This is a genomic window from Modestobacter sp. SYSU DS0657 (genome assembly GCF_054050925.1).
In genome coordinates, this window is record NZ_JBJHAG010000002.1 from 173015 (window position 1) to 275596 (window position 102582).

A 102582-nucleotide genomic window follows, 5' to 3' on the forward strand; every position below is an offset into this window, starting at 1 on the left:
GAGGCCCGGGTGCTGGTCACCGAGCGGATCCGGCCGATGAAGCTGAAGGGCGGCCAGGTCGTCGAGCAGATCGGCATCCCCTACCACTGGGGTGAGCAGGGTCTGTCCACCGGCGACTCCGGCAACGACCTGTTCGGCGTCGTGATGGACCCCAACGTGCACATCCAGGAGACGAAGGTCGGCACCTGCGACATCCAGCCCGGGCGGCGTCCGCGCGGCAAGGCGCTGGTGCAGTACGTGGAGGACTACCGGATCCGGGCGGGCGTGCAGTCGGGCCTGATCCCCAGCGGCGGCCGGGTACCGATCGAGGAGGGGACGAGCTGATGCGGCTCGACCCGATGGAGGAGGAGCGCTCGTGACCACCGTCAGCTCGGCGAGCCCGGCGCTCACCGGCAACGACCCGGCCAACCGGCTGTACGGTCCGCTGCCCGACGTGAGCGGGGAGGCAGGGTACGAGGACGACCACCCGGCGCGGGTGGGCTTCTTCACCGACACCTCGGTCTGCATCGGCTGCAAGGCCTGCGAGGTCGCCTGCAAGGAGTGGAACACGCTCCCGATGGACGACTCGCACGGCAACCGGGACGCGATGGGCCTGTCCGGGATGTCGTACGACAACACCGGCATGCTCGGGGCCAACTCCTGGCGGCACGTCGCCTTCGTCGAGCAGAGCCGGGCGGTCGACCTGCCGATGCCCACGATCGGGCTGCCGGGGGCGGAGGGCGCGGGCAAGCACGGCGAGAGCCAGGCCCCGGGTGACGCGCACGCCACGTCGCACGGTGGCAACGCCGACGGCGGGCTGACCGCGCAGTCCAGCGTGCTCAACGCCGAGGCGCTCAGCGAGTTCGACCCGCAGACCGGGCACTCGGCCGACCGGGAGATCCGCTGGCTGATGTCGTCGGACGTGTGCAAGCACTGCACGCACGCCGGCTGCCTGGACGTCTGCCCGACCGGGGCGCTGTTCCGCACCGAGTTCGGCACCGTCGTGGTGCAGGGCGACATCTGCAACGGCTGCGGCTACTGCGTGCCGGCCTGCCCCTACGGCGTGATCGACAAGCGCAAGGACGACGGCCGGGTCTTCAAGTGCACGATGTGCTACGACCGGCTCACCGACGGGCTGCAGCCGGCCTGCGCCACCGCGTGCCCGACCCAGTCGATCCAGTTCGGTGACCTCGACGAGCTCCAGGCCCGGGCCGACGCCCGGCTGGCCACGCTCAAGGAGCAGGGCGTGGAGACCGCCCGGCTCTACGGCCGCGACGAGAACGACGGCGTCGGTGGCGCGGGGGCGTTCTTCCTGCTGCTCGACGAGCCGGAGGTCTACGGGCTCCCGCCGGACCCGATCGTCACCACCCGCGACCTGCCGTCGATGTGGAAGCACGCCGTCGGCGGGGCGGCCATGGTGGTCGGGTTCGCGCTCACCGCCGTGCTCGGCTCGCGGAAGGGGCCGCGTCGATGACCGAGGGACTCGTGACGCCGGGTGCCGGCTGGCGGCGGGCCGACGGCCCGCCGGCGCAGGCGCGGGAGAAGAAGCGCCGCAAGGGCGGCCGGCGCGGCGGGAGCCGCGACGGCGACCCCACCGTCGACGAGGCCGAGTTCACCTCGTACTACGGCCGGCCGATCATCAAGCCGCCGGTGTGGAAGACCCCGGACGTGCCGCTCTACCTGTTCCTGGGCGGTGCCGCCGGTTCGTCCGCGGTGCTCGGGGCGATCGCCGACGCCAGCGGGCGCCCGACGCTGACCCGGGTCGCGCACTACACCGCCGGTGGTGGCGCGCTCGCCTCGGTGGGGTGGCTGATCCACGACCTGGGCCGGCCGGAGCGGTTCCTGCACATGCTGCGGGTGCTGAAGCCGACGTCGCCGCTCTCGGTGGGCTCGTACATCCTCGCGCCGTTCAGCGCGCTGACCGCGGCGACCGCGGGCCTGCAGCTGCTGGAGGCCTTCCCCGGCCTGCAGAAGTTCGGGCTGCGGCGGATCTCCCGCTGGTTCCCCGCCCTGGAGAAGCTGACCGGCGCGAGCTCCGCGGTCTTCGGCGGCCCGATGACCACCTACACGGCGGTGCTGCTGGCCAACACCGCGGTCCCGTCGTGGCACGCGCCGTACAAGGAGCTGCCGTTCGTCTTCGCCGGCTCGGGGATGGCCGCCGGTGGCGGCATCTGCATGGCGTTCACCCCGGTCGCCGAGGCGGGGCCGGCGCGGAAGATGGCGGTCGCCGGTGCGGCGGTCGAGCTGGCCGCGATGCACAAGGTCGAGCACGACCACGGCATCGTCGGCGAGCCGTACCAGGTGGGCTACGCCGGGAAGCTGATGAAGGCGGCGAAGGCCTGCACCGCCGGCGGCGCCGGCCTGACCGTGGTGGCCGGCCGCACCCGGGTGGGGGCGGCCGTGTCCGGTGCGCTGCTGGCCGCCGGCTCGCTGCTCACCCGGTTCGGCGTCTACGAGGCCGGCATGGCCAGCGCCAAGGACCCGAAGTACACCGTCGTCCCGCAGCGCGAGCGGATCGCGGCCCGCGAGGCCGGTCGAGGCGCCACGATCGACGGCACCGAGGGCAACGTCCGCCACACCGGTGAGGCCAGCACCATCACCCGCTGAGGACGCGGTCGACCTGAACTGCCCCGCACCGCCGCTGGTGGTGCGGGGCATTTCGCCGTCCCGGGGCCAGTCAGGCGACCAGGTCCTCGGCGGTGGGCGCCGGGCTGGCAGCCGGCGTTCGCGCCCGGGTGGCGGCCGGCGCGGGTGCCGGTGCCGACGGGTCCTCGACCGGCACGGTCCACTCGATCTCGTCGATCCGACGCAGCGTGCGGCCGATGAACGGCCCCACCAGACAGATCAAGCCGACCCAGACGATGAGCAACCAGACCCACCACGTCATCTCGCACCCCGTGCTCGTAGGAGCCGCAGCGTGGCGGACCGCAGTTGGTCGGGGCAACGGATCCGGCGCGGTGTCATCCCGACGGGTGAGGCTGCCCGGCGGGCGCGCTCATGGCGTGGCTGCTGCCGCCGGCCGGACGCCGCCCTATCCTCCGGGGGTGCACACCCAGATCAGCCGCCGGACCGTCCGGTGCGCTGCGCCCACTGCGTTCGCCGGTGCCGTGCCCGCGCGTCAGCCAGGCGCCCGATGAGCTGGGCGACCTGCCGGTGCGGCCATCCGAGGACGGCGCACCAGCACTACCGTCGGGGCACCGACTGCGCGTTGTGTGACTGCCCGCACTTCCGCCGTGCGCTGCCCTCGCCGTTCCGGCGGAGCTGATTCACGCTCGGTGGAGCAGTCCGGACGTGCGCCGTCCGGCCGACAGGTGTCGTACGCGTGAGGTCCCTGTGACGGACGGGTCCCGTGCGGCGATCGCCCTGGTCACCCACCCGACCGGGTGCCTACGGTTCGGGCGTCGATCGAGGGCGGGGTGAGCGCGTGTCGCGCAGATGGTCCAGGAGAGCGCGCCGGGTGTCGCTGTCGCGCCGCCGGTACTCCGGGGTGCTGCGCGCTCTGGTCGCCATGGGCGGTTGTGCCGTCCTGACCGGCGCGGCGCTGCACACGGCTCCCGGGACTGAGGCTTCCGCGGCTCGGCCCGAGGTGGTCGTGGACGCCGGCGCCGCCCCGGTCACCGGCGCCGCGCCGACCAGCGGGTCGGGGTGGGCGAGCGGGGGAGGAGCCGTGTCGGACGACGTCGAGGGGGTGCCCAACCGCCCTGGCCAGGTGCCCGCGCGGGGCACGTCCGTGCCGGTTCCCGTCCCCGCGGGCACCCCGACGCCCGCGGTGCCCATGCCGGACCCGCAGGCAGCTGCTCCCGCGCCCTCATCGGTGGCCGACGGTCCCGCCGTCGTGGCGCCCGCCCGGCCCGTCGCAGGTGGTACGACCACGACACGGCTGACCGCCGGCCGGGCCGCGGTGCAGGAGTTCGACACCGACGTGGCACTGGGCGCATGGCCGGGTGACGGTTCCGCGCCCTCCGCCTATCCGGGGATGCTCAGCTACCGGGACGGCAGCGAGGCCACCAACGGGGCCGGGGGGGCCGAGGGCGTCTATCACCCCTCGAAGGTGCTCAGCGTGCACGACGGCGTGCTCGACTGGTGGTGCCGGGATGCGAAGGCCGCGGCGGTCCTGCCGTTCGGCTACGAGGGCTTCACCCATGGCACCTACACCGTGCGGATGCGCACCGACGACTTCGCCGGCTACCACATCGCCTTCCTGCTGTGGCCGACCTCGGACCGGTGGAGCCACGAGCTCGACGGGCCGGAGGGGGAGACGTCCGACGCGCACCCCTACCCCGCGGTGCTGCAGGGAACCGACCCGGTCAGCTTCGCCCCGACGCAGCGGGTGGTCACGCCGGCCTCGTGGCACGACCCGGTCATGCACGACTACACCTGGCAGTGGGGTCCGGGCTTCGTCGCGTTCTACCAGGACGGCGTGCAGGTGACCCGGGTCACCACGAACGTGCCCGACGAGCCGATGCGACCGGTTCTGCAGGTCGAGTGGTCGAACTCCGGTGAACGCCCCGACCCAGCGGTCTCGGGGCACGTCTACGTCGACCGCATCTCCTACGACCCCAGGTGGACCATCCCGGTCGCGTGACCCGGGTGGCGGGCCCGGATGTCATCCGCACGGATGGCATCTGGCCACTCGAGGGCGGCGAAGACGGCGGTGCGGCTGCGGGGCGTGGTAGACGAGGAGTCGTGCACCCCACGAACTGCGCCTGCGCCGGCGGTCCGCTGAGCGCCGGACGCCTGCTGGGGGCGGCGGCGTGAGCGCTGTGGCCCCGCCGCCGGCGATCGAGCCCCGGACGGACGCCCCGGCGCCCCGGAGGCCGGCGCTCTCGCCAGTCGACCACTGGCTGTCCGTGGTGGCCGTCCTCACCTCATTGCTCGCGCTGGTCGCCATGGTCGGGCTATCGCAGGTGGGCGGGACGGCGTCCAGCGCCATCCGCGGGGTGTTGGTGCTGCTGTTCTGGATGACGGGGCCGGGCGGTGCGCTGCTGGCCCGCCTGCGGCTGACGCCCCTGACCAAGGTGGCGCTGACCCCACTGGTCGGGCTGGGGCTGCTGCTGGTCCTGGGCAGCGTCGGCACCTGGACCGGGGTCTGGGTGCCCAGCGCGGCCACGGCGGCCGTGGCGGTGCTGGTGCCGACCGTGGCCAGGGCTCAGCTGCGGGGCCTCGCGTTCCGGCTCCCCCGGTTCCCGAGGCCGCGGCGCAGCACCGTCGTCCTGGGCGTGCTGCTGCTCGCCTCGCTCGGTGCGTGGGTCGCCGCGCTACCGGCCGTCGACGACGCCGCCCCGTCGGTCTACGGGTTGATCGTCTCCGGTCCGGTCGCGCTGCCGCTGTCCGTCGCCGGTGTCACCCTCGTCCTGGTGGCCGGGATCCGGCTCCGTCGTCCCGGTGTCGTCGCCGCTGCGGGCGCCGGGTTCGTCGTGGTGCTGCGGGCCACCGCCTCGGTGGTCGGTGCGGTGCCCACGGAGGCCTGGACCTACAAGCACGTCGGAGTCGTCGTCGAGCTCCAGGAGCAGCACCACCTGCTGGCCGGCAACGACATCTACATGCACTGGCCGGCGATGTTCGCCGGTGCCGCCTGGTTCAGCGACGCCACCGGCGTCGCGCCGCTCGACCTGGCCCGCTGGATCACGCCGCTGGTCCACGTGCTGTTCGCCCTGCAGGTCGCGGCGCTGGCCCGCGTGCTGGGCGCTGACGTGCTGGGCACCGCCACGGCCGGGGCGCTCGCGGTGGTGCTCAACTGGGTGGGGCAGGACTACTTCGCCCCGCAGGCGATCGCCATCTGCCTGGCCGGTGGCTTCCTGCTCGCCCTGGTGCAGTCCCGGGGCAGCCGCACCCACGCCGTCCTGGCCGTGGCCCTGTTCGCGGTGATCGTCCCCACGCACCAGCTCACGCCGTTCTGGCTGCTCGGCGTCGCCGTGGTGCTGGCCGTGTTCCGCCGGGTCCCGTGGCTGCTCCCGGTCGTGCTGTTGCTGGTCCTGGTCGGCTACGTGCTGCCGCGCTACGACGTGGTGGCCTCCTACGGGTTGTTCACCGGGTTCGACCCGGTGGGCAACGCCGCCAGCAACGTGCCGGTGTCGGAGGGCGCCGGTCAGGCGGTCGGGAGCCTGTTCGCCCGCGGGGCGGCCGCGCTGACCTGGCTGTCCACCCTGCTGGTGCTGGCGGCGCGCCAGCACCGGATCGGCTGGCGGCGGCTGTTCCGGTCGGAGGGGGTGCTGGTGCCCGGGATCGTGGCGTTCGCCCCGTTCGCGATCCTCGGCGGCCAGAGCTACGGCGGTGAGGCCGTCCTGCGGGTGGTCCTCTACTCGACCATCGGCTGCGCGGTGGTGCTGGGGCCCGCGCTGGCCCGGCTCCTGGCCCGGCCGACGGGGCGCACCGGCAGCGCGGTCCCGGCGGCCGCGGGGGTGTGGGTGCTGGTCGTCGTGGCGCTGGCGTCCCAGACCACCTACGGAACGTGGTCGCTGAACCTGATCCGCCCGGCCGACGTGGCCGCCGCCCGATGGCTCGCCGAGGAGCACCCGGACGACCTGGTCATCCCCGTGCTGTGGAACTGGCCCGGGCGCATCGCCTTCGACTACCAGCGGTACTCGGGTGAGAACGCGACCACCGACGCGTCCCTCGACTCGTTGCTGCGGGTGCTGGCCACCGAGACCGGCCAGGACCCGGACGAGCCGACCCTGGACGCGCTGGCGCAGGTCGTGCGTGCCCGGCCGGCGAGTGGGGTCTGGCTCGTGACCACCGGGACCATGCGGACCTGGGACGAGTACTACCGCGAGTTCGTGCCCGGCTCCTACGCACAGCTGCTCGCCGACGTCGAGGACAGCCCGGACTGGGAGTTGGTGCGGACCGACGGCGACGTGCGGGTCTGGGCGTGGAGCGCCGGGACGGACTGACCGTCCCTCATGTCGGCACGTGCACGGTGACCCAGTCCACCTGCACGTGGCCGGCGGCGTCGGCCGGCGGCTCGCCGAACGCGGTCTCGGTCTGGAGTACCCAGTGCATTGGGGTGCGGGGACTGCTCGGTGAGGAGGCGACCTCTCGGCCGTCGAGGGAGAACGTGACGGCGTCGGCGGCCCACTCGATGGTCGCCACGTGCCAGTCGGCGAAGTCGGCCAGCCCCTCGGTCCTCAGGTCGAACACCCCCGGTGACCCGACCAGCAGGTTGGCCGCGTAGAACTCGCCGTCCAGCTCCCCTTCGGGGAAGTCGACCTCCCCCTCGGCCCAGACGTCGGAGTCGGGCCACAGCAGCCACGCGGTCTTGTACCCGGGCACGGGGTCGGCGCGGAACCGGACGCTGAACCGGCCGTGGACCAGTCCACCCCACCGTCCGCCGACCAGGGGTACCGGCGCGGCCACCAGCGGCACGCCGGCCTCGGTGCGCAGGTACATGTCCAACACGCCGTCGGCCACGGAGACGACCCGGCTGGTGGCGTACCAGCCGGTACCCGCGGTGTCGGCGAAGCCCTCGTACCCGGTCCACCGGTCACCGTAGGCGCGACCCGGGAAACCGCCCAGGGGGACGTCGGCGCCGAACTCCTCGGCGAAAACCAGCTGCCACCCCGGCAGGTCGCCGGGGCCCGGGGCGCCGGTCGGTACCGAAGCCACCGGGCCGGCGACCAGCAGGAGGGCGCTCAGGGCGGCCGCCGCGGCCCGCGGGCCGGCGCGGCCGGGCCGGGTGACCGGCTGCCGGCGCGGGCACTGCGTCGCCGCCGCGGGGGAGGTCATGGCCTGTTGTAGCCCGGCCCGGTGGCCGGCAGCGCGTCCGGGGCCGGACGATCACCCCATCGGACCACGCCCGGCCGGGTGCCGTGGTCGCGGGCTGGCGACGCCTCATGGGTCCCCTCGCCCGACCCCGTGCCCGCCTCGGGTCGGAGGCTCACTCCTCCCAGGTCACGCCGCTCCGGAGCACACGAGCGGGCACGCCCCCCACCATGGTCCCGGGCGGCACGTCGCTGGTGACGACCGCACCGGCCGCGACGATCGCGCCGCGTCCGATCGTCACGCCCTTGAGCACCATCGCGCGCATCCCGATCCACGCGTGGTCCTCGATGCGGATCGGGGCGGTCATCGGCTTGCCGTCGACCGCGTGGTCGTCGCTGTCGCGCAGCACGGCCCCTTCCGCCACGAGCACGCCGCGCCCGATGCTGATCGACTCGTAGCAGTTCACCCGGACGTCGTTGCTCATGCCGCTGCCGTCGCCCAGCTCGAGTCGGGCGCCCGGGTTCACCTCGACCCGCGTGCCCGAGCAGATGCCGAAGAAGCCGGGCACCTCGACATGCGCTCCGCGGTGGACCAGGAAGTGGCCCGGGAAGAGCCTGGCCCCGCTGTGCCACTGGTAGCCGAGGACCAGCCTGCCGCCCTCCTGGACCCGTACGGCGCCGGTCCGGGCGATGCGCACCCTGGTGCGGCGGAAGCACAGGACCCGGCCCCGGCTACGGAGCGCGATGCCTGGCTTGAGGCGCACCAAGTCACGCGGTGAGATCACCCCGTGACCGTAGGGGGCGTGACCGACCCCGTCCTTCGCACGGGCAGGCGCACACCTCGGATGGGTGACGGCAGCAGTTGCCGGTGACGACTCGGCGGTAGCGTGCGCCAGCCGGCTGCGGGATCGCCGTCTGCCCGGCCACGACGGGAGAGATGACGTGACGTCCCAGCACTCCGGCACCGCGCACGGCACCGGTCCGACGCCCCCCTGGGGTGCGACCTGGTGCCCCGAGCTGGAGCTGTCCGGCGATCCCGGACTCCGCTCGGTGATCCCGTTCGCGGGGCAGCCGCACGCCCGCGTGCTGGTACGCCTGCACGGTGACCCGGTGGGCTACCTGCCGATCCTCACCGGAGGGACGGAGCCGACGCCGGCCGACGTGGCCCGGCTGGCCGCCGAGCGGTTCCACGCCGAGGTGTCGGCGCACCTGGCCGCCGAGGGCACCGAGTGGTCCGGCGGCGGGGTGCCGGCGCCGCGGCCGGGGTGCCCGGCCCTCGCGGACGACGACACCCTCGTCTCGGTGGTCGTCTGCACCCGGGACCGCGGCAGCGTGCTGGGCGCCTGCCTGGAGCGGCTGCGGGCGCTCACCCACCCGCGGCTGGAGGTGGTGGTGGTCGACAACGCCCCCAGCGACGGCAGCACCCACGAGCTGGTGACCGCGCTGGCCGCCGAGGACCCCCGGTTCCGGTACGTCGTCGAGCCGCGCCCGGGGCTCTCCTGCGCGCGGAACAAGGGGCTGGCCGAGGCGCGCGGGGACGTCATCGCCTACACGGACGACGACGTCGCGGTCGACCCCGGCTGGGTGCAGGGGCTGCTGCGCGGGTTCGCGCGGGGTGCCGACGTCGGCTGCGTGACCGGCCTGGTCGCCACCGCCGGGATCGACACCCCCGAGGAGGCGTACTTCGACGCCCGCGCCGTCTCCTGGTCCTCCCGGCTGCGCCCCGAGCAGTTTGACCGGGCGGGCACCGGCCGGGACGGCGACGTGCTCTACCCCTATTCGGCCGGCGTGTTCGGCACCGGCGCGAGCCTCGCCTTCGACGCGGCCTTCCTCCGGGACCTCGGCGGGTTCGACGAGGCGCTGGGCGCCGGTTCCCCGACCAAGGGTGGGGAAGACCTCGACGCCTTCCTGCGGGTGCTGCGGGCCGGTCGGGTGATCGCCTATGAACCGTCCGCCGTCGTCTGGCACCACCACCGCGCCGACCCGGACGGACTGCGCCGGCAGGTGTTCGGCTACGGCACCGGGTTGGGCGCCTTCCTGACCAAGTGCCTGCTGCAGCCGGGTACGCGGGGGGAGCTGCTCCGCCGCATCCCGGTCGGGATCGCGCGGATGGGCGCGATCCGAGCGCAGACCGACGAGCGGTTGCCCGCGGGTGCCGCCGCCCCGGGGGGCGCCCTGCTCCGCGAGCTCGCCGGTCTGGTGGCCGGGCCGGTGCTGTACCTGCGCGCGCGGCGTGCCGTGGCGTCGGCTCAGCCGCGCCGGGCGCGCAGCCGGGCCAGCGCGTAGCTGCCGGCGGTCAGGGCCGTCCCCTCGACGATCGTCCAGGCGCGCGCCGCCCCCGAGGGGTCGCCGCGCAGCACGTCGGCGAGCCCGCGGAGCACGCCCCGGGGGAGGGTGCGGACCACGTAGCCGCGTTCGGACTGCAGCGCGGCGTCCTGCCCGGCGAGCCGGCTGACCACGGCCTTGGACCGGCCCTCGCCGCGGCACCGGCGGCGGAAGTAGGCGCGGGTCACCCGGTCCGGCGACACCTTGTGCCGGCACTCGGCGGACGGCGCCAGCACGACGCGGCTGCCGGGCTGCTCCCGGCGGGCGCGGATGGCGAACTCGGTCTCCTCGCAGCCGGCGGCGTCGGCACCCATCCGGCCCATGTCGGGGTCGAACCCGCCGGACCCGAAGGAGTCCCGGCGGAAGCTCATGTTCGCGCCGATCGGGTTGCGGATCTCCGCCGGGCCGGTCGGCAGCCCGGTGTAGCTGCAGCCGACGACCCAGAGGAACTCGTCGGGGAACCAGGACGGCCGTGGCGCCTGCCAGTCCGGCACCACGTGCCCGCCGACGCCGATCACCGCCGGGTCGCGGTAGGCGGCCAGCATCTCCTCGGCCCACGTGGGGGCGGCTACCGCGTCGTCGTCGAGGAAGGCCACCACGTCACCGGTGGCCGCGGCCGTGCCGGTGTTGCGTGCGCCGGACAGGCCCCGCGGACCGCTGCTCGGCAGCACCGTCACCGCCGGGAACTCCGCCCGGGCCCGGGCCAGCAGCAGGTCGTTGTGGTCGATGACCAGCAGCACCTGGTCCAGGGGCCGGGTCTGGGTGAGCAGGCTGGTGACCGCCTCGGCCAGGGCGGACCAGCGGTCCAGCGTGTAGGCGCAGACCACCCCGGTCACCGTGGGGGTCGCCGGCTCGGCGGCGGGGGTCGTGCGGGTGGGCTGCTGGTCGGTCACCGGTCTCCTCGCGGGACGGGGGAGGTCGCGGGCAGCCAGAGGCTAACCGTGCGCACCGTGGTCGGGGCTCTCCGCAACGGGTGAGCGGCGGGTCGGGGGTGGTGCGACGCGGTGGTCGCGCGCCCGGCGCCGGACGGCGAGGGCGGTGACGACGACGAGCGCAGCGGCGTAGGCCCCCCAGGGGATCCGCACGCCGGTGTCGGCCAGGGGCCACAGCAGCGGCACGCCGGGCCCGATGGCGACGTCGCGGGCCAGGTGCAGCAGCACGCCCAGGGCGAGGGCGAGCAGCGGCCGCCGCCACCGCCGGGACGCGGCGCCCAGGAGCGCCAGCGCGGCGACGGTGAGCAGCGCGTGCGTCACCGGCCGCCCTCCGGGGGTCGCCGTGGGCCCGCCGAAGAGGTACAGCGGGATGTGGTCCAGGTCGATGGCCACCGCACCGGCCAGCACCCACCCGGTCGGCACCCGGTCCGAGAGCCAGGGCGCCGCGGTGAGCACGAGCCACGCGGTGATCAGGTGCGCCGGCTCGTCGAGCAGGCCGATGACCGGGATCGGCCAGTCACGCCCGGCGGCGATCGCGTCGAGCGCCACCAGCGCGGACAGCGCGACGACCGGCCATGCCACCGGCAACGCCGACCGGCGGGGCTCGGCTCGGTGCCGGGCCCCGCCGGTCGCCGACATGCTGGTCAGGCGGAACGGGTGGCGGCGCCGTCGGCGGTGGCCACCGGCTCGGCCGTCACCGTGGCGGAGATGAGGGCCGTGTTGGGCGTGAAGGCCACGTTCGGCGTGCGCGCCAGGCTCGCCGGCGCGACCTCCTGACGCGGCTCGGGGACCGCGACGGCGCCCCCGGACACGGCCACCTCCGCGAGGTAGGCGGGTTCGGGCTTGCGGCCCTTGCCGTTGAACCGCTCGACGACCAGGGCGCGCAGCACGCGCAGACCGTCGCGCCAGGTGTTGAGGTTGCTCTGGCCGTGCAGCCGCTTGAACTCGTAGCTGGGCACCTCGACGATCCGCAGGCCGGCCTTGGCGACCCGGGTGTTGATCAGCGTCTCGATCTCGAAGCCGTCGCCCCACAGCTTCCCGGTGCGGCGGCGGTCGGAGTGGTCGAGCTCGAGCGCGGCGATGCAGCGGGACCAGAAGGCGTTGTAGCCGTAGCAGAGGTCGGTGTACCGGGTGCCGAACAGCGTGTTGGCGACCCGGTTGAGCCACCGGTTGCCCCAGGCACGCACCCGGGTGATGTCGGCGCTGCCGCCCCCGTTGGCGAACCGGGTGCCCTTGGCGAAGTCGGCGCCGCCGACCAGGGCGGCGACGAAGTCCTCGATCTCACGCGGGTCGGCCGAGCCGTCGGCGTCGAGCATGACGACGATGTCGCCGGTGACGGCCGCGAAACCACAGCTCATGGCGTTGCCCTTGCCGCGCCGGTTCTGCAGCACGATCTTCACGTCGTCGCGCAGGGACTGCGCCACCGCGACCGTGTCGTCCACGCTGTGGCCGTCGACGACGATCACCTCGTGTACGTCGGCGGGGAGCAGGCCGAACACGTGCGGGAGGTTCTTCGCCTCGTTGTAGGTGGGGATGACCACGCTCACCCGCGGCGGGGAGGTGGGCCCGACCGGAGTACGGGGGTGCAGGTCGATCACCGTGGGACGGCTCATGCCCGGGTCCTCTCGTAGGGGGCACGGGTCCGGTTTCGCCTCTGCTCTCCGCCGGGCTATGGCGACCACGTGTGCGCCCGGCGGGTCATCGCTCACCCGTTGTGCGTGGTAGTGCTGCGCGGCTCCGACCGGTTCCCGGGACGTCGTCGTCCTCGGCGGCCTGGCCGCGACCGGGGGACGGTGACTCTGCGTCGCCGCGGTGGTCAATTCCTATCGGGATCTCGTGGATCTTGTCCACCCTCGGTGCTCTCCTTCACCCCGCCGGGTGCTCATCGCTCACCGTGGGTCACCCGAGTGGTGGGTGTGTGGCCCGGCGGTGGCTCCCTCGCCGTCGCGGTCGCCCACCTGCCGGGTGACCGGCCGGACGTCCGCCGAGCGGGGAGCCGCCACCTGCCCCGGCCGGGTGACGGGCGCACGCCGGGAGCCGCACGTGGGGCGGTCGCCCTCTTAACCTGACCGGCGAGCGAACGGGCCGGCTCCTCCGGCTGGTCGAGGAGAGGTGGCATCCGGTGGTCGAGCCAGCTGGCGGTCCGGTCGAGACCGGACCGGGACGCGAGCGACCCCGCGCCGCGGACGGAGGTTCGCCGGAGGGGCAGACGTCGGTGCTGTTCGGCCGCGGGCTGCTCTACGTCGCCGTGTGGTCGCTCCAGCTGCTCAGCTCGCTGCTCGTCTCCCCGGTGCTGGCCCACCTGCTCCCCGCGGTCGAGTTCGGTCAGCTCGCCTCGGCCATCGCGCTGCACCAGGTGCTCGTCGTGCTGGCCGTGGTCGGGCTGGACCAGGCACTCGTGCTGCTCCGCGCAGAACTGGGCAGCGACCGGCCGGCTCGGGCGCTGATCGCCCTCGGCCTCGCGCTGGCCGTCACCCTCACCCTCGTCGCCGCGGCGACGGCGCCGCTGTGGAGTGCGCAGCTCGGCTTCACCGGGAACACCCGGATCCTGGTGGTGACGATCGCCTGGACGCCGCCCGCCGCCGCGCTCCAGCTCATCGGCGTCCTGCTGCTCGCGCAGGACCGGCTGCGGGCGTTCAGCGTGCTCAGCGTGCTCACCGGCGTCGGTGGCCAGGTGGTGGGGCTGGCCATCCTGCTCGGCTCCGGGTCCCGGCTCGCCGGCGTCTACGCCACGGGCAACCTGGTCACCCTGGTGCTCACCCTCGGCGTGGGGCTGGCGCTGGTACGGCCGCGGTGGGGCGGCGCGGCCGATCGGCCGCTGGCCAGGCGGGCACTCGCACTGGGCCTCCCGCTCATGGTCAGCGCCCTGGCCATCTACGTGCTCAACGCCGGCGACCGGCTGGTCATCCAGCGCATCCTCGGGCCGGCGGACACCGGCCGCTACCAGATCGCCTACACGATCGGGAACCTGGCGGTGATGCTCCTGTCGGTCACCAGCGGCGCCTGGGCGCCCCGCATCGCCGCGATCCGGGACGAACGGGCCCGGTGGGCGGTGATCGCGGCCGCGCGGGACGGGCTCATGCGGCTGATGGCACCGATCGTGCTGGGCATCACCCTGGCCTCCCCGCTGCTGCTGACGATCGTCGCGCCGCCGTCGTATGCACCGCAGGCCCTGCTCCCGGTGGTCTTCCTCGTGGCGGCCGCCGGCTTCCCGGTGCTGGCCGGCATGGCGACCGGGCGCGCGCTCATCACCCTGGGTCGCACCCGGGCGGTGGCGGTCGCGGCGATCGTGGCCGCGGTGGTCAACGTGGTGCTCAACCTCGTGCTGGTGCCCCACTGGGAGCTGGTGGGCGCGGCGGCGGCCACGGTCGCGGCGTTCGCCGTCCAGGCCGGGGTGCAGCGCGTGGCCCTCGCCGGGCGGGCGGAGCTGCCGCGGATGCGGGCCCTCGCCTGGCTGCCGGCCGCCCTGGCCACCGCGGTCGCCGTGGGCTCGATGGAGCTCCCGCAGACCCTGTCGTGGGACCTCGCCCGGGTGGCGGTCGGTGTCTGCTGCCTGCCCTGGCTGCTGTGGGAGCTGAACCGGCTGCGGCGTGCCGGGGCCGGGCCGGTGTCCGCGGGTGACCCCGTCGTCGGCGCCGAGGCCGGCTGAGGTCTCCGCGGACGCCGGCCCGACCCGGCCGGGGAGGTCAGCCGGCGCTGACGGACCGGCGCGGTCCGCGCGCACCGGCAGCGCTCCCGAGGGACCGTTCCAGCGCCTCGACGTAGCCGTCGAAGCCGAACCGCCGCTCGGCCTCGGCGCCGCACAGCGCACCGAGGCCCGGCTCTGCCGTGCGCCAGTGCACCAGACCCTCCAGCGCACCGGCGAGAGCGGCCGCGTCCCCGGCCGGCAGCAGGAAGCGGGCCAGCGGTCCGGTCAGGATCTCCCCGACCGCGCCCAGGTCCGAGGCGAGCACCGGCCGGTGGGTCATGAGGGCCTCGAGCGCCACCCGCCCGAAGGCCTCCTCCAGCAGCGTCGGGAAGACCACGACGTCCGCGGCGTGCAGCAGCGGGACGACGTCGCCCTGGTTGGGCAGCACGGTCACCGTGCCCGTGGCGACCGCGGCATCGAGCTGGGGGGCCCAGCGTTCCTCGCCGGGGGGGACGTCGCCGGCCAGGAGCAGGTGCGCCTCCCCGGCCCGCGGGGCCAGCTGCTCCCAGGCGTCCAGGGTGACGGTGAGCCCCTTGGCCTCCTCCAGCCGCCCGTAGTAGAGGACGGTGGGCACGTCGGGGAGCCCCAGCGCGTCCCGGGCGGCGCGCTGCTCGCCGGCCCCGCCAGGCGGATAGGTGTCGGCCGGCACGGCGTTGTGCACCACGTCGACCAGTTCCGGGCGCAGGCCGTTGGCCACCCAGCGACGGCGCATGAACTCCGAGACGGCGATGAACCGGGTGACCCCCCGGTGCAGGTACGGAAGCGCCCGGCCGTAGTTGGGCACGTGGTGCAGGTGGACGACCAGGGGCGTGCGGGACACCCGGGCCACGGTCTGTCCCCAGAAGATCTGCTCGGGCCGCTGCAGCCAGATGACGTCGGGGCGCAGCTCGCGCGACAGGCGGGCGGCCGGCAGGAAGCGGGGGATCGCCCTGGGCGCGCCGCGGAGGGAGGTGCCGAACGGGAACGGTCCGTGCAGCACGGCACCGGCGGCCTCGAACTCCGCACCCAGCTGCGGCCCGGCACCGCCGAGGAGCGGCGCACCGTGGAGCAGGTGCACCTCGTGCCCGCGGGCGAGCAGCGCCTTGGTGGCCTCGAGGGTGTTCACCTCCAGCCCACCGAGCCGCTCCAGGCTGAGCGCATGGGTCAAGATCCTCATCGACGGTCCTCCTGGGATCTCCGCGGGCTGGGCTCCCGGTGTCCGGCGTCCGATCATCCGCACCACGGCCGGTCCTGTCTGCGCCGGACACACCGAAAGGGTGAGAGCCGCTGCGCACCGCCTGGCCGGGGCACAGCCCGGCGGTACCTTCGCCCGGTGATCACCCAGCCCGGCACGACGTCGTCAGGTGCGGTCCGGGTCGTGCTCGTGGACGTCGGAGACCCGCTCCCCGTGCTCGACGCCCGGCGTCCCGATGGCAGCTCCTGGGCCGGGGTCTGGCTGGTCGTCCGGGTGGCGGGTGAGCCGGTCGCGGTCGTGGAACGGGCCTTCGACGAGCACGGCGTGTTGAGCGCCGCCGATGTGGAGCGGGCAGTCAGCACGGCAGTGCGCGACGCCCGGCCGCGCAGCATGCCGCCGCTCCCGGACGCCGCATTGCCCCCCGCCACCGTCGTGGTGGCCTCCGACCTCGCGCGCCCGGATCAGCTGCGCCGATGCCTGACCGCGCTGACCCGGCTGGACTACCCCGACTTCGAGGTGGTCGTCGTCGACAACCACCGGGGTGCCGAGCGCGACGGACTCCTCGACGAGGTCCTGGTCGGCCTGGACGGCGTGCGGGCGGTGCGGGAGGCGGTGCCCGGCACCTCCGCCGCGCGCAACGCCGGCGCACGGGCCGCGCGGGGTGAGGTCGTCGCCTTCACCGACGACGACGTGCGCGTCGACCCCGGCTGGCTGCGGGCGATCGGCACCCGCTTCACGCTGCGACCGGAGGAGGGGCTGGTCACCGGGCTGATCCTGCCGGCGGACCTGGAGACCGACGCCCAGCTGTGGTTCGAGCGCCACTACGGCGGTTTCGGCGGGCAGCGCGTCTTCGCGCCGATGAGCTACCGAGGCGCGGGGCGGCGCTGCTCGCCCGTGCGGCGGTCGCAGGTCGCCGCCGTCGACTGGACGGGAGCGGAGCAGCGCCGGTTCGCCGTCTACGGCGCCGGTGTCTGCGGCGCCGGCGCGAACATGGCCTTCCGCGCCTCGGTGCTGCGGGACATCGGCGGCTTCGACCCGTCCCTCGGACCGGGCACACCGGCCCGAGGGGGAGAGGACCTGGCCCTGTTCATCACGCACCTGTGGCGGGGCGGGGCCATCGGCTACGAACCGGCGGCGATGGTCTTCCACTCGCACCGGGCCGACTACGACGGCCTGCGTCGGCAGCTGTTCGACTACGGGCGCGGGTTCACCGCCCTGCTCACCGCCCTGCTGCTCGCCGACCCCTTGCACCTGGTCGGGATCGCCTCGCGTCTGCCGGCCTACGTCCGGCAGGCCCGGTCGGCCGGAGGCCACGGGGGGAGCGAGGCTGCGCCGGTCGAGCCCGCCGACCGGCTCGGGTCCCCGGTTCCCGGGGAGCTCGCCACCCTGGAGAGCCGCGGCGCCCTCCGGGGGCCGGCTGCCTACCTGCACAGCCGGGTGACCGAACGTCGTCGCCGGCGGCTGGCCACCCGCTCCTGAGCGGCTGACCGGGCCGCGCGTCACCCGGCCGGGTGGTCGGCGTCCTCGGGCGGGGGAACCCCCGTTGCTCCCCGTGTCCACCTGGCTGATGGTCCGGGACGGCGGGCTCAGCGGCCCACCGGATGACGGCCCACCACCCTCCGGGGGGTCAGGGCACTGGACGCGGGGAGGCAGAGGATGAGCGGGCAGGTGGTGGTCGAACCGGGGAGTGCTCGACGCGAACCGCGGGTGGCCTACTTCGTCTCCTCCTACCGGGAGGAGGCGCAGCTGCGCCGGCTGCTGCACACCCTGCGTGCCGCCCAGCCCGACGCGCCGCTGCTGGTCTTCCACAACGTGTTCGCCTCCGACATCGACCCGGCGGTCGTCGCCGAGGTCGGGGGGCACCTGTTCACCAGCACGGAGCCGATCGTCTGGGGCGACATGTCGCTGGACCGTGCCCGGTTGCAGGTGCTGCGGTGGGCCGCGGAGCACGTCGACTTCGATTGGCTCGTGCTGCTGTCGGAGCAGGACTACCCGATCGCGCCGCTGGACGCGCTGGGCCGGCGATTGGCCGGTAGTGGTGCCGACGTGGTGCTGGACGCCCAGCCGGTCGACGAGATCGCCGACCCGGGTCTGCGGCGCGAGTGCGACCTGCGGTACCGGTACCAGCGGGTCGCGCTGCCGGCTGTCCCCTTCGACGGCATGCTGCGCGGCTCGGCCCGTGACGCGCTGGCGCTCGCCCGGCGGGGCGCCTACCGGGCCCTGGAGCTGGCGCAGCGGCAGGCTCACGTCTACCAGTTCCCGCCCGGGATGGAGCTGCCCTCCAAGCTGGGGCTGCGCACCGGTGGCCCACGCGGCGTGCCGGAGGACTGGCGGCTGTGGTTCGGCTCGGCCTGGTACGCCATCTCCCACGGGGGCACGCAGCGGCTGCTGGAGCTGGTGGACGAACACCCGGAGGTGGTGCGCCACTTCGAGCGGACGGTGATCCCTTCGGAGGCGATGGTGCACTCGTTGCTCGCCAACGCCCCCGACGTCCGGGTCGAGCGTGACTCGCTGCACCACATCCGCTGGACCGACGACGGGTCCGGCCGCCCCGACGTCTTCACCGAGGCCGACCTGCCCGAGCTGCTGGCCTCGGGCCGGTTTTTCGCCCGCAAGTTCGACCTGGCGCAGGGAACGGTGCTCGACCAGCTCGATCGGCTCGTCCTGGGCACCCCGGCAGGCGTCCGCCCGACCGTGGCGGCCTGACGGTCTGCGCCGCTCGGGGCAGAGCCGCCGGCTCACCGTACGGGTGAAGCCTGTGGCCCGACCGTGGGAGGGGCGTGCCCGCGCTGTGTCGTCGCGCGCGGGATCCCGGCAGGATCCGGGAGTTGGCAGGCTCATACTGCCCGACGCCGGATCAGGCGCGAGCAGCGGACATGACGGAGAGTGACATGACGACGTCCTTCGGGCCCAGCACGGACCTGTCCGGGTCGGCCGTGGACCCCGTGGTCGTCACTCCCGGGCTGCCACCGCTGGAGGTGCCCGGTCCGCACGGGCGGGTGCTGGACCGGTTGCTGGAGGTGGCTGGGTTCCTGCCGGACCACGTGGCCCTGGACTCCGCCGACGGTCTGCTGACCTTCGCGCAACTGGAGCGGAGCGTCCGGTCGCTGGCCGGTGAGGTCGCCGCGCTCGGCGCCCCGGCCGGCCAGCCGGTCGGCATCTACGCGGAGCAGGGCACCCGGGCCACGGTGGCGCTGCTGGCCGTGATGGCCGCCGGGCACCCCGCCGTCTTCCTCGACGTGCTGCTCCCCGAGGCGCGGGTCGCGACCATCGCCGGCATCGCGGGCCTGACGGTGGTGCTCGCCGACGAGCCGCGGCTGGCCGCCGCGTCCCACCTGCCCGACATCAGGGTGGCCCGCGGGCTGACCCCCGAGCCGTCCGCCGAGGTGCCCGCGGTGCGGCCCGGCGCGTCGCCCGACGACCCGGCCACGCTGATCTTCACCTCGGGGACGACCGGCCTGCCGAAGGGTGTCGTGTACTCCCACCGCGCGGTGCTCAACGGCGCCGCCAACGGGCGGACGACCCTGCGGCTCACCCCAGCGGACCGGGTGGCCCTCGTGATGCCGGAGATCTTCGCGGCCGGCCAGATGCTCGTCTTCAGCGGCCTGCTCAACGGCGCCACCGTGTGCGTCCGCGACCCCCGGATCCACGGCCTGGCGGACTTCACCGACTGGATGCGGAGCGCCCGGATCAGCGTGGTGGTGTGCACCCCGTCGTTGCTGCGCGCGCTGGACACCGCCCTGCCCGACGGCGAGGTGCTCCCGGACCTGCGGCTGATCGGCACGTGCGGGGAGAAGGCCCACGGCCGGGACGTCGAGTCGTTCCGCGACCACCTGCGCCCGGACGCCTCCTACCTGAACTGGATGGGCACCTCGGAGACCGAGGCGATCTCCGCCTACGAGATCCGGATGGGGGATCCCGTGCCCGCCGGCATCATCCCGGCCGGGTGGGCGGTGCGTCACCGGCAGCTCGACGTGCTCGACGACGGGGGTGCCCCGGTCGCCCCGGGCGAGGTCGGGGTGCTGGCGGTGACCTCCGCGTACCTGACCTCTGGGTACTGGGGGGCGCCGGAGGTGACCGCGGCCAAGTACGCCCGACTGCCGGACGGCCGCACCCGCTACAGCACCGGCGACAAGGCCAGGGTCGACGAGCGGGGAGTGCTGCACGTGCTCGGCCGGGCAGACGACTCGGTGAAGATCCGTGGCTACCTGGTCGAGCCGGGTGAGGTGGAGGCGGCGCTGCTGGCGCTGCCGCAGGTCGAGGAGGCGGTGGTGCGGGCGGTGCCGGACGCCGCCGGCGTCGCGCGGCTGGTGGCGTGGGTGGTGCCGGGTGCGCAGGAGCGGACCGTGAGCCCGGCCGTGCTCCGCGCCGCGCTGGCCCGCTCGCTGCCGGACTGGATGGTGCCCCGGGACATCGTGCTGCTCGGCGTCCTGCCGCGCACCGAGCGGGGGAAGGTCGACCAGGCGGCGCTGCCGGGGGTGCCCGACCGGCCGGAGCCGGTGCCGCCGGCCACCGGCACCGAGCGCGCGCTCGAGCGGATCTGGGCGTCGGTGCTGCACCTGGAGCGGGTCGGCCGGGACGAGAGCTTCAGCGCGCTGGGCGGTGACTCGCTCGCGGTCGAGGAGATGCTCACCGAGGTGCAGCGCCGGCTCGGCGCGCGGCTGACCAGCGGCGACCTGACCGAGAACCCCAGCCTCGCGGAGCTGGCGACGCTGGTCGACGCCTCCTCCGGTGGGCGGGCCCCGCGGCGGGCGAGCGGCCTGGTGGTGCTGCGGGCGACGGGCACCCGGCCGCCGCTGTTCTGCCTGGCCGGCGCCGGTGGGCCGGCGGCCTCCTTCGAGCCCCTGGCCGCGGCGCTCGGCCCGGACCAGCCGGTCTACGGCCTGCAGGTGCACGGGCTGGAGAACCGGGGCATCCCGGACTGGACGGTCGGCCGGACGGCGCGCCGGTACGTGCGCCTGATCGAGCAGGTCGTGCCCGAGGGGCCGGTGCTGCTGGCCGGGCACTCGCTCGGCGGGCTGCTCGCGCTGGCCGTGGCGCAGCTGCTGCGGGCCCGCGGCCGGGAGGTGCTCGAGCTGTTCGTCCTCGACACCTACCTGCCCTCGTCGGCGCGCGGGGAGGGCGGGTCGCACCAGGTGGGCCCGTCGTTCGCGCCGCTGTCGGCCCGGGAGCTGTGGGCCACGCGGCTCCGGGTGCTGACCGCGGGCGTCGTGCGCCGCGCCCCGGAGCTGCAGCAGGAGGTGTTCCACCAGCACGGTGCGCGGATCGCCCGGTGGCACCGACCCAGCCCCTGGCCCGGCCGGGCGACGCTGGTCATGTCCACGGACAACGAGGACGACGTGAGCTGGTGGGAGCCGCTGCTGACGGGTGAGCGCGTGGTCGAGCGGGTGCGCGCCGACCACAACACGATGCTGCGCCGACCGTTCGTCGAGGCGCTGGCCGAGCTGGTCACCCGGGAGGTCGACGCCGTCCTGGCCCGCCGGCGGGCTCGCCTCGCGCACACAGCGTGAGATCCCGGGGGGCGCGCACGAACGGGTGCACGCGTCTGCGCGCCTGATCACCTGATCAGGTGGCGACCTCCCCGGGCACTCCCCTCGAACACTACCGTCAGTGACGGCCGACTGGCCATGGGGAGACAGAGGAGAACCTGTGAGCGTGTGGCCGAAGGCCGCTGAGGATCGGGCCGGGCGACCGGCCGTCCGCGGCACGGAGACCCTGGCGCGCTGGTCGGCCGGCGTGGGCGCGGCCACCGTCGTCGCACTGCTGGCGGCCCTCGGGCTGACCGCGCCGGCGGCCGCGGCCGCCGGGTGCAACGTCGGCATCGTGGCCCACCCCGACGACGACCTTTTCTTCCTGAACCCCGACGTGCTCGAGGACGTGCAGGCCGGCGACTGCGTGGCCACCGCGTACGTGACCTCCGGCGACGCGGGCCGGGGCGCCGACTACTCCCGATCGCGGGAGGACGGCGTACGCGCCGCCTACGCGACCATGGCCGGGGTCACGAACTCCTGGACGACCTCCACGGTGACCCTCGCCGGTCAGTCGGTGACCCGCACGGTGCTCGACGGGGCTCCGCAGGTGTCGCTGTACTTCCTGCGGCTGCCCGACGGGAACCTGGACGGCTCCGGGACGACCGCGTCGTCCTGGACCAGTCTGCAGCAGCTGTACGACGGCCGGATCGGCACGTTGCGGACCGTCGACAGTCCCCTCCAGAGCTACACCCGCGCCTCGCTGGTGCAGACGCTGGGCGCGCTGATGACCTCCCTGGGCACGACCTCGGTGCGCACCATGGACCACCTGGGCGACTACGGCGACGGCGACCACAGCGACCACCACACCGTCGCCCGGTTCACGGTCGAGGCCCGCGCCGCCGTCATCCCGGGTTCGTCCTTCACCGGGTACGCCGGCTATCCGGGTGCGAGCCTGCCGGCCAACGTCTCCGGCAGCGCGCTGGACGCGAAGACGGCTGCCTTCTGGGCGTACGCCCCCTTCGACGACGCGATGTGCCAGACCACCAGCGCCTGCGCCAGTCCGCGGCCCGAGAGCTCGTGGCTGGTGCGCCAGCACCTGGCCACCGAGCTGAACGGCGGCGCCGGCACCGGCACCAGCGGCAACATCGCCGGCAGCGCCCTCGTCTCCGCCTCCTCGCAGTCGGCCGCCGAGGGGGCGGTGGCGGCCAACGTCGTCGACGGTGTGATCGACGGTTTCCCCGGTGACGGAACCGCAGAGTGGTCCACACTGCGCGGCGGCGCCGGCAGCTGGGTGCAGCTGACCTGGCTGGAGCCGGTGCAGCTGGGCGCCGTGGTGCTGTACGACCGGCCCAACGCCAACGACCGGGTGACCGGGGGGACGCTGACCTTCTCCGATGGGAGCACGGTCGCGGTCCCCGCGTTGGACAACGCCGGGCTGCCGACCACGGTCACCTTCCCCGCGGTGGCCACGACCAGCGTCCGCCTGACCGTGACCAGCGTCAGCGGGACGACGGAGAACATCGGTCTCGCCGAGTTCGAGGCGTGGACCGCCGGTTCCACCCCCACCACCGGTACGCCGACCGACCCTGCTCCCGACCCGGCAGCGAACTCCGCCCGCGCGGCCACCGTCACCGCGTCGTCGGAGAACCCCGCCGACGGCCAGACCGCCCTGCGCGCGGTCGACGGCGTCGTCGACGGCTACCCCGGCAACTACACCGCCGAGTGGGCCACCCAGCAGGGCGGCGCCGGTAGCTGGCTGGAGCTCGCGTGGGAGGAGCCGGTGGACGTCGGGGAGGTCGTCCTGTACGACCGTCCGAACACCACCGACTGGATCACCGGCGGCACGCTCACGTTCTCCGACGGCTCGACCGTCGGCGTCCCCGCGCTGGACAACGGGGGCGCGGGGGTCACGGTGACCTTCCCGGCTCGGGCGACGACCAGCCTGCGGCTGACCATCACCGACGTCGGCCCCGACACCTGGAACGTCGGCCTCGCCGAGATCGAGACCCACCCCGGCGCCGGCACCGGATCCCCCACCGACCCGACCACGCCACCCACCCAGCCGGCCGACGTGTCGGGCGCCGCGACGGTCACCGCCTCGGCGGAGAACCCGGCCGACGGGCAGACCGCGGCGAAGGCGGTCGACGGTGTGGCTGACGGCTGGCCCGGCGACCACACCGCCGAGTGGGCGACCCCGGGTGGCGGCGTGGGCAGCTGGTTGCAGCTGACCTGGGCGAACGCGCAGACGCTGGACCACGTCGTGCTCCACGACCGGCCGAACACCAGCGACTGGATCACCGGCGGCACGCTGACCTTCTCCGACGGCTCGACCGTGGCCGTGCCGGAGCTCGACGACGAGGGCGGGGCGGTGACGGTGAGCTTCCCGGCCAGGTCGACGACCAGCTTGAGGCTGACGGTCACCGGCGTGGGTCCGGACACGAAGAACATCGGCCTGGCCGAGATCGAGGCGTGGACCGCAGCCGGGAACTCGACCACCCCGTCGACGCCGTCCACCCCGACGACGCCGGCCGTCGCGGCGAACGCGGCGGGCGCCGCCGCGGTCGGCGCCTCGTCGGAGAACCCGGGCGACGGGCAGACCGCGGCCAAGGCGGTCGACGGCGTCGTGGGTGGCTACCCGGGTGACCACACCGTCGAGTGGGCCACCGCGGGGGGCGGTGCCGGCAGCTGGCTGGAGCTCACCTGGGCCGAGCCGGTGACGCTGGACCGGGTGGTGCTCTTCGACCGGCCCAACGACTCGGACCGGGTGGTCAGTGGCACGCTGACCTTCGCCGACGGCTCCACGGTGCCGGTGGGCGAGCTGGACGACGCGGGCGCAGCGGAGGAGATCACCTTCTCCACCCGGTCGACGACGACCCTGCGGCTGACCATCACCGGGGTCAGCGCGGCGACCAAGAACGTCGGGCTGGCCGAGCTCCAGGCCTGGACGCCGGGCACCACCACGGCCACGGCTCCGACGACGAGCGCGCCGACGACGAGCACGGGGCCGACCACGAGTGCGCCGACGCCGACAACGAGTGCGGCTCCGACCACGAGCGCGCCGGTGACGGGTACGGCCACGGCGCCGAGCACGGCCCCGACGTCGGCGGCGCCGACCACGACCGCTGCGCCCACCACGTCGGCGCCACCGAGCACGACCGCGGCCCCGGCGACGCACGTGGCGACCACCTCGACGACGGCCCCCGCGCCGACCGGTACCGACCTGGTGCCCAGCGCGACGGTGAGCACGGGCAGCGCGGGCGCGACCATCGGGTCGTGGGTGCAGCTGAGGTGGGCCACGGGCGTGACGGTCGGCCGGCTGGTGCTGAGCGACACCGCGAGCCCGGCCTTCGGGGGCGTCACCGGCGTGACGCTGACCTTCTCCGACGGGTCGGTGGTGTCGGTGCCCTCGCTGGCGACCGGGACCGGTCAGCTGAGCGTCACCTTCCCGGCCCGGTCGACGACGTCGGTGACCATCACCGTCACCGCGGCATCCGGCGCGGCCGGGAACCTGGGCCAGGCCCGGCTGCAGGCCTACGCCGCCTGAGCCTGGTCAGCGGTCGTCGAGTGACTGCCGCTCCTGCGGGGCGCGGCTCAGGTACCGGCGGCTGACCCGCAGACTGGCGGGGTCCGAGTCGAGCCGCCAGTCCTCCTCCTTGTCCTCGTGGAAGAGCGCGACCTGGGTCAGCCGCGGGTAGTCGGGTGAGGTGTGGAGCTGCTCCAGCCACCGGGCCTTGCCCGGGCCGGCGGCGCAGCCGACCAGCACGGCCTTGCCGGGTGATGCTGCCATCAGCGTCTGCAGCGGATGACCTGGTCGCCACCCGCGCCGGCGACCACGCGATCACCAGCCGCCTGACCCACCGCTGTGGTCCGTCCGGTCAGGGCCCGGCGGCAGGAGCCGTGGCGGTGGCCGGCGGCTCGGGGGAGCCCCCCTCGTCGGGCGGGACCGAGGACTCGGTCGGCCCTGCTCCGGTTGGCTCGACCGGGCTGGCCGTCGGCGCGGGGCCGGTCGGCTCCGGCGTGGGGGTCGGCGCGGGGTCGGTCGGGCTGGGCGTCGGCGTCGGCTCCGGGGTGGGCGTCGGCTCCGGCGTGGGGGTCGGCGCGGGGCCGGTCGGCTCCGGCGTCGGCGTCGGTTCCGGCGTCGGCGTCGGTTCCGGGGTGGGCGTCGGTTCCGGGGTCGGCGTCGGTTCCGGGGTGGGCGTCGGCTCCGGCGTGGGGGTCGGTGCGGGCTCGGTCGGGCCGGGCGTCGGCGTGGAGTCGGCCGGGTCGGTCGGTTCCGGGGTGGGGGTCGGCGTCGGTGCCGTGGTCGGGGCGCCCTCGCCGGACGGGGTGTCACTCGTCCCCGGCTGGTCACCGGGCACGGCGGCGGGCGGCACCGTGCCCGACGGGCTGGTGGACGTCCCGGTCGAGGTGGTCGGCGGGATCCTCGTGCGGCGCGAGTCGGTGTCCGCGTCGGAGCCGGGCTCGGTGGCGCGCTCCGGTGCGCGACTGCCCGACTCGGTGGGCGCGTTGGCGGGGGGCGTCTCCCAGTCGGGCACGAGAATGGGGGTGGCCAGCCCGGAGACCGCGGCCCCCTCGTTGAGCCTCTCGAGAATGGCCGGCACCTGGTCCGGATGGGCGGCGAGCTCGGCGGCGATGGCGTCGCTGAACCCGAGGCTGCTGCTGGACCGGGCGAGGGCCGGCGCGAGCAGGATGGCCGAGAGCGCGGTGAGGGCGAGCAGGCGCTGCGGCGTGCGACCGCGCGTGCCCTGCTGCGGGGACCCTGCGCGGATGCGTGTCGGACGGAGCCGGAGGGCGCGTGACCTCGGCGACGTGGCTGTGCTGAGCGGCCGGACCGACCGCACCGGCTGGTGGAGCCGCCCCTGGACCGAGACGCTGGCGCGCCGACGGGCGGTCGCGGTCACGGACCCGTGAGCAGGGCGCTGCCGCAACGACCGGGGGAGGGACACCCGGACCGGCGTGGACACCTCCCACGTCCCCGTGGTCGAGCGACGGGGACGGGCGGGGGGCACCGCTCCATCGGGACGACCGGCCGGCGGGCGGGACGTGGGTGCGCGGCGCACCGCCCGGACCTGCGGCCCCCGGACGCGACCGGACGGCGTCGGGATCACTTCGTGCGCGGGGTCCGGACCCCCGTATTTCAGGACGGCGCAGATCACCGGGGCCGCGACCAGGCCGGCCACGGGCCACGCGATGAGCAGCCACCACCAGGCCACGGAGCTCCCTCGTTCCGGCCGCGCCGCCGCGTCCTCCACCAGCAAGACTGACGCGGCAGGGCGTCCCCGTCAATGGCAGGTCGGACGACCAGGTCCCCGGTGATCGGCGCCGGGCGGTGAGCGACGCAGGGTCGGCGGACGGAGCCGGAGCCGGAGCGGCCGGGCCGGGAACGCGAACTGCCCCGCGCCGCCGGGACTCGGCGACACGGGGCAGTGTCCGTGGGGGCGCGGCGACGATGCCGATCCTCGCGTCGCCGCGCCACTGCGGCGGGGGTTCAGCTCAGCGGCGGGTGCCGCTGTAGCGGATGACCTGGCCGCCGCCCACGCTGCGGGCGGCGGTGAGGCACAGGGTCGCGCGGCGGTGCACCTCGCAGGCGGGGGTCTCCGGGCTCAGCCCGGCGATGCCGGCGGCCGCGGTGAGGCCGGGGATGCCCTCGTTGGCGACGGCGTCGACCAGCCGGTGCGCGGCGATCTCGGCGTCGGGGGAGAGGCCGCCCAGCAGGAAGGCGAACTCGGCCGGGCCGGAGCGGGCCAGCCAGTCGTCGCCGCGGACGGAGCGGGAGAGCATCGCCGCGATCCGGTCGAGCTGGGGGCCGGGCATCGGCCAGCCGGTGTCCCGGCGCAGCAGCCCGATGAGGACCAGGGTGGCCGGGGCGCGGTCGGTGCTGACGGCGCGCTCGCTGATGCGGTCGAAGAGCGCCGCGCGGGGCGGCAGCAGGGTGATGGCGTCGGCCGCGTCGAGGCGTGAGCTCGCGGGCGCGACCGGGGTGAGGGCGATCGGCATACCGCTCTGGTCGTCGCCGGGGCGTGTGCGGTTGAGGGCCGCAACGGTCTGGCTCACCCCGCGGAGTGAGCCAGACCGCCGGATCCGTTTCCCCGGGAACCGCCGTCAGCGGCAGATCGGGACCGCCATGTCGGTGTTGTGCTTCGTGGGCCGGCCGGGGAAGTCGCCGTTCATGAACGAGTTGGCCGGTGACCAGCGGCCGGCCCACTCACCGGAGTCGATGAGGTACCAGTAGCCGTCGGGCTCGACGCTGGGGATGCTCGGCGCGTAGTGCCGGCAGCGCACCTGCACGGTGGTGTCCGGCGGGATGGGCTGCGCGTTGTCCTGCAGCTTCACCGGGTCGGCGAAGGTGTTGGCGCCCAGGCGGCCGGTGGTCTCCGGCCAGGCCGGGCCGTCGCCGCGGGTGGGCAGCGGCTCGTCGCGGAAGAGCAGGATGCCGCCGGTGGTCACCGCGATCACCAGGACGGCCACCAGGGGAGCGGCCCAGCGGAGCCACGGTCGGCGCGGCTTCCCGGTGGTGGGCTCGGTGCGCGCGCCGGCCGGCTGCGGCTCGGGCGTGGCTGCGACCGCGCCCACCGGGGCGGGCCCGCAGGACTCGATGAGGCGCGGTGCGCCAGCACCGGGGTATCCGGGGACGTGCTCGACCGCCCAGGCGTCGAGGTCGCGCACCGCGCCGGTGATCTTGTTGCGGGGGTAGCGGCCGGCGGTCCAGTTGTCGAGGGTGCGCACGCTGACCCGGTTGCCGGAGCGGCGGGCGAGCTGCTCCTTGCCGCCGGTGGCGCCGAGCAGCCAGTTCACCTGGACGACGAACGGGTCGGCGGGCGCACCGGACGACGTGTGGCGCGTTCCGGTGGCGGCGTCGCTCATGTCGGGTCCCCGTTCTCCGTGCTGGTGCGGAGGGGACGGTAACCCGGAACGGAACGGTGCCCGGGTCTTCTGCGGGCGCGTCGTTGACCTGCGTAGTTGCGTGCACCTGCGTGCGTTGCGCCAGTTTGCGGCCAGCTGTCCGGAGCTCCGGCTTCCGGTACGTCGGCGTTCCGGGTTTCCTCGACGTGCGGGGTTCGGCCGGGCACGGGGGCCGGCCGGACCCTGCCGGCGTCGGCGCCCCCTGTCCCCGGGTCGCCGGTGGCGCAGTGGGTGTGGCGTCAGCCGCCGAGCAGGTCGCCGACCGCACCGACGACCCCGCCCAGCAGGCTGCCGGTCGGCTGGGCCGGCTCCTGAGTGGGTGTGGGGCTCGGGGTGACCGGCGTTGGGTCGGCCAGCTCGACAGGCGGCGCGTCCGTGAGGACCGGGACCTCGGTCGGCGGCGTGACGACGGGCGAGGGGACGACGGGGGCCGGGTCGCTCGGCCGCGGGGTGGTGGGCTTGTTCGGGGTCGGCGGCACGGGCGTGGGGGTGACGACGGGCGCCTTCGGGGTGCTCGACGTGGGAGCGCTGGGCGCGGGCTGCCCGGTGCCGGCCGGCGCGGGGGTGCCCGGGTCGACCGCGGTGCCGGCGGGGACCGCGGCCTGGTCGGCGGCCGTGCCGGCGTCGGCCATCTCGGTGACGGTCTCGTCGGGGACGTCGCTGGTGGCGCCGACGGGCGTGGCGTCGGTCTCGGGGGCGGCCGGGCGGCTGTACGCGTCACCGATGCCTGACGCGCTGCCGGAGAGCTCGTTGCCGCGCTCGAGCTCGGCCAGGGTGGCGTCGGCGCGGTCGGGAACAGCCGCGACCTCAGCGGCGACGGCGTCGTGCAGGCCCAAGCCGGTGCCGGAGCGGGCGAGCACCGGGGCGAGCGCCATGACGACGAGGGCGCTGCAGGCCACCACCTGCTGGGTGAGGCGGCTGGCGGTGCGCTGGCGGGGCTTGGCCGCGGCCTTGGGGCGCCGCTGGCCGGCGGGGCGCTGCGCGGCGGGGCGGCCATGCCCGGCGGCGCGGGAGCGGCCGGCCTGCAGCGGCGGGGGCGGCGGCAGCTCGGTGGCGGCGTACCGGGGCGTGCGCGGGGTGACCAGCGGCGGGGGAGGAGGGAGGTCGGGGACGGCGTACCGGTGCCGGGGTACGGCCGGTGCGGCCTGCGGCTGGGCGGAGACGGCGCGGTGGCGACCGGTCTCGGTGAGCGTGGTGCCCGCGTCGATGCGGCGGTGGCGGCCCGTGGTCTCCGGGCCCTGTGCTGCGGCGTGCACCGTGCTGCTTCCCCCTGTTCCCGCCGGCTGTCAGCCAGCGATGAAGAAGATAGGGCGCGTAGTCACCCGTGCACAGACCGCTACCGCGTGTCACTTCACGACACGCCGTCTCCGGCCATTGCCGGTTCGAGGGTCGCCTGACCCAGCCTATTCGCACCCGAAGGGACATCCGTCCCGTGCGGCACCGATGACTAGGTGTCAGCGACGGAATCCCGGGTATCGGCCTCGGATGATCGTCGTTGTGGTCGCGTTGCTGTGGTTGCTCATCGCCACCGGGCTGTTGTTCGCCCTCGGATCGGCGGGTCGAGCTGGGCGACTGGAGGACGAGGCCCGCGGCTACGTCCACTCACGGTCTGGTCCGCTGGGCAGCGACCCGCGTGTGCCCGGGCTCAACGGACCGCACCGGGTCGCCTGACGGTGTTCGACGGGCGACGCCTTCGTTGGACGGTGTAGCCAGGGGTCGCCACTGAGGTCGAGCGCATCCGGAGGTGGTGCGCCAGGGCGCCTTATAGGGCTCCCCGTCGGCTGCGCGCGGGGCGCCCGGGCCGCTCAGCTCAGCTGACTGCCGCGAGCGGGGAGTCCACCTCGATGCGGGCCCTGCAGGCGGGGCAGGTCTCGGTGGTGCGCACCGCCGGATCCCAGGCGATGTTGAAGTGGTCCTTGAAGCGCCTCACTCGGCGGGACTCCACCAGGAGGACCCGCTCGGCACCACACAGGCCGCAGGCGTGGTTCACCAGCCCAACGATGACGCGAGTCCGACTCCTCATGTCCACCAGGTTCACCGTCGGTCACCGGTTCGACAAGCAGTCACCCCTCCGGCGTGTGGTCGTTCACCCGTTGGTGCGCCCGACCGGGTCGTGTCGTCGCCGGCGGTGATCAGTCGGCTCCGCGATGCAGCACACGGGCCTCGGGCGCCTCGGTGACCCCAGTAGTCACCGCAGCCACACTGGGTTCCCCGAGGTTCCGGTGGTCGATCACTAGGCTGCGGGCATGCGGGGACTGGGTCTGGAGCGGCCACCACGATGGGGGATCGCGCTGCTGATCGCCCTCGTGGTCGGCAACGTGGCACTTTTCTCCTTCCTGGCGCTGCGGTCCGAACCGGCGGATCCCTTGGCTGGCCGTCCGTCGCCGGCGGCCGACGAGGCCGTGCTCGCTGATGTCCCCCCTTCGGCCACCGAGGTGGTCCCGATCACACCGGAGGCCGAGCCGTCCACACCGCCGGTGCTCGCTGTCTACGGTGACGGCTACGCGACGGGGAACCAGCTCGGTGGCCAGGGTGCCGCTGGCTGGCCGGCGCTGGTGGCCCAGAGGGTGGGGGCGGAGCTGCGGCTCAACGCGGTTTCGCAGGCCGGGTACGCGGCCGAGGGCGTCACAGGCCAGAACTACCTGGACCTGGTGCAGGCCAGCCCGGTGCCCGATGCCGACGTCACGATCCTCTTCGGCAGCCGCAACGACGATGACGAGACGGCGGGCGAGGTGGCGCAGAATGCCGCCGCGGTGCTGGCCGCCGTCCGAGCGGCGGCCCCGGACACCACTGTCATCGTGATCGGGCCGGTCTGGAGCAATTCGACGCCGAGCGCGGGTGTGCTCGCCGCGAACGACGCGGTGGAGGAGGCGGCGGAGGCCGCCGGGGTGACCTACGTCGACGCGCTGGAGGGAGGCTGGTTCGCGACCGGCGAGGGCATCGCGTATGACGGGATCTCCCCGACCGACGCCGGGAACGACTACCTGGCGAGCGCCGTGCTCCCCTTCCTGCAGGAAGCTCTCGAGGCTGGGGCCCAGGGCGGCTGAAGGTCGGTGTCGGGCGTGGTGTCGTCCCTCCGTGCACCGTCTGGCCCCCGGGTCGGTGGCTCATCCGTCTCCGTGCGCGAACAGGTGGTCGATCGCCCCGGCGCCGGCACGTCACCACGCGATGCCGACATGTGCTCCCGCACTGCTGTTGGGAGACGATCCCGCGCTGTATCCTTCCGCCTTGAACAACCTGGTTCGCCACGGACGGCGCACTCACTCCGTTCGACCTCCTGAGAGCGAGGCCAGTTCGTGGAACTGAAGGACGTCCTGCAGGCCCTCCGTGCTGGTTGGTGGCTGCTGGTCGCCGGCCTGCTGGCCGGGCTGTGCGCGGCTGGGCTCGTGACGTGGCAGGCGACGCCGCTCTACCCGTCCTCGACCCAGCTCTTCGTGTCGACAACGGGTACTGACAGCACCTCCACGGCGTACCAGGGCAACCTGTTCTCCCAGCAGCGGGTCACGTCCTACGTCCAGTTGCTCACCGGCACCCAGCTCGCGGCTCGGGTGGTCGACCAGCTCGGTCTGGACGAGACCCCTGATGCCCTCGCCACGAGCATCAGCGCGACGACGATCCCGGACACCGTGCTGCTCGACGTCACGGTGACCCGTCCGTCCGCCACCGAGGCCCGGGACATCGCGGCGGCACTGGGGCAGCAGTTCACCAGCCTGGTCACCGAGCTCGAGACGCCAGACGGTGCGGCCAGTTCGACCGTGAAGGTGACCGTCACCGAGGCGCCGGAGGTGGCCCAGTCACCGGCGAGCCCGCAACCGCTGCGGAACCTGGCCCTCGGTGGTCTCGTCGGGCTGCTGCTCGGAGCCGCCGCCGCGGTGCTCCGTGAGCGGATGGACAACACCGTCAAGACCGCCGACGACGTTCAGGAGCTGACCGGGGTCGGACTGGTCGGTGCGCTGTTGGAGGATCCGAATCTCCACGAGCACCACGTGGTCACCGACGACGACGGCTACTCGGAGACGGCTGAGGCCTACCGGCAGATCCGTACCAACCTCCAGTTCCTGGGCGTCGACGAGCCGGCTCGCACGATCGTGGTCACCAGCTCCCTCCCCGGCGAGGGCAAGACGACGATCGCGGTGAACCTGGCCGTGGTGCTCGCCCAGTCGGGTGCCCGAGTGGCGCTGATCGAGGCCGACCTCCGCCGTCCCCGCGTCACCCGATACCTCGGGATGATCAGCGGCGCGGGCGTCTCCAACGTCCTGGCCGGCACGGCCAGCTACGACGAGCTGATCCAGCCCTACGGCAACGGCAACCTCACGGTGCTCGCAGCCGGCCCCATGCCGCCGAACCCGAGCGAGATGCTGGGATCCCAGCAGATGCGTGCCCTGCTCGACGAGGCTCGCCGGCACAACGACTTCGTCCTCATCGACGCCCCGCCGCTCCTCCCCGTCACCGATGGTGCGGTGCTCTCCGTGGCGGCCGATGGGGCGATCCTGGTGGCGCGGCACGGGGTGACCACGAGGGCCCAGCTCCACCAGGCGGCGACCAACCTGCACCGCATCGAGGCCAAGCTGCTGGGCGTCCTGCTCAACCGGATCCCACCCAAGGCTGCCGAGGGTTACGGGTACGGCTACAGCTACGCCTACGACGCCTCTCCCGACCCGGCCGACGGCGTCGCCGTGGAGCGCACGGCGAAGGGTCGCCGTCGACTCAGTGCCGACACCAGCCCGGTCCCGGTCGTTCGCGGCGGTTCCCGCCACTGACCGGACGGTCCCTGGGCGGACGGGCGGCCAGTGTGCCGTGTCGTGCCGCCGCCAGCGGTCGACGGAACTCGTGGGTCCGAAGTGACTGCTGCGTCCAGGGTGGCTGATCCCACTGCTGAACTGGGCGTTTCCTGAATTTCGGAACGGACTTGGTCTTCCCGGACAGCAGATCCGCCGGGTAGTTTCACGGCGCACCTCCTGTCATGGGTGCCGATGGTGCCGGCCACGGCTCGGCAGATGATCACGGGGGTTGGTGAATGGTGGTGCCCGCATGGCTTCCGCCGGAACGGGTGGGTCCCTCGGCCCTGCGGCGGGTGGATCCCGCTGAGGGTGAGGCCCTGACGGCGCCCGGTGCGGACCGCAACCGTTGGCGCAGCAGTTACGTCCGCTCCATCGCCCTGGGCGACTTCACGTGTGCCTTGATCGGTTGCGCGGCGGGCTTCTTCGTCCGCTTCGGTGACGGCTCTGGCGCACTGGCCTCCCGAGGCCCGGTGCAAGCTGCGGCAGTTGTCGTCCTGCTGCCGTTCGTCTGGGTGGCGGCCATGTTCGCCAACCGGTCCTACGAGGACAGGTTCCTCTGGATCGGCGCCGATGAGTTCCGCCGGGTCACCACCGCCGGGGTGTGGGTGCTCGCCGCCTTCGGCACGGGCAGCTGGGCCTTCAAGTGGGACATCGCGCGCGGTTTCGTCATCGTCGCGCTGCCCCTGGCCACGGTGCTGACCCTCATTGCGCGCTATGCGCGCCGGCAGATCCTCCACCGGCAGCGAGGCCGCGGGCTGCACATGCAGCGCACGTTGGTCGTCGGGCATCAGAGCGGTGTCGCTGCGCTGCACGAGCTGGTGGACGCCAGCGTCCACCACGGCCTCGACATGGTGGGTTGCTGCCTGCCGGCCGGCTCGTCCCGGCTGTCCCCGGACCCCGACGGGCTCCCGGTGCTCGGCGGGCTCGGCGACGTCCTGGAGGTCGTCCAGCGTAACGACATCGACGTCGTCGCCGTGCTCCCCAACCCCGAGCTCGAGGGTCCAGCTCTTCGACAGCTGGGCTGGGACCTCGAACGGACCAGTGCGGAGCTGCTCCTGGCGCCTGCGGTGACGGAGGTGGCCGGTCCGCGGGTGGCCATCCGGCCCGTGGCCGGCCTGCCGCTGCTGCACGTCGAGCGTCCGGAGCTCGGGGGTGCCCGGCGTGTCGCGAAGGACGCCTTCGATGTCGCCTCAGCCGCCGTGGGCCTCGTCCTGCTCCTGCCCTTCGTCCTGGCCATCGCCCTGGCGGTCAAGTGCACCTCCCCGGGTCCGGTGTTCTACCGGCAGCAGCGGGTCGGCCGCGATGGGCGGACCTTCACCATGCTGAAGTTCCGGTCGATGGTCGTCGACGCCGACCGTCGCCTGGCCGAGCTGGTCCAGCGCAGTGACGGCAACGAGGTGCTCTTCAAGATGCGCGAGGACCCCCGGGTGACCCGGGTCGGGCGCTTTCTGCGCCGCTACTCCCTCGACGAGATGCCTCAGTTGATCAACGTGCTGAGGGGGCAGATGTCGCTGGTGGGGCCGCGGCCACCGCTCCCGCACGAGACCGACCGTTACGGCTTCGACATGCACCGACGCTTCCTGGTCAAGCCGGGGATGACCGGCCTCTGGCAGATCAGCGGCAGGTCCGACCTGTCCTGGGACGACTCCGTGCGGATGGACGTCCGCTACGTCGAGAACTGGTCCTTCGGCATGGACCTGTTCATCCTCTGGAAGACCATCGGGGCGGTGCGCGGCGGCTCCGGGGCCTACTGAGCGCGCGAAGGCCCGGGCCGGTACGACCCGGGCCTTCGCGGTGGTTCGCGGCTCCGCGCCCTGCGCAGCTCAGGACTGGGCGAGCAGCTCGCCGGTCGGCGCCCAGCGTGCGGTGGCCCAGCTCTGCGCGAACAGCACGTCGGCGAGTGGGCGCAGCGTGGCGGCGATGTGTCCGGCCACGTCGGCGTGCACGGTCGAGGACTGCCCGATCGGGTCCTCCACGTCGTCCGCCTCATCGGTGCGGCGGTGGGCCCGCCCGGAGTTCAGGCGCACCGCCAGCTCCCGGGCACGTTCGGCGAGGGGCAGCTCGGCGATCCCAGTGACGTCCACCTGGTGCAACAGGTCCGCGGCCTCCGGCAGTGTGAAGGTCCGGCGCAGAGCCCGGGGGGCACCGGCGAGCACGAGACGACGGTGGCGACGGGTCATCGTCAGCACCAGATCGGCCCGGTCGGCCATCGGCGCGACGAGCGTGCGCGCGGTGAAGCCCGTGGGGTCACCCCCGAGATCGATCAGGGCACGCCCACTTCGCTTGTCCATCGGCTTGCCGTCGAGCCCCTCAAAGCCTGCGCTCCGGATGGCAATCCCTGCGGCGTTTCGGCCCAGAGACTGTTCAGCCCACACCGTCGCCAAGCGCTCAGCTAGCGGAGAACGGCAGATGTTGCCGGTGCAGACGAACAGGATGCGCATGTCGAGACCCTAAGTAGCCTGGTCATGGCGCGACGCGAGCCGCGCCTGTACTGCGGGGTGTCGGAGGTTCGAGTGACGGATGTGGCGGGTGCTGCCGACGGTCACGTCCGCAGCTCCCCCGCCTTCCGGGTGCTCTTCGTCTGCACCGGCAACGTCTGCCGCTCCGCGCTGGCCGACCGGCTGGGTCGCGCCTATCTGGACGAGGTGCTCGGCGACCGGGCCGGCGAGATCCAGTTGACCAGCGCGGGGACCGCCGCCGTCGTCGGTAGTGCCATGCACCCCGACACGGCGCTGGTCCTCGCGGGGCTGGGTGGCAGTCCGGACGGGCACGTCGGGCGCCAGCTGACGGCTCAGGTCGTCCAGGGTGCCCATCTGGTGCTGACCATGACCCGGGCGCAGCGCGACGACGTGGTGTTCCTGGCGCCCCGGGCGCTCAACCGGACGTTCACCCTGCTGGAGGCCGCCGCCGTGCTCGAGGCGCTGGGGGAGGACCTCGACCTGCCCGGTGACGACCTGGCTGAGCGCGCCCGGGGGCTGGTCGCCCGGATGGCCGCTGCGCGGGGGCGGCGCCCGCTCCGCCGGGACGACGACGTGCCCGACCCCATCGGCCGCCCACTGGCCGTGCAGCAGCAGGTCGGTGAGCGCGTGGCCGATGCGATCCTGCAGGTGCTGGGACGGTTCGCTGTCCTGGCGGGAGGGCCCGCCGGCAGGACGGGACAGGGCGGGTGACCCGGGCGCCCGGATCACCCGCCCTGTCGGCGGAGGGGGTGGATCAGCGCGGCGTGTCCGGGAGTGCCTGGTCGCTGAACTCGTCGGCGTTGGGGCCGAGGGAGTCGGTCTGCAGGTAGCCCCACATCCGGTCGCCGGTGACGCTGTCGAGGTAGACGACGCTGGCCGCGCCTTCCCGGCCGGTGCCGAGCACCGGTGCGGTGAAGAACTCCACGTCCTCAGGTCGGAGATCGCGGGCCGAGTAGCCCAGGGTGAGGAGGTCGGTGGTGCCCAGGGAGTCGTCCACGGCGATCGCGCCGGTGACCGTGCGCAGGACGCCGTCCAGTCGGCCGAGGTCGCTGAAGGTGTCCTGGCTGAACAGCTTGCCGAACATGGACCTGAGGTAGTTCTGCTGCCGCTTCACCCGGTCGAAGTCGCCACCGGGCAGGTCGTAGCGCTGGCCCACGTACCAGCGCGCCTGGTCCCCGTTGAGGTGATTGAGGCCGGCCGTGAAGGTGTACGGCCCGTTGCTGGTGGTCTCGGCGACGACCACGTCGACGCCTCCGAGGTCGTCCGTGACCTGGATCAGCCCGTTGAAGCTGATCGCGGCGTAGTGGTCGATCCGGACCCCGGTCAGCTGTTCGACGGTCTGGATGAGAAGACTCGGACCCCCCAGGGCGTAGGCCGCGTTGATCTTGCTCGTCCCGTGTCCGGGGATGTCGACCCAGGAGTCCCGTGGGATCGACACCACCTGAGCGTGCTGCCGGTCGCCCGAGAGCCGGGCGATCATGATCGCGTCGGAGCGGGCGTCGGGCAGTTCGCCGTCTTGCACTTCGGCGCGGGTGTCCGAGCCGACCAGCAGGAAGGTGACCGGCGTCTCGCCGGCGGTCGGGCTCGGGGCGGCGGGCCGGGATCCCTCGTCGATGCCGGCGAAGACGTCTCCGACCCGGTCGACGTTCCCGGCGTAGCGGTTGGTGAGGTACCAGAAGCCGCCCCCCACGACCAGCGCGACGACGAGAGCCAACACCCCCAGGCTGAGCAGCGTCCGTTTCAGCAAGCGGCGGCGCGGCGCCGGGTCAGTGGCCGGGGCGTCCGGCCGGTCCGGGGCGTCCGCGGTGACGCCGGTGGTCGCGCTGTCGGGTCGCGGGCGCAGCGCCAGGTCCATGGTGAGGGTGTCGTCGGAGACGTCCCCCTTGTCATCGCGTCGACTCGTCCGGTCCTCGTTCATCGAACCGTCCCCGTGCTCATGGTGACCATCGGGGCGACCCTAAGCGGAGCCGGGCACCGGAGTCGGTCTTTCGAGACCGGGTTGGGGCAGGGGAAGCCGTCTGGGGTGGTTGGGGCTCGCGGGCAGGTGAACCCGACCCGCGCTGCCCGGCATGGTCGTCGCGGAGCGGCGCATCTTCGACGACCGCTACCGCTGGACCAGGGTGAGTGGGTCAGTCGGCCATCGGGACGAGTGCGCGACCGTGGACGACCCGTTCGCGCGCTCGGCACGACAGCCGCCCGGCTCGGGCCACCGGCCGGTGCCGCTGACGGAGGGTGGGCCATCGGCCGGACGGTGGCTTCGGCGGCTTTCGGGTGTCCACCTCGCCGGGGAGATGGGGATCGGGAGAGTGCGCGGAGCGTGTGGCCCGTCCTCCGCGGCGGCCGCGCGCGACCGCGCTCATCGCGTGACGAGACCGGTCGGGGAAAGCCGGTGCGGCCGGTCGCACCATGCTGGGTGATCGTCGCGCGTGTGTGGTCGGCGGGAAGGGCCTTGGGTCAGCGGTTCACGAGCGTGCCGCGCCGGAGGGGGGGAAGGGGCGGCAAGGCCAGGGGCATCGCTACGGTCGCCGGACCCATCTGCACGGCCGGCCGGGGGGTGGGTATCTGCAGGACGGGGGCGAAAAGCAGCTGGGCCAGCGGTTCCAGGCACCCAGCAACACGTGCGCCGACCTCAGAGTGGAAGGCCTGCGGCTGCCCGATCGGGTCGGGGATGTCGTCGGCGGCAGTGGCCGGTCGCTGGGGGCGGGCGGCGTTCAGTCGTGCAGCCAGGGCACCGGCTCGCTGATCCAGCGGCAGACGGCTCACCCCCGCGGTGTCTGCCAGCGGCAGCAGGGCAGCTGCCTCCGCCAGCGCGAAGGTCCAGCGCATGGCCCGTGGTGACCGCTTCAGAACCTTGTTGCGGTGCCGACGCGTCATGGTCAGCACCAGGTCGGTGGCCTCCGCCATGCCAGGCTCGAGATCCCGGGCCAGGAAGCCGTCCGGGGTGCCACCGAGCTCCATCAGGGCGCGAGCGCTCCGCGTCTCCATCGGGCGACCCGGTTGGGCGTCGGTACCCGCGCTGGCTATCCAGACCTGCGCAGAATCTGCCCCCAGGTCCTCGTGCGCCCAGGCAAGTGTGAGCCGCTCGGCCAGTGGGGAGCGGCACATGTTGCCGGTGCACACGAAGAGCAAGCGCATGGTGCGACGGTAGTCAGAAAGGGACCGGTCGGCGGTCCGCCATCCGGCGCGTCGGGTCGAGCAGTGAGCGGAGTGGCGTGGGAGGTTCCTGTGACCTCGAGTCCACCTCGTCACGTGGAGGGGAGCATGCCTGTCGGGGTGGCAGCCGAAAGGACTCCGCGAGACCGGGGGCGGACATCGACGGCACTGCTCCGACGTGGCGGCTCGTTGACGTGCTCAACGCTGAGCCAGCCAGGTCGGATGACCGGACGACGCGGTGCGGGGGTGCACCCCACCCGTCCGGTGCATCCATCGAACGGATCCTGACTGTCTGCGGTACGGACCACCGTCTGGACTCTGTGGCCGATGGCCACGGCGGAACGCCAGCGAACCCGGCTCGGCTGGCCGGTCACCGGCGCACGTCTCGGACTGAGTCGTGCAGGTGCTCCCCCGGTGGCTCCCAGATGCCCGGCTCGTGCCATGGCGTGCGTCCTCGAGTGTGGGTCACAGGTCCCCGTCGGGCCCCGGCACGAGGAGAGTTGACCGCCGCAGCCGGTCACCGAGCGTGAGTTCCGGTCCCCGGCTGTGCGCTGAAGGGGGCACCTCATCACTCTCGCGGGGACAAGGGTCGCAGCGGCGCCGGAGGACGTCGCACCATCGGTGCATGATCATCACCTGGATCGCGAGCACCTGGGCCGTGGCGTCCGTCGTCGCGCTCCTCGCCATGGTGGCGATCGGGCGGGCGGGGCGTTGGGAAGACCAGCGACTGGGGTACGACGACGCCGGGGCGTTCGGCCGCCACCAGGCCGCGCCGGACCAGCCAGGTCGGGCGCCGCTGTTCTCGTTCGGCCCGGGCGGCACGTCGTCGATCGGAGCCGCGTGGCAGCTGGGTCAAATACCTGTCCGGACCACTCCGCACCGGCAGGGGTAGTGCACAGTGTTGCCGAATTACTCGTCGCCGACCGGCCGGAACCGGTGCAGGTGCAGGTGGGAGACGCGTCTGATCGCGAGGCCAGTGGGTGCGGGGGTCAGTCGACCGGCGCCGAGCTGGGGCATCAGACGATCATGACCGTTCAACCGGGCTGAGCGGCGATCTCGGCACCTCGGGCACACCAGCAGTTGCACTGAGCACGGTCTTCACTCCCCGGGGTCGTTGTGTCACGTAGCGTCCTCTGCTCACGATCCCGCTCCGGTGAACAGATCCCACGTCGGCATACGGGCGGAGGCGTCGCAGCATCCCGCTGCCACCTCTCGGGGTCGCACGCGCCGCCACAGTCGTCGGTCTGGAGGCTGTCGGGTACGTGGTCAGAGTGGCCGACGTCCCCCGGGCCGTGGCGCGCCTGTCCATGGAGCTCCCGTACTCCGTCCCCCGGCTCGCGGTCGGGCTGGTGTTCGCGGTCGCTGCGGTGGTCGCCGTCCTCGGGGCCGGGCGGTTCCCCGGCCGGCGCACCTGGTGGACAGCGGTGGCGTTCACCGCCGCCGGTATCGCGGCGGTCAAGGCCGGTAGCACGGTGCACAAATCGTTCTTGGAGAGCGTCGGCGCCTACGACGATGCCTTGCGCGCGCTCGTCGTCTCCGCGCCGATGGCCGTCGCCGTCGTGGGGTGGTTGTGGTGGTTGAGCAGGCGGGAGCGTCGGGACCGCCGGCGCGTGCTCGGCAGCCTCGCCGCCTTCGCCTTCGCCTCCGTCGGGCTGTCGGCGGTCAGCTCCGCCGTGGAGCAGGTCCTGGGTCGGGGCAGTGTCCTGGCCGCGACCGCGACGTTCGTGGAGGAGTCCTGCGAGGGGCTGGCCGCCGTCGCCTTCCTGGTCGCCGTGCTCGTCGGCGTCGTACCCCACCTGGTCCTGCCGGCGGGCTGGCACCTGCGTCGCGCCGACGACGCGCGGCCGCTCCCGGCCCTGGAACCGACCCGGCGGACGCGCCCCTGGGCAGGTGGCTGATCCGCCAGAGTCTCCGCCGTCGACCGTCGTACTGACCGTCCGCCTTGGTGGCGGCCGAACGCCGTGGTGGACTCGGTGCTCGTCGGCTGGTTGCGTCTGTCCGTCGGTTCGGCCCCCACGTGCCGTCCAGGAGGGTGTCGGAGTCGCCCTTCCGGGGGATCGCCGACGCACTGGCGGGGGACAGTCGATGACCCAGTGCGGTCATCGGGGTGGGTGGAGGCTCGAATGAGGCAGCCTCGACCTCGACACGCTCACTGCCAGGCTCAGCGCCGGGGAGGTCGTACGGTCTGGCCGCCTGGCACTGTGAGTGCACTCGATCAGAGCATGGAGACGGCATGAAGATCTCGGTCATCGGTTGTGGGTATCTCGGCGCGGTGCACGCGGCGTCGATGGCCGAACTCGGCCACGACGTGGTGGGCATCGACGTCGACCGGCCGAAGGTCGAGGCGTTGCAGCAGGCGCGTGCCCCCTTCTACGAGCCCGGCTTCGCGGAGCTGCTCGACCGCACCCTGGCGTCCGGCCGGTTGCGGTTCAGCACCGACATGGCCGACGCGGGCGACGCGGTCGTGCACTTCGTCTGCGTGGGCACGCCGCAGAAGCGCGGTGAGTACGCCGCCGACCTGCGCTACGTGGAGGCGGCCGTCGAGTCGCTGCTGCAGGCGCTCAAGCCTGGTGACCTGGTCGCCGGCAAGTCGACCGTGCCGGTGGGCACCGCAGCCCGGCTGGCCGAGGTCGTCGAGGGCAAGGTGCCCGGGGCGATCCTGGCCTGGAACCCGGAGTTCCTGCGCGAGGGCTTCGCCGTTCAGGACACCCTGCACCCCGACCGCCTGGTCTACGGCCTGCCCGCCGGCGCCGACGGCGACACCGCCCGCCGAATGCTCGATGAGGTGTACGCGCCGATCGTCGCCGCGCAGACCCCGCAGGTGATCACCGACTACGCCACCGCGGAGATGGTGAAGACCGCGGCCAACTCCTTCCTGGCCACGAAGATCTCCTTCATCAACGCCATGGCCGAGCTGTGCGAGGCCACCGGCGCCGACGTGAAGCAACTGGCCGACGCCATCGGCCACGACGACCGGATCGGCCGCAAGTTCCTCAACGCCGGCCTCGGCTTCGGCGGCGGCTGCCTGCCCAAGGACATCCGCGCCTTCATGGCCCGCGCCGGCGAGCTGGGCGCGGATCAGGCGCTGACCTTCCTGCGGGAGGTCGACAACATCAACATGCGCCGCCGGATCCGGATGGTCGAGCTGGCCCGGGAGGTCTGCGACGGATCGCTGGTCGGCAAGCGCATCGCGGTGCTGGGGGCCGCGTTCAAGCCCAACTCCGACGACATCCGTGACTCCCCGGCGCTGAACGTCGCCGCGCAGCTGCAGCTGCAGGGTGCCGCGGTGCAGGTGACCGACCCGGCGGCGGGGGAGAACATCCGGCGCAGCTGGCCCCAGCTCGACGTCGTCGACACCGCCGAGGAGGCAGCCGACCGCGCCGACGCCGTGCTGCTGCTCACCGAGTGGCAGCAGTACAAGGAGCTGGACCCGGTCGCCTTCGGCACGGTGGTGCGGCAGAAGCGGGTGCTCGACGGCCGCAACGCGCTCGACCGGGACACCTGGGTCGCCGCCGGCTGGACCTACCGCGCCCTGGGCCGCCGCGCCGGCTGATTCGTGGAGGGCCGCGGTCCTGGGAAGGTCAGGCACCTACCCACCGTCGCGGCTCATACGACTTCGCACTCAGACGTTGCGGAGCGTCCTGCTGCCCCGTGGGGTGCCAGGCATCGAATGGTCCATGCAGAGACGAGGGCCGTATGCGCCCCCTTGGTGCCTGGTGAACGCACGATGTGCCGTCAGCCGTCGACTTGGCCCGGCCCTGCCATCCGGTCAGCTGCCATCCGCAGTTGGTCGACAGCAGCTGGCACCTCGCGGGCAAGGCGGCGCCGGACGTTGCCGCACGTTTCAGCTCGTCGTAGTCGAGCCAGACCGGCGAGGCCGCACCGTGGGACATTCTGGCATAGCTGGTGAGTGACCATTGGACGTCAACACCGGGGCTAGCCGACAGCACCGAGGGGACGGCCGCAACGCGCTGGACCGGGACACCTGGGTGGCCGTCGGCTGGACCTACCGCGCCCTGGGCCGCCACGCCGGCTGAGTTCAGTTCTCGCGAATTGCCATTGAGAGCTGGCCGACAACTGGCTGAGGGTGGTTGACCTCACGACGAGCGCCCGCTGTGATGTGCGCACGGGCCCGCGACCAGCACGGAGGACCGTTCGAGTGGACCTTTCACTCCTTCGGTGACTGCTGCTCACGCAACGTAGCGAATTGCGTCAGTCTCACAGCGGATCTCGTTCTCTGCGGCTTCTATGTCGTTCTCACCGACCGTTCTCCGCGGTCGGCTGCACGGGGGTGCACTGCATGACCATGCTCGAACTGCGCGATGACGCAGGCCGTCCACGGCCCGGTCAACCATCGCTGCGGCGACGGTTCTCTGGCGCGGCTCTGCGGGGGGAAGGCACCCGGGTCCGGCGGGCCTGGCGGGGGGCGTACGTCCGGCACATCGCGCTGGGTGACCTCGTGGTCGTCAGCCTCGCGGCGCTGGTCGGCTACCTGGTGCGCTTCGGGCCGCCGGCTACCGGTTCGGCTCCCGCGCACGCCTCGGTCTGGTTGGCCGTGCTGCTGCCGCCGGCGTGGGTCCTGGGGATGCTCGTTGCCCGAACCTACGAGGAGCGGTTCCTCTGGGTGGGGGCCGAGGAGTTCCGCCGGGTCTTCGCTGCCGCGGTCGCCCTGCTGGCCGGGGTCGGCGCGATCTCCTGGGCATTCCAGTTGGAACTCGCACGCGGGTTCGTCGTCGTCGCCCTGCCGTTGGCAACAGTGTTGACGCTGGTGCAGCGGTATGCGCAGCGCCGGCGGGTGCACGTTCGCCGCGGGCGTGGTGACTACCTGCAGACCGCCATCCTCGTCGGGCACCGGAGCGGCGTGCTCGCGCTGCACGAGCAGATCGACCGCGAGGCGTACCACGGCTACCGGGTCATCGGCTGCTGCCTGCCGCCGTCCCCACTGGGCGCGGAGGTCGTCGAGTTCGACGGCGTCCCCGTTCTCGGGGGCCTGGACGACGTGCTCGACGTCGTCCGGCAGTACGAGGTCGACACCGTCGCCGTGCTGCCCTCGCCCGAGCTCGACGGGCCGGTGCTTCGTCGGCTCGGCTGGGAGCTGGAGAAGACCGAGGCGGAGCTGCTGCTGGCCCCCGCCGTCACCGAGATCGCCGGCCCCCGGGTGCGCATCCGCCCGGTCTGCGGCCTCCCGCTGCTGCACATGGAGCGCCCCGAGCTGCGCGGCGTCCGCCGGCTCACCAAGGAGGCGTTCGACCGCACCGCGGCCGCGGTCGGTCTGCTGTGCATCCTCCCTGCATTCTTCGGGCTCGCGCTCGCCGTCGGCCTCACCAGCCGCGGCGGCGTCTTCTACCGGCAGGAGCGGGTCGGCCGCGACGGCGAGACCTTCGGGATGCTGAAGTTCCGCAGCATGGTCAGCGGCGCCGACCGGATGGTGCCCGACCTCGCCGAGCGCAGCGACGGCAACGGCGTGCTGTTCAAGATGAAGGGCGACCCGCGGGTCACCCGGGTCGGCAAGGTGCTGCGCCGCTACTCCCTCGACGAGCTGCCCCAGCTGGTCAACGTGGTGCGCGGTGACATGTCCCTCGTCGGCCCCCGCCCCCCGCTGCCCAGCGAGGTCGAGCGCTACGGCTTCGACATGCACCGCCGCTTCCTGGTCAAGCCCGGCATCACCGGGCTCTGGCAGGTCAGCGGCCGGTCGGATCTCTCCTGGGACGACTCGGTGCGGATCGACGTGCGGTACGTGGAGAACTGGTCGCTGGCCTTCGACTTCATGATTCTCTGGAAGACCGTCGGGGCCGTGTTCCGCGGCTCCGGCGCCTACTGACGCTGTCTTCCAGCAGCCGGTGGAGCGGACCCGTCCATCCCCTGGGCGCGGCGATTCGTGTCGTGGTCGGTGCATGACCCGCGGTGATCCCGGCACAGGTGAACGCATGCTGCTGGTGGTGCTCACGTGCTGGGTCGTGTTGGCGATCGCCCTGCTGCCCGTCGCCGCGGCGCTCGGGCGCTCCGCGCACCAGCAGGACCACCAGCGCGCTGCCCGTCTCGCCACGGCGCGCCGCCGGCCGACGTCGGTTCTCCGGTCCACCAGCCGCGCCGCCTGACCCGCGCACCGCACCTCGTCGCCCGCACCGTCAGGATGGGCCGACCCATCCCTGACGGAAGGCAGCCCGTGTCCGACCACGACCTCGCCGCCGACCTGGCCACCCGCGCCGGTCAGCTGCTCCTCCAGGTCCGCGGGCGCGACCTGCCCGACGCCGCCGCCCGCAAGGCCGCCGGCGACGCCGAGTCGCACGCCTTCCTGATGGCCCAGCTCGCCGAGCTGTGCCCCGGTGACGCCGTCCTCTCCGAGGAAGGCGCCGACGACGCCGCCCGGCTCTCCGCCGACCGTGTCTGGATCGTCGACCCGCTCGACGGCACCCGGGAGTTCGCCGAACCCGACCGCGCCGACTGGGCCGTGCACGTCGCGCTCTGGGCGCACGGCGAGCTGGCCGCCGGCGCCGTGGCGCTGCCCGCCGAGGGCGCCACCATCGGCACCGCGCAGCCCCCGGCGGTGCCCGCCCGCGCGGGTGGCCCGGTCCGGCTCGCCGTCAGCCGCACCCGGCCGCCGGTGATGGTCGCCGAGCTCGCCACCCGGCTGCGCGCCGACCTCGTGCCGATGGGCTCGGCCGGGGTGAAGGCGATGGCGGTCGTCCGCGGCCAGGCCGACGCCTACGTGCACGCCGGCGGCCAGTACGAGTGGGACTCCGCCGCGCCCGTGGCCGTCGCCCGCGCCGCCGGCCTGCACACCAGCCGCCTCGACGGCTCCCCGCTGCAGTACAACCAGCCCAGCCCCTGGCTGCCCGACCTGGTCATCTGCCGGCCCGAGCTCGCCGGCGACCTGCTCGCCGAGCTCGCCCGCACCCCGCACTGACGCGACCGCTGAGGCACGTGGGACGAACCGTCCCCGTTCACGATCACCATCCCCCGCCGGGGCTGTGCCCGGTGACGCGGTGTTCTCTCCGGGGCCGGGTTCAAGGTGCCCGGCCGCCGTGCCGATGGGGAAGACATGCCGTGGTGGGGATGGGCGCTGGTCGGATGGGTGGGCCTGTCCGTGGTGCTTGCACCCCTCATCGGCGTCGCGCTGCGTGAGGCAGACCGTCGCGAGCGGGAGTGGGCCGGTGCCGACGTCGCCCCGCTGACCGGTGACCGCCGCCCCACCCGCGCGGCCCGGGTGCGTCGCCGGCGCATCCCGCTGCCCCCGGTCTCCGCCGGGCTGCTGCTCACCGGCCTCAGCCTCGAGGCCGTCGGCTTCGTCGTCCGCACGTCGGGCAACGAGCGCGGCGCCGGGCGGCTCTGGTCCATGGACCTCCCGCTCGCCGTGCCCCGCATGTTCGTCGCCGCGCTCTTCGCCGCCGCCGCCCTCGCCGCCCTGCTCGGCGCCGCCCGCGCCACCGGACGCCGGCCCTGGTGGCTGGCCGTCGGGCTGATCGCCGCGGTCATCGCCCAGGTCAAGGCCGGCGGCACCGTGCACGTCCGCGCCCTGGAGACCGCCGGCGTCAACGACCGCCCGCTGCTCGCCACCATCGGCAGCGTCGCCGTGGTCGGCGTCGTGCTCGTCGCGCTGTGGCTGCTCAGCCGCAACGAACGCCGTGACCGCCGCCGCGTGCTCACCGCGCTGGCCATCTACGCCGTCGCCGCCGCCGGCCTCTCCGGCGTCTCCGCGCTGGTCGACCAGGCCGGCGCGAGCGCCTTCTGGGTCGCCGCCGCCACCTTCGTCCGGGAGTGCGGGGAGGTCGGTGGAGCGGTCGCCGTCCTCACCGCCGTCCTGGTCGGCGTCGCGCCGCGGCTGGTGCTGCCCGCCGCCTGGGCGCTGCGCCGCCGCGCCGACGCCGAGACCGTCGATGCCCCCGCGCCGCAGCGCCGCCCGGGCGACCTGCGCTGGTAATCCCGCGTCGGTGGATCAGTGGTCCGGCTGGAACGGCCGGACAGTGCGGAGCGGGCCGCTCTGCGGCTCCACGTGGTTGGCCGGCGCGACGCTGTTGGGCGCCGCCGCGTCCGGCGCCGGCTGCGGAGGCCGCGGGACGGGGCCCGGCAGCCGCCGGCGCAGCGGCGCGGGCAGGTCGAACAGCCAGCTCGCCCACGGCCGGCCGTCGGCGAGCACCGCCGCCGCGTAGGGCAGCCCCACCCCGGCGACGACGGCCACGGCGAGGATCAGCACCGGCTGGTCGACGCCGAGCCCGGCCAGCGCCACCCGCACCCCGGCGACGATCACCACGTGCGCCAGGTAGACCGGCAGCGTGCGCCGGCCGATCGCGGCGAGGAACGCGGCCACCCGCACCTGCCGGGACAGCAGCACGGCCACCGCGAGCAGCGCCACCGTGCCGGCCGCCGCGGCCAGCATGCTCACCGCCCGGGTGCCGTAGCCGACGTCGTCGGGCAGCGTGCCGGGCACCGGCTCGAACCGCAGCAGGGCCAGGAACACCAGCGCCGCCGCGATCCCGGCGGCGGTCCAGCCGGCCGCCGAGCGCTGCATCCACGCACCCAGCCGGGCCAGCCCGAGCATGCTGCCCACCGCGGCGAACGCCAGCAGCGACTGCCCGGTCAGCCCCGCGACGTTGCGGTCCCAGCCCCACAGCAGCAGGCCCAGCAGCACCAGCCCCCCGCCGGCCAGCAGCTGCCGCGTGCGGTCGCGCCACGGCTGCAGCACCGCCAGCACCGCCGACGCCACCAGCAGGAACGGCAGGAACCACAGGTGCGCGAACGGCTCCCACACCCGCACGATCGCGCCCCAGGGGCGGGTCAGGTTCTTGTAGTCGCTGGTCAGCGACTCGACCGAGCTCTGCAGGGCGAACCACAGCAGGTAGAGCCACACCAGCACCGCACCCCGGTGCACCACGTAGCCGGCGATCCCGCGCTTGGCCACCGATCGCGGGACGAACAGCCCCAGCAGCAGCGCCAGCGCCGGCATCCGGAACACGTACAGCGCCGCGTTCAGCCGATCCAGCGGGTGCCCGGTGCCGATCAGCCCCGCCCCGACCAGGCCGTCGATCGAGTGGTTCACCACCACGCCGACCACCGCGACCGCCCGCGCCACGTCGATGGCACGCACCCGGCTCGGGGTGGTGTCACGGGGTGTCACGGGGGGCGACCCTAAGCGGCGATCATGAACCGCCGAGCCCTGTCAGTGAACATCCGGTGACCAGCAGGCAACGCGTTGACCTGCGGAAACGCCGATTGTGAGGTGGGTCATCGGGTCAGCCGCTCGGGTGTCCCCCAGCCGTGCTCCACCCGTTCTGCGGAACCGTGCAGCGCCCTATATTCGACGGCGCTGCACCCGGGCGGACCCCGCCACCCGTGCGAGGAGGAATCGCCCCATGAGCTCCAGTCGAGCCCACAGCACCGGCACGCCGGGGCCCGTCCCGGCCGCCGGCGACGTCCCCGGCCGTGCCGACACCTGGCCCGGCCCGTCCGCGCCCTGGACCCGGCTGCTCGCCGTCGCCCTCATCGGCGCCGTCGTCGGGGGTCTGCTCGGCTGGCTGGCCGCCCTCGCCTCCGGCGACCGGGCCACCGCCAGCGCCACGGTCCAGGTGCTCACCGACGCCCGCGGGCTCGCCAGCCCGCTGGACACCCCGCCCGCCGGCCTGGACACCAGCAACTTCGTCTCCGCCGAGCTCACCTGGCTCGACGACCGGGCCGACGAGGTCGAGGCCGGGGACGCCGAGCTGTCGGTCTCCCAGGTCGGCACCTCCGACGCCGTGCGCATCGCCGCCACCGCGACCACCGCCGCGGAGGCGCAGCAGGCCGTCACCACGCTGCTCGACGCCTACGTCACCCGCCGGCAGGAGGAGGCCGCAGCCGCCGTCCAGGCCGCGCTGGACGCCGTCAACGCCCGGATCGACGCCATCGGCGGCATCCCCGAGGAGACCGGCCCGCTGTCGGTCGAGGTGCAGCGCCTGCTCGCCCAGCAGAGCGACCTCCAGGCCGCCGCCGCTCGGGTGCCCGCCGTCGTCCCGGTGCTCCGCGCCCCGGCGGAGGAGCAGGCCGCCGGCGTCGCGCCCGAGCTGACCTACCCGGTGCTCGGCGCGGTGCTCGGCGCCGTCCTCGCCCTCGCCGCCACCGCCGTCTGGCGGGCCGCCTCCCCGCGGGTCTTCGACGCCCGCCTGCTCGTCGCCGCCGGCGCCCCGGTGCTGCTGCCCCGGCTGCCCGCCGGCCGCCTCCGGGCCCGCGCCGACCGGGTGCCCGAGGGCCGCCCCGACGACACCGCGCTCGCCGCCGCCCGGCTGCTCGCCCCGCAGGTGCTCGACGTCGGCACCGGCGCGCTGCTGGTGGTCGGCGTCGACGAGAAGGCCGGCGCCGCCGAGGTGGCCTGGGAGCTCGCCTGGGCGCTGACCGCCGGCGGCACCCCGGTCGCCCTGCTCAGCAGCGGCGCCGACGGCGAGCGCGAGCCCGCCCCCGGCCTCGTCCTCACCGGTCTCCCGGCCGACGCCGCCGCGCTCGAGCGGTCGGTCACCCGGCACCGGGCCGCCGGCCGCGTGGTGCTGCTGCACGCCCCGGCGCTCTCCACCGGCCTGCGCTCGCCCGAGCTCGCCGCCCGGGCCGACCAGGCCGTGGTCGTCGTCGGCGAGGGGGTCTCCACCCTGGAGGCCGCGCTCGCCGCCGTCCGCGACGTGAGCGGCCAGCCCGGTGCCGCGCTGGCCGGGGTGGCGGTCACCACCTCCCGCCGGCACGGCGGCAGCCGCGGCGCGGCCCCGGCTCCGCAGGAGACCGCGCCCCGGCACGCCCAGCCGGCCGGTGAGCGCGCCCCGGCGCAGCAGGACACCGTCTCCGCCGAGGCCTGAGCCTTGACCCAGGCAGCCGGGGAGGCCCAGGAGGTCCGGCGGAGCTTCGGGCTGCGCATGGTCGTGGCCGTGCTCGGGCTGGTCGCCACCTTCCTCACCTCGGTGCTCGCCGTCCGGGCGCTCGACGCCCGCCCGGCTGCCGGGTTCCTGGCGATCCTCGGCGCGCTGATGCTCGGCCCGATGGTCGGCCGCCTGGGCCTCGGGCAGAGCGCCATCCGGGCCATCGCCGCCGCGACCGGGCCCGCCGAGATCGCCGTCCAGGTGGTCGCCCACCTGCGCGCGGTCGCGGTCCTGTCGCTGCTCACCGCCCCCGGCGTCGCCTGGCTGGCCACCGCCGTCGTGCAGGACGACCGCGGCCGGGTGGTGCTGCTCGTCGCGGCGATGATCGTGCTGGAGACCGTCCGGCTCACCGTCAGCGACGTCTACGCCGCGCTCGGCCGCATCCCGTGGTCGGTCGCGGCCACCCACCACAGCCGGTCGATCCTCGCGCTGCTGGCGATGGGCGTCGTCGTGCTGCTGCAGGGCGGGGAGACGACCCTGCTCACCCTGCTCACCGTCTACGCGGCGGTCTCGCTGGTGCTGCTCGCCGTCGTGGTCGGGCGGCTGCCGCTGCGCTCGCGGGGCGCCGGCCGCCGCTGGTGGGCGCCGATGCTCGCCGCCGTCGCCGCCGGGGCGTGGCTGTTCACCGTCGAGCTCGGCGCCTTCCTCGTCGGCCGCGGCGACGTGTGGCTGGCCGGCTGGGCCTTCGGCGCGCAGGACGCGCTGCAGTACTCCACCGCCAGCGTGCTGGCCATGCAGGTGACCGTGCTCGAGGGGCTGGCCAACATCGCCATCGCCCCGGTCGCCGCCCGGATGTGGGCCGCCGGCGACCGGGCCCGGGTGTTCCGGCTGCTGTCGGCCAGCGCCACGCTGAGCACCGCGGTCACCGTGCTCGCCGTCGCCGCCGCCTGGCTGCTCGGGCCGCAGGCCCTCGCCCTCTACGGCGACGGGCTCGGCGACGCCGCCCCCTACCTCGGCGTGCTGGCCACCGGCGGGCTGGGCATGGCCGTGTGCGGCTCGTGCGCGGTGCTGCTCGTGGTCACCGGCAACGGGCGGGCCGCGGCCGGTTCGGTCGCGGTGGCCATGCTCGTCGCCGTCCCCGCCGCGGTGCTCGCCGCCCGGCTCGGCGGTCCGCTGCCGCTGGCCGTCGCCAGCGCCGTCGCCACCGCGCTGCTGTTCGGCTCCTACGTGCTCACCTGCCGGCGGACCTTCGGGCGCGCCCCGCTGCCCACCCGCCACCTCAAGCGCAGCCTGCTGCTGCTCGCCGGCCGCGACCCCGAGGGCACCCCGGTCGGGCGGCCGGCCACCGACCCGGAGAGCGAGACCGTCATCACCGGCGGGGGAGCGGCGTGACCGCCACCCTGAAGGCACCGGCTCTGCGGCCGCCGGACGTCGGCCAGCGGGTCGGCGTCTGGTGGCTCAACCCCGTCGCGCTGATCGGCATGGTCGCGCTGCCCACCACCTGGCTGGCCTACGCGATCGCCGACGAGCGCTACCGCGCCCTGTGGCGCACCCCGAAGGTGCTCACCCTGGACTGGACGCTCTGGTTCACCGTCGGGCTGCTGCTGTTCATCGGCGGCGCGCTGCTGCCCGCCGCCCGCGGCCGCGCCCGTCGGGTGCCGAACTGGCCGGCGCTCTCACCCGCCGACCTGCGGCTGCTCGGCCGCGCCGCCACGGTCACCTTCTGGCTGGTGATGGTCGGCTACGTGGCCTTCCTCGCCGCCGGCGCGCGCGCGGGCATCTCGCCGAGCATCCTGGTCGACGCGCTGGTGGGGCAGCAGCTCTACGGCGTCGGCCTGCGCGAGACCCTCGGCACCGTCCCGGGCCTGACCACGATGACCCAGTTCGGCGTCGCCTTCGCCGTCGTCACCGGCGTGCTGATGGTCGCCGACCCGGGCTCGCGCCCCCGGCACCTGCGCCGGCTGGCCGTCGTCTTCCTCCTCGCGCTGTGCCGGGCGTTCTTCCTCTCCGAGCGGCTGGCGCTGCTCGAGCTGCTGGTGCCGCTGCTCGTCGTGCTCGTCGCCGGGCTGTCCCGGACCTCCACCGGCGCCCGCCGCGCCTCGTTCCTGCCCGCCGTGCTGGTGCCGGTGGTGGTCGGCGTCTTCGCCGCCTTCGAGTACTCGCGCAGCTGGGTGTTCTACAAGGCGCAGGGCGGGCAGTCGTTCCCGACCTTCGTCGTCGAGCGGTTCGCCGGCTACTACGTCACCGCCTACAACAACGGCGAGATCCGGCTGCTGCACCAGGCCGACGCCTCGCTGCCCTACGACCTGCTCTCGGCGTTCTGGACCGCGCCCGGGGTGGGCAGCCTCAACCTGTTCCGCACCCTCACCGGCGTCGACCAGGAGAGCTCCTACACCGCCGCGCTCACCAACGCGGGCAACCCCGAGTTCAACAACACCGGCGGCGTGGTCAGCCCGTTCGTCGACCTCGGCCTCGTCGGCGGGCTGGTGTTCTTCCTGCTCGCCGGCGTCGCCTGCGGGCTGCTCTACCGCTCGCTGCAGGAGGGGCGCACCTGGGGGTTGCTGCTCTACCCGGTCGTCGTGCTCACCCTCTTCGAGCTGCCCCGCTACCTCTACCTCTTCCAGGGCCGGGCCACCCCCGGCCTGATCGCCCTGGTCACCGTGGTCCTGCTGGTCCACCGCAACCGGCGACGACGAACGGGAGCCACCCTGTGACCCGCCCGCTGCGCTACCTCCTGGTGGGCACCCACGTCCCCGCCTCCGGCGCCGGCGGCGGAATGGTCCGCTACGTCATGGAGCTGGCCCGCGGCCTGGCCGCCCGCGACGACGTCGAACTGCACGTGCTCGCCGGCGCCGGCGCCGGGGCGGCGTTCACCGGCATCACCGAGCCCGAGCGGGTGCACACCCTGCCCGGCCGCGGCCCGGTCACCTCCGCGATCGAGCGGCTGGCCGGCGCCCGGGTCGGGGGCCGGATGGACGTCGTGCACGGCACCAAGCACCTGCTGCCCCGCGGCGTCCCCGGCACCGGCGTGCTCACCGTGCACGACATGCTCGCCCTCGACCGCCCCTTCGACTTCGGCCTCGCCAAGCGGCTGCTGGTGCGCGGGCCCTACCTCGCCTCGCTGCGCGCCGCCGACACGCTCGTCTGCGTCAGCGCGGCCACCCGCGACCGGGTCACCGCCTACCTGCCCTCGGTCGCCCCGCGCACCGTCTTCGTCCCGCACCCCGACGGCTCCAGCCTCACCGGCGTCGCCGCCGAGGAGGTGCCCGAGCTGGCCGGGCGCACCTTCGCCCTGGTGGTCGGCGACCCCTCGCCACGCAAGAACGTCGGACTGGTCGTCGACGCGTGGGCGCAGGTGCGCCGGTCCGCCCCCGACGCGGTGCTCGTCGTCGTCGGCCCGGACAGCTGGGGCCCCACCGACCGGGGCCGGGCCTTCGCGGCGATGGTCGCCGAGGGCGCCGTCGCCCCGATGGGCCACGTCCCCGACGCCCGGCTGCGCTGGCTCTACGAGCACGCCCGCCTGGTGCTGTGCCCCAGCCTCGCCGAGGGCTTCGGGCTGCCCGCCGCCGAGGCGCTCGCCTTCGGCGCCCCCGTGCTCACCAGCGAGGACCCGGCGCTGGCCGAGGCCTCCGCCGGCCGCGCGCAGCGGTTGCCCGGCCGCCGTCCGGAGGTGTGGGCCGAGGCGGTGCTGGCGCACCTGCGCGCCCCCGCTCCCCGGCGCACCCCCGGCCCGGCCCAGCGCGGCTGGGCCGACGTCGTCGACGAGACCCTGGAGGCGGTGCGGCGTGCCGGAGCCCGCTGACGTCAGCACGATCCTCGCCACCCCCGTCTACGGGGAGGCCCTCACCGTCCTGCACGTCGCGCCCGGCGCGGCCGCGCCGCTGGCGGCCGAGGTCGCCCGGGTGCAGTCGGCCGCCGGCTGGACGGCGGCCCTGACCGACCGCCCCGCGGACGACGCCGACACCGTGGTGCTGTGGGGGCTGGCCGCCGGCGCCGCCCGCGACGACCTGGCCGGCCGGCGGCCCACCGTGGTGGTGCTGGACGCCGCCGACGTGCGCACCGTGCTCACCCGCCCGGCCGCCTGGGCCCGCGAGCTGCGCCGCACCACGGCCACCAGCCTGCTGCTGCTCCCCGCCGAGCTGGCCGAGCGGTACACCCGCTGGGGCCCGCCGGTGCCGCTCGCGCACCGCCCCGCCGGGCTGCCCGCCGAGGCGGCGGTCACCGTGCTGTCGGCCTGGGTGGCCCGGGCCCACGCCTTCGGCCGGCGGGCGGAGACGCCCACCGGCTGACCGCTCACCAGCCGGTGCGGTCGGCCACCCCGGCGCCGTCGTCGCGCACGCCGATCAGGCGCACGGCGCTGGGCACGTTGGTCCAGAACGGCGCCTGCGCGCCGCGGGACAGCGCCAGCTCCGCCAGCGTCACCCGGGCCGCCGTGGCGCCCGGCTCGGCCAGCACCCCGACGTCCCAGGGGGCGCTGGCGCGGGTGCCGGAGATCGCCAGCCGGCGCACGGTGACGTCGGCGGTGCTCGTGCCGGGGTTTCCGGCGTAGACGATCACCGCGCCGTGGTCCTTCTCCGGGTTGGTGTTCGCCCCGGACACCCGGCCGCCGTCGACCAGCACCCGCACCGACGGGTACGTCCAGTACGGGTCGCCCTCGCTGCCCAGGTAGACGCCGCCGGCGTCGGTGTCGCGCACGTCGATGTCGGTGTAGGTGATGTCGGTGCCACCGACCACGGAGATGCCCCGGCCCCAGGTGGTGCCGTTGACCCGCGGCGAGGTGATCCGCACCCGCTCCACCGGCCGGCCGTCGGCCTGGTAGGAGACCACCGCGACGCCGTCGTCCCCGGTGTTCGTGGTCACCGGGGAGACCACCCGCCCGTCGCGCGCGCCGCCGGTGACGTGCACGCCGTCGGCCCGGCTGTTGGCCACGGTGACCCGGTCGAGCAGGAAGCGCGCCGCTCCGTTGCCGACGTAGATGCCGGCCGCCGCCGCGCCGCGCACGTGCACGTCGCGGAGCACCACGTCGTCGCCCGAGACGCGGACCTTCATCTGCTCGTAGGCGTGGAACCGCTGGGTCGAGGTGGGCAGCGCCAGGGTCAGCCCGGTGAGCGTGACCCGGTCGCCGGAGACGTGCAGCGCCGAGCGGGTCTCCTGCGTGGCGGTGAGCGTCGCGCCGGTGCCGACCAGCGTCAGCCCCGGCCGGGTCACCCGCAGCACGTCGGAGTGCAGGTAGGTCGCGCCCGGGCGGAACACCAGGGTGGTGCCGCTGGGCACGGTGTCGAACGCGCGCTGCAGCGCCCGGGTGTCGTCGCTGACGCCGTTGCCGACCGCGCCGAACTGCTCGACGGACAGCGACTGCGCCCCGGCGGCGACGACCGCCCCACCGGCCACGGCCGCGCCGCCGAGGACGGCACCGGGCACCAGCGTGCCGGGCTGAGAGCCCCCGGCGTCGGGCGCGGTGGGTGGTTCGGCCGGACCGGGGGCGGCGGGCTGCACGGCCGGCGCGTCGGCCGGGGGCCCGGCCGCGTCGGCCGGGGACGCCGTGGCCGGCGGGGCGTCGGCCATCGGCACCTGCCCGGCGGGCGCCCCGGCGTCGGGGACGGCTGCCCCGGGGACGGCAGGGGCCGGAACGGCCGCCTCGGGCGCCGTGGCGCCGGGGAGGGGGAGCGTGCTGCCCGGAAGGGCCACGACCGCGTCGCTGACCGAGGAGTCGCTGCCGGCGGAGGCGCTGCTGCCGGGAGCCGGCGACGTCGTCTGCCACCAGACCGCACCGCTGGCGACCGCGGCGGCGACCGTCACCGCGACACCCGCGCGCACCGCGCCCCGGGCCGGACGTCGTCCGGCTGCGGGCGACGGGTGGGAGAGGGCAGCGCGGAGCGCGGTCACGGGGCCTCCTACAAGGCGGTGACGTGCGCGGCGGTGGCCGCGTACGAGGTGCCGGCGGAGAACCGGGTGGTTGCGACGGTACGGCCGATCGCTCCCTCACCGGCGGTGCGCGCGGGGTCGAGCAGACGTGTCGTGACCTCGGTGGCGAGCGCGCGGACGTCGAAGGGCGCGACCGCCGTGCCGGCACCGGCCAGCGAGGAGCCGATCCCGGCGACGTCGAAGCCGACCACGCTGCGCTCGGAGGCCATCGCCTCCATCGCCACCAGCGGCAGCCCGGCCTCCCAGCGGGAGGGCACCGCGACGACGTCGGCGGCGGCGTACCACTGCTCCAGCTGCTGGCCGGCCACGACGGTGACCGACCCGTCGGCGCGGGCGCGCAGCTCCGCCTCGTCCGGGCCGGAGCCGACCAGCACCAGCCGGGCGCCGGGCACGGCGGCGCGCACCGCGGGCCAGGCGTCCAGCAGCAGGTCCTGGCCCTTCTGCCGGGCCAGCCGGCCCACGCAGACCACCGTGGGCGCCGACGGGTCGGGGAACGCCAGCTCGCGCCGGGCCGCCGCGCGGTCACCCGGGGTCCAGCGGGCGGGGTCGACGCCGTTGGGCACCACCACGGCGCGGCCGGCGATCCCGGCGGCGCGGCCGGTGGCCAGCTCGGCCTCGCTCACGTTGAGGGTCAGGTGGGTCCAGCGCTGCGCGGCGCGCTCCCACCGGAGACAGGCGGCCCGCACCGGCCCGGTGATCGCCTCGAACGACCACGCGTGCGGCTGGAAGACCGTCCGCCGGGACCCGCGCAGCGCCAGCCGGCCGGCCAGCCCCGCCTTGGAGCTGTGCAGGTGCACCAGCTCCGGGTCGGTCGCCCGGAGCACGCCGCGCAGCGCCAGCGTCTCGGCCGGCACGGTCGGCCCGGGGGACCGGGTGGCCTGCCACGGGAACAGCCGGGCACCGGCCGCCCGAACCTGGTCGGCGAGCCAGCCCTCGGGCGGGCAGGCGACGGCGACGTCCCAGCCCCGCGCGCGCTGATCGGCCACCAGGCCGGCCACGACCCGGGCGACCCCGGCCTCCACGGGCTGGCTGACGTGGAGCACCCGGAAGGGGGTCCGCTGAGCTGGTGGGACGACGTCGAGGGTGCCCAGAGCTGCGTTCACGCCGTGAGGCTGCACCGGCTCCGTGCCCAGCGCGCCGAGCGCGAACGAACATCAGGCGAACACTCTCGGTGACGGATCTCACGTCATGACCGGCGGATGGCCGATAGTTGACCGCGCCGTGCCTGCACCTGCGTGCCGTGACCCAGCGTGGTCGGACTTCCAGGCCTGCGTGTGCGAACGGGTGACGGTGGCGCTGCGTTCGTGGCCGGTCCCGTACCGGGCGCTCACATTCGGTGGGCACGCCGGGCCGATCGTCCGTAGGTTGGCCTGGTCGGTCGAACAGCGCGGTTCCCGGCAGTTCTGCGCGTGCTCGCCGCCGTGCTCTCCGAACCGCCCTGGGGGCCAATCCGTGTCACTCCTCGACAGCGCAGATGAGGTGGTCACCTCACTCCCGCCGACGACGGCGGGGAACCGTCGCCGGTTCCCGGCGCCGCGGCTACGGGGCGAGGGCACGGCCGCCCGCCGCGCCTGGCGGACGACCTACGTCCGTCGCGTCGTCGCCGGTGACCTGGTGCTGGCCTTCGTCGCCGCCTGGTTCGGCCGGCTGCAGCCGGAGACCGGCCCGCTCGCCGACAACGGCACCCCCTGGACGCTGCTCGTCCTGCCCGTGGTCTGGGTGGCCGCGATGACGCTGGCCCGCACCTACGAGCAGCGCTTCCTCTGGGTCGGGCCCGAGGAGTTTCGCCGGGTCTTCTCCGCCGCGGTGCTGCTGCTGGCCGCCGTCGGCACCTTCTCGTGGGCCTTCAAGCTCGAGCTCGCCCGCAGCTTCGTCGTCGTCGCGCTGCCGCTGGCCACCGCGCTGACCCTGCTGCACCGCTACCTGCAGCGGGTCTGGGTGCACCGCCAGCGCGCGCACGGCCGCTACCAGCAGACCGCCATCCTGGTCGGGCACCGCAACGGCACCGCCGAGCTGCACGCCCAGCTCGAGCGGCAGGCCCGGCACGGCCTGCGGGTCATCGGTGTCTGCCTGCCCAGCGCCGGTCCCGACCGCGAGGTCTTCGACGGGCTGCCGGTGCTCGGCGACTTCTCCGAGATCGTCGACGTCGTGCGGGCCTACGAGGTCGACACCGTCGCCGTGCTGCCCTCCCCGGAGCTGGACGGCGCCGCGCTGCGCCGGCTGGGCTGGGAGCTGGAGACCACCGAGGCCGAGCTGCTGCTGGCCCCCGCCGTCACCGAGGTCGCCGGCCCGCGGGTGGGTATTCGACCGGTCAACGGCCTCCCGCTGCTGCACCTGGAGCGGCCGGAGTTCCGCGGCATCCGCCGGGTCACCAAGGACGTGTTCGACCGCTCGATGGCCTTCCTCGCCATCGTCGTCCTGCTGCCGGTGCTGGTCGCGCTGGCCCTGGCGGTCAAGCTCACCAGCCGTGGGCCGGTGTTCTTCCGGCACGAGCGGATCGGCCGCGCGGGCACGCCGTTCCACGTCCTCAAGTTCCGCAGCATGGTCCCCGACGCGGACGCGAAGATGGCCGAGCTGATGGCGCAGAACGAGGGCAACGACGTCCAGTTCAAGATGAAGCGCGACCCGCGGGTCACCTCCATCGGCCGGGTCATGCGCCGCTACTCCCTCGACGAGCTGCCCCAGCTGTTCAACGTCCTCGGCGGCACCATGTCGCTGGTCGGGCCCCGGCCGCACGTCACCCGCGAGGTCGAGCAGTACGGCTACGACATGCGCCGCCGCCTGCTGGTGAAGCCCGGCATCACCGGGCTGTGGCAGGTCAGCGGCCGGTCCAACCTCTCCTGGGACGACTCGGTGCGCATCGACGTCCGGTACGTGGAGAACTGGTCGCTCACCTTCGACCTGATGATCTTGGGCAAGACCGTCGGCGCCGTCGTCCGCGGATCGGGTGCCTACTGACCCACCGGCCGGTGCCCGCGGCCTGCCGAGCGAGCTGCTCCGGCCGCCGGCGGGTCGCCGGCGGCTCGCGCGCGGAGTGGTCGGTCGCGCTGACGCCGAGCAGCAAGGACGGGGGTGCTGCCGGGGCGGGGACACGCGGGGCCGGTCCCCCGCTCAGCTGCGGACGCCGAACCCGCGGACCGTTCTGGCGTTCGCGGCAGTCAGCCCAGACCGAGGTGGGCAAGCACCGCCCGCGCGCTCTCGTCCACGCTGAGCCTCCGGGTGTCCAGGGTGACCTCGGCATCGGTCGGCTCCTCGTACGGGTCGCTGACGCCGGTGAACTCGGCGATCTCCCCGCGGCGGGCTTTGGCGTACAGCCCCTTGCGGTCGCGAGCCTCGCACTCGGCCAGCGGGGTGGCCACGTGCACCAGGATGAAGGAGCCGGCGCCGGCCTGCTCCTCCACCAGCGCCCGGGCGTCGGCCCGGGTAGCCGCGTACGGCGCGATCGGCGCGCACACCGCGATCCCGCCGTGCTTGGCGATCTGCCCGGCCACCCAGCCGATCCGCCGCACGTTCGTGTCCCGATCGGCCTTGGAGAACCCCAGCCCGGCCGACAGGTGGGTGCGTATCTCGTCGCCGTCCAGCAGGGTCACCGTGCGGCCGCCCTCCAGTAGCAGCTCCACCAGCCGTGCGGCGACGGTCGACTTCCCCGCCCCGGACAGGCCCGTGAACATGACGGCGCGGCCACCGGTCCGGGGCTGGACCGGGTCGACCCGGGCGCCCAGCAACTGGCCGCCGTAGGCATCGGCGAGCTCCGGCCACCCGACCTCCGGGGTGGCTGCGCTGACCGGCACCGGGACGACCAGCACCTCCGAGCTGGCCCCGACCGCCTGCGTCCAGGCGCCGGCGGCGAGTGAGATGAGGGCTGCGTCCGGTGCGGAGCCGGCGACCGGGAGGAGTGCCAGCAGCACCGGCGGCAGGGGGGTGACGTCGTCCGGCGGGTTGCCCACCCACACCGCCGGCACCGGCCAGCCGCGCTCCTGCACCTCTGCCCGTACCGAGGACGGTGCGCGCCAGCGCGTCATCTCCCGCACCGTGATGCGCCCACCGTCTCGGCTGGCGACGAGGACCCCCTCGGCGTCCTCGTACTCATCGGCCGTCGGGAGCGCTGGGAGGTCGGGAGTGAGCCCGTACGCGTAGCGGGCCAGCGCCGCGAGTTGGCCATGCGAGAGCCTGGCTCGAGTGTCCGCCATGAGTCGCAGTGTCCCAAGCGCTGGGGCAACACCGTGGAGGTGGCCACTGCAGACCGCGTCGTCACTCCGACGGGCGACCGGGCGGTGATCGATCGAGTGACGAGGGGCGCAGGCCCTGGTCACTGCGCGTGAGCATGGATTGTGTCGCTCGCTCGTGCAACCGGTCCGTCCGGTGACCGTCCTCGTTCCCGGGCCGGCCGCAGCATCCTGGGCCTTGCGCTCCTGCTCGCCACCAGCGCGTGTGGACCGGCGGTCGAGCATCCTCAGGAGCAGCCGGTCGCCATGGTCCACGACCCTGCGGCGCTCTGCCCGGAGCCTGCCGTCGCGATCACCGCCCCTCGTGACGGGAGCGTGGTCGCGCCCGGACCGATCACGGTGATCGGCACCACGGCGACAGCGGGGGAGCTGCTGGTGTGGTCGGCCAGCGATCTCACCGGCGCCCAGGTCGCGTCCGGCTTCGCCACGAGTGCGCCCCTCGGTGAGACGGGGCTCTTCACGATCCCGCTGACGCTGGCCGCAGGCAGGTACACCGTGGAGACCAAGCCCGCCGACACCTCCAGCGGCGGTCCCGGAGAGCAGTGTGCCGTGGCCACCAGTGACCTGGTGGTCGACGGATCGACCCCGGGGCCTCGGTGGCCGTCAGGCGCATCGGGGAACGGCGTTGCCAACGGTGGGTTCGCGGCGTGGAGGGGAGCGGCCGTGGCGATCGGGGGGACCTGGGCGGACAGCGGCGCTGGGCAGCTCGCGCTGTGGCAGTTGCAGCCCGGCGGGGAGTACGGAGCCTGGACCGGCGATCTCGAGATCGCGGTGGGCGCGATCGACCGGGGCGAGACCTGGGCCGAGGCGTCCCGGGGCGCGTACGACGCGCGGTGGTCCAGGTCGCTGAGGCTGATGGCCGAACTGTGGGGGGATCGGGGCGGGACGCTGTACATCCGGTTCGCCCACGAGTTCAACGGTGACTGGTACCCGTGGTCGGTGGGCTTCTCGGAGGTGGACGACTTCCAGGCGGCCTGGCATCGGTTCCGTGCGCTGCAGCTGGTGGAGTTCCCCTCGGCCCGGCTGGTGTTCGCGCCGAACTCCACCAGCGTCGGGCGGTTCGGCTCGGACTGGCGGGAGGCGTTCCCCGGGCCCGGCCAGGTCGACGTCGTCTCGGTGAGCTACTTCAACGGTTGGCCCTACGTCGACAGCGTGGAGGCCTTCCAGCAGTTGGCTGTCTCCCAGGACCAGTTCGGAGGCCCGCGGGGCATCGAGCAGCATCGGGAGTTCGCCCGGTCCGTGGGTCTGCCGTTCGCGGTGAGCGAGTGGGCCAACCACGCGCAGTTCGGCGACTCCAGCCCCTGGGTGGAGCAGATGTACGGCTTCTTCAACGCCCACGCGGGCACCGGGGCCGGGCAGGTGCTCTACGAGATCGCCTTCAATGCGGTCCGGGACGGAAACGCGTTCGGCATGTATCCGGAGACGCGGACACCGCTTGCTGCGGCGGCCTATCGACGACTGTGGTCGGGTGATGCCGCCATCGGGTGACGGTGCAGAGTCGGTGGCTTGGCAGCGGAGAGTCACGACGCGCTGGCGACCTAGCCCCCCGCCGGCCATCTATCCGTCATGTTCCGTCCACCTCCCGTAGGACTGCACGTCTGGAGCTGTTCAACGCAAGGCGGCTCGTTGGTCCTACCGAGGGAGGCCGTGCTGAGTCGAGCCCGTGCGGTCTCCGAGGCCGTCCGCGGCGCCGTGCACCATGGCGTCCGCGAGGTGGACCGCCGGCTCCTCCTCGCCTTGCTCGCGGTCGTCGGCAGCCTGGTGATGGTCCACGTCGTGCGGCACTCGCAACAGGACACCGATGTGGTGGACGACTGGCTCGCCTCGGACACCTGGTCCCTCGAGGCGGATCGCCAGGTCCCCGAGTCGTGGGGCTACCTGCTGTTGCTGGCCGCGGTGGTGATGCTGGTCTGGCGGGCGCGCGCCCAGCGACATCGGTTGTACCTGGCGTGGGCGGCCGCCTTCGCGCTGGCGCTGGTGGACGACGCGTTCCAGCTGCACGAGCGGGTGGGCTGGCGGGTCACCTCGTGGTCGTGGGTGCCTGATCGGCTGGCCGGCCTCGGCACCCAGGACCTGGTCGAGTTGGGCACCTGGGCAGGTCTGGCCGTCGTGCCACTGCTCGCGGTGGTCGTGTCGCACCGGCGCAGCACGCCCACCGTCCAGCGCGATGGCCTGCTCATCGGGCTGCTCGCCCTCGGCTACGTCGGGGTCGGGATCGGCCTGGACATGGTGCACAGCCTGATCGACTCCCACGGGTTGGCGGTGGCCATCGGCATCGGGGAGGACGGGGGCGAGCTGCTCGTCCTCAGCGTCCTGGTCGCGGTGCTGTTCGGGCTCTCCCGTCGCGCGACGGACGTGCGACCGCCGGTGCGGCAGGCCACCGCCACCGTAACCGTGGGCTGAGTCGCCCGGCCCGGTTCCTCATCGACGCGGCGGCCCGTCCAGGGCGTCCAGCGCGACGGACACCTGCCGTGCGGTCGCCTCCGCGTGCCGGAGCCCCAGCATGTCGTGGTGGGCACCGGGGACGTCGACGACCCGGAGGTCGGGGAGCACCGCCCGCCACGCGCCCATCACGTGCTGGAACACGGGGATGCGCCGGTGTGCACGGAAGAAGGTGACCGGACCGGAGTAGGGCTCGACGCGGTGGTCACCGTGCACCTCTGCCGCAGCCAGGAACATGCGGTGCTCGGCCGGCCCGTCGTCCGGCCGGAGCCGCTCCTGGAGCAGCTGTCGGTACGTGTGGTTCATCAGGCCTGGGGTGATCGTGGCGAGCCGGTCGGCCCAGCGCTTGGCCCGCTGCTGGCGGGGTGTGAGCATCGCCAGGGGAGGCAGGACGTCGAGCAGGCCCACGAACTCGACCTCCCGTCCGGCCGCTCGCAGAGTGCGGGCTGCTTCGAGGGCCAGCAGCCCCCCGAAGGAGTGCCCGGCCAGCCGCAGCGGGCCGGTCGGCACAAGCCGGGTGACCTCCGCGACGGCCGACGCGACGAGCGCGGGAACGGACGGTGGGGTGCTGCCGTCGTCGGGCAGGTGTGCCCGGATGCCGTGGACCGGGCCGGTCGAGGTGAGCGCTTGCGACGCCGCGGCGTATATGTCCACGTCGCCCCACAGGTCGTGGACCAAGAACAGCGCAGGCCGCCCCGGCTCACCGGGAGCGAGGAGGACAGTGCCGGCAGAGTCGGTCACCGGCCTCGTCCGACAGACCACCTCGATGAACTCGGTACCGGTCGGATCAGCCAGCAGGGCGTCGACGCCGACGTCCCGTCCGGCCTCCACCCGGACCCGCCGTGCCAGCGTCATCGCCTGCCGGGACGTGCCCCCCAGTTCGGAGAACGTGCCGCCGGCGGAGGGATGTACTCCCAGCAGCTGCTGCCACAGCCGGACGACGACGGCGGCTGGGTCCTCGACGTCATCCGCAGCCGCGGGTTTCATGGCGATGCCACCCCCCCTGTTCCGCGCCAGGGCGGCTGCCCGGGTGATCGCATCGAGACACTCGGGGTTGCGCAGCGAGGACAGGTTGGCCGCCGGCCGGCCGGCCATGGCGTCACGCGCTGCGCGGTCAGAGCGCTTGCCGTTGTGCGTCAGCGGCAGCTCGGGCACCGCCAGCACCAGCGAGGGGACGTGGGCGGCGGAGGCCTGGTCGTGCAGCATCGTGCGGATCACCCGTTCGACGCGCTCGTCCAGGACAGCACCCGGACGGAGCACCACCAGGAGCACCAGCCGGCTGAGTCCGCGGGTGTGGGGGTCCTCCTGTTCCAGCGCCAAGGCGTCGGCGACCTCCGGGACCTGGCGCACGATGGCGTAGATCTCCGACGGGCCGATGCGCACCCCGTCGATGTTCAACACGCCGTCGGACCGGCCGTGCAGGCGCGTGGAGCCGTTGGTTCCGATGTCGACCAGGTCTCCCTGGGTCCACATGCCGGGGTGCTCGGCGAAGTAGGCCTGGTGCCGGCGCGTGCCGTCGGGGTCGCGGAGGAAACAGACCGGGCGGGAGGGGAAGGGGTTGCGGCAGACGAGGTCACCGACCTGGTCGATCAGCTGCTTCCCCGCCGGGTCGACGGCGACGACGTCCAGGCCCAGACTCAGCGCCTGGGCGCGCCCGCGCCGGATGGGGAGGTCGGGGCGGCCGAGCACGAGGCAGCCGATGAGGTCCGTACCGCCGCTGATCGACTGCAGCGGCTGCGGACCGACGGCGTCGGCGAACCAGTCGAACTGCCAGTCGTGCAGCACGGCCCCGGTCGACAGCACCGCCCGCAGTCGGGACAGGTCCTCCTCGGCGGCGGGCCGGTACCCGGCGTCCTGGCACAGCTGCAGGTAGGCCGGGCTGGTGCCGAACACGGTGACGTGCTCCTCGGCGACCAGCCGCCAGAGTGTCTCAGGTCCGTGGAGAGGGCCGTCGTACAGCACCACGTGCGCCCCGGCGGCCAACGCGGACAGCTGCCAGTTCCACATCATCCACGCCGTCGTCGTGTGGAAGTACAGCGTGTCGACGGGGGTGAGGTCGACGTGCAGCCGGTGTTCCTTGACGTGCTCGAGCAGCGACCCACCCGCCCCGTGGACCATCGCCTTGGGTGGGCCCGTGGTCCCGGAGGAGAACATCACGAACAGCGGGTGGTCGAACGGCAGCCGTGGCCACGGCACCGGGGCGCTGTCCTCGTCTTCGTCGGGCAGCAGGTCGGCCAGCCGCGCGGTCACCCTGGTGGACTCGGGCAGGGGGCCGTCATCAAGGACGAGCACCGATCGGAGGGTCGGCAGGCCCTCGAGCAGCGCGCTCAGCGTGTCCCCGGGGACGCCCTGCCAGGCCTCCTGCCCCGTGCGGTCGAGAACGAGCAGCGTCGGCTCGACCTGCTCGAAGCGGCCGAGCAGGGCGGCTGGCCCCATGTCGGGGGTACCTGTGGAGACAGCGCCGCCCAGGGCCGCCACGGCCAGTGCCGTCGTCACCGCTGACGCGGTGTTGGGAGCCACCAGGACCACACGGTCGCCGGGCTGCACCCCCAGACCCGTCAGAGCGGTGGCGGAGGCCTGCACGACCTCCCGCAACCGGGTACGCGAGAAGTTCTGCCGGGAACCGTCACCGTGGACGGCGGTCAGCGCGGGAGCGTCCTCGTCGACGCCGGGCAGGGGACGCAGGAGGTTCTCGGCGTAGTTGAGCCGTAGATCCGGGAAGAAGCGGGCGTGCTCGACATCGTCGTCGGTGCAGACGACCTCCGCGGACCCCTCCCATGTCAGCTCTGACCAGTCGAGGAAGAGGCGCCAGAAGTCGCGGTACCGCCCCACTGTCGACCGGTGCAGCTCGGCGGGCGATCCGGCCGGTGCACCGGCGACGGCGGCCCAGTGGTGGCTGAAGTCGTTCAGCTGTGGACGACGGAGGACTCGCTCGCCGCCGCTCGGCATCTCGTCCTCCTCCTCGGCGCTGGTGCACCGACCTCGGGCCGGACTCTGGACGCTAGGCCCCCTGGATCGAGTCCGCGACCCTCCTGGTCACATTCCGACGCCCTCGTACCGCGGCACGGAGTCCTTCGGCAGGAGGCGGCGCCCGTCGATGACGGCGCAGTCCTGGCCGCGGTCGGCCAGCAACGCCGGCAAGCGCTCGAAGTGCTTCCACCGGGTCATCACCAGGACGGCATCCGCCTCGGCGGTGGCTGCCTCGAGGGAGTCCTCGAAGCGGACGTCCTCACCGAGGACCGCCTCGGCCGCGGAGCGGGCCACCGGGTCGTAGGCGGTCACCGTCGCACCGGCCTCCAGCAGCGCCCGCGTCACCGGCAGGGACGGCGACTCGCGGATGTCGTCAGTACCGGGCTTGAACGCCATGCCCAGAACGGTGATGCGCGCACCGGCCAGCTCGGGCACCTGACGACGGAGCAGCTCCAGCATCCGGGCCGGCTGGGCGGAGTTGGTGTCGATGACCGCGTCGAGGATGGACATGTCGCTGCCGTGCTGCTTGCCGAAGGCGACGAGGGCCTTGACGTCCTTCGGGAAACAGCTGCCACCGAAACCGCAGCCGGCGGCTAGGTACGTCAGGAAGCCCGGGGAAACCCGTGAACCGTCCGCGGCGACCGGCGAGAGCCGCTTGTCCAGGTGCACCCCGGCCATTGCCTCGACCACGTCGACACCGACGGCGGCGCAGAGGTTCCCGATCTCGTTGGAGAAGGAGATCATCGTCGCGAGCAGCGAGTTGGCCGTGTACTTGATCATCTCGGCGGTCGTCGGGTCGGTCCGCACGATCGCCGCATCCGTGAAGGCTGCGTACAGCTCCGCCAGCGCCTGCTGACTGCGCTCGTCGATCCCGCCCAACACGATGCGGTCCGGGGCCATGAAGTCGGCGACCGCGGCCCCCTCGGCGAGGAACTCCGGGTTCATCCCCACACCGAAGTCGGTGCCGGCGCGCTTCCCCGATGCTTCCTCCAGGACCGGGAGCACGACGCCGGCGGTCGTCCCCGGGACGACCGTGCTCTTGACGACGACGACGTGGTACCCGTCCTTCTCCGCGAGTGCCTCACCGATCTGGCGGGCCGCCTCGCGGACGAACCGGAGGTCGATCTCCTCCCCGTCGAACGGGGTGCCGACCGCGACCAGCGTCAGGTCGCTGTCGAGGACGGCGGACCGCAGGTCCGTGGTGGCCCGCAGCCGGACGCCGACGTTGCGTCCCAGCAGCTCCTCCAGGCCCTCTTCGAAGATCGGGGTGACGCCCTTGTTGATCAGGTCGACCTTGGCCTGGTCGATGTCGACGCAGGTGACCTGGTGCCCCAGTTCGCTCAGCCCGACCCCGGACACGAGGCCCACGTAGCCGGTGCCCACCACGGAGACGCGCATGTCAGGAGTCCTCCGCCGTCGAGTTGCCCCGGTACCAGACCAGGGCGCGGCGCAGCCCCTCGTCCAGGGCGATGCCCGGCTCGTAGTCCAGTTCCTCGCGGGCCTTGGTGATGACCGGGCAGCGCCGGTTCGGGTTGTCGACCAGGTAGTCCGCGTCCTCGCTGGTGCCCCGCACCACCGAGCCGCTGTACCCGAACTGGGTCCGGGCCTGGGCCACCATGCGGTCGGCGAGCTCGGCGATGCTGATCTCCGGCGTCTCGGTGCCGATGTTGTATGCCTCCCCGGGGCGGCCTCGGACGAGGATCTTGTAGTAGCCGATCACGGCGTCGGCGACGTAGCAGAACGTCCGGGTCGGGGTGCCGGGGGAGAGCATCACGATGTCCCGGTCGGCCAGGATGTCGCGGGCGAAGTCGGAGATGACCCGGCCGTCGGAGATCTTCAGGCCCGGGCCGTAGTTGTTGAACGGCCGGGCGACGGTGACCGGGAGCCCGTGCTGCTGGGCGAAGTTCACGCACAGCGTCTCGCCGTAGCGCTTGGACTCGTCGTAGCAGGCCCGGGGGCCGGTGCAGCTGACGTTGCCCCGGTAGGTCTCCGGCGTCGGGATGTTTTCCGGCGTGGGGTCGCCGTAGATTTCACTCGTCGAGTAGAAGAGGAACCCGCGCAGCGGGGTGCCCGCGCGCTTCTGCTCGAGCGCGTACTCCAGCAGGCTGCGCAGCCCGTTGACGTTGGCGTCCATCGTCTCGATCGGGTGCATCCGGTAGTACGTCGGAGAGGCGATCGAGGCGGCGTGGACGACGTAGTCGACGTGCCCGAGGTCCTCGGGCAGCGGACCGGTGATGTCGAAGACCTGCAGCGTCAGGTTCGGCGTGCCCTCGAGACGGCTCAGCCAGTCCGGCACACCCCGGGAGTAGTTGTCGTACACCAGGATGTCGATGGGCTCGGCGCCCGAGGTGGCGTTCCAGTGCACGGCGGCCTGGACGAGGTAGTGCCCGAGGAAGCCGGCACCGCCCACGATGAGCAGGCGGTGGCCGGACATCTGGGCGAACTCCTCGCTCAGGCCGGCGCAGATGTGGTCGAGGTCCTGGACCACCACGGCCCGGGCGTCCCGGGCCTCATCGGTCTCGGGCATGGTCTCCGCGTTCATCGGGCGGTCACCGGAGCGGCCGCGGGGAACATCTCGTCCTGCTGCGCACGGAGCTCGTGCACGAGCGTGCCCGTGGGCAGCTCGACGTCGTCATAGGTGAGCACCTGGTCCTTCACCACGTCGCGCACGAGCCGGCAGCCCTCGGCCAGGCCCATCGGCAGCAGCCGCTCCGCGCGGGTGACCGCGTAGCTCTCGCACTGCCCGTAGGTCAGGTACTCGCCCAGGCCGTCGAGGACCTGGCCGGCCTGGGCGTCGACCTTGGCCGTGGTGACCACGTCGACCACCGGACCGGCCAGCGGCGCGATCGGTGCGTCGCCGAACAGCGCGACCCGAGCGACCGAGGCGGCCACCTCGAAGACGGTCAGGTGGTAGGGCACGTAGAAGCTGTACACCGGGCCCTTGCCCAGCTTCCCGTAGTCCAGGTAGAGCGACTGGATCTCGTCAGCGGCCTCGGCGAACACGTACACGCCCGGGCCGGGAGCTGCGCCCACGACGTACTCGACCGCGCCACCGAGGGCGCGCAGCTGCTCGACGTCGTACATGTCGACCATCTCGTCGACGTGGCCGCGGTGCTCGATGCCGATCATGCCGCGCTGGGCCACACCCATGCCGGTGGCGTTCGCCACCAGCGCCTGCTCGAAGGAGATCTTGGTGCCGTCGGCGAACGAGGTCACCATGCTCGGCGTCTGACCCCACTGCTTGGCGAAGGACGCCTGGGTGGTGGGGTTGCGGTAGTGGTCCTGCAGGCCCTTGATGTTGCCGGCCACCAGCGGCCGCAGCCCGAGGGAGCGCACGAACCGGAGCAGGTTCATCTGCACGGCCGGCTGGTCGCCGTCGCAGCCGGTGACCAACACCCCGGCGGCGTCGGCCTTGACCTTGAGCAGCGGGCCGACGGTCGCGTCGAGCTCGGCGTTCATCAGGACGACGTGCTTGCCGCCCTCGATGGCCGCCAGCGAGACATGGGCTCCGTACTCGATGTGCCCGGTGGCCTCGACCACGACCTGGACGCACTCGGCGCCGCAGACCACGGCCGGGTCACTCGTCACCGCGTGGCCGCCGGCGCGAACCACGTCGTCCAGCTCGGCGCTGGTGCTGACGACGACGGCGTCGTCGATCCCGGCCTTCGCGTACGCCTGCAGGGCGGCGTCGACCGACCTGTTGCAAATGGCGACCAGGTCCATCCCCGGGGTGTACCGGGAGATCTGGTTCGCGATCCCGCGGCCCATGAAGCCGGCGCCGAACATCGCGAACCGGACCGGGTCACCGGCCTTGGCCCGCGCCTCGAGGGCGGTGTCGATCAGGATCACCAGTTCACCAGACCTTCCACGGCGCGGAGCCGCGCTGCCACAGTTCTTCGAGGACGTTCTTGTCCCGCAGGGTGTCCATAGGCTGCCAGAAGCCGGGGTGCCGGTAGGCGGTGAGCTGGCCGGCGTGCGCCAGCTCGCGCAGCGGCTCCTGCTCCCAGACGGTGTCGTCGCCGCTGATCCGTTCGATGACGCTCGGCTCGAGCACGAAGTACCCACCGTTGATCCAGGCGCCGTCACCCTCGGGCTTCTCCTGGAAGGCGTGGATCGCCGTCTGGTCCTCGCTGAGCACGATGGCGCCGAACCGACCCGGGGGTTGCACGGCCGTCATCGTCGCCTCCCGGCCTTCCTGGTGGTGGAACCGGATCAGCTCGGTGACGTCGACGTCGGCGACACCGTCGCCGTAGGTGAAGCAGAAGGTCTCGTCGCCGATGTGGTCGGCAACCCGGCGGAGTCGTCCGCCGGTCATGGTCGAGTCCCCGGTGTCGACGAGGGTCACCCGCCAGTCCTCGGCCTTGGCCGAGTGCACGTCGATCTGGTTCTTGGCCAGGTCGATCGTGACGTCGGACATCCGCAGCGCGTAGGAGGCGAAGTACTCCTTGATGTAGGACCCCTTGTATCCGCAGCAGATGACGAAGTCGTTGATCCCGTGCGCGGAGTACGTCTTCATGATGTGCCAGAGGACCGGGTAGCCGCCGATCTCGACCATGGGCTTCGGTCGTACGGAGGTCTCCTCGCTGAGGCGGGTCCCCAGGCCGCCGGCGAGGATGACCGCCTTCATGCGGCGCCACACGGCGACAGTGCGGATGCGGATCGATCAACTCGATTGAGCACGGAACTTCCCCTCTTCGTCACAACGGCGTCCATCGTCGCGCACGGACGGTGGGCATGGCGGTGGATCTGGGCGTCTCCGCTCGAACGGGTGACAATCGGCAACCACCCTGCGTGGCGCGCTGGGCGACCAGCGTCCAGAGAGTGTCCGGCCCGGCGCACGGCCTGTCGAGACTCCCTGGTGTGGTGCTCCCCGGGCCCGTGCCGCGAGATACCCTGGCCGCCCTCATCGACCTCCGACGAGCGGGAGCACCGTGCGAGCACAGATGACCGTCACACCGAGGGGCGCAGGCGTGGCGGGCGCGCTGCGCGACGGACGCCGGGCCGGGGCATGAGGTACACGCCGCTGGCGGTGGACGGTGTCCACCTGGTCGAACTGGAACCCCGTTCGGACGAACGGGGGTTCTTCGCCCGCGCCTACGCCGGTGAGGAGCTGGCGGAGCGGGGCCTCGAGGCTCAGGTGGCGCAGTGCAACCTGTCCTACAACCGTCTCGCCGGGACGGTGCGGGGACTGCACCTGTCCCTACCAGGTCATCCGGAGGCCAAGTTCGTCCGGTGCACAGCAGGCGCGATCGTCGACGTCGCAGTCGACGTGCGCCCGGACTCCCCGACGTACCTCCAGCACGTGATGGTCGAACTGACCGCGGACAACCGTCAGGCCCTGTACGTCCCACCGCACCTCGCTCACGCCTATCAGACGCTGACCGACGACACCGAGGTGCTCTACATGGTCAGCACCCCTTACGCGCCGGGCGCGGAGATCGGTTTCCGGTACGACGACCCGGCATTCGGCATCGAGTGGCCACGAGAGGTCGCCATGGTCTCGGAGAAGGACACGTCCTGGGCCGACTTCGACCGAGAGGCCAACGCCGCCACGTTCGCGAGGTCCTGAGCCGCATCGACCGTTGCCGGAGCGCCGTCAGCGGAGCGGCCTCCACCGGGGGTGAGCCGTCGAGCGCTCAGCGAACCTGGGGGTCCTCCACCGATCGGAGCACGGAGATGAACTCGTCGGCCCGCTCCAGCTGGGTCTGCAGCTGTGCCCGGCGGGTCAGGGCGCTCGCGAGGAAGGTGCGCAGCCGGTCGAGAAGTGCCTCACGTTCCGCTGGGGTCAGGTGCACTCGGCGGAGTCCCTCCACCACGTCCAGCAGGTCGCGCATCTCGTCCACCGTGAAGCCCAGTGGCTTCATCCGCCGGATCACCATCAGCCGCTGGTAGTCCGCCTCGCTGTAGAGCCGAAAGTTCCCTGCCGTCCGAGCTGACGGGGTCAGCAGGCCGGTCTCGTCGTAGTGGCGGATCGTCGGATGTGACAGGCCGGTGCGCTCGGCGAGCACGCCGATGCGCATGAGTGGCGGGACTGACGGGCCGCTCATGTCTACCTCCGGGCATGCGGTTGCGCTTCTGGGTGGAACCGACTGCGCAGAGTAGCCGCTTTCCGTGGCGAGGGAAGCGCGGACCCCCCAGTGGTGCGGGAACCTGCGCCATAGCCTCAGGTGAAGTTAGAGTCTCGATCGTGACGGATGGTGAGCGGCGGCAGTCCGCAAGCGTGCGGTCGAAGGGCGTCCGTCCTGAGTCCGCGCAGCCGTCCGTGAGCCGGCCGGCGAGCACGCTGTCCAGCGAGTTCGATCCGCGCCGGAACAGCCTAACGGTGCTGCGGCTGGTCCTCGCCGGGATCGTGGCCGTCGGGCACGCGTTGCTCGTCGGGTTCGGCCACCAGCCTGCTCTCGGCAGGACGAACCTGGCCGACTACGCCGTGGACGCCTTCTTCGTCGTCAGCGGTTTCCTGGTGGCCGGCAGCTACCTGCGGCTGAGGTCGTTCCGGCGGTACGCCTGGCACCGATTCCTGCGGATCATGCCCGGCTTCTGGGTCTGCCTCGTGGTGACCGCCGTCGTCGTCGCGCCACTGGCTGCGGCGCTGTCGGGCGCCGCCCCCTGGACGGTGTTCACCGCCGAGGAGGACCCGGCGTGGCAGTACCCCGTGGTCAACGCCGCACTCCCCATTCTCCAGTACGAGATCGCCGGGCTGAGCACCGACGTCGGCGAGACGGCCCTGGACGGGTCGCTCTGGACGTTGCAGTACGAGGCGGCCTGCTATGCCCTGGTCGCGCTCCTCGGGCTCTTCGCCCTCCTCCACCGTCGCGCACCGCTGGTCGTCCTCGCGGTCACGGCCTGGCTGCTGGCGCTGCTCGAGAACGCCGCGCTGATCCCCGTCGACGTCCCGGTGTTCTCCAATCAGGAGCTTTTCCGTCTGACGCTGTTCTTCCTGCTCGGCGCGGCTGCGTTCGTGCACGCCGATCGTGTCCCCATCCGTGGTCGCTGGGCGCTGCTCGCGACGGGGACCGTGCTCGCCGGGGCCTTCATGCTCGACGACTACCACCTCGTCGGGGCGGTCGGCTTCGCCTACCTCTGCCTGTACGCCGTCGTCCGGCTGCCGCTGCGCCAGAACCCGGGCTGGGACTTCTCTTACGGGCTGTACATCTACCACTGGCCGGTGGAGTTCCTGCTCGCCCTGGCCGGGGCGACCGCGCTCGGGGAGGCGACCTTCGTGCTGCTCAGCCTGGTGCTGGCTCTCGTCGCAGCGGCCGCCTCCTGGTACGTCGTCGAACACCCGGCGCTCCAGTTGAAGGACGCTGCCTGGGTCGACAGGTCCCGCACCGGCCACGCTCGTCCGCGCGTGGACCCGCGGGTCACACGCGCTGACGGCTGAACCGGCTGGTTCAGCTCCCGAACGGGTGCCGGCCGGGCTGGATCGCCGCCAGCAGCGGCCGGACGGCGGCCTTCCACGAGTGGTCCTCGGCGACGGCCCGGGCACCTGCGCGGCCCAGTTCCGCGCTGCGGCCGGGGTCGGTCAGCAGGTCGATGACCGCGGCCGCCATCTGCTCGGGGGCGTCCGCCACGACGACCCCCCGCCCGACCAGGTCCTCCAGCCCTTCGGCCCCGATGGTGGTGGCCACCACCGGCCTGCCTGCGGCGAGGGACTCGAGGATCTTCAGGCGTGACCCACCGCCGGCGCGCAGCGGGGCGAGCGACACCCGGGTGCGCTCGTACCAGGGGGCGAGGTCGGCGACGGTCCCGGTGACCTCGACGCTGGGGCCGGCGAGACTCCGTACTGCCTCGGTCGGGTTGCGACCCACCAGCTGGAGTCGGGCATCCGGCACCGCGGCAACGACCCGGGGCCAGACCGTCCGGCTGAACCACAGGGCCGCATCGACGTTCGGGCCCCAGGAGAGCAGGGCCACGAAGCTGGCGATGGGTCCGGTGGCCGGGGGCAGCGGTTCCGGCTCGTCCCAGGCGTTCGGCACGACGACCACCTGGGGGAGCGTCACGATCGACTCCAGGGTGACCCGGTCGACCTCGCTCACCACGGCGACGACGTCGACTCCTGCGGCGCGCCGCTCCAGGCGCCGCAGGGCGAGTGCCTCGACGGCGAAGACCAGCCGGCGCAGTCCGCGCCCGGCGTCGGCGATCCGGAGTGCCAGTGCCGACTCGATGTTGTGCATGTCGAGCACCCGCGTCCTGGCGTTCAGGCCGCGGGCGTAGGGGAGCAGCTGGACGTGCTCGACCACGAGGACGTCGGTGTCGTCCCGGACGGCGGAGGCGACGGCTTCGGCCAGGCGCGGGTCCCAGAAGCGCGCCGCGGTCAGGGACTGGCCGCGGGCCAGGCCGGCCAGCAGGTCGCGCACGCGGCGGGTGTGCGGCACGCTGCGCACCTCGATGCCCTCGGCGACCAGAGGAGCTGCGTCCTCGTCGGTGCCCGCCAGGGCGCAGATGGTGACCTCGCCGTGTTCGCGAAGGGCTCGGACGATGCCGAGCGTGCGCCGCTTGTCCCCGCTGTTGGGTGGCCACGGCAGGAACTTGGCGACGACGACGCTGCGCACAGGAACACCTCGGGTGGAAGGGGGGCGGGTGCGCACGGTAGCTGGTCACCGCCTGGCAGCAGACCGCCAACCCTCCCGGGGCCTGACGCGGCGGCGAGGGCCGGGCGCCGCGGTCTGATCGCGTGTGTTCGCTCGGCGTGGCGTACCTCACGTTTGTTCGACTGGAGAACGAACGTGCAGCTCAGACACCCCCGAGAGGGTCTCCTCGAGAGCGCGGGGGTGCTCGCTGGTGCTGGTGTGACTCGTGTGCACTGGCATTACTCCGCGTGACTTCTCGGATGCTGAACGAAGTGCAAGCATCCATATGTCGTTGATGTAATTCGTTCACGCGCCTGCCGCGGGACGTCCGGAGGACTTGTGACTCGCACCGAACCATCCCGTGAGGCGGCGCTAATCGTGGCTGCAACCGACAACCTGGCGCGCCCCGCTCGTCGTGCGGGGCGGATCTGATGGCCCGGCGTCGTTGCGCCCGGCGGTTCGGCCGCCGGCGCGGCGTGCTCTTCGTCATGAGCGGCATCGTCACCGTCACGACGTTCAGCACGAGCCTGCACGCGACCATGGACCCGTCCGAGGCCGCGGTGGCCCAGGAGGCGGCGGTCGGCTCGGCCGCATCCGGTCCGACGAGCCAGGGGGACGGTGCCGGTCAGTCCGCCCTCGTGAGTCCTGAGCAGGCTCCGGTGACGACCCCGTCTCCCGATTCCACAGCCGTCGAGGGGGCGGAGGCGACCGGGACGTCGGGGAGCCAGGCTGGCAGCGGGGCGGATCAGTCCGCGCCGGCCGAGTCGGCGGCTCCCGCGTCGCCGTCCTCGAGCGCTGCGGGGTCCGCTGCTCCGGTGGGTGGTCAGGAGTCGGTCGCGCCCGCGTCTGCGGCGCTCGCCCGACCCGCCGACAGTGCGGGGTCGGCCGATGTCAGCGCCGCGGCCCTGGCGCCTGGGGCATGGCTGTCCGGCGCGTCGGGGACCGGCGCGGCTGATGGCGCGCTCGGCGCCTGGCGGGGCACGCCGGTCGAGGTGGCGGCCACCTGGGCGGACAACAACGAGGCGATGACCCAGCTGTCCCAGCTCGCTCCCGGGGGGGAGTACGGCTCGTGGGACCGTCCGATCGACGTGGCGCTCGGTGGGATCGGCTCGGGCGAGAGCTGGAGCAAGGCCGCTCAGGGCGCCTACGACGGCCGCTGGAGGCAGTCGCTCACCAAGCTCCGGACTCTCTGGGGTGCTCGGTCGGCAACCGTCTACATCCGCTTCGCCCACGAGATGAACGCCAACTGGTACCCGTGGGCGGTCAACGCGGGCAACCACCAGGACTTCATCGCCGCCTGGAAGCGGTTCCGTGCGCTGCAGCAGGAGATCTTCCCGTCGTCCCAGCTCGTGTTCTGTGTCAACCGTGAGTCCGTCGGCACCAGCATCGACTGGCGGAAGACCTTCCCCGGCGCCCAGTACGTCGACGTCATGGGCGTGGACTACTACAACCAGTACCCCTACGTCGCCAGCTCCGCCGACTTCGCCAGCTCGCTGGGTCAGAAGGACGGCTACGGGGCGCCCAAGGGACTGCAGCAGCACCTGGACTTCGCCCGCAGCGTCGGCCTCCCGCTGTCGCTCCCGGAGTGGTCCGGCATCGGGACCAACGGGGACTCGCCGGCCTTCATCGAGGGGATGTACAACTTCTTCCGGGCCAACGCAGGCGCAGGGGCCGGCCAGCTGCTGTACGAGGTGCAGTTCAACGTCGGCATGAGCGGCGGCAGGTTCCAGCTCTACGCCGGCTCGCAGATGCCGGCCTCCGCCGAGGCCTACCGCCGGCTCTTCTAGCCGGGGGCTGACTCGCTGCGGTCACCGTCCAGGCTCCAGGGCGGACGGTGACCGCAGCGTTCCGGGGTGCGACCCCGGTGCCGGGGCAGGGATCCAGCGGGCTTAGCTGTCGTGCGACCGGCAGGTCACAGGTGGACGCCGACGCGACGGGCCACCCGCTTGACCGTGGCCTTCGTCCGGGTGGTGGCGCTCTCCCGGGGACGGGCAGCCCACAGCCGTTCGAACTTCTCGTCCGTGGTGAGCGCGGGGTCCGCAAGCGTGGACCGCAGCACGGGCTGGAACGGCTCCCGGATCTCCGCCGGCCAGTAGTGCCGCACGACGCTCCGGGCCTCGCGGAGTTGCGTCCGCTGGTCGAGACACACCGTGAAGGCCAACTGCTCCGCGGTGTGGGACAGCTCGTTGAACCCGCGCTCGAGGAGTTGGTCGGTCAGCAGCTCGACCTCGCGGCACAGGTGCGCATCCGAGGCGTGCAGCCCGACGACGCCCGCGTTCCAGGAGTCGCGGTCCGCCCCGAAGGTCCACGGGCGGCCCTCGCTGTCGACCGGCTCGCTCCGGCTCAGGACGTGCTCGAGCGCAGCCACCTCGGGTGCGGGCGGCCGGCCCTCACGGAGGTGCATGAGGCTGACGCCGGGCGCGAGTTTGGAGAACAGCTCGGCCGGCGACCTGACGAAGTACGTGTCGCCGTCCACGTAGATCGTGCGCTCACTGTCGGGGAGGGCCATCGCGGCGGCCATCATCCGGATCTTCCCCCGCCAGACGTACCGTTGCGGTCCGACCCAGTCGGCGACCGTGGCATCGTCCACGAAGACGACCTCGACCGGCAGGTCCCGGAACGGCGCGGCGTCATTGGCGAAGATGACGATGTGCCACCCTTCGTGGTCCACGAGGAAGCGCGCTGCGCTCATGATGGAGAACCGGAGTTCGTCCACGTGCTTTCCTGCGCCGAGGCTCAGGTAGACGAGGCTGTCGATGGAGGGCCCCCTGTGTCGGTGAACGGAAGTGGCGTCTCGGTGAGCCTAACGGCGATCAGGCGGGCTCCTGGTGGGCGCGCGACGCTCCGTGCTCTCTGCGGAGAGGTCTGCCTGTGACTCGCTCCGGGGTCAGGCAGCTGGCGGGGCGCGCGGGCTGGAACGTCGCGGACCAGATCGTGTCGAGCGGCACCAACCTGGTTCTCTCACTGCTGGTCGCACGGTCACTCAGCGCCGACGGGTTCGGCGCCTTTGCCGTGGCGTTCACGATCTACTCCTTCCTCATCGGTGCGGGGCGGGCGCTGATCTCCCAACCGCTGGTCGTGCGGTACACGAGCGCATCGTCTGATGAGTTCCATCAGGCCTCTCGTTCTGCGACCGGCGCAGCCACCCTGCTGGGGCTGGCGAGCGGTGTCGTCACGGGCGTCTCGGGGTTGCTGCTGGGCGGGGCGGTGGGCGCCTCGCTGGTCGCCATCGGCGTGCTGCTCCCCGGACTGCTCCTGCAGGACATGTGGCGGGCGGTCTTCGTCGCCGACGGCCGACCGTCCGCAGCCTTCGTCAACGACCTCGTCTGGGGCGTCGTTCAGTTCGCCGCGGTCGGGATCTTCCTCGTTCTCGACCAGCGCAGCGCGCCCGCCATGCTCGTCGGCTGGGGAGGCGCTGCACTCGTCGCTGCGGTGCTCGGTGGGTTCCAGTTCCGCGGGCACCCGCAGGTCCGGTCCAGCATCGCCTGGCTCATCCGCCAGCGCGACCTGCTCGGGTATTACGCTGCCAGCTTCCTGAGCGTCATGGGCGCCAACCAGATCACCATGCTGCTCATCGCGGGCCTCGGTGACCCGGCCGACGTGGGGGCGCTGCGGGCCGCTCAGGTCGTGCTCGGGCCGCTCAACCTCGCCGGCTACAGCTTGTCGGCGTTCGCGCTGCCGGAGATGGCGCGTCGCCGGCTCACCGGCAGGCGGGCGATCAAGGTGGCGGCCGCCCTGTCCGGGGTGATGGTGCTCGCGGACCTGGTCTGGGGTCTGACGCTGGTCTTCCTGCCGGACCAGTGGGGCGTCCTCCTCCTCGGGGACAGCTGGTCCAACGCGCAGGACGTGCTGCCCGCGACCCTGCTCGGCGTGGTCGCCATCGGGTTCGGCTTCGGCGCATCGACGTTGTTGGTCGCTCGGGGGTTCGCCAAGGAGACCTTCTGGATCTCGTCCCTGCTCGCCCCCGGCTTCCTGGTCTTCGGGTTGCTGGGCCTCCACCTGGGGGGGGCGCCCGGCGCGGCTCTCGGCCTGTCGCTGGCCCAGTGCCTCGTGGCGCCCCTCACCTGGTGGCGGGTGCTCGTCCTGATGCGCCGGGAGCGCAGGACGGGGACGGCCCCCGCCGCCGCGGGGTCCCGCTCCGCCGCGCCCGAGGTGGCCGAGGAGGCGGATCCTGCGACGGCCGAACAGTGACCGCTGCGTCGAGGGCGGCAGCGTCGTCTGACGTCGGGGCCGGACCGGTCGCGGGTGGTCAGCGGCCGGGGGGCAGCCCGAAGGTGTGACCACGCGGACGGGCCTGTCGGTCACGTGCGCCCAGCGTCGTGAGGACCCAAGCCAGGGATGCCGTCTGAGGTTGCAGCAACGCGCCGGACAGGACGAACGTCATCACCAGGAGCGCGCCCGGAACGACCCGCCACGGACTCCCGTCGAGCAGGGCGGCGATGAGGAAGATCGCGAAGAGCCCGCCGGCGATCAGGCCGTACTCGAACGTCAGCTTGGGCACCGACGAGTACAGGACCACCTCCCCGATGCCGTTGCGGTTCGACGCGAGCAGCCGCTCGGAGTTGCCCGCGCCGCCACCGATCAGATAGCGCTCGGGCTCTGCCTCCAGCCCCTCCCGCACCTCGGTGAACGGCTGCACGAAGCGTGCGTAGCCGCTGCTGCCGGGCTGCGTGACCTCCGTCGAACGGCCGAGCAGCAGGGGCCCGGAAGGACTGAGCAGGACCAGGGTGAGGGCGACGGCGCCGGCCACCACGTAGGCGGCCCGGATCTGCCGGGGAGCGCGCAGCACCAGCAGCACGACGCCCACGGCGAGCAAGATGACGCCGGTTCCCGACACGGAGGAGGCGAGGCCGGCCACCAGCACGAGCAGCTGCCAGGCGCGGACGTGGAGCATCAGCCCGACGATCACTGCCAGTGCGCAGAACTGCGAGAGCAGCGACGGCTCCAGCAGGACGAACGCCGTCGACTTGTAGGTCTCGGACCCGTAGACCAGCGGGATGACCGTGTTGTAGTCCCCCACCAGGAAGTCCGCCGAGATCCACTGGGGAAGGTAGTCCTCGAAGGTCCAGATCCCAGCCAGCTGCGCGGCGAACTGGCCGACGCCGACGATGGCCAGGACGACCATCACCCGGACGAAGACACGGCCTGCCTGCAGGACCGCCGCCCGGCCCGCGGAACCGGATATGCGCATGGTCCACGGCAGGTAGACGGCGAGCAGCAGCATCAGCGACGAGAGCGAGACGGTGCCCCCGTTGATCGTCACTGCCGCGGTCGCCGCGACGACCGCCGTGGCGGCCATCAACAGCAGCTCGACCCGGATGCGGCTGATCATCAGTCGCCGGCGGACGAGCAGGACGGCGACCAGTGCGTACGTCAGCGGGAGCGCGACGCCGATGCTCGTGTCGGACACCGGCACCCCGATGCGCTGCGTGAGCACCAGCAGGATGACGAAGCCGTTCAGCAGCCGCTGGTCCACCTTGTCCCACGCACTGCCCGGTGCGGCCGTCGCGCCGTCGGCAGACGGCTGGACCTGGCGCGGCTCGGGCGGGTGGGGCGCCAGCGTCCCGCGACCGTCCATGCTCATCGTCCGGCTCGGGGTCGCCGGCGGAGGACGTCCGCGGCGCCCTGCCAGAAGCCCCATCCCCAACCCACCTGCATGGCGACCAGCGCCGCCGGGACGGTGCGACGGTCTGCTCCGGGAGGTGTGGCCCGGGAGATGGCGGCACCGGCCCCGGCCACCGCGAGCAGGTACGGCGTCACCGCGGCGGCGGCGATGCGCGGCTTGCGGGTCGCCACGAGGGCGGCGGTGGCCAGCCACAGGACGAGGGCGGGTGGTGCGAAGTGCCGGATGCGCATGCTCGCCGGGTGCCGGATGGCGACCAGCGTCTTGCCACGGCCGTAGCGGCGGTACTGGCGGAACAACTGGGCCAGCGTCTCCCGGGACTGCCAGGCGATCTCGAGCTCCGGGTCGAACAGGAGGTCGCCACGGCCGCGGAGGCGCTGGTCGAACTCGAAGTCCTCGTTGTTGGGCACGTCGGTGTCCCAGCCGCCCAGTTCCCGAACGGTGGCCGTCGCATAGGCGCCGAACGGGATGTGGTCGGTGACCTGCTGGGTCGTGCCGTAGTGGTAGGTGGACCCACCGACGGCGAGCGGCGAGTTCAGCACTGCAGCGATGGCCTTGCCGGCCGGCGTGCGGCCGACCGCGGTCTTGCGCCCGCCGACACCGACCCAGCGCCCCTCTTCGAGACGGCGGACCGCATGGGCTACGTAGCCGGGTGGGATCGTCGAGTGCGCGTCCACGCGGACCAGCCACTTCCCGCGAGCCCGCGACAGGGCGAGATTGAGACTGGCCGGGATCGACGGCTCCGGGTTGTGCAGCACCACGACCCGCCGGTCGGTCGCGGCCCGGGCGCGCAGCTCCTCGGTCGTGCCATCGGTCGACCCGTTGTCCACGACGACGACCTCCAGGCTGACGCCGTCCTGGGTGAGCACTGAGTCCAGGCAGCTGCCTATCGTCGATACCTCGTCCCGAGCGGGGATGATGACGCTGACCTCGGGAACCTCACCTGCCGGAGCACCTTCTGTCGCGGACCCACGGCCCTCGATGAGTGACACGGGGCGCACCTCACTGTTCCATCGCCGGGGTGATTCGGGAGGCTGGTGCTGCCCCACGGCGCATCGCATCCAGCAGGAGCCGCCTCTGCCGGACGAGTCCGGACGGCCGGTGCGACCAGGCCACACGCCCAGGCACCATACCGAGTCGAGGCCCCGCGGCTGGGTGACGCCGCGTCGGAGCCCCTCGATCGGGGGAATGGCGGCCAGCCGGGCCCATGGGCCCGTCCCGCCGTGTCAAACTCGGGTCTGATCTGGACCCGACGAGATCACGATGCGCAGGCCTGGTGGCTGGGTGCCCATTAACGGACCGGTGGAGGAGAACAGCGTGGCCCGACCTGTGGCAGGCGTCCCCGAGGGGCAGGCCAGGTCGGTCGTCCTCTCCGCGATCTGGCGTGCCCGGTGGGTGGTGCTGGGGGCGGTCCTGGTGGCCGGTGTCGGCGGATACGCGGCCAGCGCGAGCCAGCCCAGTGTCTACACGGCACAGAGTCGCGCGGTCCTCTCCGCGAACGCGCCGTTCACACCTCTGAGCGGTCAGTCCTACAACGACCCGGCGCGCTACATCTCCAACCAGGTGGCCCTGATCACCACGGTCCCCGTGCTGAACCTGGCGGTCGAGCGGCTGGGTGAGGACCTCACGGCGACGGAACTCGCGGCGGGGATCGAGGTCGAACCGTCCGGCGCCGACGACGTCATAGCCGTACACGCATCTGCGCCGACGGGGGAGGCGGCTGCCGATCGAGCGAACGCCGTGTTGGCCGCCTACCAGCAGTACGTCGTCCAGCAGGTCTCGAGGACCGTCGCCGCCGCAACCGGCGCGACCACCGACCCCGCCGTCGTCGACCAGGTGCGTACCGAGGCCGCCGTGTACGGGGACGGGGTCCTGCTGGTCGAGGAGGCGTCCGCCCCTGGCGATCCCGCATCGCCCTCCCCGGCCCGGGATGCGCTCCTGCTGGCCGTCGTCGCCGCCCTCCTGGGCATCGGGCTGGCACTGTGGCGCCGGGCGCCGGCGAGGGACAACAGCGCGCCCGTCGACGCCGCGGGGGCCCGCGTGCTCGGCTCGGTGCCGGTGAGCTCCGCGCGCCGATCGCCCGGGCGGGTCACCGAGCCGGAGCAGTTCGCGCTCGTCCTGGTGTCCCTGCAGTACGCCCGACAGGGGCTCCCCGGGCCCGTGCTGATCACCGGTGCCGGCCGGAGCAGTGGCGCTCCGGGCCTGGCGCACGGGCTGGCGGTCACGGCGGCTGCGCGGGGGCAGAAGGTCCTGCTGGTCGCCGCCGACCTGGATGACGCGGAGCTGCTCGACCACCTCCGCGTCCCCGGTCGGCCGAGGCCGCTCGATGCGTTGACCGACGGCGCGGAAGTGTCCGAGTGCCTTGCCCCGGTGCCCGGCGCGCCGGGTCTGTCCCTGGCCGTTCTCTCCGGAACTGCCCTGCCGGCTCAGGGCGCGGGTGGCGAGCTGGCGCAACTGGCAGCCGAGTACGACCTCGTCCTGCTCCAGACGGCGCCGGTGACGGACGACCCGCTCGCCTTCTCGCTCGTCGGGCACGCCGGGGCGGTCGTCGCAGCCGTGGGCGTCAAGGACACCGCGGACCGGATCGCATCGGTCCGTGCGCGGACCGATGCCGCCGGGCGGCCCCTGATCGGCATCGTGTCCACCCGTCCGGCACGTGGGAAGCGGGCCCCTGCCGCGGGGGCGGCGTCCGCGCCGGTGCGCAAGTCACCCGCACCACCCGCGAAGACCAGCACCCCGGTGCCGGCCGGCGATGGGTCGTCTGCACTCAGTCGACCCAGCTGAGCAGAGCGGGTATCCACGTCGCGAGAGCGCAGCTCGCGACGGTCCTACCTGAGCGGCGGGTGTCAGTCCCTGCTGAGGGAGTCGAGGAGCTCCTCCCACCCTGGCGTCTGCACGACAGGTGGAGGGGCTACGGGTCCAGCGGGGCCCGTACGGTCGAGCCAGGACGAGCTGCTCGGCGCGGCTGTCGGAGCAGCGTCGTCCAGCGGCGGTCCGGCGGTCGGCTCGGGCTGGGTCGGCTCGGGCTGGGTCGGCTCGGGCTGGGTCGGCTCGGGCTGGGTCGGCTCGGGCTGGGCGGGTTCGGGCTGGGCCGGCCCGGAGGCCCCCGTACGCCCGGCACTGGGCGAGGCGTTCGGCCGGCCGCCGCTGACTCCGGCCGCCGGCTCGTCGGCGGCGGTGCCGGTGCCTGGGGCGGGTGCTGCCGGGGCGGCGGTCTGCGCCGGGCGGTCGAGGGCCGGGGCCACGGCGCTGGGCGTCTGCTCAGCCGTGCGACCGGTCCGGCTGGGCGTTGTCCGAGTCCTGGCCGATGACCCGGCGTCCGGCGACGGTGCGCCACCTGCCGTCGTGACGCCGGTGGAGCGGCTGTCATCCCGGTCGGCCGTACCGCCCGGACTGGCTGAGGGGCCGGGGGCGGCTGGAGCGTCCGCCCCTGGGGCGACGCCTGTGTCCGGCCCAGCGGCGAGGTCTGGCTCCCGGGGCAGTGGCGCAGGAGCGTCAGCCCCGGCACCCGCAGCTGCGGGGGCGGGTTCGCGGGCATCGGCCTCGTTGACCGATGCCGCCCACGGCGGCGCCGCAGGATGCGGGTCCCCGGATCCCGTGACGACTGTGGCGCCGCCGGCCAGCGCCAGGACGAAGGAACCGAGAACGGCCGCCCCTGCGCTGGTGGGGAAGGGGGCGTGACCGGGGTGAACCTCCCGGGCAAGGGCGCGCGCCCCTGCCCGGGACAGCAAGAGCGCGCTGGAGAAGAAGAGTGCCGCACTCACCCCGAACCGGAAGAACACCAGCACGCCCAGAGCGGCAGCGCCGCCGAGGAGCAGGTCAGGACTGATCGACGTGGCGGGTGTCTGCTCGCCCGACCGCGTCGATCGCGGCTGTCCAGCCATGCGAAACCTCCTGGTGCGTGCGGTGATTGCACACGACTGGACACCGGAGGGCAACGGGTGCGGCTGCCAGCGGCCAGCTCAGCTGCCGGTGACGACCTTGCCGCCGACCGTCGCCCGGCCCGTCAGGGCTCCGAGGGCATATGCCCAGTGCTCGCGGGATCGTTGACGGTCGCCTCGCAGGCGCCTCTCCGCTGCCCGCACGGCGTAGCCGAGCACGATGCTGGCGATGGCCGGTGCGGCCGCGGCAGTCGAGTGGTGCTTGCGCAGGTAGCGCGTCATGGACGCGCCACGCAGCCGCATCATCTCGAGGGAAGGCGCACCCGAACCGCCACTGGCGCCACTGATCGTCACATCGGTGCGGAGACGCTCGGTCAGTCCGCGGGCACGTGCCGCACGACCGTAGGCGACGTCCTCGAGGTAGACGTAGAAGTCCTCGTCGAACCCGCCCAGCTCGAGGAACGTCTCTCGCCGCACCGCCATGACCCCTCCGCTCACCCAGTCGACCTGCTCTGGCTCACCGATCGCCGGGCGAGCGAACAGCCCTGCCCGGGGGAAGAGCTTGTGCAGTCCCGCGGCGTGGACGGCGGCTCGTCGGAACGTCGGCTCCCAGCCGCCGACGCCGATCTGGGCGCGACCGTCCGGCTCCACCAGCGTCCCTGCGCTCGCCGACACCAGCGGATCGTCGGCCACGTCGTCGACCAGGGCAGCGAGGTCCCGGGCCGTCGGGCGGGTGTCGGGGTTGACGAAGACGAGGTGCGCAGCGGTCGACGTGCGAGCGCCGAGGTTCGCGCCTCGGGCGAAACCCACACCTCCTCCGCTGAGGTACCTGCCGTTGGTGCGCGAGGAGATGAGCTCCCGGAGCCCGTCGGCTCCGTCCGAGTTGTCGACCACTACGACGGGGAGGTCCGCAGGCAACCCGGCGAGCATCTGTTCCACCTGGGTGCGGCTCCGGTAGGCGACGACCACCAGCTCCACGTCATGGGCGGCCAGTGCGTCTGCTGCCTGCTCGTTCGGCCGGGCTGCCATCATGCGGGACCTCTCCTGTGCGCTGTGCGTCGGTGCGCCGCGGGCGCAGGTACAGTCGCCCGGGCGAGATCTTGCTCGCGCGAAGAGTAGCCGCAGGCCCACGACCTCCCGGCTCGGTCCCGACCGGGCCCGCCCGAGGACGGGCGATGCCAGAGGAGGGCGTGTGTCCGGAGGGGCCGAAGGCGGTTCGTCGCCGGTCGAGCACGCCACCCTCGAGAGGGCGAGCAGGCCGGCTGATGAGGCCGGTACGCGTAAGCGCACTGGGCGCCGGACGCTCTTGCTCGGTCTCGCCCTCCTCCTTGTCGTCGCGCTGGTCGTGATCGGGTCCCTCGTCGGTGGCGAGGACGACGAGCCGCTGCCGACGCAGTCGCCGGACACCACGAGTTCGGCGCCGCCCGAGTGGCTCTCCGGTGCCTCCGGTGTGGGAGTGGCCACCGGGGAGTTCGGGGCGTGGAGAGGGACGCCCGTGGAGATCGCGGGCACCTGGGCCGACGACGAGGACGCCATGGTCCGGCTGGACCAGCTCCGCAGCGGCGCCGAGTATGGCGACTGGGACAAGCCCATCGACATTGCGCTGGGTGGCGTGTTCGAGGGTGAGACCTGGGATGAGGCAGCGGCTGGTGTCTACGACGAGCGTTGGCGCGAGTCGCTGACCGAACTGGCGCGGCTGCGTGCCGATCGTCCGGGGACCACCTACATCCGCTTCGCGCACGAGATGAACGGCGACTGGTACCCCTGGGCCGTGCGGGCCGATGACGTCGAGGCCTTCATCGAGGCCTGGAAGCGGTTCCGCGGGCTGCAGGAGGAGATCTTCCCGGATGCACAACTCGTGTTCGCCGTCAATCGCGAGTCGGTGGACAACGGGGTCGACTGGCGCCTGACGTTCCCGGGGACGGACTACGTCGACGTCCTGGGAGTCGACTACTACAACCAGAACGACTACGTGGACACGGCAGCCGAGTGGAGCGCGTCCCTGGAGGCGACCGCTGAGGACGGCTCCCCGGAGGGGCTGGCGCGGCATCTGGAGTTCGCGCGCAGTGTCGGGCTGCCCCTCGCGGTGCCGGAGTGGTCCGGCGTTGCCGACGAGGGCGACTCCCCGGCGTTCATCCGGGGGATGTTCGAGTTCTTCCGCGAGCACGCAGGCACCCGACCCGGTGAGCTGCTGTACGAGATCCAGTTCAACGTGGACCAGAACGACTCGCGGTTCCAGCTCTACGGGGCCGGCTCGAGGATGCCTGAGTCGTCGGAGGCCTACCAGCAGAGCTGGTGAGTCCGGGCAGCGGGTGGGCGCCCATCCCTTGGCCGCGTGCGCAGGATGGGTCAGTTCTCCGGGGAGAGCATTCCCTGCTCGACGCCCCAGCTGCGGGTGTCCGAGGCGAGCTCGGCCCAGTTCCGCCCAGGGGAGAGCAGTCCTACCTCCATGTGCGTCGCCAGGTTGGGGTCGGCGGCCACGAAGAGTCGACGCCGCGTGGGCCGGCGATGGGAGCGGAGGTTCGTCGCGAGCAGGAACGGGGCGAGCGCCGCGGAGCGCACTCGTTCCCTCGGGCCGCCGGGGGAGAGACCGATGAGTGCCCGGGCCTGCTCCGTGTAGGAGTGGGGGGCGAAGCCCTGCAGCACCAGGCAGGTGTCGTGGTCCCGGAGCATGTTCCGGTGAGGGACCATGCAGAAGCGGAAAACGCCGAGGTCCTCGGTCAGTGCTCCGACGCGTGCTCCGAAACTGCTGGTGGTGCTCTGGATCCGCGACCAGTGCTGATCGCCCACCGTCCAGGGCGCCTGATTCCGCCAGCCGGACGGGTCTCGGAGGTCCGGTTCGTCGTCCCGCTTGGCCGGCCGGGACGGCGTGGACGCGTACAGGGCGAAGTACTCCGCCTCAGGGATGCGCTCCGCCGCCGCACTCAGGTCGCGCAGCGCGGACGGCAGGTAGAGGTAGTCGTCCTCGCTGAACCACACGAGGTCCTCGGGGGCCCAGCGCCCCGACGTCGCCTGCGCGAGTGCCGCCCGGTAGGACCCGCGCATGCCCAGACCCGGTAGTTCGACGATCTCGCCGGTGGCCTGCATGAGCCGGAGCCGGTCGTCAGGGATGGGGCCGTCGTTGAGGTAGACCACCTCGACGTCGAGTTCTCCCGCCGCCCGGATGAACGACACGAGGCCCAGGAGCTTGCCGTAGAACTCCGGTCGGTCCTTGCGGTTCTCCCCGCCGTGCGAGCGGTAGATGACTCGCAGTGCCACGCGGTCGCCCCTCTCACCCACGGACGGTGCCTCGCCGGCACTCGCCGACCCGGCGGGTCCGCGGAATCGTAGCGAGGTGGCGTCCGGGTCCCGGGCCGGGGGCGTCGCCGTCTCGCGTCGCGCCATCGATGCAGGCATCCCTCGCGGAGATCGGGCTGATCGCGTCGTCACCCGTGAGGACGACACGACCGCGACTAGGCGTCCCACCGTGCTCACGCATCGAGACAGACCGCCGCGTGTCGGCGCACGAACGGGTGACGAGGAGAAGCAGTGGCTCCGCCAACTGATCCTCTTCGATTACGTTCTGCGACGGCTTCAGGTGGCTGCGCGACGTGGTCCGTGCCGGTCGCCCCGGCCGTGAGGTGGTCGCAGGCCGGTGGCGTCCGGGTACCGCCTCGCTCCTAGCCGCACGCCGGTGTCGAGGCACCGAGAAGGGGGGACCGAGTGGTCAGCAGCGTCGACATCCGGCCGGACGGTCAGCGAGACGCCGGGGTCCGGGACCTCGTCCCGGCGACGGTCGATCCGACGGCGGGCTGGTCGAAGCTGGCTCGCTTCGGCATCGCTCCTCTGCTGCTGGCGCTGGACCTGCTCGCGGTGGCCGGTGGCGTCCTGGGTGCCGAGTTCTTCGGGGTGCGGGTCGGAGCCGACTCGCCGGCCCGCAAGACCCTGGTGTTCGGGCTGATCCTGGTGGTCCTGTTCGTCAGCGCGGGCCTGTACCGCTCGAGGCTCTCCCTGTCCGTGCTGGATGACCTGCCGAAGGTCGCCGGACGGTGGCTGGCTGCGGCCGGACTGGCGATCCTGGCTCAGGTCCTCTGGTCGGGCGCGGTGTGGAAGGGCTACATCGTCAACTGGCGGTTCTTGTGGGGCGCCATCACGATCGGGGTCCTGATCGTCGCGCTGCGTGCGATCGGGTACAGCATCGTGCGGCGCCTCAGGCTCAGGCGCTTCGTCGCCCACCGCACCCTCATCCTCGGCGCCGGGAGCGTGGGCAACCAGATCGCCGACATCCTCGCGTCGCACGCGGAGTACGGGCTCCACCCCATCGGCTTCCTGGATGCGGATCCCCGGGCTGCCGATCGACACGCGGACCTCCCGGTGCTCGGTGGCCCGGAGGCGCTCACGTCCGTGCTGAGCCGGTTCGGCGTGCACAACGTGGTGGTGGCGTTCTCGTCGATGAAGGAATCCCAGATGGTGGGCCTGATCCGGACCTGCGACCGCTTCCGGTGTGAACTGTTCGTCGTTCCCCGGCTCTTCGAGCTCCACCACGTCGATGGTGACACCGACAATGCCTGGGGTCTCCCGCTGGTGCGCCTTCGGCGCGCCACCTACCGAACCCGGCAGTGGCGGGTGAAGCGGGTGTTCGACGTGCTGATGTCCGGGTTCGCACTGCTGCTGCTGCTGCCGGTCCTCGTCGTCATCGCGCTCGCGGTGCGCCTCGATGGCGGCCCGGGGATCTTGTTCCGCCAAGAGCGAGTGGGGGTCGACGGTCGCCACTTCCAGGTCCTGAAGTTCCGGTCGCTCCGGCCGGCGAGCGAGGACGAGTCGGCGACGACCTGGAACGTGGCGCACGACAAGCGGCTGAGCCCCGTGGGCCGTTTCCTGCGCAAGACGTCGTTGGACGAGCTGCCGCAGCTGTTCAACGTGCTCCGCGGCGACATGAGCCTGGTCGGTCCCCGTCCGGAACGGCCGCACTTCGTCCACCAGTTCCAGGAGACGTACCCGAGCTACCACGCGCGGCACCGGGTCCCCTCGGGCCTGACGGGGTGGGCGCAGGTGCACGGGCTGCGGGGTGACACGTCGATCCTCGACCGTGCGCGATTCGACAACTACTACATCGAGAACTGGTCGCTTTGGCTCGATGTGAAGATCATCCTCCGCACCGTCAGTGCCGTTCTCCGAGCTGCCGGGGGGTGACGTCCGCGCTGCGGCCGCCTGACCGGTAAAGCACGTGCGTTCAGGAGGCCGCAGCGGAGTCCGGAGCCGTACCGGTGACCAGCATGAGTCGGGTCAGAGGGCGGGGCGCTCCAGGCCGCAGCGGCACGCGTAGAGAACCGAGCCGCTGAACGGGTCGTCGATCCGGGTCCGGAAACGGTGGACGTGAGCCCGCGGGCGCGACGGGGAGCTCGGCGTCGCCGGGCGGGTGACGGAGGTCGGCACGACACGGGGGGTGGGCCCGGTCGGCGGCGGGCCGGCCAACGGACGCCGTCGGGACGGCGAACTCGACGCCACGGTCGTCCCCCGGGTGGGGGACGTGGGCATCCGGACGGCTACATCCCCGGCCGGACGACTCCGCAGCGGCAGCGGTGGAGCGAGGCCCCGCTGAACGGGTCGTCGCCCAGCCGCCGCCACCGGTGGAGGTGCAGGTGCTCCGGGAGCGACGACCGCACGGCGCGGAGGATCGGGGTCACGTGCCCAGTGTGCGGCCCCGTTCGCAGGAATGGCCATGATGGCGGGCCCGGGGGCCCGCCATCATGGCCGTATCGGCGGGCGGGGTCAGCGGGTGGCGGCGAGCACCTGCTCGGCCTGGCGCCCGGTGAGCCGCTGGTGGCTCTCCCGCTGCTCGGCGAAGTCCGACTGCAGGGCGTCGGCGAGGACGATCGCCGGGTCGACGGTCTCGGTCTCGATCGCTGTGGTCTGCGTCATGACCAGCACGCTAGGGCCCGCGGGCGCGACGCGGGGCCGGACACGACCGGGACGAGGTGACGCCTTCGTGACGTTCCGTCCCACCCGGCGCTCAGGCGGGGCTGGCCACCGGGCGGCCCAGGGCGGCCTCCAGCCAGGCGTCGGTCCGCCGGGCCCAGGTGCGCTCGGCCGCCCACGCCACCCGGGCCGCCGCCCAGCCGGCCGGCTCCTCCCCGGCGGCGACCATCGCCGCGGCCAGCTCCGCCGCGGATGTGGCCACGGCGACGTGCGGGGGAGCGTCGCTGGAGAGCTCCAGGTGGCCGGCGGTCGCGACCACCGGCACCCCGCGCGCGCAGTAGTCGTAGCTCTTCATCGACGACTGGCCCAGCGCCACGCTGGGGAGGTCGGGCACCAGGGCGACCGCGGCGGCGTCGAGCACGCCGGCCAGCCGCTCGCGGGGCAGCAGGCCGTGGTGGCGGAACCGGCCGGGGAACTCCCGGGTCAGCGCCAGGAACCGCTCCCGGGCCGGCCGGGCGCGCAGCGAGAACACCAGCTGTCCGTACACGTCCAGCGTCCAGTCCGGCAGCGCGGTGAGCACCGCCCGGACCAGGTCGACGTCGAACCGCTCGGCGATGCTGCCGACGTACACCGCCGACCGGGGCACCCGGCCCACCGTGCGCGGCGCGGACAGCAACGCCTCGTCGGTGCCGTTGGGCACGACCACCGGCGTCCGCCCGGGGAACAGCCCGGCCAGCACCTGGTTGACCACGACCACCTCGTCGGCCTCGTCGGCGACCCGGCGCAGCTGGTCGGGCAGGCCGCGGGCGTGCGGGAGCAGCCGGGCCCAGTCGTCGGTGCAGTCGAACACCACCCGGCCCGGCAGGCCGCGCGCCGCCCGCCAGTCCCAGGGCAGCTGGAGCACGGTCAGCTCCGGGTCCCAGCCCGAGCGGCGCAGGAAGGCGCCCAGCAGCGCGGCGTCGCCGACCTCGGCGGTGCGGCTGCGCGAGCCGGGCAGCACGGTGGAGCGCTCGGTCACCTCGACGCCGGGAGCCGCCGGCCGGAAGTGCCCGCGGAGCAGGTGCCGGGCCCAGCCGCCGGCATCGGCGCGGACCCGCCGCCAGTCGGCCGGGGGCTGCACGAAGCGCACGGCGCTGCCGCGGTGCACCAGCTCGGCGGCGATCATCTGCTCGCGGCGGATCGCCGGGTGCCACGGGTCCTTGGCGACGAAGCCGACGGTGCCGGGGGCGGGGTGCCCGGTCAAGGCCGGCTTGCTGTCGTCCGCACGCCGCCGACCCTACGAGCACCCCCATCGCGCCGCTCTGCAGACTGTCCCGGTGCGCCTCCCCCCGGCCGTGGTCGACCGCCTGCCGCTGCCGGCCAAGCGGGGCGTGCTGTTCCGGCGGGCGCACGGGCGCTGGCCGCCCCGGGTGCCGCGGACCTTCACCGAGAAGGTCAACTGGCGGGTCGTGCACGACCGGCGCCCGCTGATCGGTCAGCTGGGCGACAAGCTCGCGATGAAGGCCTACGCCGCCGTCGTGCTGCCCGCGCTGCGCATCCCGCGGGTGCTCTGGACCGGCACCGACGTCGCCGGCCTGGCCGGGGCCGACCTGCCCGGCCGCTGGGTGCTCAAGCCCAACCACGGCACCATGCGCGTGCACCTGGGCGGTGGGCGGCCCGACGTCGAGCAGCTGCGCCGGGTCACCGCCGGCTGGCTGGACGAGCCGCTGTACCGGACCCGCGGCGAGTGGGTCTACTCGCAGGCCCGGCGGGTGCTGCTGGTCGAGGAGTTCCTCGGGGCGGGCGAGCCGCCGGCCGACGTCAAGCTGCTGGTGTTCGGCGGCCGGGTGCGCCTGGTGCAGGTCGACACCGGCCGTTTCGGTGACCACCGGCGGCGGCTGTACACCCCCGACTGGACGCCGGTCGACGTCGACGAGGAGGTCGCGCCCGGCCCGGTCACCGCGCCGCCGGCGTCCCTGGACGAGCTGACCCAGGTCGCCGAGGCGCTGGGTGCGGCCTTCGACTTCGTCCGGGTCGATCTCTACGACGTCGACGGCGAGGTGTGGTTCGGCGAGCTCACGCCCTACCCCGGCGGCGGGCTGGACCGCTTCGACCCGGCGCTGGACGCGCAGCTCGGTGCGGCGTGGCAGCTGCCGGCCCGGTCAGCGGTGCGGGCGCGCCAGTAGCTCGTCGGCGGAGCGGGTGTTGACCACCCGGTCGGCGGTCACCCCGCACTCGACCGCGCGGGTGCAGCCGAAGTCCTGCCAGTCCAGCTGACCGGGGGCGTGCGCGTCGGTGTCGATGGCGAACTCGCACCCCAGCTCGACGGCGAGGGTCAGCAGCCGGCGGGGCGGGTCGAGCCGCTCGGGCCGGGAGTTGATCTCCACCGCCGTCCCGGCCTCGGCGCAGGCCCGGAACACCGCCTCGGCGTCGAAGTCGCTCTCGGGGCGCGGCTTCTGGGTGCCGTTGCGCTGCCGCCGGCCGATCACCAGCCGGCCGGTGCAGTGCCCCAGCACGTCGGTGTGCGGGTTCGCCACCGCCGCGAGCATCCGCTCGGTCATCTGCTCCCGCGGCGCCCGCAGCTCGGAGTGCACGCTGGCGACGACGACGTCCAGCCGCCCCAGCAGCTCGTCGGTCTGGTCGAGCGACCCGTCGGCGAGGATGTCGCACTCGATCCCGGTGAGGACGCGGAAGGGCGCCAGCTCCTCGTTCAGCGCCGCCACCACGTCCAGCTGCTGCTCCAGCCGCTCGGGGCTCAGCCCGTTGGCGACGGTCAGTCGGGGGGAGTGGTCGGTCAGCGCCAGGTACTCGTGGCCCAGCGCGATCGCCGTCTCGGCCATCTCCCGGATCGGGCTGCCGCCGTCGGACCAGTCCGAGTGCGCGTGCAGGTCGCCCTTCAGCGCGGCCCGCAGCGCGGCGGCGTCGTCGGCCAGGGGCGCCAGCTCGGCGTGCGCGTCCTCGAGCCGCTGCAGGTAGGCCGGCACCCCACCGCGGTGCGCCTCGGTGACGACGGCGGCGGTCTTCTCCCCGACGCCCTTGAGATCGGTGAGCGTGCGGGTGCGGACGCGGCGGTCGAGCTCGGCGTCGTCGAGGCCGGCGACGACGGTCGCCGCGGTGCGGAACGCCTGCACCCGGTAGGACGGCTCGCGGGCGCGCTCCAGGAGGAAGGCGATCCTCCGGAGCGCGCCCGCGGGGGTGAGCTGGTCGGTCAGCGCTTCGTCTTCTTCGACTGCTTGGCCGCGCGCTTCTGCGCCTTGGCGGCCCGCTTCGAGGCCCGCTCGTAGCTGGCCTCGGCGCCGTGCACCGCCTTCTCCGCGCTGCGCCGGGCCCACCAGCCCACCGAGGGCCGGCCCTCGGTGTCCACGGCGGCGATCAGCAGCCCGCCGAGCAGGCCGGCGTTCTTCAGGAAGTTCGACAGCTGCCCGAAGCGCTCCTCCGGGTCCTCGTGCTCCCAGAAGCGGTGGCCGGCCAGGGTGGTGAACACCGTCGAGCCGGCCAGGGTCAGGGCGGAGACCCGCGGCAGGCGGCCGATGGCGAAGAGGCTGCCGGCGCCCACATGCACCCCGGCGTTGATCTTCACCCACTGCTCGACGTCCCGGGGGACCTCGATCGGGAGCTGCTTGTCGGCGACCTCGGTGAGCTGCTCGACGACCGGGGTGGCCCCGGGCACCCGGGTCGACGGGTTCCGGAGGGTGTCGATCCCCCCGTAGATGAACGACGACGCGAGCAGCGGGCGGGCTATCCGGCGGACCAACATCTGCGACCTCTTCCCATCGGTGACGTGGCAGGAGCAGTGCCCTGGACGATGCCGGGGCAACCTCTGCGTTGGGACCGTAGTGAGAAGTGCGCTGCTCTGCCGAACGAGCCCGACGGAGCGGCTGGCTGGCCGGGGGGTCAGCGGGTGACGGCGCCTGGCGCGTGCGCGAGGACGTCGGCCACGTACAGCGGCTCGTCCGAACGCCAGGGGAGGTCGGGGTCTGCCTCGTGGCGGTCGGCCGCCGAGATCCCCCGGCCCAGCACCACGCCCACCCCGAGGGCAGCTGTCAGCCATGTCACTGCGACCACCGCGACGATCATGCTTCCTTTTCTAGTGGTCGAGGTCTGCCGCCCATCTGCTCTGGGTGGCACACATGTTGCCGAGGTGGTCGGTTCGTCGTTGGCATGTGGACTTCTCGCGTTACGGGTGTGACGCAGGGGTGCGAATGGGGTTCGGCAGGAGCGCGGCGACTCCTCAGCGGGCGCAGTAGACGGTCAGCCGTGCACGCTTGGTGAAGACGAACTCGGTGGCCCGTTCACCCTGCTCGCCGTCGTAGGCGACCTGCTGCGGGCCGGACAGCGACCGCACCCGCAGCTCGGGCACCTGGCACTCCGCGTAGGAGCGGCTGTGCTCGCCGATCCCCAGCAGGGTGGCCAGCACCGCCCGGGTGCGGCCGAAGCGGAGGTCGGCGCGCAGGTACTGCACGTCCAGCAGCCCGTCCTCCAGGCGTGGTCGCCAGGCGGGGGAGAGTCCGCGCGGCACGTAGGCGCCGTTGCCGACGAACAGGATCCAGGCCGACACGCGCCGGCCGCCGAGCTCGAGCTCCACGGGGCTGCCGTGCCGGAGCACCTGCGCCGCGGCGACGGTCAGCGCCAGCCACCGGCCCAGCCGACCGGCCAGCCGGTCGCGCCGGCGGACCAGCTCCGGGTAGCTGCCGATGCTCGCGGTGTTGAGGAACGGCACGCCGTTGACCTCGGCGACGTCGACCTCGACCGCCGCGCCGCGCTCCACCGCCCCGGCCGCCTCCGGTGCGGTGGCCACGCCCAGGTCGCGGGCGAAGTGGTTGAGCGTGCCGGCCGGCACCACCGCCAGCGGCAGCCCGTGCGCGAGGGCGACCGCGGCGGCCGCGGCCACGCTGCCGTCGCCGCCGGCCACCCCCAGTGCCCGGGCCCGCCCGGACCGGGCGGCCGCGCCGAGCAGTTCGGTGACCCCCGCGTCCTCGGTCAGCTCGAGCACCTCCGCCGCCGGCAGCAGCTGCGCGATGTCCTCGGCCGGGCGGGAGCCGTCCCGGCCCGACCGGGGGTTGACCGCGATCACCAGGCCGGCGCCGTCGGGCAGCGCCGGGGCGTCGGCCGCCGGCCGGACCCGGGCGGGCTCGGTGGGCCGCACCGGCCACCAGTGCCGCCCGGCCAGTGCCAGCGTCGAGCCGACGGCGAACCCGGCGGCGACGTCGCCCGGGTAGTGCACGCCGACGTGCACCCGCGAGTACCCGACGCCCAGCGCCACCGGGGCGAGCAGCGCGCCGAGCGCGGGGCGCTCCAGTGCCACGCCGGTGGTGAACGCCGCCGCCGAGGCGGCGTGCCCGCTGGGGAACGAGGGCGTGCGCGGCGCCCGCTGGAGGGTGCGCGAGGTGGCGACGCCGGCCGGGTCGGGCCGCACCCGGCCGAACAGCCGCTTGAGGACCAGGTTCACCAGGGCGCTCGTGACCAGCTGTGACCCCACGCCCCGGACGGCGGCCCGCCGGAGCCGCCCGGGGCGCAGACCGAGCAGGGCGGCGAGGCCGAGCCACAGCACGCCGCGGTCGGCGGTGGTGGACAGCCGGCGCAGCCACCGGTCGGCCGACGTGGCGGGCAACCGGCCGATCCGGGCGTGCAGCGCGGCGTCCCAGGCCAGGGGTGGGAAGGTGCTCGGCCGGTCGGCCGGCCGGGGCCCGCCGCGAGCGCGTGGGCGGCGGGAGGCGGGGAGGTCCGCCATCAGGTGCGCTGGCGGGCCCGGTAGGCGGCGACGGTGGAGCGGCTGGCGCAGGTGTTGGAGCAGTACCGGCGGCTGGCGTTGCGCGAGGTGTCGACGTAGACGTCGGCGCACCCGTCGGCCGAGCACACCCCCAGCCGGCGCCAGCCGTGCTGCACCACGACCTGGGACAGGCCCATCGCGACGGTCGTGGTCAGCTGCTCGACCGCGTCGGCGTCGGGCCGGGCGTAGTGCAGGTGCAGCTCGCCGTCGTGGTCGGTGGCGTAGGGCCGCGGCGAGGCGAGGGCGAGCAGGGCGTTGAGCCGCTGCTTGACCGCCTGCTCGCCGTCGGCCAGCGCCACCTCGCGCACCAGGGCGGACGTGCGGGCCACCTCCGCGGCCTCGTCGGGGGTGAGGTCGAGCGCGGTGCCGTCGGTGAACCACTCGTCGTGGGCGCTCAGGAACGCCTGCACACCGGCCGGGTCCTCGACCGCTGCGTTGGCCAGGTCGATGGCCAGTTCGACAGCCGTTGACCCGTAGGTGTCGTAGTTCATTTGACTCCCTACCCCATCGGTCCGTAACCTCCGAAATCTGTAGGCGGTCAACGTCTGTTCGACCCCTACGGATTCCCTGCCTCGCACGACCCCGAAGTGAGCAGAGCCATGCGTTCGTACCTCGCCGTGTGGCGGCTCCCGTCCGCCCCCGTGCTGTTGCTGGCCGGGTTCGCCGGCCGGCTGCCGTCGTCCATGATCCCCCTCGCGCTGCTGCTCATGGTGCAGCGGCAGACCGGCTCCTACGCGGTCGCCGGTGGGGTGTCGGCGATGTTCGGGATCGCGACGGCCGTGATGGCCCCGGTGCTCGGCCGGCTGGCCGACCGTCGCAGCCCGCGGCGGGTGCTGCTCGTGCAGGCCGTCGTCCACCCCGTGCTGCTCGGGGCGGGGGCCCTCGTGGTGCTCGGCGGGGCCCCGGTGTGGGCGATGCTGCTGGCCGCCGCCGGGATCGGCGCCAGCACGCCGCTGGTGTCGGGCACGGTGCGCGCGCTGTGGTCGCGGGTCGACCCGCGCGTGCGCCCGACCGCCTACGCGCTGGACGCCACCGCGACCGAGCTGGTGTTCGTCGCCGGCCCCACGCTCGTCGCCGCGCTCACCTTCCTCGCCCGCCCGTCGGTCGCCCTCGCCGTGGCCGGCGTGCTCGGGGTGGCCGGGGCGCTGGGCATCGCGACCAGCCGGGCGATGCGCGCCTGGCGGCCGGTGGCCGCCGACGGCCCGCGCCGGCTGTTCGCCACCGTCACCACCCCGGGCATGCCGCGGGTGCTGCTCAGCGGCACGGCGCTGATGGTCGGCATCGGCGCCCTCGAGGTCGCGGTTCCGGCGTTCGCCTCGGCCGCCGGCAGCCCGGGGATGTCCGGGGTGCTGCTCGCGGTGTGGGCCCTCGGCTCGTCGCTGGGCGGCCTCTGGTTCGGCGCCCGGGTGCTGAGCGTCTCGCTGCCCCGCCAGTACCGCTGGGGGATGCTCGGCATCACCCTCGGACTGGCGCCGCTGGCCGCCGTGTCGAGCCCGTGGCTGCTCGGCGTGCTGCTCTTCCTGGGCGGGACGGCGATCGCCCCCACGCTGACCGTGCAGAGCTCGCTGGTCGGGGCGATCGCCCCGGCGTCGGCGACCACCGAGGCCTTCACCTGGCTCTCCACCGTCTCCTTCGGCGCCTCGGCGATCGGGGCGGCCGCCGGCGGTGCGCTGATCGAGACCTCGGCCGGGGTGTCCGGCGCGCTGGTCCTCGCCACCGCGGCGGCGGGGGTCGCGGTGGCGGTCACGCTGCTGCCGGGGCGTCGTCCGTCGGTGCCCGCGGCGCCGCGGCGGGACGTCGTCCCCGCCTGAGGGGCACCTGCTGGACAGTCGTGCTCTGCCCACCCCGGGTGGGCAGAGCGCGAAGGCGGCTCTCCGGAGTCGTCCTGCGGAGAGTCGTGGTCTGTCCGCGGGTGGTGGGCAGACCGCGAAGGCCGCCTCCCCGGTGTTCCTGCGTGGCGGGTCGTGGTATGCCCACAGGTGGTGGGCAGACCACGACTGTGCGGGAGGCGGTCCTGTCGGGGAAGGTGGTCGGCGGACCCCCGTTGGGACTCCCCGTGAGGCGCTGGTAGCCTTCTTTCTCGGTGGTTCCGGGGTAACTCGGAATCCGGGAGGCTTCGCCTAGTCCGGTCTATGGCGCCGCACTGCTAATGCGGTTTGGGGTAACCCCCCATCCCGGGTTCAAATCCCGGAGCCTCCGCGCAACAACTGAACACAGGCACCCGTAGCTCAACGGATAGAGCATCTGACTACGGATCAGAAGGTTAGGGGTTCGAGTCCCTTCGGGTGCACGTCTGGTTGAGACAGCGCACGGCCCCGTTCTCCTCGGAGAGCGGGGCCGTTCGTCCGTCCGGCCCCCTCGCGAGGCCGCTGCGGCACATGACGGTCGCGTTGCGATCCCCGCATCCACGCATCCCCACCCCTCCTGGTGAGCAGTGCAGTCGGGTTCGGTGGGCGCCCGCCCACTCGCCGAGGCGCCGGGGGTGTCGGTCATCGCCAGGGAGTCGCAGCCGTGGCTGCTGCCGGACGTCGAGCCCGCGCGCGGGCGTCGCCGGGCTCCCGGCGGGGTGCTGCTGCGCCTGCTGCTGGCCGTCGTCCTGGCCGGTGGGCTCGTGGCCGGCGTGCTCGCCCCGTGGCTGGCCGGCGTCGGCATCGCCGCCAAGCAGGGCGGTGCGCTGGTGCAGCCGCTGGACGACCCGGCCGTCGACGACCGGCTGCCCGGCAACACCCGGGTGCTCGCTGCCGACGGCTCGCTGATCACCGAGTTCTACCGGCGCAACCGCACCCCGGTCCCGGGTGAGCAGATCGCCGAGGTGGCCAAGGACGCCCTCGTCGCGATCGAGGACGAGCGCTTCCGCGACCACCCCGGCGTCGACCCCCGCGGGCTGACCCGGGCACTGCTGCGCAACATCGCCGCCGGCGAGGTCTCCGAGGGCGGGTCGACGATCACCCAGCAGCTGGTCAAGCAGTTGCGGCTGCAGACCGCGCAGGACGCCGCCGGCCGCGCCGACGCCACCGCCGACACCCTCGGCCGCAAGCTCAGCGAGGCGCAGATCGCGCTGGCGCTCGAGGAGCGCTACACCAAGGACGAGATCCTCACCCGTTACCTGAACACCGTCTACTACGGCAACGGCGCCTACGGCATCGCCGCCGCCGCGCAGCGCTACTTCGCCACCACCGCCGACCAGCTCACCGCCGCGCAGGGGGCGCTGCTGGCCGGACTGGTCCGCAGCCCCTCGCTCTACGACCCGGTGACCGCCCCCGAGCGGGCGCTCGCCCGGCGCGACCTGGTGCTGACCCGGATGGCCGAGGTCGGGCTGCTCGACCCTGCCGCCGCCGAGGCCGCCCGCGCCGAGCCGCTCGGCATCGTCGACGGCGGCACCCCGCCCAACGGCTGCACCGACGCGCGGATCGGCGGCTTCTTCTGCGGCCACCTGCTCGACGAGTTGGCCGACCGCTACGGCCTCACCCCCGACCGCCTGCAGGCCGGCGGGCTCACCATCCGCACCACCTTGGACCCCGCGCTGCAGCAGGCCGCCGACGCCGCCGTCCGGCAGGAGCTGGACACCACCGACCCGCGGGCCGGCATCTTCGTCGCCGTCCAGCCGGGCACCGGGCGGGTGCTGGCGATGGCGGTCAACCGCGAGTACGGCCTGGACGAGAGCGATCCCGCGCAGACCACCGTCGTCCTCCCCTCCGTCGCGGGCCAGGGCACCGGCTCCACCTACAAGGTGTTCACCGCGGTCGCCGCGATGGAGGCCGGCTACGGCCTCGACCTGGAACTGCGCACCGACGATCCGTACGTCTCCAGCGTCTACCGGGACGGCGACGAGCCCTACGACGTGCAGAACGCCGGCCGTTTCCCGGCCCGGCTGGACATGGAGGAGGCGCTCTACCGCTCCTCCAACACCTACTTCCTGGCGCTGGAGGACCTGCTCGGCAGCGTCGAGGGGCCGGTGCGCGTCGCCCAGCGGATGGGCCTGCGCAGCCTCGACCCGGTGGCCGACCAGGTCGTGGCAGAGAACCGCGGTTCGTTCACCTTCGGCGCCGAGCCGACCAGCCCGCTCGCCCTCACCAACGCCTACGCCACCCTCGCCGCCGGCGGCACCGCCTGCCGCCCGCTGCTGGTGGAGGAGGTGCTCGACCGCACCGGCCAGCCGCTGACCGGCCCGGAGGGCCAGCCCCTCGGCGGGCAGCCCGAGTGCACGCCCGAGGCGATCGCACCGGGCATCGCCGCCACGGTGAGCCAGGCGCTGCGCAAGGACGTCGAGCCGGGCCACCCGGGCCAGACCGGTCGCCGGGCGTACGTGCCCGGCCACGAGATCGCCGGCAAGACCGGCACCTCGCAGGACAACTACTCGGCGACCTTCGTCGGGTACACGCCCGAGTTCGCGGCCGGGGTCATGGTCTACGACCCGCGGGAGAACCGGGACGTCGGCAGCTTCGGCGGCGGCATCCCGGCGACGATCTGGCGGGAGGCGATGACACCGGTGCTCTCCGGCCGTCCTGCCGCGCCCTTCCCGCCGGCCGACCCGGAGTACCTGCGCGGCGCGAGCGCCGAGGTCCCCCGTGGCTGCGTCGGCAACGGGGCGACCGCCTGCCGGTCGCTGCTGGCGGAGGCGGGCTACGAGCCGGTGCGCCGGGTCGTCGACGCCGCGGTGCCGGCCGGCCGCGTCGTGGGGCTCCGGCCCGCCGCCGGGACGCCGGTGCCGCCCGGGCAGCAGGTCGTGCTGCTGGTGAGCAACGGCGCCCGGTACAGCCCGCCGCGCCCGACGCCGACCCCGGAACCAGCTCCCGAGCCGGACCCCGCTCCTGCCCCGGAACCAGCTCCCGAGCCCAGCCCCGAGCCCGCGCCGGAGCCGACGCCTACGCCGGAGCCCAGTCCGGAGCCCGCGCCGGAGCCGACGCCTACGCCGGAGCCCAGTCCGGAGCCCGCGCCGGAGCCGACGCCTACGCCGGAGCCCAGTCCGGAGCCCGCGCCGGAGCCGACGCCTACGCCGGAGCCCAGTCCGGAGCCCGCGCCGGAGCCGACGCCTACGCCGGAGCCCAGCCCCGAGCCCGCGCCGGAACCGACGCCTACGCCGGAGCCGAGCCCGGAGCCCAGCCCCGAGTTGGAGCCCAGCCCCGAGCCCGAGCCCGGCCCCGAGCCAGAGCCCAGCCCCGAGCCGGAGCCCGAGCCGAGCCCGGAACCGGAGCCCGAGCCCAGCCCGGAACCGGCTCCGGGACCCGCGCCGACCGCTGCGCCGGGCGAGGGGCAGTCGCCGGGTGAGTGATCGGAGCTGGCGGGCGGGGGGCCGGTCCTGACGGTCTGGCCGCGTTGGTCGGTCCCTCCAGCAGTGGAGGGCCATTGGTAGCCGGCTTCCCCCGCCCGCAGCCGACTGTGACTCAGACCACACTCGGACGTCAAGAGCGTGACGGCGTGCCGTCCGCGCCACGCGGGACGACGATCACCGACACCGGGGCGGCGCGCACGATCGTCGTCGCCGTCGACCCGAGGAAGACCCGGGCCAGCGGGCCCAGTCGCGACGAGCCGACCACCAGCACGTCACCCGACTCCCACGGCACGGCCGCCACCGCCCCCGCCCAGCCGGTCCCGCGGGCCAGGATCGTCTCCGGGGCAGACCCCGGGCCCGCCCAGCTGCCGACGACCTCGTCCAGCGAGCCGCGCGCCTGCCCTGCCCACTCCTCGCTCACCAGCTGCTCGACCCGCAGCCCGGTCTCCGAGGGCAGCATCGCGGCTCGCTCGGGCACGAAGGTGACCATCCGCACCGGCACGCCCCAGCGTTCGGCCGCCGCCCGGGTGGTGGCCAGCGCCTCGCGTGAGCGCGCCGTCCCCGCCCAGGCGCAGGTCAGCCGGGTCGGCGGCCCCTGGCAGACCCAGTCCCGCGGGGCCAGCGCGAGCGGCACCGGCGAACTGTGCAGCAGCCGCTCGGCCACCGATCCCGCGGAGAACCGGCCCGGCGACGCCGCCGCGGCCGCACCCAGCACGAGCAGCCGCGCCCGGTACCGGTGCACCGCCTCGACCAGCCCCGCGGGCACCGACGCCCCCGGCACGACCGCGGTGCGCACGTCGTCCACCCCGGCGCGGCGCAACCCGGTCACCGCCTCGGCCTGGCGGGTCGCGGTCAGCGCCGCCCGCCACTGCCGGTACTCCCGGTCGATGCGGGAGGCGATCGCGCTGATCGGGCCCGGCGGCACCACGGTCGCCACGACGGCGGGGGAGTCCTCGGCCAGCGCGAGCCCGGCGGCCAGCTGGAGCGCGGCGTCGTCCCCGGTGCCGTGCTCGGCGGCCTCCCAGCCCAGCAGCACCGTCATCGCGTCGTCGTCCGGAGCGCGGAGTGGGTGCGGGCGTAGGTGACGTAGAGGACGGCGGCGATCGTCAGCCAGCCGGCGAACAACAGCCAGGTCGTGGCCGACAGCCCGGTGATCAGGTACAGGCAGAACGCCACCGACAGCACCGGCACCACCGGGTAGCCGGGCACCCGGAAGCCGCGCGGCAGGTCGGGCCGGGTGCGCCGCAGCACGACCACCCCCACCGAGACGACGGAGAACGCGACGAGCGTGCCCATGCTGGTCAGGTCGACGAGGAAGTCCAGCGGCAGGAAGCCGGCCAGTGCGGCGACGAACGCCGCCACCGCGACGGTGCCGCGCAGCGGGGTGAGCGTGCGCGGGTCGACCCGGCTGAACAGCGGGGGCACCATCCCGTCGCGGCTCATCGTGAACAGGATGCGGGTCTGCCCGTACATCGTCACCAGCGTCACCGAGAAGATCGACACCACCGCTCCGGCAGCCAGCACGATGCCCGGCCAGCTCGACCCGGTGACCCGCTCGAGGATCACCGCGAGCCCCGCCTCCTGGCCGGCGAACTCCCCGGCCGGCTGCGCACCGACCGCGGCCACGGCCACCAGCAGGTAGGCGACGGTGACGACGACGAGCGCGCCGATGATCGCCAGCGGCAGGGTGCGCCGCGGGTCGCGGACCTCCTCACCGGCGGTCGAGACGGCGTCCAGCCCGATGAAGGAGAAGAAGATCGACGACGCCGCGACGCTGATCCCCGCGGCGCCGAGCGGAGCGAACGGGGTGAGGTTGCCGCCGTCGAAGCCGCTGAAGGCGATGACGACGAACAGCAGCAGCACGGCCACCTTGACCGCCACCATCACCGCGTTGGCGCGGGCCGACTCACTGGCACCGCGCACCAGCAGCAGCGAGCACAGGGTGACCAGCACGATCGCCGGCAGGTTGACCACCCCGCCGGCACCGGGGGACGCGGACAGGGCCTCGGGGATGCGCGCGCCGAGGACGTCGTCGAGGAGCTGGTTCAGGTACTCGCTCCAGCCCACCGACACCGCCGCGGAGCTGACCGCGTACTCCAGCAGCAGGCACCAGCCCACCACGTAGGCGACGACCTCACCGAGGGTGGCGTAGGCGTAGGAGTACGAGCTGCCCGCCACCGGGATGCTGGAGGCGAGCTCGGCGTAGCAGAGGGCGGTGAAGCCGGCGGTCACCGCGGCGATCACGAAGCTGACGATGACCGCCGGGCCGGCCTCGGGCACCGCCGTCGACAGCACGAAGAAGATGCCGGTGCCGATGGTGGCGCCGATGCCGAAGCTCATCAGCTGCAGCGGACCGATCCGGCGGGCGAGCTCCCCCTCCCCGTCGGCGTCCGCCAGCGACACCGGCTTGCGCCGGAACAGCTGGGCGCGCAACGAGGGGGCGGTCACCAGGGAACTGTGCCGCCTCCGCGCTGCGTCGACCACCGCAGGCGTCAGGGGCGGCGGACGAGGACCTCCGGGGTCAGCTGGTCGACGGCGGTGTGGCCGGTCAGGCCCAGGGTGAGGTCGAACTCCCCGAGCACGTCCTCGACCACCTGGCGCACGCCGGCCTCCCCGGCCAGGCCCAGCCCCCACACCCACGGCCGGCCCA

81 protein-coding genes, 2 tRNA genes and 1 pseudogene (1 of these 84 running past the window's edge) are annotated in these 102582 nt (G+C 73.6%); 44 read left to right on the forward strand and 40 right to left on the reverse strand.

Going from position 1 to position 102582, the window contains the following annotated elements:
• The 3 genes and pseudogenes from fdh to nrfD form a co-directional block, all read left to right on the forward strand.
• Nucleotides 1-324 (forward strand): annotated as a pseudogene (gene fdh, locus ACI79A_RS02270) (formate dehydrogenase) (it extends 3000 nt beyond the left edge of the window).
• A gap of 31 nt (nt 325-355) precedes the next feature.
• Entirely contained in the window at nt 356-1453 is a 1098-nt protein-coding gene (locus ACI79A_RS02275) for a 4Fe-4S dicluster domain-containing protein (protein WP_457079482.1), read from the forward strand.
• Nucleotides 1450-2586, forward strand: coding sequence for an NrfD/PsrC family molybdoenzyme membrane anchor subunit (gene nrfD, locus ACI79A_RS02280; protein ID WP_457079484.1), 1137 nt, complete (start codon nt 1450-1452; stop codon nt 2584-2586). Before ACI79A_RS02275 ends, nrfD begins: the two co-directional genes overlap by 4 nt.
• A gap of 70 nt (nt 2587-2656) precedes the next feature.
• On the opposite strand, the gene ACI79A_RS02285 is transcribed toward nrfD, so the two are convergent.
• On the reverse strand, nt 2657-2866 hold the full coding sequence (locus ACI79A_RS02285) for a hypothetical protein (RefSeq protein ID WP_457079486.1): 210 nt from the start codon (nt 2864-2866) through the stop codon (nt 2657-2659).
• A gap of 948 nt (nt 2867-3814) precedes the next feature.
• Between ACI79A_RS02285 and ACI79A_RS02290 the strand changes: the two genes are divergently transcribed.
• A complete protein-coding gene (locus ACI79A_RS02290) occupies nt 3815-4564 on the forward strand; it encodes a glycoside hydrolase family 16 protein (protein WP_457079488.1) in 750 nt (249 codons plus the stop codon).
• A 268-nt stretch (nt 4565-4832) separates the two neighbouring features.
• Nucleotides 4833-6869, forward strand: a complete 2037-nt coding sequence (locus ACI79A_RS02295) for a hypothetical protein (protein WP_457079491.1) — start codon at nt 4833-4835, stop codon at nt 6867-6869.
• A 7-nt stretch (nt 6870-6876) separates the two neighbouring features.
• Here ACI79A_RS02295 and ACI79A_RS02300 read toward each other — a convergent pair whose 3' ends face one another.
• Together ACI79A_RS02300 and ACI79A_RS02305 are read right to left on the reverse strand one after the other, a co-directional pair.
• The gene (locus ACI79A_RS02300; protein WP_457079493.1) at nt 6877-7701 is read right to left on the reverse strand and encodes a glycoside hydrolase family 16 protein; all 825 of its coding nucleotides are present in this window, start codon (nt 7699-7701) and stop codon (nt 6877-6879) included.
• Nucleotides 7702-7852: 151 nt separating this feature from the next.
• The gene (locus ACI79A_RS02305; RefSeq protein ID WP_457079495.1) at nt 7853-8374 is read right to left on the reverse strand and encodes an acyltransferase; all 522 of its coding nucleotides are present in this window, start codon (nt 8372-8374) and stop codon (nt 7853-7855) included.
• Between the two features lie 244 nt (nt 8375-8618).
• On the opposite strand from ACI79A_RS02305, the gene ACI79A_RS02310 reads away from it, so the two are divergent.
• Nucleotides 8619-9962 (forward strand): glycosyltransferase family 2 protein, encoded by a 1344-nt coding sequence (locus ACI79A_RS02310; protein ID WP_457079497.1) that lies wholly within the window; start codon nt 8619-8621, stop codon nt 9960-9962.
• Here the strand turns inward: ACI79A_RS02310 and ACI79A_RS02315 are convergent.
• The 3 genes from ACI79A_RS02315 to ACI79A_RS02325 are packed head-to-tail and all read right to left on the reverse strand — an operon-like array spanning nt 9926 to nt 12546.
• Nucleotides 9926-10894 (reverse strand): glycosyltransferase family 2 protein, encoded by a 969-nt coding sequence (locus ACI79A_RS02315; protein ID WP_457079499.1) that lies wholly within the window; start codon nt 10892-10894, stop codon nt 9926-9928. The genes ACI79A_RS02310 and ACI79A_RS02315 overlap by 37 nt on opposite strands.
• A 42-nt stretch (nt 10895-10936) precedes the next feature.
• Nucleotides 10937-11572, reverse strand: a complete 636-nt coding sequence (locus ACI79A_RS02320) for a metal-dependent hydrolase (RefSeq protein ID WP_457079501.1) — start codon at nt 11570-11572, stop codon at nt 10937-10939.
• A 5-nt stretch (nt 11573-11577) separates the two neighbouring features.
• Nucleotides 11578-12546, reverse strand: a complete 969-nt coding sequence (locus ACI79A_RS02325) for a glycosyltransferase family 2 protein (RefSeq protein WP_457079503.1) — start codon at nt 12544-12546, stop codon at nt 11578-11580.
• Nucleotides 12547-13055: 509 nt separating this feature from the next.
• Here ACI79A_RS02325 and ACI79A_RS02330 point away from each other — a divergent pair.
• The gene (locus ACI79A_RS02330) at nt 13056-14582 is read left to right on the forward strand and encodes a lipopolysaccharide biosynthesis protein (RefSeq protein ID WP_457079505.1); all 1527 of its coding nucleotides are present in this window, start codon (nt 13056-13058) and stop codon (nt 14580-14582) included.
• Nucleotides 14583-14619: 37 nt separating this feature from the next.
• Here the strand turns inward: ACI79A_RS02330 and ACI79A_RS02335 are convergent, their stop codons facing one another.
• A complete protein-coding gene (locus ACI79A_RS02335; RefSeq protein ID WP_457079507.1) occupies nt 14620-15777 on the reverse strand; it encodes a glycosyltransferase family 4 protein in 1158 nt (385 codons plus the stop codon).
• A gap of 156 nt (nt 15778-15933) precedes the next feature.
• Between ACI79A_RS02335 and ACI79A_RS02340 the strand changes: the two genes are divergently transcribed.
• The 4 genes from ACI79A_RS02340 (at nt 15934) to ACI79A_RS02355 (ending at nt 24810) form a co-directional block, all read left to right on the forward strand.
• Nucleotides 15934-17274 carry a glycosyltransferase gene (locus tag ACI79A_RS02340; RefSeq protein WP_457079509.1) on the forward strand — a complete coding sequence of 447 codons (1341 nt, stop codon included), beginning with the start codon at nt 15934-15936 and terminating at the stop codon, nt 17272-17274.
• Nucleotides 17275-17451: 177 nt separating this feature from the next.
• Complete coding sequence (locus ACI79A_RS02345; RefSeq protein WP_457079511.1) at nt 17452-18501, forward strand: beta-1,6-N-acetylglucosaminyltransferase; 1050 nt, start codon at nt 17452-17454, stop codon at nt 18499-18501.
• 170 nt (nt 18502-18671) lie between these two features.
• On the forward strand, nt 18672-21305 hold the full coding sequence (locus ACI79A_RS02350) for an AMP-binding protein (RefSeq protein WP_457079513.1): 2634 nt from the start codon (nt 18672-18674) through the stop codon (nt 21303-21305).
• Nucleotides 21306-21444: 139 nt separating this feature from the next.
• Entirely contained in the window at nt 21445-24810 is a 3366-nt protein-coding gene (locus ACI79A_RS02355) for a DUF7402 domain-containing protein (RefSeq protein WP_457079515.1), read from the forward strand.
• 6 nt (nt 24811-24816) lie between these two features.
• On the opposite strand, the gene ACI79A_RS02360 is transcribed toward ACI79A_RS02355, so the two are convergent.
• The gene (locus ACI79A_RS02360) at nt 24817-25053 is read right to left on the reverse strand and encodes a hypothetical protein (RefSeq protein ID WP_457079517.1); all 237 of its coding nucleotides are present in this window, start codon (nt 25051-25053) and stop codon (nt 24817-24819) included.
• Between the two features lie 116 nt (nt 25054-25169).
• Between ACI79A_RS02360 and ACI79A_RS02365 the strand changes: the two genes are divergently transcribed.
• Nucleotides 25170-26177: a hypothetical protein gene (locus ACI79A_RS02365; protein ID WP_457079519.1), complete on the forward strand. Its 1008-nt coding sequence runs from the start codon at nt 25170-25172 to the stop codon at nt 26175-26177.
• Between the two features lie 582 nt (nt 26178-26759).
• Here ACI79A_RS02365 and ACI79A_RS02370 read toward each other — a convergent pair.
• The 3 genes from ACI79A_RS02370 to ACI79A_RS02380 form a co-directional block, all read right to left on the reverse strand.
• Nucleotides 26760-27320, reverse strand: coding sequence for a hypothetical protein (locus tag ACI79A_RS02370; protein ID WP_457079521.1), 561 nt, complete (start codon nt 27318-27320; stop codon nt 26760-26762).
• A 48-nt stretch (nt 27321-27368) separates the two neighbouring features.
• Entirely contained in the window at nt 27369-28130 is a 762-nt protein-coding gene (locus tag ACI79A_RS02375; RefSeq protein ID WP_457079523.1) for a hypothetical protein, read from the reverse strand.
• A gap of 278 nt (nt 28131-28408) precedes the next feature.
• A complete protein-coding gene (locus ACI79A_RS02380; protein ID WP_457079525.1) occupies nt 28409-29425 on the reverse strand; it encodes a hypothetical protein in 1017 nt (338 codons plus the stop codon).
• Nucleotides 29426-29654: 229 nt separating this feature from the next.
• Here ACI79A_RS02380 and ACI79A_RS02385 point away from each other — a divergent pair, with 229 nt between their 5' ends.
• The 4 genes from ACI79A_RS02385 (at nt 29655) to ACI79A_RS02400 (ending at nt 34704) form a co-directional block, all read left to right on the forward strand.
• Nucleotides 29655-29840 (forward strand): hypothetical protein, encoded by a 186-nt coding sequence (locus ACI79A_RS02385; RefSeq protein ID WP_457079527.1) that lies wholly within the window; start codon nt 29655-29657, stop codon nt 29838-29840.
• A 575-nt stretch (nt 29841-30415) separates the two neighbouring features.
• The gene (locus ACI79A_RS02390) at nt 30416-31216 is read left to right on the forward strand and encodes a GDSL-type esterase/lipase family protein (RefSeq protein ID WP_457079529.1); all 801 of its coding nucleotides are present in this window, start codon (nt 30416-30418) and stop codon (nt 31214-31216) included.
• A 249-nt stretch (nt 31217-31465) separates the two neighbouring features.
• Entirely contained in the window at nt 31466-32929 is a 1464-nt protein-coding gene (locus ACI79A_RS02395; RefSeq protein ID WP_457079531.1) for a polysaccharide biosynthesis tyrosine autokinase, read from the forward strand.
• Between the two features lie 257 nt (nt 32930-33186).
• Nucleotides 33187-34704 carry a sugar transferase gene (locus ACI79A_RS02400; protein WP_457079533.1) on the forward strand — a complete coding sequence of 506 codons (1518 nt, stop codon included), beginning with the start codon at nt 33187-33189 and terminating at the stop codon, nt 34702-34704.
• Nucleotides 34705-34773: 69 nt separating this feature from the next.
• On the opposite strand, the gene ACI79A_RS02405 is transcribed toward ACI79A_RS02400, so the two are convergent.
• The gene (locus ACI79A_RS02405) at nt 34774-35391 is read right to left on the reverse strand and encodes an arsenate reductase/protein-tyrosine-phosphatase family protein (protein WP_457079535.1); all 618 of its coding nucleotides are present in this window, start codon (nt 35389-35391) and stop codon (nt 34774-34776) included.
• An 81-nt stretch (nt 35392-35472) separates the two neighbouring features.
• On the opposite strand from ACI79A_RS02405, the gene ACI79A_RS02410 reads away from it, so the two are divergent.
• Entirely contained in the window at nt 35473-36120 is a 648-nt protein-coding gene (locus ACI79A_RS02410) for an arsenate reductase/protein-tyrosine-phosphatase family protein (RefSeq protein ID WP_457079537.1), read from the forward strand.
• A gap of 43 nt (nt 36121-36163) precedes the next feature.
• Here ACI79A_RS02410 and ACI79A_RS02415 read toward each other — a convergent pair whose 3' ends face one another.
• Nucleotides 36164-37327, reverse strand: coding sequence for an LCP family protein (locus ACI79A_RS02415; protein ID WP_457079539.1), 1164 nt, complete (start codon nt 37325-37327; stop codon nt 36164-36166).
• Nucleotides 37328-37863: 536 nt separating this feature from the next.
• Nucleotides 37864-38544, reverse strand: a complete 681-nt coding sequence (locus ACI79A_RS02420) for an arsenate reductase/protein-tyrosine-phosphatase family protein (protein ID WP_457079541.1) — start codon at nt 38542-38544, stop codon at nt 37864-37866.
• 643 nt (nt 38545-39187) lie between these two features.
• Here ACI79A_RS02420 and ACI79A_RS02425 point away from each other — a divergent pair.
• From ACI79A_RS02425 to ACI79A_RS02455, 7 genes are all read left to right on the forward strand, one after another.
• On the forward strand, nt 39188-39454 hold the full coding sequence (locus tag ACI79A_RS02425; protein WP_457079543.1) for a hypothetical protein: 267 nt from the start codon (nt 39188-39190) through the stop codon (nt 39452-39454).
• 379 nt (nt 39455-39833) lie between these two features.
• Nucleotides 39834-40460 carry a hypothetical protein gene (locus ACI79A_RS02430; RefSeq protein WP_457079545.1) on the forward strand — a complete coding sequence of 209 codons (627 nt, stop codon included), beginning with the start codon at nt 39834-39836 and terminating at the stop codon, nt 40458-40460.
• 335 nt (nt 40461-40795) lie between these two features.
• Nucleotides 40796-42115, forward strand: coding sequence for a UDP-glucose dehydrogenase family protein (locus ACI79A_RS02435; RefSeq protein WP_457079547.1), 1320 nt, complete (start codon nt 40796-40798; stop codon nt 42113-42115).
• Nucleotides 42116-43021: 906 nt separating this feature from the next.
• Entirely contained in the window at nt 43022-44383 is a 1362-nt protein-coding gene (locus tag ACI79A_RS02440) for a sugar transferase (RefSeq protein ID WP_457079549.1), read from the forward strand.
• A 106-nt stretch (nt 44384-44489) separates the two neighbouring features.
• Nucleotides 44490-44660: a hypothetical protein gene (locus ACI79A_RS02445; RefSeq protein WP_457079551.1), complete on the forward strand. Its 171-nt coding sequence runs from the start codon at nt 44490-44492 to the stop codon at nt 44658-44660.
• A gap of 68 nt (nt 44661-44728) precedes the next feature.
• Nucleotides 44729-45469 carry a 3'(2'),5'-bisphosphate nucleotidase CysQ gene (locus ACI79A_RS02450; protein WP_457079553.1) on the forward strand — a complete coding sequence of 247 codons (741 nt, stop codon included), beginning with the start codon at nt 44729-44731 and terminating at the stop codon, nt 45467-45469.
• A 180-nt stretch (nt 45470-45649) separates the two neighbouring features.
• On the forward strand, nt 45650-46483 hold the full coding sequence (locus ACI79A_RS02455) for a hypothetical protein (protein ID WP_457079555.1): 834 nt from the start codon (nt 45650-45652) through the stop codon (nt 46481-46483).
• A gap of 15 nt (nt 46484-46498) precedes the next feature.
• On the opposite strand, the gene ACI79A_RS02460 is transcribed toward ACI79A_RS02455, so the two are convergent.
• Complete coding sequence (locus ACI79A_RS02460; RefSeq protein WP_457079557.1) at nt 46499-47677, reverse strand: acyltransferase family protein; 1179 nt, start codon at nt 47675-47677, stop codon at nt 46499-46501.
• Between the two features lie 235 nt (nt 47678-47912).
• Between ACI79A_RS02460 and ACI79A_RS02465 the strand changes: the two genes are divergently transcribed.
• The 5 genes from ACI79A_RS02465 to ACI79A_RS02485 are packed head-to-tail and all read left to right on the forward strand — an operon-like array spanning nt 47913 to nt 53665.
• Nucleotides 47913-49376, forward strand: coding sequence for a hypothetical protein (locus ACI79A_RS02465; RefSeq protein WP_457079559.1), 1464 nt, complete (start codon nt 47913-47915; stop codon nt 49374-49376).
• 3 nt (nt 49377-49379) lie between these two features.
• On the forward strand, nt 49380-50768 hold the full coding sequence (locus tag ACI79A_RS02470) for a lipopolysaccharide biosynthesis protein (protein WP_457079561.1): 1389 nt from the start codon (nt 49380-49382) through the stop codon (nt 50766-50768).
• Nucleotides 50765-52090 (forward strand): hypothetical protein, encoded by a 1326-nt coding sequence (locus tag ACI79A_RS02475; RefSeq protein WP_457079563.1) that lies wholly within the window; start codon nt 50765-50767, stop codon nt 52088-52090. Before ACI79A_RS02470 ends, ACI79A_RS02475 begins: the two co-directional genes overlap by 4 nt.
• Nucleotides 52087-53178 carry a glycosyltransferase family 4 protein gene (locus ACI79A_RS02480; RefSeq protein ID WP_457079565.1) on the forward strand — a complete coding sequence of 364 codons (1092 nt, stop codon included), beginning with the start codon at nt 52087-52089 and terminating at the stop codon, nt 53176-53178. The genes ACI79A_RS02475 and ACI79A_RS02480 overlap by 4 nt, the downstream gene beginning before the upstream one ends.
• Complete coding sequence (locus ACI79A_RS02485; RefSeq protein WP_457079567.1) at nt 53162-53665, forward strand: hypothetical protein; 504 nt, start codon at nt 53162-53164, stop codon at nt 53663-53665. Before ACI79A_RS02480 ends, ACI79A_RS02485 begins: the two co-directional genes overlap by 17 nt.
• 4 nt (nt 53666-53669) lie before the next feature.
• On the opposite strand, the gene ACI79A_RS02490 is transcribed toward ACI79A_RS02485, so the two are convergent.
• Nucleotides 53670-55262, reverse strand: a complete 1593-nt coding sequence (locus ACI79A_RS02490) for a glycosyl hydrolase family 28-related protein (RefSeq protein WP_457079569.1) — start codon at nt 55260-55262, stop codon at nt 53670-53672.
• An 8-nt stretch (nt 55263-55270) separates the two neighbouring features.
• A complete protein-coding gene (locus ACI79A_RS02495; protein WP_457079571.1) occupies nt 55271-56404 on the reverse strand; it encodes a glycosyltransferase in 1134 nt (377 codons plus the stop codon).
• A 376-nt stretch (nt 56405-56780) separates the two neighbouring features.
• Between ACI79A_RS02495 and ACI79A_RS02500 the strand changes: the two genes are divergently transcribed.
• A complete protein-coding gene (locus ACI79A_RS02500) occupies nt 56781-58259 on the forward strand; it encodes a sugar transferase (RefSeq protein ID WP_457079573.1) in 1479 nt (492 codons plus the stop codon).
• Between the two features lie 200 nt (nt 58260-58459).
• Here ACI79A_RS02500 and cysC read toward each other — a convergent pair whose 3' ends face one another.
• Nucleotides 58460-59491, reverse strand: coding sequence for an adenylyl-sulfate kinase (gene cysC, locus ACI79A_RS02505; RefSeq protein WP_457079575.1), 1032 nt, complete (start codon nt 59489-59491; stop codon nt 58460-58462).
• Between the two features lie 282 nt (nt 59492-59773).
• Here cysC and ACI79A_RS02510 point away from each other — a divergent pair, with 282 nt between their 5' ends.
• Together ACI79A_RS02510 and ACI79A_RS02515 are read left to right on the forward strand one after the other, a co-directional pair.
• Nucleotides 59774-61015: a hypothetical protein gene (locus tag ACI79A_RS02510; protein WP_457079577.1), complete on the forward strand. Its 1242-nt coding sequence runs from the start codon at nt 59774-59776 to the stop codon at nt 61013-61015.
• Nucleotides 61016-61174: 159 nt separating this feature from the next.
• Nucleotides 61175-61930, forward strand: a complete 756-nt coding sequence (locus ACI79A_RS02515) for a hypothetical protein (protein WP_457079579.1) — start codon at nt 61175-61177, stop codon at nt 61928-61930.
• An 18-nt stretch (nt 61931-61948) separates the two neighbouring features.
• Here ACI79A_RS02515 and ACI79A_RS02520 read toward each other — a convergent pair whose 3' ends face one another.
• The 5 genes from ACI79A_RS02520 to rfbF all read right to left on the reverse strand — a co-directional run bounded on the left by ACI79A_RS02520 (nt 61949) and on the right by rfbF (nt 69578).
• Nucleotides 61949-64918, reverse strand: a complete 2970-nt coding sequence (locus ACI79A_RS02520; RefSeq protein WP_457079581.1) for an acetoacetate--CoA ligase — start codon at nt 64916-64918, stop codon at nt 61949-61951.
• A gap of 87 nt (nt 64919-65005) precedes the next feature.
• Nucleotides 65006-66337, reverse strand: coding sequence for a UDP-glucose dehydrogenase family protein (locus ACI79A_RS02525; protein ID WP_457079583.1), 1332 nt, complete (start codon nt 66335-66337; stop codon nt 65006-65008).
• A gap of 1 nt (nt 66338) precedes the next feature.
• A complete protein-coding gene (locus ACI79A_RS02530; protein ID WP_457079585.1) occupies nt 66339-67466 on the reverse strand; it encodes an NAD-dependent epimerase/dehydratase family protein in 1128 nt (375 codons plus the stop codon).
• Between the two features lie 11 nt (nt 67467-67477).
• Nucleotides 67478-68788: an NAD(P)H-dependent oxidoreductase gene (locus ACI79A_RS02535; RefSeq protein WP_457079587.1), complete on the reverse strand. Its 1311-nt coding sequence runs from the start codon at nt 68786-68788 to the stop codon at nt 67478-67480.
• A gap of 4 nt (nt 68789-68792) precedes the next feature.
• Entirely contained in the window at nt 68793-69578 is a 786-nt protein-coding gene (gene rfbF / locus ACI79A_RS02540; RefSeq protein WP_457079589.1) for a glucose-1-phosphate cytidylyltransferase, read from the reverse strand.
• Nucleotides 69579-69947: 369 nt separating this feature from the next.
• Here rfbF and ACI79A_RS02545 point away from each other — a divergent pair, with 369 nt between their 5' ends.
• Complete coding sequence (locus tag ACI79A_RS02545; RefSeq protein ID WP_457079591.1) at nt 69948-70508, forward strand: dTDP-4-dehydrorhamnose 3,5-epimerase family protein; 561 nt, start codon at nt 69948-69950, stop codon at nt 70506-70508.
• Between the two features lie 67 nt (nt 70509-70575).
• On the opposite strand, the gene ACI79A_RS02550 is transcribed toward ACI79A_RS02545, so the two are convergent.
• A complete protein-coding gene (locus tag ACI79A_RS02550; RefSeq protein WP_457079593.1) occupies nt 70576-70986 on the reverse strand; it encodes a MerR family transcriptional regulator in 411 nt (136 codons plus the stop codon).
• Nucleotides 70987-71201: 215 nt separating this feature from the next.
• Between ACI79A_RS02550 and ACI79A_RS02555 the strand changes: the two genes are divergently transcribed.
• Complete coding sequence (locus tag ACI79A_RS02555) at nt 71202-72320, forward strand: acyltransferase family protein (RefSeq protein ID WP_457079595.1); 1119 nt, start codon at nt 71202-71204, stop codon at nt 72318-72320.
• Nucleotides 72321-72330: 10 nt separating this feature from the next.
• Here the strand turns inward: ACI79A_RS02555 and ACI79A_RS02560 are convergent, their stop codons facing one another.
• The gene (locus ACI79A_RS02560; RefSeq protein WP_457079597.1) at nt 72331-73491 is read right to left on the reverse strand and encodes a glycosyltransferase; all 1161 of its coding nucleotides are present in this window, start codon (nt 73489-73491) and stop codon (nt 72331-72333) included.
• Between the two features lie 1010 nt (nt 73492-74501).
• On the opposite strand from ACI79A_RS02560, the gene ACI79A_RS02565 reads away from it, so the two are divergent.
• Complete coding sequence (locus ACI79A_RS02565; RefSeq protein WP_457079599.1) at nt 74502-75296, forward strand: glycosyl hydrolase; 795 nt, start codon at nt 74502-74504, stop codon at nt 75294-75296.
• 125 nt (nt 75297-75421) lie between these two features.
• Here the strand turns inward: ACI79A_RS02565 and ACI79A_RS02570 are convergent, their stop codons facing one another.
• Nucleotides 75422-76225: a hypothetical protein gene (locus ACI79A_RS02570; RefSeq protein WP_457079601.1), complete on the reverse strand. Its 804-nt coding sequence runs from the start codon at nt 76223-76225 to the stop codon at nt 75422-75424.
• A 218-nt stretch (nt 76226-76443) separates the two neighbouring features.
• Between ACI79A_RS02570 and ACI79A_RS02575 the strand changes: the two genes are divergently transcribed.
• Entirely contained in the window at nt 76444-77700 is a 1257-nt protein-coding gene (locus tag ACI79A_RS02575) for a hypothetical protein (protein ID WP_457079603.1), read from the forward strand.
• 58 nt (nt 77701-77758) lie between these two features.
• On the opposite strand, the gene ACI79A_RS02580 is transcribed toward ACI79A_RS02575, so the two are convergent.
• Both ACI79A_RS02580 and ACI79A_RS02585 read right to left on the reverse strand, forming a co-directional pair.
• Nucleotides 77759-79093: a hypothetical protein gene (locus ACI79A_RS02580; RefSeq protein ID WP_457079605.1), complete on the reverse strand. Its 1335-nt coding sequence runs from the start codon at nt 79091-79093 to the stop codon at nt 77759-77761.
• A complete protein-coding gene (locus ACI79A_RS02585) occupies nt 79090-80193 on the reverse strand; it encodes a glycosyltransferase family 2 protein (RefSeq protein WP_457079607.1) in 1104 nt (367 codons plus the stop codon). The genes ACI79A_RS02580 and ACI79A_RS02585 overlap by 4 nt, the downstream gene beginning before the upstream one ends.
• Nucleotides 80194-80449: 256 nt before the next feature.
• Here ACI79A_RS02585 and ACI79A_RS02590 point away from each other — a divergent pair, with 256 nt between their 5' ends.
• Nucleotides 80450-81916 (forward strand): hypothetical protein, encoded by a 1467-nt coding sequence (locus tag ACI79A_RS02590; protein ID WP_457079609.1) that lies wholly within the window; start codon nt 80450-80452, stop codon nt 81914-81916.
• Between the two features lie 1178 nt (nt 81917-83094).
• Here the strand turns inward: ACI79A_RS02590 and ACI79A_RS02595 are convergent.
• The gene (locus ACI79A_RS02595) at nt 83095-84042 is read right to left on the reverse strand and encodes a glycosyltransferase family 2 protein (RefSeq protein ID WP_457079611.1); all 948 of its coding nucleotides are present in this window, start codon (nt 84040-84042) and stop codon (nt 83095-83097) included.
• 163 nt (nt 84043-84205) lie between these two features.
• Here ACI79A_RS02595 and ACI79A_RS02600 point away from each other — a divergent pair, with 163 nt between their 5' ends.
• On the forward strand, nt 84206-85312 hold the full coding sequence (locus tag ACI79A_RS02600) for a glycoside hydrolase family 26 protein (RefSeq protein ID WP_457079613.1): 1107 nt from the start codon (nt 84206-84208) through the stop codon (nt 85310-85312).
• A 50-nt stretch (nt 85313-85362) separates the two neighbouring features.
• Here ACI79A_RS02600 and ACI79A_RS02605 read toward each other — a convergent pair whose 3' ends face one another.
• Nucleotides 85363-86271 carry a hypothetical protein gene (locus ACI79A_RS02605; RefSeq protein WP_457079615.1) on the reverse strand — a complete coding sequence of 303 codons (909 nt, stop codon included), beginning with the start codon at nt 86269-86271 and terminating at the stop codon, nt 85363-85365.
• Between the two features lie 444 nt (nt 86272-86715).
• Between ACI79A_RS02605 and ACI79A_RS02610 the strand changes: the two genes are divergently transcribed.
• Nucleotides 86716-88185, forward strand: a complete 1470-nt coding sequence (locus tag ACI79A_RS02610; RefSeq protein ID WP_457079617.1) for a sugar transferase — start codon at nt 86716-86718, stop codon at nt 88183-88185.
• A 579-nt stretch (nt 88186-88764) separates the two neighbouring features.
• On the opposite strand, the gene ACI79A_RS02615 is transcribed toward ACI79A_RS02610, so the two are convergent.
• The gene (locus ACI79A_RS02615; RefSeq protein ID WP_457079619.1) at nt 88765-88914 is read right to left on the reverse strand and encodes a hypothetical protein; all 150 of its coding nucleotides are present in this window, start codon (nt 88912-88914) and stop codon (nt 88765-88767) included.
• Between the two features lie 91 nt (nt 88915-89005).
• Nucleotides 89006-90154 carry a hypothetical protein gene (locus ACI79A_RS02620; RefSeq protein ID WP_457079621.1) on the reverse strand — a complete coding sequence of 383 codons (1149 nt, stop codon included), beginning with the start codon at nt 90152-90154 and terminating at the stop codon, nt 89006-89008.
• Between the two features lie 73 nt (nt 90155-90227).
• Here ACI79A_RS02620 and ACI79A_RS02625 point away from each other — a divergent pair, with 73 nt between their 5' ends.
• Nucleotides 90228-91076 carry an ATP-grasp fold amidoligase family protein gene (locus tag ACI79A_RS02625; protein ID WP_457079623.1) on the forward strand — a complete coding sequence of 283 codons (849 nt, stop codon included), beginning with the start codon at nt 90228-90230 and terminating at the stop codon, nt 91074-91076.
• Here ACI79A_RS02625 and ACI79A_RS02630 read toward each other — a convergent pair.
• The 5 genes from ACI79A_RS02630 to ACI79A_RS02650 form a co-directional block, all read right to left on the reverse strand.
• Nucleotides 91053-92102, reverse strand: a complete 1050-nt coding sequence (locus ACI79A_RS02630) for a PHP domain-containing protein (protein WP_457079653.1) — start codon at nt 92100-92102, stop codon at nt 91053-91055. The genes ACI79A_RS02625 and ACI79A_RS02630 overlap by 24 nt on opposite strands.
• A complete protein-coding gene (locus ACI79A_RS02635) occupies nt 92099-92647 on the reverse strand; it encodes a DoxX family protein (RefSeq protein ID WP_457079625.1) in 549 nt (182 codons plus the stop codon). Before ACI79A_RS02635 ends, ACI79A_RS02630 begins: the two co-directional genes overlap by 4 nt.
• A 137-nt stretch (nt 92648-92784) precedes the next feature.
• Complete coding sequence (locus tag ACI79A_RS02640) at nt 92785-92955, reverse strand: hypothetical protein (RefSeq protein ID WP_457079627.1); 171 nt, start codon at nt 92953-92955, stop codon at nt 92785-92787.
• A 166-nt stretch (nt 92956-93121) separates the two neighbouring features.
• Complete coding sequence (locus ACI79A_RS02645; RefSeq protein WP_457079629.1) at nt 93122-94621, reverse strand: phosphatase PAP2 family protein; 1500 nt, start codon at nt 94619-94621, stop codon at nt 93122-93124.
• Nucleotides 94621-95151: a CGNR zinc finger domain-containing protein gene (locus ACI79A_RS02650; RefSeq protein WP_457079631.1), complete on the reverse strand. Its 531-nt coding sequence runs from the start codon at nt 95149-95151 to the stop codon at nt 94621-94623. Before ACI79A_RS02650 ends, ACI79A_RS02645 begins: the two co-directional genes overlap by 1 nt.
• A 108-nt stretch (nt 95152-95259) precedes the next feature.
• Between ACI79A_RS02650 and ACI79A_RS02655 the strand changes: the two genes are divergently transcribed.
• The 4 genes from ACI79A_RS02655 to ACI79A_RS02670 all read left to right on the forward strand — a co-directional run bounded on the left by ACI79A_RS02655 (nt 95260) and on the right by ACI79A_RS02670 (nt 99932).
• The gene (locus ACI79A_RS02655) at nt 95260-96471 is read left to right on the forward strand and encodes an MFS transporter (RefSeq protein WP_457079633.1); all 1212 of its coding nucleotides are present in this window, start codon (nt 95260-95262) and stop codon (nt 96469-96471) included.
• 298 nt (nt 96472-96769) lie between these two features.
• Nucleotides 96770-96859, forward strand: a tRNA-Ser gene (locus ACI79A_RS02660).
• A gap of 18 nt (nt 96860-96877) precedes the next feature.
• A tRNA-Arg gene (locus ACI79A_RS02665) sits at nt 96878-96950 on the forward strand.
• A gap of 159 nt (nt 96951-97109) precedes the next feature.
• The gene (locus ACI79A_RS02670) at nt 97110-99932 is read left to right on the forward strand and encodes a transglycosylase domain-containing protein (protein ID WP_457079635.1); all 2823 of its coding nucleotides are present in this window, start codon (nt 97110-97112) and stop codon (nt 99930-99932) included.
• 130 nt (nt 99933-100062) lie between these two features.
• Here ACI79A_RS02670 and ACI79A_RS02675 read toward each other — a convergent pair whose 3' ends face one another.
• Genes ACI79A_RS02675 through ACI79A_RS02685 form a run of 3 tightly spaced genes read right to left on the reverse strand, consistent with a single transcriptional unit; the run spans nt 100063 to nt 102568 of the window.
• Nucleotides 100063-100974, reverse strand: a complete 912-nt coding sequence (locus ACI79A_RS02675) for a universal stress protein (RefSeq protein WP_457079637.1) — start codon at nt 100972-100974, stop codon at nt 100063-100065.
• Nucleotides 100971-102380 carry an amino acid permease gene (locus tag ACI79A_RS02680; protein WP_457079639.1) on the reverse strand — a complete coding sequence of 470 codons (1410 nt, stop codon included), beginning with the start codon at nt 102378-102380 and terminating at the stop codon, nt 100971-100973. Before ACI79A_RS02680 ends, ACI79A_RS02675 begins: the two co-directional genes overlap by 4 nt.
• A gap of 44 nt (nt 102381-102424) precedes the next feature.
• Entirely contained in the window at nt 102425-102568 is a 144-nt protein-coding gene (locus ACI79A_RS02685) for an alpha-hydroxy-acid oxidizing protein (RefSeq protein ID WP_457079655.1), read from the reverse strand.
• Nucleotides 102569-102582: the final 14 nt, after the last annotated feature.

Coding starts and splice junctions, on each gene's coding strand:
- ACI79A_RS02435 (WP_457079547.1), top strand. CDS start 40,796: ATGAAGATCTCGGTCATCGGTTGTGGGTATCTCGGCGCGGTGCACGCG.
- ACI79A_RS02415 (WP_457079539.1), bottom strand. CDS start 37,327: ATGAACGAGGACCGGACGAGTCGACGCGATGACAAGGGGGACGTCTCC.
- ACI79A_RS02650 (WP_457079631.1), bottom strand. CDS start 95,151: ATGAACTACGACACCTACGGGTCAACGGCTGTCGAACTGGCCATCGAC.
- ACI79A_RS02300 (WP_457079493.1), bottom strand. CDS start 7,701: ATGACCTCCCCCGCGGCGGCGACGCAGTGCCCGCGCCGGCAGCCGGTC.
- ACI79A_RS02585 (WP_457079607.1), bottom strand. CDS start 80,193: ATGCGATGCGCCGTGGGGCAGCACCAGCCTCCCGAATCACCCCGGCGA.
- ACI79A_RS02510 (WP_457079577.1), top strand. CDS start 59,774: ATGGTCCACGACCCTGCGGCGCTCTGCCCGGAGCCTGCCGTCGCGATC.
- ACI79A_RS02350 (WP_457079513.1), top strand. CDS start 18,672: ATGACGGAGAGTGACATGACGACGTCCTTCGGGCCCAGCACGGACCTG.
- ACI79A_RS02345 (WP_457079511.1), top strand. CDS start 17,452: ATGAGCGGGCAGGTGGTGGTCGAACCGGGGAGTGCTCGACGCGAACCG.
- ACI79A_RS02525 (WP_457079583.1), bottom strand. CDS start 66,337: ATGCGCGTCTCCGTGGTGGGCACCGGCTACGTGGGCCTCGTGTCCGGG.
- ACI79A_RS02375 (WP_457079523.1), bottom strand. CDS start 28,130: ATGAGCGACGCCGCCACCGGAACGCGCCACACGTCGTCCGGTGCGCCC.
- ACI79A_RS02530 (WP_457079585.1), bottom strand. CDS start 67,466: ATGCCCGAGACCGATGAGGCCCGGGACGCCCGGGCCGTGGTGGTCCAG.
- ACI79A_RS02445 (WP_457079551.1), top strand. CDS start 44,490: ATGCTGCTGGTGGTGCTCACGTGCTGGGTCGTGTTGGCGATCGCCCTG.
- ACI79A_RS02595 (WP_457079611.1), bottom strand. CDS start 84,042: ATGGCAGCCCGGCCGAACGAGCAGGCAGCAGACGCACTGGCCGCCCAT.
- ACI79A_RS02580 (WP_457079605.1), bottom strand. CDS start 79,093: ATGAGCATGGACGGTCGCGGGACGCTGGCGCCCCACCCGCCCGAGCCG.
- ACI79A_RS02425 (WP_457079543.1), top strand. CDS start 39,188: ATGATCATCACCTGGATCGCGAGCACCTGGGCCGTGGCGTCCGTCGTC.
- ACI79A_RS02285 (WP_457079486.1), bottom strand. CDS start 2,866: ATGACGTGGTGGGTCTGGTTGCTCATCGTCTGGGTCGGCTTGATCTGT.
- ACI79A_RS02420 (WP_457079541.1), bottom strand. CDS start 38,544: ATGCGCTTGCTCTTCGTGTGCACCGGCAACATGTGCCGCTCCCCACTG.
- ACI79A_RS02385 (WP_457079527.1), top strand. CDS start 29,655: ATGATCGTCGTTGTGGTCGCGTTGCTGTGGTTGCTCATCGCCACCGGG.
- ACI79A_RS02635 (WP_457079625.1), bottom strand. CDS start 92,647: ATGTTGGTCCGCCGGATAGCCCGCCCGCTGCTCGCGTCGTCGTTCATC.
- ACI79A_RS02325 (WP_457079503.1), bottom strand. CDS start 12,546: ATGAGCCGTCCCACGGTGATCGACCTGCACCCCCGTACTCCGGTCGGG.
- ACI79A_RS02520 (WP_457079581.1), bottom strand. CDS start 64,918: ATGCCGAGCGGCGGCGAGCGAGTCCTCCGTCGTCCACAGCTGAACGAC.
- ACI79A_RS02400 (WP_457079533.1), top strand. CDS start 33,187: ATGGTGGTGCCCGCATGGCTTCCGCCGGAACGGGTGGGTCCCTCGGCC.
- ACI79A_RS02335 (WP_457079507.1), bottom strand. CDS start 15,777: ATGAGGATCTTGACCCATGCGCTCAGCCTGGAGCGGCTCGGTGGGCTG.
- ACI79A_RS02675 (WP_457079637.1), bottom strand. CDS start 100,974: ATGACGGTGCTGCTGGGCTGGGAGGCCGCCGAGCACGGCACCGGGGAC.
- cysC (WP_457079575.1), bottom strand. CDS start 59,491: ATGGCGGACACTCGAGCCAGGCTCTCGCATGGCCAACTCGCGGCGCTG.
- ACI79A_RS02405 (WP_457079535.1), bottom strand. CDS start 35,391: ATGCGCATCCTGTTCGTCTGCACCGGCAACATCTGCCGTTCTCCGCTA.
- ACI79A_RS02645 (WP_457079629.1), bottom strand. CDS start 94,621: ATGGCGGACCTCCCCGCCTCCCGCCGCCCACGCGCTCGCGGCGGGCCC.
- ACI79A_RS02320 (WP_457079501.1), bottom strand. CDS start 11,572: ATGTCGGCGACCGGCGGGGCCCGGCACCGAGCCGAGCCCCGCCGGTCG.
- ACI79A_RS02655 (WP_457079633.1), top strand. CDS start 95,260: ATGCGTTCGTACCTCGCCGTGTGGCGGCTCCCGTCCGCCCCCGTGCTG.
- ACI79A_RS02615 (WP_457079619.1), bottom strand. CDS start 88,914: ATGACGCAGACCACAGCGATCGAGACCGAGACCGTCGACCCGGCGATC.
- ACI79A_RS02390 (WP_457079529.1), top strand. CDS start 30,416: ATGCGGGGACTGGGTCTGGAGCGGCCACCACGATGGGGGATCGCGCTG.
- ACI79A_RS02545 (WP_457079591.1), top strand. CDS start 69,948: ATGAGGTACACGCCGCTGGCGGTGGACGGTGTCCACCTGGTCGAACTG.
- ACI79A_RS02550 (WP_457079593.1), bottom strand. CDS start 70,986: ATGAGCGGCCCGTCAGTCCCGCCACTCATGCGCATCGGCGTGCTCGCC.
- ACI79A_RS02465 (WP_457079559.1), top strand. CDS start 47,913: ATGAGCTCCAGTCGAGCCCACAGCACCGGCACGCCGGGGCCCGTCCCG.
- ACI79A_RS02360 (WP_457079517.1), bottom strand. CDS start 25,053: ATGGCAGCATCACCCGGCAAGGCCGTGCTGGTCGGCTGCGCCGCCGGC.
- nrfD (WP_457079484.1), top strand. CDS start 1,450: ATGACCGAGGGACTCGTGACGCCGGGTGCCGGCTGGCGGCGGGCCGAC.